Origin of the sequence: Bifidobacterium castoris (assembly GCF_003952025.1) — a bacterium.
GTDB classification, from domain to species: Bacteria; Actinomycetota; Actinomycetes; order Actinomycetales; family Bifidobacteriaceae; genus Bifidobacterium; species Bifidobacterium castoris.
Map to the genome: position 1 here is coordinate 1 of NZ_QXGI01000006.1, position 115,343 is coordinate 115,343.

The 115,343-nt window shown below is 65.0% G+C and carries 86 protein-coding genes, 1 tRNA gene and 1 rRNA gene (1 of these 88 running past the window's edge); 58 read left to right on the forward strand and 30 right to left on the reverse strand.

Annotation, left to right across the window (positions count from 1 at the left end):
* A 5S ribosomal RNA gene (gene rrf / locus D2E22_RS07275) occupies positions 1-115 on the forward strand; the annotation flags it as partial.
* A 126-nt stretch (positions 116-241) separates the two neighbouring features.
* The gene (locus D2E22_RS07280) at positions 242-493 is read left to right on the forward strand and encodes a hypothetical protein (RefSeq protein WP_126032518.1); all 252 of its coding nucleotides are present in this window, start codon (positions 242-244) and stop codon (positions 491-493) included.
* Positions 494-557: 64 nt separating this feature from the next.
* Here D2E22_RS07280 and D2E22_RS07285 read toward each other — a convergent pair whose 3' ends face one another.
* Together D2E22_RS07285 and D2E22_RS07290 are read right to left on the reverse strand one after the other, a co-directional pair.
* Entirely contained in the window at positions 558-1,334 is a 777-nt protein-coding gene (locus tag D2E22_RS07285) for a nitroreductase family protein (RefSeq protein WP_126032445.1), read from the reverse strand.
* Positions 1,335-1,480: 146 nt separating this feature from the next.
* The gene (locus D2E22_RS07290; RefSeq protein ID WP_126032446.1) at positions 1,481-1,918 is read right to left on the reverse strand and encodes a DUF4235 domain-containing protein; all 438 of its coding nucleotides are present in this window, start codon (positions 1,916-1,918) and stop codon (positions 1,481-1,483) included.
* Positions 1,919-2,035: 117 nt separating this feature from the next.
* Between D2E22_RS07290 and D2E22_RS07295 the strand changes: the two genes are divergently transcribed.
* Positions 2,036-2,731, forward strand: coding sequence for a histidine phosphatase family protein (locus D2E22_RS07295; protein ID WP_206431395.1), 696 nt, complete (start codon positions 2,036-2,038; stop codon positions 2,729-2,731).
* Between the two features lie 47 nt (positions 2,732-2,778).
* Here the strand turns inward: D2E22_RS07295 and D2E22_RS07300 are convergent, their stop codons facing one another.
* Positions 2,779-4,545 (reverse strand): glycoside hydrolase family 13 protein, encoded by a 1,767-nt coding sequence (locus tag D2E22_RS07300; RefSeq protein WP_126032447.1) that lies wholly within the window; start codon positions 4,543-4,545, stop codon positions 2,779-2,781.
* Between the two features lie 573 nt (positions 4,546-5,118).
* Between D2E22_RS07300 and D2E22_RS07305 the strand changes: the two genes are divergently transcribed.
* Entirely contained in the window at positions 5,119-6,444 is a 1,326-nt protein-coding gene (locus tag D2E22_RS07305; RefSeq protein ID WP_126032448.1) for an ABC transporter substrate-binding protein, read from the forward strand.
* Positions 6,445-6,915: 471 nt separating this feature from the next.
* Here D2E22_RS07305 and D2E22_RS07310 read toward each other — a convergent pair whose 3' ends face one another.
* Positions 6,916-7,932, reverse strand: coding sequence for a LacI family DNA-binding transcriptional regulator (locus tag D2E22_RS07310; RefSeq protein WP_126032449.1), 1,017 nt, complete (start codon positions 7,930-7,932; stop codon positions 6,916-6,918).
* A 347-nt stretch (positions 7,933-8,279) separates the two neighbouring features.
* On the opposite strand from D2E22_RS07310, the gene D2E22_RS07315 reads away from it, so the two are divergent.
* The 3 genes from D2E22_RS07315 (at position 8,280) to D2E22_RS07325 (ending at position 10,917) form a co-directional block, all read left to right on the forward strand.
* Positions 8,280-9,134, forward strand: a complete 855-nt coding sequence (locus D2E22_RS07315) for a carbohydrate ABC transporter permease (protein ID WP_126032450.1) — start codon at positions 8,280-8,282, stop codon at positions 9,132-9,134.
* A complete protein-coding gene (locus tag D2E22_RS07320; RefSeq protein WP_126032451.1) occupies positions 9,131-9,970 on the forward strand; it encodes a carbohydrate ABC transporter permease in 840 nt (279 codons plus the stop codon). The genes D2E22_RS07315 and D2E22_RS07320 overlap by 4 nt, the downstream gene beginning before the upstream one ends.
* Positions 9,971-10,263: 293 nt before the next feature.
* On the forward strand, positions 10,264-10,917 hold the full coding sequence (locus tag D2E22_RS07325; RefSeq protein ID WP_126032452.1) for a YesL family protein: 654 nt from the start codon (positions 10,264-10,266) through the stop codon (positions 10,915-10,917).
* A gap of 99 nt (positions 10,918-11,016) precedes the next feature.
* Here D2E22_RS07325 and malQ read toward each other — a convergent pair whose 3' ends face one another.
* Both malQ and D2E22_RS07335 read right to left on the reverse strand, forming a co-directional pair.
* On the reverse strand, positions 11,017-13,209 hold the full coding sequence (malQ, locus tag D2E22_RS07330) for a 4-alpha-glucanotransferase (RefSeq protein ID WP_126032453.1): 2,193 nt from the start codon (positions 13,207-13,209) through the stop codon (positions 11,017-11,019).
* Positions 13,210-13,822: 613 nt separating this feature from the next.
* Positions 13,823-15,430 (reverse strand): alpha-amylase family glycosyl hydrolase, encoded by a 1,608-nt coding sequence (locus D2E22_RS07335; RefSeq protein WP_126032454.1) that lies wholly within the window; start codon positions 15,428-15,430, stop codon positions 13,823-13,825.
* Between the two features lie 255 nt (positions 15,431-15,685).
* Here D2E22_RS07335 and D2E22_RS07340 point away from each other — a divergent pair, with 255 nt between their 5' ends.
* The 15 genes from D2E22_RS07340 to D2E22_RS07410 all read left to right on the forward strand — a co-directional run bounded on the left by D2E22_RS07340 (position 15,686) and on the right by D2E22_RS07410 (position 35,279).
* A complete protein-coding gene (locus tag D2E22_RS07340; RefSeq protein ID WP_126032455.1) occupies positions 15,686-16,957 on the forward strand; it encodes an extracellular solute-binding protein in 1,272 nt (423 codons plus the stop codon).
* 302 nt (positions 16,958-17,259) lie between these two features.
* Complete coding sequence (locus D2E22_RS07345; RefSeq protein WP_126032520.1) at positions 17,260-18,636, forward strand: carbohydrate ABC transporter permease; 1,377 nt, start codon at positions 17,260-17,262, stop codon at positions 18,634-18,636.
* Complete coding sequence (locus D2E22_RS07350; protein WP_126032456.1) at positions 18,633-19,529, forward strand: sugar ABC transporter permease; 897 nt, start codon at positions 18,633-18,635, stop codon at positions 19,527-19,529. Before D2E22_RS07345 ends, D2E22_RS07350 begins: the two co-directional genes overlap by 4 nt.
* Before the next feature lie 2 nt (positions 19,530-19,531).
* On the forward strand, positions 19,532-21,580 hold the full coding sequence (pulA, locus tag D2E22_RS07355) for a type I pullulanase (protein WP_126032457.1): 2,049 nt from the start codon (positions 19,532-19,534) through the stop codon (positions 21,578-21,580).
* A 23-nt stretch (positions 21,581-21,603) separates the two neighbouring features.
* On the forward strand, positions 21,604-22,419 hold the full coding sequence (locus tag D2E22_RS07360) for an HAD family hydrolase (RefSeq protein ID WP_126032458.1): 816 nt from the start codon (positions 21,604-21,606) through the stop codon (positions 22,417-22,419).
* Between the two features lie 34 nt (positions 22,420-22,453).
* Positions 22,454-23,221 (forward strand): TraX family protein, encoded by a 768-nt coding sequence (locus D2E22_RS07365; RefSeq protein WP_126032459.1) that lies wholly within the window; start codon positions 22,454-22,456, stop codon positions 23,219-23,221.
* 79 nt (positions 23,222-23,300) lie between these two features.
* Positions 23,301-24,341, forward strand: coding sequence for a LacI family DNA-binding transcriptional regulator (locus D2E22_RS07370; protein ID WP_126032460.1), 1,041 nt, complete (start codon positions 23,301-23,303; stop codon positions 24,339-24,341).
* Between the two features lie 712 nt (positions 24,342-25,053).
* The gene (dnaK, locus tag D2E22_RS07375) at positions 25,054-26,916 is read left to right on the forward strand and encodes a molecular chaperone DnaK (protein WP_126032461.1); all 1,863 of its coding nucleotides are present in this window, start codon (positions 25,054-25,056) and stop codon (positions 26,914-26,916) included.
* Positions 26,916-27,602, forward strand: coding sequence for a nucleotide exchange factor GrpE (grpE, locus tag D2E22_RS07380; protein ID WP_126032462.1), 687 nt, complete (start codon positions 26,916-26,918; stop codon positions 27,600-27,602). Before dnaK ends, grpE begins: the two co-directional genes overlap by 1 nt.
* 171 nt (positions 27,603-27,773) lie before the next feature.
* Positions 27,774-28,808, forward strand: coding sequence for a DnaJ C-terminal domain-containing protein (locus D2E22_RS07385; RefSeq protein WP_126032463.1), 1,035 nt, complete (start codon positions 27,774-27,776; stop codon positions 28,806-28,808).
* A gap of 5 nt (positions 28,809-28,813) precedes the next feature.
* Positions 28,814-29,374 (forward strand): heat shock protein transcriptional repressor HspR, encoded by a 561-nt coding sequence (locus tag D2E22_RS07390; RefSeq protein ID WP_241218305.1) that lies wholly within the window; start codon positions 28,814-28,816, stop codon positions 29,372-29,374.
* A 325-nt stretch (positions 29,375-29,699) separates the two neighbouring features.
* Entirely contained in the window at positions 29,700-30,332 is a 633-nt protein-coding gene (locus D2E22_RS07395) for a TetR/AcrR family transcriptional regulator (RefSeq protein WP_420897249.1), read from the forward strand.
* A gap of 401 nt (positions 30,333-30,733) precedes the next feature.
* Positions 30,734-32,050, forward strand: a complete 1,317-nt coding sequence (locus tag D2E22_RS07400; protein WP_126032522.1) for an MFS transporter — start codon at positions 30,734-30,736, stop codon at positions 32,048-32,050.
* A gap of 73 nt (positions 32,051-32,123) precedes the next feature.
* Positions 32,124-34,451 (forward strand): glycoside hydrolase family 3 N-terminal domain-containing protein, encoded by a 2,328-nt coding sequence (locus tag D2E22_RS07405; protein WP_126032465.1) that lies wholly within the window; start codon positions 32,124-32,126, stop codon positions 34,449-34,451.
* Positions 34,452-34,544: 93 nt separating this feature from the next.
* On the forward strand, positions 34,545-35,279 hold the full coding sequence (locus D2E22_RS07410; protein WP_126032466.1) for an HAD family hydrolase: 735 nt from the start codon (positions 34,545-34,547) through the stop codon (positions 35,277-35,279).
* Positions 35,280-35,716: 437 nt separating this feature from the next.
* Here the strand turns inward: D2E22_RS07410 and D2E22_RS07415 are convergent, their stop codons facing one another.
* From D2E22_RS07415 to D2E22_RS07445, 7 genes are all read right to left on the reverse strand, one after another.
* Positions 35,717-36,511 (reverse strand): GntR family transcriptional regulator, encoded by a 795-nt coding sequence (locus tag D2E22_RS07415; RefSeq protein WP_126032467.1) that lies wholly within the window; start codon positions 36,509-36,511, stop codon positions 35,717-35,719.
* Between the two features lie 84 nt (positions 36,512-36,595).
* Positions 36,596-36,937: a P-II family nitrogen regulator gene (locus D2E22_RS07420; RefSeq protein WP_126032468.1), complete on the reverse strand. Its 342-nt coding sequence runs from the start codon at positions 36,935-36,937 to the stop codon at positions 36,596-36,598.
* Positions 36,938-37,032: 95 nt separating this feature from the next.
* On the reverse strand, positions 37,033-38,499 hold the full coding sequence (locus D2E22_RS07425; protein ID WP_126032469.1) for an APC family permease: 1,467 nt from the start codon (positions 38,497-38,499) through the stop codon (positions 37,033-37,035).
* A gap of 116 nt (positions 38,500-38,615) precedes the next feature.
* A complete protein-coding gene (locus D2E22_RS07430) occupies positions 38,616-39,611 on the reverse strand; it encodes a phosphotransferase enzyme family protein (RefSeq protein WP_126032470.1) in 996 nt (331 codons plus the stop codon).
* Positions 39,612-39,662: 51 nt separating this feature from the next.
* Positions 39,663-40,454, reverse strand: coding sequence for an SDR family oxidoreductase UcpA (gene ucpA / locus D2E22_RS07435; protein WP_126032471.1), 792 nt, complete (start codon positions 40,452-40,454; stop codon positions 39,663-39,665).
* Between the two features lie 52 nt (positions 40,455-40,506).
* Complete coding sequence (locus tag D2E22_RS07440; RefSeq protein WP_126032472.1) at positions 40,507-41,841, reverse strand: aspartate aminotransferase family protein; 1,335 nt, start codon at positions 41,839-41,841, stop codon at positions 40,507-40,509.
* Positions 41,842-42,127: 286 nt separating this feature from the next.
* Positions 42,128-43,111 carry an FAD:protein FMN transferase gene (locus tag D2E22_RS07445; protein WP_126032473.1) on the reverse strand — a complete coding sequence of 328 codons (984 nt, stop codon included), beginning with the start codon at positions 43,109-43,111 and terminating at the stop codon, positions 42,128-42,130.
* A 261-nt stretch (positions 43,112-43,372) separates the two neighbouring features.
* Between D2E22_RS07445 and D2E22_RS07450 the strand changes: the two genes are divergently transcribed.
* From D2E22_RS07450 to D2E22_RS07485, 8 genes are all read left to right on the forward strand, one after another.
* Complete coding sequence (locus D2E22_RS07450) at positions 43,373-45,211, forward strand: FTR1 family iron permease (RefSeq protein WP_126032474.1); 1,839 nt, start codon at positions 43,373-43,375, stop codon at positions 45,209-45,211.
* 65 nt (positions 45,212-45,276) lie between these two features.
* Positions 45,277-45,921, forward strand: coding sequence for an iron transporter (locus D2E22_RS07455; RefSeq protein WP_126032475.1), 645 nt, complete (start codon positions 45,277-45,279; stop codon positions 45,919-45,921).
* 110 nt (positions 45,922-46,031) lie between these two features.
* Positions 46,032-47,312 carry a DUF2318 domain-containing protein gene (locus D2E22_RS07460; RefSeq protein ID WP_126032476.1) on the forward strand — a complete coding sequence of 427 codons (1,281 nt, stop codon included), beginning with the start codon at positions 46,032-46,034 and terminating at the stop codon, positions 47,310-47,312.
* A 30-nt stretch (positions 47,313-47,342) separates the two neighbouring features.
* Positions 47,343-48,644, forward strand: a complete 1,302-nt coding sequence (locus tag D2E22_RS07465) for an ABC transporter permease (RefSeq protein ID WP_126032477.1) — start codon at positions 47,343-47,345, stop codon at positions 48,642-48,644.
* A gap of 55 nt (positions 48,645-48,699) precedes the next feature.
* A complete protein-coding gene (locus D2E22_RS07470; protein ID WP_164518467.1) occupies positions 48,700-49,860 on the forward strand; it encodes an ABC transporter permease in 1,161 nt (386 codons plus the stop codon).
* A gap of 42 nt (positions 49,861-49,902) precedes the next feature.
* On the forward strand, positions 49,903-50,706 hold the full coding sequence (locus D2E22_RS07475; RefSeq protein ID WP_126032479.1) for an ABC transporter ATP-binding protein: 804 nt from the start codon (positions 49,903-49,905) through the stop codon (positions 50,704-50,706).
* Between the two features lie 50 nt (positions 50,707-50,756).
* On the forward strand, positions 50,757-51,263 hold the full coding sequence (locus tag D2E22_RS07480; RefSeq protein ID WP_126032480.1) for an FMN-binding protein: 507 nt from the start codon (positions 50,757-50,759) through the stop codon (positions 51,261-51,263).
* A 260-nt stretch (positions 51,264-51,523) separates the two neighbouring features.
* Complete coding sequence (locus D2E22_RS07485; protein ID WP_126032481.1) at positions 51,524-51,778, forward strand: GlsB/YeaQ/YmgE family stress response membrane protein; 255 nt, start codon at positions 51,524-51,526, stop codon at positions 51,776-51,778.
* Between the two features lie 130 nt (positions 51,779-51,908).
* Here the strand turns inward: D2E22_RS07485 and D2E22_RS07490 are convergent, their stop codons facing one another.
* The 5 genes from D2E22_RS07490 to D2E22_RS07510 form a co-directional block, all read right to left on the reverse strand.
* Positions 51,909-53,261 (reverse strand): N-acetylglucosamine-6-phosphate deacetylase, encoded by a 1,353-nt coding sequence (locus D2E22_RS07490; RefSeq protein ID WP_241218310.1) that lies wholly within the window; start codon positions 53,259-53,261, stop codon positions 51,909-51,911.
* Positions 53,246-54,034, reverse strand: coding sequence for a glucosamine-6-phosphate deaminase (nagB, locus tag D2E22_RS07495; RefSeq protein ID WP_126032482.1), 789 nt, complete (start codon positions 54,032-54,034; stop codon positions 53,246-53,248). The genes D2E22_RS07490 and nagB overlap by 16 nt, the downstream gene beginning before the upstream one ends.
* Positions 54,035-54,204: 170 nt before the next feature.
* A complete protein-coding gene (locus tag D2E22_RS07500; protein WP_126032524.1) occupies positions 54,205-55,185 on the reverse strand; it encodes an ROK family protein in 981 nt (326 codons plus the stop codon).
* A gap of 41 nt (positions 55,186-55,226) precedes the next feature.
* Positions 55,227-56,393, reverse strand: a complete 1,167-nt coding sequence (locus D2E22_RS07505) for an ROK family protein (RefSeq protein WP_126032483.1) — start codon at positions 56,391-56,393, stop codon at positions 55,227-55,229.
* A 225-nt stretch (positions 56,394-56,618) separates the two neighbouring features.
* Positions 56,619-58,100: a right-handed parallel beta-helix repeat-containing protein gene (locus tag D2E22_RS07510; protein WP_126032484.1), complete on the reverse strand. Its 1,482-nt coding sequence runs from the start codon at positions 58,098-58,100 to the stop codon at positions 56,619-56,621.
* 319 nt (positions 58,101-58,419) lie between these two features.
* On the opposite strand from D2E22_RS07510, the gene D2E22_RS07515 reads away from it, so the two are divergent.
* The 7 genes from D2E22_RS07515 (at position 58,420) to D2E22_RS07545 (ending at position 69,764) form a co-directional block, all read left to right on the forward strand.
* Positions 58,420-59,745, forward strand: a complete 1,326-nt coding sequence (locus D2E22_RS07515; protein ID WP_206431404.1) for an ABC transporter substrate-binding protein — start codon at positions 58,420-58,422, stop codon at positions 59,743-59,745.
* Positions 59,746-60,054: 309 nt separating this feature from the next.
* Positions 60,055-60,924: a carbohydrate ABC transporter permease gene (locus tag D2E22_RS07520; protein ID WP_241218323.1), complete on the forward strand. Its 870-nt coding sequence runs from the start codon at positions 60,055-60,057 to the stop codon at positions 60,922-60,924.
* The gene (locus tag D2E22_RS07525; protein WP_126032487.1) at positions 60,921-61,874 is read left to right on the forward strand and encodes a carbohydrate ABC transporter permease; all 954 of its coding nucleotides are present in this window, start codon (positions 60,921-60,923) and stop codon (positions 61,872-61,874) included. Before D2E22_RS07520 ends, D2E22_RS07525 begins: the two co-directional genes overlap by 4 nt.
* A gap of 123 nt (positions 61,875-61,997) precedes the next feature.
* Complete coding sequence (gnpA, locus tag D2E22_RS07530; RefSeq protein ID WP_126032488.1) at positions 61,998-64,157, forward strand: 1,3-beta-galactosyl-N-acetylhexosamine phosphorylase; 2,160 nt, start codon at positions 61,998-62,000, stop codon at positions 64,155-64,157.
* Positions 64,158-64,188: 31 nt separating this feature from the next.
* Positions 64,189-65,334, forward strand: a complete 1,146-nt coding sequence (locus tag D2E22_RS07535; RefSeq protein WP_126032489.1) for a phosphotransferase enzyme family protein — start codon at positions 64,189-64,191, stop codon at positions 65,332-65,334.
* 1 nt (position 65,335) lies between these two features.
* Positions 65,336-66,877: a galactose-1-phosphate uridylyltransferase gene (locus D2E22_RS07540; RefSeq protein ID WP_126032490.1), complete on the forward strand. Its 1,542-nt coding sequence runs from the start codon at positions 65,336-65,338 to the stop codon at positions 66,875-66,877.
* A gap of 157 nt (positions 66,878-67,034) precedes the next feature.
* Positions 67,035-69,764, forward strand: a complete 2,730-nt coding sequence (locus D2E22_RS07545; RefSeq protein WP_164518462.1) for a GDSL-type esterase/lipase family protein — start codon at positions 67,035-67,037, stop codon at positions 69,762-69,764.
* A gap of 87 nt (positions 69,765-69,851) precedes the next feature.
* Here the strand turns inward: D2E22_RS07545 and D2E22_RS07550 are convergent, their stop codons facing one another.
* Positions 69,852-70,478 (reverse strand): flavodoxin, encoded by a 627-nt coding sequence (locus D2E22_RS07550; protein ID WP_126032492.1) that lies wholly within the window; start codon positions 70,476-70,478, stop codon positions 69,852-69,854.
* 326 nt (positions 70,479-70,804) lie between these two features.
* Here D2E22_RS07550 and D2E22_RS07555 point away from each other — a divergent pair, with 326 nt between their 5' ends.
* Positions 70,805-71,449: a flavodoxin gene (locus D2E22_RS07555; RefSeq protein ID WP_206431399.1), complete on the forward strand. Its 645-nt coding sequence runs from the start codon at positions 70,805-70,807 to the stop codon at positions 71,447-71,449.
* A gap of 265 nt (positions 71,450-71,714) precedes the next feature.
* Here D2E22_RS07555 and D2E22_RS07560 read toward each other — a convergent pair.
* Positions 71,715-71,787 (reverse strand) — tRNA-Ala (locus tag D2E22_RS07560).
* A 246-nt stretch (positions 71,788-72,033) separates the two neighbouring features.
* Between D2E22_RS07560 and D2E22_RS07565 the strand changes: the two genes are divergently transcribed.
* The 5 genes from D2E22_RS07565 (at position 72,034) to yicI (D2E22_RS07585) (ending at position 78,909) form a co-directional block, all read left to right on the forward strand.
* Entirely contained in the window at positions 72,034-73,038 is a 1,005-nt protein-coding gene (locus D2E22_RS07565) for a LacI family DNA-binding transcriptional regulator (RefSeq protein WP_126032493.1), read from the forward strand.
* Positions 73,039-73,194: 156 nt separating this feature from the next.
* Complete coding sequence (locus D2E22_RS07570) at positions 73,195-74,505, forward strand: ABC transporter substrate-binding protein (protein ID WP_126032494.1); 1,311 nt, start codon at positions 73,195-73,197, stop codon at positions 74,503-74,505.
* Between the two features lie 116 nt (positions 74,506-74,621).
* Positions 74,622-75,590, forward strand: coding sequence for a carbohydrate ABC transporter permease (locus D2E22_RS07575; RefSeq protein ID WP_126032495.1), 969 nt, complete (start codon positions 74,622-74,624; stop codon positions 75,588-75,590).
* A 3-nt stretch (positions 75,591-75,593) separates the two neighbouring features.
* Positions 75,594-76,520, forward strand: a complete 927-nt coding sequence (locus D2E22_RS07580) for a carbohydrate ABC transporter permease (protein ID WP_126032496.1) — start codon at positions 75,594-75,596, stop codon at positions 76,518-76,520.
* Between the two features lie 40 nt (positions 76,521-76,560).
* On the forward strand, positions 76,561-78,909 hold the full coding sequence (yicI, locus tag D2E22_RS07585; protein WP_126032497.1) for an alpha-xylosidase: 2,349 nt from the start codon (positions 76,561-76,563) through the stop codon (positions 78,907-78,909).
* Positions 78,910-78,984: 75 nt separating this feature from the next.
* On the opposite strand, the gene D2E22_RS07590 is transcribed toward yicI (D2E22_RS07585), so the two are convergent.
* From D2E22_RS07590 to D2E22_RS07600, 3 genes are all read right to left on the reverse strand, one after another.
* The gene (locus tag D2E22_RS07590; RefSeq protein WP_126032498.1) at positions 78,985-79,725 is read right to left on the reverse strand and encodes a DedA family protein; all 741 of its coding nucleotides are present in this window, start codon (positions 79,723-79,725) and stop codon (positions 78,985-78,987) included.
* Positions 79,726-80,057: 332 nt separating this feature from the next.
* Positions 80,058-80,264 carry a hypothetical protein gene (locus D2E22_RS07595; RefSeq protein WP_126032499.1) on the reverse strand — a complete coding sequence of 69 codons (207 nt, stop codon included), beginning with the start codon at positions 80,262-80,264 and terminating at the stop codon, positions 80,058-80,060.
* A 388-nt stretch (positions 80,265-80,652) separates the two neighbouring features.
* The gene (locus D2E22_RS07600) at positions 80,653-81,306 is read right to left on the reverse strand and encodes a YesL family protein (protein WP_164518463.1); all 654 of its coding nucleotides are present in this window, start codon (positions 81,304-81,306) and stop codon (positions 80,653-80,655) included.
* A 442-nt stretch (positions 81,307-81,748) separates the two neighbouring features.
* Between D2E22_RS07600 and D2E22_RS07605 the strand changes: the two genes are divergently transcribed.
* The 8 genes from D2E22_RS07605 to D2E22_RS07640 all read left to right on the forward strand — a co-directional run bounded on the left by D2E22_RS07605 (position 81,749) and on the right by D2E22_RS07640 (position 95,069).
* The gene (locus D2E22_RS07605) at positions 81,749-82,813 is read left to right on the forward strand and encodes an ABC transporter permease (protein ID WP_206431401.1); all 1,065 of its coding nucleotides are present in this window, start codon (positions 81,749-81,751) and stop codon (positions 82,811-82,813) included.
* Positions 82,814-82,854: 41 nt separating this feature from the next.
* A complete protein-coding gene (locus tag D2E22_RS07610; protein ID WP_241218312.1) occupies positions 82,855-83,811 on the forward strand; it encodes a carbohydrate ABC transporter permease in 957 nt (318 codons plus the stop codon).
* A 119-nt stretch (positions 83,812-83,930) separates the two neighbouring features.
* Positions 83,931-85,697 (forward strand): extracellular solute-binding protein, encoded by a 1,767-nt coding sequence (locus D2E22_RS07615; protein WP_126032501.1) that lies wholly within the window; start codon positions 83,931-83,933, stop codon positions 85,695-85,697.
* A gap of 253 nt (positions 85,698-85,950) precedes the next feature.
* Positions 85,951-87,513, forward strand: coding sequence for an alpha-L-fucosidase (locus D2E22_RS07620; protein WP_241218324.1), 1,563 nt, complete (start codon positions 85,951-85,953; stop codon positions 87,511-87,513).
* Positions 87,514-87,562: 49 nt separating this feature from the next.
* Positions 87,563-89,716 (forward strand): glycoside hydrolase family 3 C-terminal domain-containing protein, encoded by a 2,154-nt coding sequence (locus tag D2E22_RS07625; RefSeq protein WP_126032502.1) that lies wholly within the window; start codon positions 87,563-87,565, stop codon positions 89,714-89,716.
* Positions 89,717-89,843: 127 nt separating this feature from the next.
* Positions 89,844-91,874 carry an alpha-xylosidase gene (gene yicI / locus D2E22_RS07630; protein WP_126032503.1) on the forward strand — a complete coding sequence of 677 codons (2,031 nt, stop codon included), beginning with the start codon at positions 89,844-89,846 and terminating at the stop codon, positions 91,872-91,874.
* Positions 91,875-92,010: 136 nt separating this feature from the next.
* On the forward strand, positions 92,011-94,044 hold the full coding sequence (locus D2E22_RS07635; RefSeq protein WP_241218315.1) for a beta-galactosidase: 2,034 nt from the start codon (positions 92,011-92,013) through the stop codon (positions 94,042-94,044).
* An 86-nt stretch (positions 94,045-94,130) separates the two neighbouring features.
* Entirely contained in the window at positions 94,131-95,069 is a 939-nt protein-coding gene (locus D2E22_RS07640) for an ROK family protein (protein WP_126032504.1), read from the forward strand.
* Positions 95,070-95,082: 13 nt separating this feature from the next.
* Here D2E22_RS07640 and D2E22_RS07645 read toward each other — a convergent pair whose 3' ends face one another.
* From D2E22_RS07645 to D2E22_RS07655, 3 genes are all read right to left on the reverse strand, one after another.
* Complete coding sequence (locus tag D2E22_RS07645; RefSeq protein WP_241218317.1) at positions 95,083-95,889, reverse strand: TetR/AcrR family transcriptional regulator; 807 nt, start codon at positions 95,887-95,889, stop codon at positions 95,083-95,085.
* A gap of 185 nt (positions 95,890-96,074) precedes the next feature.
* Entirely contained in the window at positions 96,075-96,896 is an 822-nt protein-coding gene (locus D2E22_RS07650; RefSeq protein WP_126032505.1) for an alpha/beta hydrolase, read from the reverse strand.
* Positions 96,897-97,014: 118 nt separating this feature from the next.
* Entirely contained in the window at positions 97,015-98,640 is a 1,626-nt protein-coding gene (locus tag D2E22_RS07655) for a dolichyl-phosphate-mannose--protein mannosyltransferase (protein ID WP_420897250.1), read from the reverse strand.
* Positions 98,641-98,848: 208 nt separating this feature from the next.
* On the opposite strand from D2E22_RS07655, the gene rsmI reads away from it, so the two are divergent.
* Positions 98,849-99,799: a 16S rRNA (cytidine(1402)-2'-O)-methyltransferase gene (gene rsmI / locus D2E22_RS07660; RefSeq protein WP_126032531.1), complete on the forward strand. Its 951-nt coding sequence runs from the start codon at positions 98,849-98,851 to the stop codon at positions 99,797-99,799.
* Between the two features lie 18 nt (positions 99,800-99,817).
* Here the strand turns inward: rsmI and D2E22_RS07665 are convergent, their stop codons facing one another.
* Both D2E22_RS07665 and D2E22_RS07670 read right to left on the reverse strand, forming a co-directional pair.
* Positions 99,818-100,162, reverse strand: coding sequence for a variant leucine-rich repeat-containing protein (locus D2E22_RS07665; protein ID WP_241218321.1), 345 nt, complete (start codon positions 100,160-100,162; stop codon positions 99,818-99,820).
* 101 nt (positions 100,163-100,263) lie between these two features.
* A complete protein-coding gene (locus tag D2E22_RS07670; RefSeq protein WP_126032506.1) occupies positions 100,264-101,085 on the reverse strand; it encodes a hypothetical protein in 822 nt (273 codons plus the stop codon).
* Between the two features lie 535 nt (positions 101,086-101,620).
* On the opposite strand from D2E22_RS07670, the gene metG reads away from it, so the two are divergent.
* Positions 101,621-103,483 (forward strand): methionine--tRNA ligase, encoded by a 1,863-nt coding sequence (gene metG / locus D2E22_RS07675; RefSeq protein WP_126032507.1) that lies wholly within the window; start codon positions 101,621-101,623, stop codon positions 103,481-103,483.
* A gap of 658 nt (positions 103,484-104,141) precedes the next feature.
* On the opposite strand, the gene D2E22_RS07680 is transcribed toward metG, so the two are convergent.
* A complete protein-coding gene (locus D2E22_RS07680; RefSeq protein WP_126032508.1) occupies positions 104,142-105,938 on the reverse strand; it encodes an ABC transporter ATP-binding protein in 1,797 nt (598 codons plus the stop codon).
* 30 nt (positions 105,939-105,968) lie between these two features.
* On the reverse strand, positions 105,969-107,831 hold the full coding sequence (locus tag D2E22_RS07685) for an ABC transporter ATP-binding protein (RefSeq protein ID WP_126032509.1): 1,863 nt from the start codon (positions 107,829-107,831) through the stop codon (positions 105,969-105,971).
* A 301-nt stretch (positions 107,832-108,132) separates the two neighbouring features.
* Here D2E22_RS07685 and D2E22_RS07690 point away from each other — a divergent pair, with 301 nt between their 5' ends.
* The 5 genes from D2E22_RS07690 to D2E22_RS07710 all read left to right on the forward strand — a co-directional run.
* Positions 108,133-110,499 carry a beta-L-arabinopyranosidase gene (locus D2E22_RS07690; RefSeq protein WP_126032510.1) on the forward strand — a complete coding sequence of 789 codons (2,367 nt, stop codon included), beginning with the start codon at positions 108,133-108,135 and terminating at the stop codon, positions 110,497-110,499.
* Positions 110,496-111,452, forward strand: coding sequence for a TatD family hydrolase (locus tag D2E22_RS07695; protein WP_126032511.1), 957 nt, complete (start codon positions 110,496-110,498; stop codon positions 111,450-111,452). The genes D2E22_RS07690 and D2E22_RS07695 overlap by 4 nt, the downstream gene beginning before the upstream one ends.
* Before the next feature lie 260 nt (positions 111,453-111,712).
* A complete protein-coding gene (locus D2E22_RS07700; RefSeq protein ID WP_126032512.1) occupies positions 111,713-113,899 on the forward strand; it encodes a KUP/HAK/KT family potassium transporter in 2,187 nt (728 codons plus the stop codon).
* 157 nt (positions 113,900-114,056) lie between these two features.
* Positions 114,057-114,932, forward strand: coding sequence for a class II glutamine amidotransferase (locus tag D2E22_RS07705; RefSeq protein ID WP_126032513.1), 876 nt, complete (start codon positions 114,057-114,059; stop codon positions 114,930-114,932).
* Between the two features lie 56 nt (positions 114,933-114,988).
* Positions 114,989-115,343: the 5' end (the start) of an HD domain-containing protein gene (locus tag D2E22_RS07710; RefSeq protein WP_126032514.1), read on the forward strand. It continues 359 nt past the right edge of the window; only the first 355 of its 714 coding nucleotides appear in the window; the start codon lies at positions 114,989-114,991; the stop codon falls past the right edge of the window.

A 115,343-nucleotide genomic window follows, 5' to 3' on the forward strand; every position in this document is an offset into this window, starting at 1 on the left:
CGGCGGTCACAGCCCAGGGGAGACGCCCGGTCCCATTCCGAACCCGGAAGCTAAGACCTGGCACGGCGATGGTACTGCACCCGACAGGGTGTGGGAGAGTAGCACGCCGCCGCACCCACACTTCACACGAAGAGCCCACCACCACGGCGGGCTCTTCCCATATCCGCACACTTTTCCCCCGACCACCAACAAACCTTCAGGCTGCTTCCCCGGTCGGGGAGACGCATCTAAGATGTGCAGTATGCATTACTTCACGCCGAAACGTTGCGAGGCGACGAGCAAGATCATGTACCATGATCAGCAGATCGCCTGGCAGGCCGCCGAACAGAGCCGCATCGAACGCGGCGTGGAGCTATGGGTGTACCGCTGCCAGTACTGCGGCCAGTGGCATCTGACACATCGCGATCCGGCGCTGAATCAGGCCGTGGGCCATTTCAAACGCTCGCAGAAACGGTATTCACGAAAGAAAGGGTACAAGCCTCGCCATCGGTGACGCGGCCCGTACCCTCGTCGTTCTCGTTGTGCGCAACGCCGACGTCGCGCACAACGGAGATCAATCAGCGATCCAGCTCGAAGCCCTGCTTCGCCGCATGCTCGAGGCCGCGGCCCAGCACCTCACCGGCGACGGCCTTCTTCGCGATCTGCGCGTCATAGGTCGGTAGCGGCGTATTCGGATCGCGCAGATCGTAGTATTGATGCACTTCCTCGTTGAACTGCGCGATGTTGCGCATGATGAACGCGGGATCGTCATTGTAGCGGTCGTCGAAGAACTGCAGTGCGGCGCCCATGCGCGGCTTGACCTCAGGCTCCTGCGCGGGCTTGCCGATCGCCAGACCCAGCACCGGATAGGTGTACTTCGGCAGATGGAACAGTTCGATGAGCCGCGGGACATCGTTGAGTATCGAGCCGAGGATCACGCAGCCGAGGCCAAGCGCCTCCGCCGCCGTCTCCATCGCGTGCAGCGCGAGGACGGCGTCGTTCTGCGCCTGGGAGAAACGGTAGCTGTTCTTGAGCGTGAACGCGTCGGAATCGACGGCGTCGCCCTGTTCGCGGGCGATGACCATGTTGCGGTACTCGTCGAGGATGAAGACGTAGAGCGCGGGCGCCTGCGCGATGTACGGCTGCTTTGCAATCGCCGCAAGATCGTCCTTGAGGCGCTGGTCGACGACGCGGATTGCCGACCAATCGTTGAGATACTGGCTGGATGCCGCATGCTGCGCGGCGGATTCGATCGTCGCCGTCATCTCAGGCGTCAGCGGCTCGGGACGGAATGCGCGGATCGAACGACGGTTGAGCAGGACATCGATGGTGTCGTTATGCAATAGTTCAGTCATACCGCCATTATCCCAGACCGTCGCATAGGCGCGCGCCGGGCGTACCGACAGCGCAACGGCGCCCCACAGATATGCAATCGCTGACCAAATGCAAAAGACACGGCGCAAGAAGGATCGGCGACGATCGTCGCCGATCCTTCATCGTCTTAGTCGCGTTTGCGCTGCAGCCGCGTGATGATCTTCTGCACGCCCTTCGTCGAGACGTCGGTCAGCAAGGTGCCGAAGGCCGCTGAGGCGGCCGCGAACAGCATGCCCATGATGAGTCCCTGCTGTCTGTCCTGCGCGTCGTCGTCAGGGCTTGGATGGATCTTCGCGACGACCAGGTTCCATACGGAGCTGAACACCTTGCCTCCAATGAGACCAACGGCGGCCGGGAAGGCCATGCGGAAGACCTTGTCGCCGAGCGTATCCGGATCGGTCGTGCGGGCTTCGCGCATGGCCGTGACTTTGTCGTTCACCCGGTTCAGCGTTGCGACCGTCTTGTCCGTCGTCGCGTCGAGATCGGTGCGTTCGCCGGCGACGGCGTTCGTCGCGGCGGTGAGTTTGGCGCCCGTGGACGCCGATTCGTGCTGATGCTTGTCCATACTGCACCAGTGTATGCCATCATCGATCCGAAGCCGTCGTCCCGCGCCGTGCGAACATACCCGCCGCCGCGCACGGTGTGGGCGCACCTTCTTCAGACGGCACGATACAGTGGGCGTATGCAGAATTCAACGATGAATGATCACGCGAAGCGGTACGGCACGCTCGTGCTGCTCCGCCATGGGCAGACACGATGGAGCGAATCCGGTCAATACACCGGTCGCACGAACATCCCCCTCACTGACATCGGCATGCAGCAGGCACGTGACGCCGGCGCGCGTCTGCGCACGCTGTTCCCGGACGGTTTCGCCGATGGCGACGTCTATTGCTCCGATCTGCAGCGTGCGATGACGACGGCGCGCGAAGCAGGATTCGCGTCGCCGACCCTCACCGCCGACCTCGAGGAGTGGGACTACGGCCGCGCCGAGGGACGCACGCGTGCGGAACTCTTCGCCGCACTCGGCGAGGAATGGGATATCTGGTCGCAGGGGCCGACGGCGCTCGCCGAGCATCTCGCCGGCGAACGCGTCGAGGTCTTCCCCGACGGCCAACAGATCACGATCGTCAATGGGCCGGGTGAACGCATCGAGGAGGCGGCGCAACGTGCGCGCCGCGTCATCGATCAGGCGACGCCGGCGCTGGAAGCCGGCCGCGACGTGCTCTGCGTCGCACATGCACACATCCTGCGCATCCTGACGACGCAATGGCTCGGCATGGAGCCGCGATTCGGCCGTCATCTCAAACTCGACACCGCGCACATCTGCGCGCTGTCCGTCTACAAAGGCGATCACGTGATCTGGATGTGGAACGTCTGAGCGGACGGACGGCGCGCAAACGCACGGCGTCGTAACGGCGGCGCGGATTAGATGCGCATCCACACGGCGGCGTCGACCGGCAGCGCATAGCCGTCGAAATCCGTCGAACGCAGCACGATGTCGCCATGCGGCAGGTCGACGGGAGCGGGCCCGAAGTTGACGATGCAGGCGAAGCGGTCGCCGTCGCCGCCGGCAACCGGGCGCGCATACGCGATCACGTCGGACCCGTGAGGATCGAGGACGCCGTCGTCGAGCCACGCGAGCGACAGGTCGCCGGTCGGCGTCAGATGGTCCTGCCGCCAATGCAGCGCACGACGGTAGAGATTGAGCATCGATCCGTCATCGGCGTCCTCCGCATCGGCCGCATAGGCGGCGTACCACAGCGGCTGAGGCAGATGCGGGTCGGCGGGGGCGGACCCGTCGGCCCGCGCCGACGAAAAACCGAAGGAGGCGCCGGTGCCGAACTCGCGATTCCAGTCGGCGGGGCGCGGACGGTCGGCGGCGACCCACGGCAGCGGCACACGGCAGCCGTCGCGGCCCTTCTGCGCGTCGCCATGGTCGGTGTTGAACGCAACCGGATCCTCGAGACGATTCCACGGAATCGTCGCGACTTCCGGCAGCCCCAACTCCTCGCCCTCATATACATAGACGGACCCCGGCAGTCCCAGCTCCATCAGGATCGCCGCGCGCGCCCTGCGGGCGCCGAGCTCGCGGTCCTCGGGATAGGTGGTGCCGGAACGCAGCAGCCAGTCGTTCGCGAGGACATGGTAGCTGTTCATGCGCACCTGCGGCAGTGCGTAGCGGCTCGCATGACGGCAGACATCGTGGTTGCTCATGACCCATGTCGTCGTCGACTTCGCCTCATCGGCGCTCGCGAGCCCCTCGACGATCGCCGTGCGGAACTCGTCGGCGAACCAGTCGGCCTTCGCGAACTCGAAATTGAAGACCTGCCCAAGCTCGTTCTTCGACGCGTACAGATGCTGATGCTCCGGCACAACCCAGGCCTCGCCGACGGCGAAGCGCGGCGGGTCGTATTCGTTGAAGACGGCGTTCCATTCACGGTAGATGTCATGTACCTCGGGGCGGTCCCACAGCGGGTGGCCGCCATCATGCGACTGGTCGCCGCCGACCGTCCAGCGCTCAAGCTCCTTGAGCGGACGGGAATCGAGGTCCTTTGCCAGACCGTGTGCCACGTCGATGCGGAAGCCGTCGACCCCGCGGTCGGACCAGAAGCGCAGCGTGCGCTTGAAGTCGTCGTGCACGTCCTGGTTCTTCCAGTTGAGGTCCGGCTGTTCCTTCGTGAACAGGTGGAGGTACCATTCGCCGCCGCCGACGGGCTCCCATGCGGGGCCGCCGAACAACGACTGCCAGTTGTTCGGCGGCAGCTCGCCATGTTCGCCTTCGCCGCGGCGGAAGATGTAACGGTCGCGCTCAGCGGAGCCGGGCGCGGCGGCGAGGGCGGCCTGGAACCATGGATGCAGATCCGAGGTATGGTTCGGGACGATGTCGACGATCACCTTGAGCCCGGCCTTGTGGGCGGCCTCGAGCATCGCGTCGAAATCGTCGAGCGTGCCCAGGCGCGGATCGACGTCGCGGTAGTCGATGACGTCGTAACCTCCGTCGGCGAGCTCGGATGGGTAGAACGGGGACAGCCAGACGGCGTCCACGCCGAGTTCCTTGAGATAGCCCATCTGCGCGGTGATGCCGGCGATGTCGCCGAGGCCGTCGCCGTTCGCGTCGCGGAAGCTGCGGGGATAGACCTGATAGACGACGGCCTGCTTCCACCAGTCATCGTGGGTGTTGTTGAGGGTCATGACGTTCCTTTCCCGACGGCATGCGACCTGCGCGTATGCCTCGCCATGGATGTTTGCGCGGCGTGCGCGACGATGTTGTCCGGGCACGCATTGCTGCGCGCAATTATATTCCTCGGTGAAGGAATACGCGCGCGGCATGACGGCGGTCGGCCTCGGAAGGTATGGCGCCCGGACCACGCTTCGGGGGCGTCGCGCAGACCGATGCGGGCCGCGCGCGATGATGTGCGGGGCTCTCGCGGGGAGGGGCCGCGCTTTGGTGCGCCGATGCGGCGCAGAGCGCCCCGATATATCGGCTATGAGCGGGGCATACGGGCAGTGCGGACCGGATGGGCGTGTCATTAGCAAACGCTTTCATCAGCGGTGAAACACCGTGAAACAGTGGAAAAGCGGTATTTTTGCGGTTTGGGTCCTGACGAAATCGAAGGGCACGCCGCCATTCGGCGTGCCTACGTTTGCACTTTTTGCATTTATGGTGCACAATGGTCGATGAAAGAAGTTGTCGAGGAAAGAGACTTCTTAACGTGCACCGTGAGGGTGCAGCGCCCGGCAGGGCGTACAGAGAAAGGTTCGAAGATGAATCGTACGATGAAGACAACCGTGGGTCTGCTCGCTGCGGCCGCTATGGTCGTTCCGCTCGCTGCGTGCGGTGGAAACTCCAGCTCCTCCGGAGACGGCAAGGGCAGCGTATACTTCCTGAACTTCAAGCCGGAAGCCGCGGACCAGTGGACCGCGCTCGCCGCGCAGTATGAGAAGGAGAAGGGCGTCAAGGTCAAGGTCCAGACGGCCGCCTCCGGCACCTACGAGCAGCAGCTCAAGTCCGAGCTCGCCAAGAGCGAGGCCCCGACGATCTTCCAGGTCAACGGCCCGGTCGGCTACCAGAGCTGGAAGGGCTATACCGCGGACCTCAAGGACACCGCGATCTACAAGGACATGAACGACCAGAGCCTCGCGCTCACCGACGGTGACAAGATCGTCGGCGTGCCGTACGTCATCGAGTCCTACGGCATCATCTACAACAAGGACATCGTCGCGAAGTACGCCGCGCTTGACGGCGCCGTCATCAAGTCCGCCGATGAGATCAAGGACTTCGACACGCTGAAGAAGGTCGCCGACGACATGCAGAAGCGCAAGGATGACCTCGGCATCGAGGGCGCCTTCACGTCGGCCGGTTTCGATTCCAGCTCCGACTGGCGCTTCAAGACGCATCTGGCGAACATCCCGCTGTACTATCAGTTCGAGAAGGACGACATCACCGCTCCGCCGGCGTCCATCAAGGACATGTACATGGACAACTTCAAGAACATCTTCGACCTGTACATCACCGATTCCACGACCGAGAAGACCCAGCTGAGCTCGAAGACCGGCGATGACGCGAACTCCGAGTTCGCGCTCGGCAAGGCCGCCTTCTACCAGAACGGCACCTGGGCGTGGAGCGATCTGCAGAAGGCCGGCATGGAGGATTCCTCCGTCGGCATGCTCCCGATCTACATCGGCGTCGACGACAAGACCGAGGGCCTCGCGACCGGCTCCGAGAACTACTGGTGCATCAATTCGAAGGCGTCCGAAGCCGACCAGAAGGCCTCGGAGGAGTTCCTCGAGTGGGTCATCACCTCCGATGCCGGCAAGAAGGCGATGAGCGAGGACATGGGCTTCACCACGCCGTTCTCGACCTTCAACGACGTCAAGACCTCGAACCCGCTGATCGCTGATGCGAACGCCAGCATCCAGGACAAGGATCTGACGCAGGTCGCTTGGGACTTCTCGATGATGCCGTCCGAGGAGTACAAGAACGTCCTCGGCCAGGCGATGCTCGCCTACGCACAGGGCACCGGCGACTGGAACGCCGTCGTGGACGCCTTCGTCAACAACTGGGCGACCGAGTATCAGGCGACGCACTGAGTTGATGGGACGGCCGCAGTCCCGCGGCCGTCCCGGTTCATCGGGGGTGATCCTCCGATGAACGCGCCGCATACGACAACTGAACAACGTATAACCGAACAACGTCGCATGGCCGCACTTCTCTGACGTGCGGACGCCCGCACGGGCGGCGGCTTCCGCATGGCGGCCTCGCGACTGCCCCCGACCGTGGTCGGCGATAACTGAATACCGCTTTTCTTTTCTTCCTCTGGATTCTTCTGCGCAAACGTGGGACGTCGCATCGTGCGGCGTCCCACGTTTGCGTTTTGCGGGCATATCCCGCTGTGCTCCGACGATGCGGGGCGCAGCGGGATATGCGCCCTGGGCGGTTGCGTGCGGCGGCCAAGGCGTGTTCGCTGCGGACGGTATCGGCGCGGGAGGGGACGATGGCGCGACGGAAAAGGCCACGATGATGTTCATCGTGGCCTTATGCGCTGGGGGATAGATGCCCCATCACGGACGCGGCGTGGCCGGGCCGGTCGACGAGCGGATGACGAGCCGCGCCGGTTCGGTGACGTACAGCTGCTCGGGCGTCTCGCCGTCGATGAGCGCGAGCGTCATCTCGGCGGCCTTGCGCGCCATGCGCACCGGGTCCTGCGCGATCGTCGTCAGGCCGATGTCGCTGGCGTAGGTGCTGTTGTCGTAGCCGATGACGGAGATGCGCCCGGGCACCGAGAAACCGCCGCGCATCAGCTGGAAGATGAGCGGGATCGCGATGCCGTCCTCCTGGCAGGCGACGGCCGTCGGCATGCGTTCGAGGCTGAGCAGCTGGGTGACGACCTCGGCGATGCGGTTCTCCGATTCCTCGGCGACGATGACGTGCGGCGAGACACCGGCATGGCTGCAGCATTCGATGAACGAGTCGAAGCGTTGCTGCACGCTGAAATGCAGCGAGACGTCGCGGTTGGAGCGCACATAGGCGATGTCGCGGTGGCCGAGGGCGATGAGATGGCGCGCGGCGAGGATCGATCCCTGCTCGTCGTCGATGTTCACCGACGCCGAGAAGCCGCGTTCCTGGGGCAGCACCGAGTTGATGCCGATGATCGGCACATGGATCGAGTTGAGCTGGGCGATCTCCTGGCTGTCGATGTCGAAGGAGACGACGATGACGGCGTCCGCGTTGCGGCGCACCGGCAGCATCTCGAAGAACTCCTTGCGCTCCTCGATGCTCGAGATCTGGAAGATCGACAGGTCGTAGCCCTCGGCATGCAGCACCTGGTTGAGCCCTTCGATGACGGATGCGCTGAACCACAGCCGCAGATGGTCGCTCACGAGCAGCGCGATGCGCAATGCGCGGCCGGTCTTCAGCGCGACCGCCGAGCGGGAGGTCGAGAAATTGAGCTCCTCGGCGATGTGCAGCACCTTCTCGCGGGTGGCCTTCGAAACCAGCTCCGGGCGCGTGAAGGAACGCGACACCGTGGATATCGATACGTTGGCGGCGCGCGCAACGTCCTGGATGCTTGTGCTCATCTCGGCTCCTTCGGCATTGAAGAACGATTCGGTGACGGTGACCGATGTGCAAACGTTTGTGCAAGGTGGATTTCACAAACGTTTGCAGTATATCATGCTCTGGCAAGAACGGCGAACTTCCAGTGATTCATCATCGGAAATCAGCGGATGGGCGCCGCAGGTGGCCTTGTTCGAGACACGCAAAAATGTAAACGTTTGACAGCGCTCTGCTTCGCTGTTATATTGGGCACTGTCATCCGCATGGCCGGAGGCGAGGACGTGCCGGTGCAGCCGGGGCCGCCGAAGGCAAGGGATAGAGCGCATACGCAGGAGTATGCATAGGAAAGAACGAGGAAAGTAGGCATACTATGATCAGTATGGCCGGTAAGGCGATACGCCGTTGGTGGGCGTTATTTGTGCTTCCGACATTCGCCGCATTCATCATCGGCTTCGTGGTGCCGTTCATCTACGGCATCTATCTGAGCTTCTGTGAGTTCACGACGGTCACCGACGCGCAGTTCGTCGGTTTCAAGAACTATGCGAAGGCGTTGCAGGACAAGACCTTCCTGCACGCGCTGCTGTTCTCCACATTGCTCACGATCGTCACGACGATCATCATCAACGTCGTCGCGTTCGCGATCGCATACATGCTGACGAAGTCGATCCGGGGCTCCAACCTGTTCCGCTCGGTCTTCTTCATGCCGAACCTCATCGGCGGCATCATCCTCGGCTACATCTGGATGCTGCTGCTCAACGGCGTGCTCGCCCATTGGTCCAAATCGTTGACCTTCGATCAGAAATACGGCTTCTGGGGCTTGGTAATCCTCGTCTGTTGGCAGCAGATCGGCTACATGATGATCATCTACATTGCGGGCATGCAGTCGCTGCCGACCGACGTGCTCGAGGCTGCGTCGGTGGACGGCGCGAACGGCCGTCAGACGATGTTCAAGATCATCATCCCGCTGATGATGCCGTCGATCACCGTCTGCTCGTTCCTGACCGTCACCAACGGCTTCAAGCTCTTCGACCAGAACCTCGCGCTGACGAACGGCGCTCCGAGCCGCATGTCCGAGGGTCTGGCGCTCAACATCACGAACACGTTCTACGGACGTGTCGGCTTCGAGGGCGTCGGCCAGGCCAAGGCCGTGCTCTTCTTCATCCTGGTGGCGGTCGTCTCGCTGCTGCAGAACAAGCTCACCACGTCCAAGGAGGTCGAGGCATGAACGGCGAAAAGGCTAAGCACAGCGGTCTGTGGACCCTGTTCTTCTCGATGATCTCGATTGCCTGGGTCTTCCCGATCTTCCTGGTCATCATCAACTCCTTCAAGCAGAAGGCGTACATCAGCGACAACGCCTTCTCCTTCCCGGCGGGCGACACCTTCGCCGGATGGGACAACTATGTGCGCGGCATCGAGCAGACGAACTTCTTCGCGAGCTTCGGCTGGACCGTCATCGTGACCGTCGGCTCCGTGGTGCTGATCCTGCTGTGCACGTCGATGTGCGCATGGTGGATCGTGCGCGTTAACAACTGGGTCGCCAAGACGCTGTACATCCTGTTCCTGTTCAACATGATCGTGCCGTTCCAGATGCTGATGTTCACGCTCTCGTGGCTTGCCGACCGTCTCGGCCTGAACACGCCGTGGGGCTTGTGCATCATCTACCTCGGCTTCGGCGCCGGCCTCGCCGTGTTCATCTTCACCGGCGTCGTCAAGGGCATCCCGCAGTCGCTGGAGGAGTCCGCGATGATCGACGGCGCGTCCGTCCCGCGCATCTTCTTCCAGGTCGTCGTGCCGATCATGAAGCCGTCGATCATCTCGGTGGCGATCCTTGAGGCGATGTGGGTCTGGAACGACTACCTGCTGCCGTATCTGACGCTCGACCTGAACAAGTACAAGACGATCTCCGTGTCGATCCAGTACCTCAAGGGCGGCTACGGTTCCGTGGACATGGGCGCGATGATGGCGTGCCTCGTGCTCGCGATCATCCCGATCATCCTCTTCTACATCCTGTGCCAGAAGTACATCGTCAAGGGTGTCATGGCCGGTGCCGTCAAGGGCTGACGTTGAGTCAGCCCTTGGAAAACAGCGCGGTGCGCTGTTTTCAGGTGCCGGCCCGAGCGGCTGTGCCGCGAGGGCGGGTTTGGTCCGGCCGTAGGCCGGTCGATATTCGCGGGGCCGGAGGAGGTGCCGTCAAGGGCTGATCTTCCCAACCATCAATCAACACGAAGGCCGGGTGCCGCGGTTTTCCCTCCGGGGGACGCCGCGGCGCCCGGCCTTCGCCCTATCGGGCGGGCGATGAAATCAGCTGCCCGCACTAAGCTCGGACGGAGCATGCGAGACAGGTAGGAGCGTACATGAACTGGCTTTCCCCGGATTCGAAATTCATGCAGGCGTGGGGCAACTTCACCGACGCGATCATCATCAATCTGCTGATGCTCGTTACGGGCATCCCGATCGTGACGATCGGCGCGGCGTTGTCCGCCGGCCAGACGGCGTCGCGCAAGATGCTCATCGGCCAGGGCCACGTCACACGCAACTACTTCGCCGCGTTCAAGGAGAACTTCGTCCGTGCGACGATCCTGTGGATCGTCTATCTGCTGTTCGGCGCTGCGCTCGTGTACTGCTGGATCGTGCTGCAGATCACGCCGCTGCTCATCCCGAAGATCGCATTGACGATCCTGTGGGTCATCGGTTTCGAGTGGGTGTTCGCGCTGCAGGCGCGCTTCGAGAACCCCCCGACGCGCACGATGGTGAACGCCTACGTCTTCGGCGTCACCTACTTCCCGGCGACGCTCGCGCTCGTCGCGATCGACGCCGTCTACTGCGGCCTTTTCGTCTACCTGTGGTTCAAGCTGCCGCAGATGCTGTTCCTGCTCGCCGTGCTCGGCTACGGCTCGCTGCTGTCGCTGCATGTGCCGATCCAGGAGTATGTGCTGCGCAAATACACCGGGCAACCGTTCTCGACGCATGTGCAGGAGGACACCTGGAGCGTCAAGAAGCATCAGTGAACGGCCGTCTGCGCTCCATACGGGGCGGACAAGACATGAAGGGCCTCCCGTCGTCGGGAGGCCCTTCATGTCTGAACCGTTAGAGAGAGGTCGAAAAAACTAACGGTTCATGATCTGGGACAGCGACATCACGCGCGGCGAGTCGAAGACCTCGTTCGTCGCAACGACGTGGCCTTGGGCGTCGGCGAGCGGAATGCGCCAATTGGGATATTCGGTCGAAGTGCCGGGCTGGTTCTGCGTGCGCATCTCGCCGACGCCGTCGACGAGCGCCGCTTGCATCAGCAACGCGGGGGAGTCCTTGAGCATCGCATGCATCGCCTCGACGATCTGCTGCAGATGGCCGGGGACGTCGTCGGCCGCCTGCTGCGGCAGCCAGCCGCCGGTCACGAGCAGCTTGAGCATCTCATGCTGCTCGGCCTCGGCCGACTTCATGAACGCCTCGACCGGTTCGCTGAGCAGGTGCAGCCGTTCGCGCAGCTTGACGTGCTCATACGTCAGATATCCGGCCGTCGGCGGCAGGTCGTGCGTCGTGACCGAAGCGAGCGAATACTCGCGGTAGGTGTCCGGCATCGCATACGGGTCGCCGGCGTTCGGCGAATCGTCGACGCGTGCGAACCACTCGACGGTCGTGCCGAGGACGCCATGCTCGGCGAGGATGCGGGACGCATAGGCCGGAACGGTGCCGAGGTCCTCGCCGATGACCATGCCGTCGACGCGCGACGCCTCGATCGTGAGGATCGCGAGCATCGCCTCGTAGTTGTAGCGCACATAGGCGCCGCCGCGAGGCCCCTTGCCCTGCGGGATCCACCACAGACGGAACATGCCGAGGACGTGGTCGATGCGGATCGCGCCGGCGTGTGCGAACATCGTATGCACCATGTCGCGGTAGACGTTGTAGCCGTCCGATTCCATGAAGTTCGGGTCGAAGGGGGGCTGGCCCCAGTCCTGGCCCTGCTGGTTGTAGAAGTCCGGCGGGCAGCCGACGGTCACGGTGCCGACGGCGAAGCGCTCCGGGCTCCACCACACATCGGAGCCGTAGGTGTGCACGCCGACGGCCATGTCCTGCATCAGGCCGAGCGCCATGCCGGCGTCCTTCGCCGAGCGCTGCGCCGCCTCGACCTGCTCCGCGGCGATCCACTGCAGCCAGCACGCGAAGTCGTAAAGATCGCCGTAGTCGTTCTCGAGCTGCGCGATCTGCGGGCTGCGGCGGTCGTACTTCGTGAACCAATCGTTCTCGGCATCCCACGGCGCGCCCCACACCTGGAACGCGACCGACCACAGCGCGAAGGCGCGCAGGTCCTCGCCGGCCTGGCGGCGGAACTCGTCGAAGGCCGCCTGGCGCTCGGTCGAGCGCTCCTGCTTGAAGACGATGTGCAGCGCCTCGCGCTTCGCGTCCCACGCCGCATTGATGTCCATCGGGTTCGGGTCGGTGTTCGCCGCCGCGACGCGCGCATGCAACGCCTCGACCTTGTTGAAGTCCTCGCCTTCGAGGTGCCGGTATTCGGGGATGTCCTGAGGGCGGATGTAGGTGACGTTGAGGAATCGGCGGGACTCCGGCAGGTAGGGCGACGGCTCGAGCGGAGTGACCGGCGCCGTCGCATGGATCGGGTTGATGAGCATGAAGTCGGCGTGCGACTTCCTCGCCGCGTCGGTCGCGAGCTCCCTCAGGTCGCCGTAATCGCCGACGCCCCACGAATCGGCCGACCGCACCGAGTACATCTGTGCCATCCAACCCCAGCGGTGGCGATCCTGCACGGCCTGCGGCACCGGGATGCGCGCCGGCGCGCAGATCACATGGGCCGTCGTGCGGCGCTCGCCGTCCTCGACGGTGAGCGTGTGGTAGCCGACCGGCAATGCATCGGTCAGCGTCAGTGCGTAGACGGTCACGTCGCCGTCCGGCGCAGCCTCGGCGTCCTTGCGCTCGACGGTGAAGAAGTCGCCGTCGGCGCGCTCGCCCTCCTCAAGCATCAACGTGACGGTCGGCGCGCCGTGCAGCGTATGCAGCTCGACCGGTGTGTCGGTGCCGATGAACTTGACGACGGTCGGCGGCGCGAGGCACGTGGCCTCCTCGTCCAGGCGCAGCCTGAGCGCCTCATCGACGCGTTCGTCGCTCGATGCGTCGACGCCGAGCGCCTTGAGTACGGTGACGAGGACGTCGTCGTCGATTTCGACGTAGGTGCCGAGCTGATCGATATACGACGTGGAGATGCCCCACATGTTCGCCAATCGGATGAGGGGACGTGCGAGGCGCTCGGCGCTTTCCTCGCGCTGCTGCATGGTCTGTTCCGGCATCGTTGCTCCTTGTTTTCTCCGCGGGGCGACGAGATCCGTCCGCGTCGCGCGCGGCGGCCTCATGCTCCCTGTGCTTTCCTCGGCTGCTGATGGTGGTCGCGGAACGTCATACTTCGTTGGTGACGAACCATCGCCTGCAGTCGAGTATAGCGCATGTTGAAAGCGTTTGCAAACACGGCGATTTGGCTTTATAGAGCCGAAGTTTGATGATATAGGCGTAAGAGTGCGTCGATTCTTCTCGGATATGTACGCCTACGTTTGCAGGCCGGTATCGGCGGAAGGGGAATGCGGCGACGGGACGCCGACGTCGGTTTGCGTCCCACTCCGTCGCAAGGGGCGACGAACCGGGACGCAAACCGCTCCGATGCCGTCCCATTTCGTCGAGGTGGTGGATAGGTCGGGACGGAGCGTCCCGGTTCGTCGGCCACCTCCGACGAAGCCACTCGGAAACCGGTCGGTTTGCGTCCTGCTCCGTCGAGGTGGTCGATGAAGCCACCCGGAGCCCGGTCGGTTTGCGTCCCGTTTCGTCGGTGGGACCGACGAAACGGGACGCGGGCGGCCGGAGGAACAAGTGTCCAGGGCGGGGCAGGGATGTGCTGGGCGGCCCCGGCGGCTACTGCAGCACGGCGAAGGACTGCGCCGGCAGCGTCAGCGTCGTGTAGTCGAGCGTCGGATCGCCGTAGGACAGCGTCACGGTGCGCGCCTCGCTGCCTTCGCCGGCCGGCAGCTCGATTGTCTCGGTCCCGCGGCCGGGGTTGACGGCGACGACGGCGCTGACGCCGTCCTTCGTACGCTTGAAGACGAAGGAACGCCGCTCGTCGGAGGCGAACAGCACGCTGAAGTCGGCATCGGCGCGGAAGGCCGGCGAGTCGGCTCGCAACGCGAGCGTGTCATGGACGGCCGTCCACAGCGAATCGTCGGCGTCAATCTGGTCGGCGACGGTCGGGGCGTCCGCGGATTCGTCGATCGGCAGGTACAGCGCGTCGGCGCTCGCGCCGGAGAAGCCGTCGTTCGTCGAACGGTCCCACTGCATCGGCGTGCGGCTGCCGGTGCGCGTGTATCCGCCCTCCTTCGTGGGCAGGTCGCGGTAGCGCATGCCGATCTCGTCGCCGTAGTAGATGAACGGGGCGCCCGGCATCAGCAGCATCGTCGCGTAGGCGAGGCGGATCTCCCGCGGCGACAGGCGCGGGGCGACGCGCGCCGTGTCGTGGTTGCAGGTGATGAGATCGAAATAGCCGCCGCGCTCGCGCGCCTGCTTCAGGCGCGGCTCGTATTCGTCGAGGAAGGCGCGGATGCCGACGCCGCTGTCCGCATTGAAGTAGCTCTTGTCGCCGTCATGCAGCATCGGCGTGTCGGTGTTGCGCAGCAGCATGTTGTAGCCGTTCGGCTCGCCGTCCCAGCGCCAGTCGAGGTAGAAGTCCATGTCGAAGCCGGCGTCGATCGCCTCGTCCGGCCGCCCCCATTCGGAGACGAAGGCCGCGTCGGGGAACTCCTCGCGGATCTGCCCGAACATGTACCGCCAGGTCGCGATCGTGGCCGGCTTGCCGTCTTCGTCGCGCTTGACGAGGCTGTCGGCCATGTCGACGCGGAAGCCGTCGGCGCCGCGCGACAGCCAGAAGCGCATGACGTCGAGCATCGCGCCGCAGGTGTCGAGCGCCGCGTCGCCGAGCGCCGGCTGCTGCCAGGGCTTCGTCGGATGCGCAAAACCGTAGTTGAGCGCGGGCTGGAACGCGAAGAAGTTCGTGACCGCGGCTCCGTCGCGCGGATAGACGCCGCCGATGAACGGCAGGCCGTCGCCGCCGGTGATCCACGAGTCGGTCCAGATATAGCGGTCGGTGTACAGGTTTTGCCGTTCTTCGCCGCTGGCGATAAACCACGGGTGATCGTCGCTTGTGTGGCCGGGAACGAGATCGAGCAGGACGTGCATGCCGCGGGCGTGCGCCGCGGCGAACAGATCGACGAGGTCGTCGTTGGTTCCGTAGCGTTCCGCGACCCTCGTATAGTCGGTGACATCGTATCCAGCATCACGGAAGGGCGAAGCGAAGCAGGGGTTGATCCACAAGGCGTTGCAGCCCAATGACCGAATGTAGTCGAGACGCTCGGTGATGCCCGGGATGTCGCCGATGCCGTCGTTGTTGGAATCGTTGAAGCTCTGCGGGTAAACCTCGTAGAAGACGGCCTGTTGCAGCCATGAAACAGGTGTGTTCATTGAGTTGGTCATATCGCTCCTTGCCTGTGGGGTAACGCTCACGGCGTTTCCGTGAAAACGACACTCACGATGCGGACAGTTTTGACAACGTTTGCAGGTGTGGTATACAGTATAGACCACTGAAGCGTTACGCAGCGCTCCGCTGGATACCAACGGCGGAGGCCGCTACGGCGTCGGGTCCGCGCGGAGTCGATCCGCGAGGCTTCCGCATGCGTGATGTTGAGGAAAACAAATGCAATTGCATTGATTGATGGAAAGGAAAGGTCAATGATGATCAATTGGAAGAAGGCAATCGGTCTGACCGCGGCTGTCGCGATGCTCGTCCCGATGGCGGCTTGCGGCGGCAACGATTCGAACGCGAACGGCAACGCCAGCGCTTCGAACTCGAACGAGAAGCAGACCGCGACGCTCACCGTGTGGGCGCCGTCGGAGGACGCCGACTGGATGAAGACCATGCAGGAGGAGTTCGAGAAGGCCCACACCAACTATGACATCACCTGGAAGAACGCGACCGTCTCCGAAGGCGACGCCGCCAAGACCGTGCAGACGGATCCGTCCGCCGCGGCCGACGTCTACATGTTCGCGAACGACCAGCTCGGCACGCTCATCAAGCTCAACGCCATCGGCGAAGTGAGCGACACCGTCGCCCAGCAGGTCAAGGACCAGAACTCCGAGACGATGATCCAGTCGGTCACCGGTGCCGACGGCAAGATCTACGGCGTGCCGTACACCTCGAACACGTACTTCATGTACTACAACAAGGACAAGTTCTCGGCCGATGACGTCAAGAACCTGAACACGATGCTCGAGAAGGGCAAGGTCTCCTACCCGCTGACGAACTCCTGGTACATCCCGGCGTTCTACCTCGGCGCCGGCATGCAGATGTTCGGCGACAACGGCCAGGACGGCGCCGCCGGCATCGACTTCGGCTCCAACGCCGATGCCGTGACCAAGTACCTCGTCGACATGGTCGCCAACCCGAACTTCGTCCTCGATGACGGCACCAACGGCGTCTCGAACCTCGTCGACGGCACGACCGACGCGATGTTCTCCGGCTCCTGGTCGGCCGCCGACGTCAAGAAGGGCCTCGGCGACAAGTACGGCGCCGTCGAGATGCCGTCCTTCACTGTCGATGGCAAGGACTACCAGATGAAGTCCTTCGCCGGCTCGAAGGCCGTCGCCTTCAACCCGTCCTCGAAGAACCCGCAGGTCGCCTCCGAGTTCGCCGCCTTCCTCGGCTCCGCCGACGCCCAGAAGAAGCACTGGGAGATGCGCGAGATCGTTCCGTCCGACAAGACGCTGACCGACCTCGATGGCATGAAGGACGCCCCGTACGTCCAGGCCCAGATCGACACGGTCGACAAGACCTCCGTGCTGCAGCCGACGATCGCCGCGATGAACGGCTGGTGGACCCCGGCCGAGAACTTCGGCAAGGCCATCTACAACAAGGACGTCACTGCTGACAACTACAAGGAGCAGACGACGACCTGGATGGACACCGAGAACAAGGAAGTCAAGGCTCAGGCGACTGAGGAGTGATTTCGCGGGGCCGCGAGGCCCCGTCCCGCCCGCGCAGGCCGGCGGGAATATCGGCAGATAATCGAAAACAGTGTGCGGAAGGCCTCGGATCCTGAGCTTTCCGCACACCTCATGTTCAGGGTCCACCAGGCGGCGTCGCCTGAGGGCGCGCGCGAGGTCATTCTCGGACCAGACGCGCACCCGCTCCACGATCCATCGCGAGGTAGCGCGGTCGTGGGCACGGTCGCACGCCCCACACATCACACTTTTCAAAGAGAGGCGGTAGAGGGTTCATGAGTACGGTAACCCTTTCACAACGAGAACTGCGGCGCCGCCGGAAACTGGGCGCGGACTATGTGGCACCATCGCCATACACGCTGAAGAACGCCTTGGAGAAGGGCGACGTCTTCACCAAGCTGTCCATCCTGATTTTCGGCCTCGGCAACGTGGTGCGCAAGCAATACGTCAAGGGTCTCATCTATTTCGCCGGTGAGGTCCTGTTCATCCTCTACATGATCACGACTGGCGGCACGAGCATCAAGAACCTGATCACGCTCGGCGGCAACAAGCCGACCAGCGGCTGGGTCAACGGCCAGTACGTGAACATCCCGGGCGACAACACGGTCCTGCGTCTGCTCTACGGCGTGGCCACCGTCGTCTTCTGCGTCGTCTTCGTGCTGTGGTGGATCCTCGAGATTCGCTCCGCGTACAAGGCGCAGTGCCTGGCCGGCAAGAACGGCCGCGCCCCGTCCCTGATGGACGACATCCACACGCTCTTCGACGCCAAGGCGAACCAGCTGCTGCTGTTCCTGCCGATCGCGGGCATCCTGATCTTCACGGTCCTGCCGCTGATCTTCATGATCTCGATGGCGTTCACGAGCTACGACCACAACCATCTGACGCTGTTCAACTGGGTCGGCCTCGAGAACTTCAAGACGGTGTTCTCGAACTCCGGCAGCAGCGCGGTCTCCGGCGGCATGTTCCTGTCCGTCCTCGGTTGGACGCTGGTCTGGGCGTTCTTCGCGACGTTCCTGAACTTCTTCCTCGGTCTGTTCCTCGCGATGATCATCAACCGCAAGACGACCTACGGCAAGAACGTGTGGCGTGCGATCTTCTCGATGTCGATCGCCGTCCCGCAGTTCGTCTCGCTGCTCGTTATGCATCAGATGCTGCAGCCGACCGGCGCGGTCAACCGCCTGCTGCAGAGCTGGGGCTGGATCGACGGCCCGCTGCCGTTCTTCACCGACGCCACATGGGCGCGCGTGACGGTCATCATCGTCAACCTGTGGATCGGTATTCCGTACACGATCATGCAGGTGACCGGCATCCTTCAGAACATCCCTGCCGACCTCTACGAGGCCGCGAAGATCGACGGCGCGAACTGGTGGCAGATCTTCACGAGGATCACGATGCCGTACATCATCTTCGTGCTCACGCCGTACCTGATCACGACCTTCACCGGCAACGTCAACAACTTCAACGTCATCTACCTGCTCACGCGCGGCGACCCGGCCGTCAATGGCGCATCCGCCGGCAAGACCGACCTGCTCATCACCTGGCTGTACAAGCTCACGGTGGATCGCAACGATTACAACCTCGGCGCGGTCATCGGCATCATGACGTTCATCGTCCTTGCCGCGGTCTCGCTGATCACCTACCGCAACAGCGGTTCCTATAAGAACGAGGAGGGCTTCCGGTGAGTAAGCATACTGAAGTCAAAGCACAGAGCCAAGGATTCCTGCACGATCAGAAGAAGCGCCGCATCGCGGCCGATGTGGGCACCTACATCCTTCTGGGCGCGCTTTCGATCATCTGGCTGCTGCCGATCGTCTGGATCTTCCTCGAGAGCTTCAACAAGAACACCGCTCCGTACCAGAGCACGTTCTTCCCGACCGAGTATTCGTTCGACAGCTACATCGGCCTGTTCACCGACCGCAGGGTCCTGGACTTCCCGCGCATGTTCATGAACACGTTCATCATCTCGATCTTCACGTGCCTCATCTCGGTGTGGTTCGTGCTCTCGGTCGCATACTGCATGAGCCGCATGCGCTTCCGTGGCCGCCGCTCGTTCATGAACCTCGTGCTGATCCTCGGCATGTTCCCGTCCATCATGTCCGTCGTCGCGATCTACTTCATCCTCAAGGCGATGGGCCTGACGAGCGACGGCATGACGATCCTCGCGCTGATCCTCGTCTATTCTGCGGGTACCGGCGCCGGCTTCTACGTCATGAAGGGCTTCATGGATACGATCCCGACCTCGCTTGACGAGGCCGCGATGCTCGACGGCTGCACGCGTTGGCAGGTCTTCGTCAAGATCATCATCCCGATGTCGAAGCCGATGATCGTCTATCAGGCCATCGTGGGCTTCCTGATCCCGTGGCTCGACTTCGTCATGGCGAAGGTCATCGCCCGCACGCAGGAGAACTACACGGCCTCGCTGGGCCTGTGGCTCATGCTCGAGAAGGAGTACATCAACACCTGGTTCGGCCGCTTCGCCGCGGCTGCGGTGATCATCTCCGTCCCGATCGCGATCCTGTTCATCGTGATGCAGCGCTTCTACCAGGAATCCATGTCGGGTGCAGTGAAAGGCTGATCATGATCCAGGCATTCGAGCCCCTTTCCGAAGGGTTGGAGCCGGGTGTCGCAGAACCGTTCCCGCTTTGTTCGGAACGCTCACTGGGTGCCGAGGTTTGCGAATCCGGCACCCAGTTTGCTCTCTGGGCACCATCGGCGCGTACTGTGACGCTGCGTCTGTTCACCTGCGGTTCCTCGGAGCAGTCCGATGACATGCTCATCGAGACCGTGACGATGACGAAGCAGTCCGATGGCGCTTGGACAGCGAAGCTTTCGCGGAACCTCGACGGCGTCTACTACGACTATCTCCTCGAATTCGACGGCGGCGTCACCCATCGCTCCGCCGATCCCTGGGCGCGAGCGGCCGGCGTCAACGGCCGCCGCAGCATGGTCGTCGACCTCGCGCGCACCGACCCCGAGGGGTGGGACGAGGACGAACGCCCGCGCACGCCGGCTTCGGAGACGATGGTCTGGGAGGCGCATGTCGGCAGCTTCAGCAACAACCCGCACAGCGGCGTCCCCAAGGAGCACCGGGGCAAGTACCTCGCGTTCACCGACGTGGACACGACGCTCGACGGCGACGGCGAACATCCGACCTGCATGAACTATCTGCGCGACCTCGGCGTGACCGCCGTGCAGCTGCTGCCGTTCTACGACTATGGTTCCGTCGACGAGCGCGACCCGTCCCAGTTCAACTGGGGATACGATCCGCTTAACTACAACGTGCCGGAAGGCTCGTTCTCGACCGATCCCTATGACGGCGCGAACCGCATCACCGAATGCAAGCGGATGATCCAGTCGTTGCATGCCAACGGCATCAAGGTCATCATGGACGTCGTCTACAACCACATGTACTCGGCCGACAACTGGTTCGAGCGCACGGTGCCGGGATACTACCTGCGCCGCAACGACGACGGCACGCTGGCGAACGGCTCCGGATGCGGCGATGACATGCAGACCGAGCGCGCGATGTTCCGCAGGTTCATCATCGAATCGGTCACGTACTGGGCCCGCGAATACCACCTCGACGGGTTCCGCTTCGACCTGATGGGCCTCATCGACGTGCAGACGATGAACGCGGTGCGCGCATCGCTCGATCGGCTGCCCGGAGGCGAATCGATCCTGATGTACGGCGAACCATGGGCGGCCGGCCCGACGAACACGCTGCCGGGCACCGAACTCGCCGACAAGGAGGGGCTGCGCTACCTCAGCACGCGCATCGGCCACTTCTGCGACCGCACGCGTGACGCGATCAAGGGCCACGTCTTCTACATGGAACGCAAAGGCTACGTGAACGGCGACGCGCGGGCGAACAAGCCGCTCATCGAGCTGGGCGCCGACGCGTGGCGCGCGCCGGAGACGAACGAAGGCCAGGCCGGGCAGATCATCCAGTACGTAAGCGCCCACGACGACCTCACGCTGTGGGACAAACTGTCGATGAGCATGTTCGAAGGCGGCGAGCGGCTCGAGGAGATCTTCGACGCCGAGCCGTGCCCGCAGACGACGGCGGTGCTCGAGGCGAACAAGCTCGCCGCAGGCATCATCTACACGGCCGCCGGCATCCCGTTCATGCTCGCCGGCGAGGAGTTCGGCAAGACGAAGCACGGCAACGACAATTCCTTCGACTCCGGCAAGGAGGTCAACGAGGTGGATTGGCGCCGCGCGTGGCGCATGGGCGAGCTGCACGACTATTACCGCCGGCTCATCGCGCTGCGCCGCGCGAACCCGGACTGGTTCGACGCCGAGCACATCGCCGTCGACGCGCCAGGCAACGCCGTCGCCTACCGGATGCACGACACGGCCGTGACGATCAATCCGGACGCCGACGACCACACGCTCGCCGCCGACAAGCTCACGCGCGCCTACGCCGACGACGCCCACGACGAGCTGCCCATGGCCGCCGGCGCGGACGCCGACACGGCAGGTCCGCGTTGGGTCTGCGTGCTCGACTCGACGACGCAGGACGGCACGCCGGACCCGCGACGCGCCGAGTCGGTCGACGGACGCATCCCGATGCCGGCGCGCTCGCTGCGCGTCTGGAGGCTCGAGCCGGACGGCGACACGCGCTGAACGGCGCTGGAAAGGAACTCGAGATGACAACGGCACTCAAGTATCAGGCGGTGTTCTTCGATTTGTACGGCACCCTCGTCGACATCCACACGGATGAGCAGAGCGAGGGGCCGTGGACGGCGCTGCGGTGCGCACTGTACCGGGAAGGCGCTGAATTCGCGACGAACGAGCAGCTGCGTTCCCAGTTCGCCCGCGAACGCGCGAAGGCGAACGCGATGCGCGACCAGCGCGAATGGTTCGAGCCGGATCTGCTGCCCGCATACCGCGGTCTGTTCGAGGCATGCTGGATCGACGGCACGCCCGAACAGGCGCGCGCCGCCGCATGGACCTTCCGCCGCGCGAGCACGACGAAGCTGCGGCTGTTCCCCGGCGCGGTCGAGCTGCTCGAACGGCTGCACGACGAAGGCCGCGCCGTCATCCTCGTCAGCAACGCGCAGGCATGCTACACGAAGCCGGAGCTCACGCTGCTCGGGCTCGACGAGATGTTCGACGACATCATCATCTCGAGCGACGAAGGCGTGCGCAAACCATCGTTCGAGATCTTCCGGCGCGCGCTCATTGACGCCGACGTCGAGCCGAATCGTGCGCTCATGGTTGGCAACGACGAGAACAGTGATATTTTTGGCGCTGTCGCCTGTGGCATCGACGCCGCCTACCTGCACACCGACGACAACACCGGCGGCCCCACGGCGCCGCGGGCGGCCATCTCGCTCGAGGGGGCCGACTACGACGGGCTGCTCGCCTTCATCCACGACGCCGACGCGACGTGGGACGTGTCGCATGCGCCGGAGGCGGCCGACGGCGACGGCGCGGATGGCTGCACGGAGACGAAGGACTGAATGGTCGCGCGGGCGACGGAACGGACGAAACACTATGGTGGACGAATACACACGCTATCTGGAGGAAAAGGGACGGCGCAAGCACCGTGGACTGTCGAGGTTCAAGCTCAAGGTCATCGGAGACGTGCTGCTGTTCCTTTCGGCGGCGAGCGTCACGCTGATGCCGATGCTGCTCGGCGCGCCGACGGCGCAGAACATGGGCTCGCTCACCGTGTCGGTGCTTTGCGAGGCCGTCTCCTGGGTCGCGATTCCGATCTATGCGTGGCTGCTGTACACCGGTTTCGACCATACGCACAGCTGGCTGCGCTACGGACTGCAGCTGCTTGCACTCGCGCTCGTCAGCGAGGTGCCCTACGACATGGTCACCTTCGGCAGTTTCTTCGACATGCGCTCGCAGAACCCGGTGTTCGGCCTCGTCATCGCGCTGATCGTGCTCGTGTTGCTCGAAGTGCTGCAGGACTACGGCAAAGGACTGCGCATCGCGTTCAGCATCGTCGTCATCATCGTCGGCCTGCTGTGGGATTGGCTGTTCCGCATCGGACAGTCGCAGGCGATGCTCAACATCGGCATGGTCACGCTCGGCATGGCGCTCATCTTCTTCTATCTGCATGCACGTGAGAACACGATGATGTTCACGGCGGCGCTGCTTGGCGCCGTGTGCTTCATCACACCGGGCATCGGCGTCGCCTTCCTCCACTACCGCAACGACGAGATCGGCTATCGCCACACATGGACGAAGTGGGCGTTCTACGCGGTCTATCCGCTCATGATGCTCGTGTGCGGACTGGTCGTCGTGCGCTGACGTGCATGCGGACGGCCGCCGACAATCAACAGAGAACAAGAACAACAAGGGAAGCACAGTTCAAGTAAAGGGGCACATCGTGCAGAAGCAAGGAATCCGCGAAGTCGCGCAGCTTGCGGGAGTGTCTATCTCCACCGTCTCACGTGCGTTCACCCGGCCGGAGCTCGTGTCCGAACGGACACGGGAGAAGGTCATGAGCGCTGCGGCAAAACTCGATTTCAACATCTCCCGTTCGGCGACGGCGCTCAAATCGGGGCAGACCTTCCGCGTCGCGCTGCTGATGAATCAGGAGATCACCAGCTGGTTCAACGTCGAGGTCTTCGCCGGCGTCAACTCGGTGCTGCACAAGGAGGGATACGACATCTCGCTGTTCCAGCACATCGACGACGCGCGCACGCGCACGCAGTTCTTCCGCGATATGCCGGTGTTGCGCAACGTCGACGCCGTGTTCGTCGCGTCCTTCGCAATCGAGCCGGAGGAGGTCGAGCAGCTGAGGCGCACGCGCGTGCCGATCATCGGCATCAACACGCCGAACATCGAGGCCTTCGACGCGACGGTCCGCATCGACGACGAACAGGGCATGTACCGCGCGACGCAGCACATGATCAACCTCGGGCATAAGCGCATCGTCTACACATGCTCGGCGGCGGAGGAATCGCTCGAATCGTCGATCGACGCGCGCGGCCGCGGATTCATCCGCGCCTGCGAGGCGGCGCAGCAGACGCGCGACATCGACTGGAAGGTGCTGTCGGTGCCGCGGGGGCATGATTTCGCCGACGCGGCGCTCGCGGCCGTGCTGTCCGAGGAGACGTTCCCGGATGCGATCTGCTGCCAGATGGACATGATGGCGATTCCGCTCGTGCTCAAGCTGCAGCGCCATGGCTACCGCACGCCGCGCGACTATTCGATCATCGGGTTCGACGACTCGTCCTACGCCGACACGATCGATCTGACGACGATGCGTCAGGATCCCTTCGCGATGGGCGCGGTGGCGGCGCGCAAGTGCCTGCAGCTGCTCTCCGGCGAGGAACTGCAGGAACCGCATTCGACGATCGAGCCGAAGCTGATCCTGCGCGGCACCGACGCCCGGCTCGATCCGGACGCGCCGCTCGAGCGCTGACGGCGCGGGGCGGATGCGGGAGGATATGCGAACGGGCCGGGCCGGCATGCCTGCGGAATGTGGAATGCGCTGAACAAGGACGAAGCCGGATCGCGGAGAGCTTCATATCGCCCGCTGGTGAGGACCAAGGGGCACAGGGAAGACGGGGCGGTCATGCCGACGGGGCATGGCCGCCCCGTCGTATGTGCGGTGGGGTCTGTGCGTCCCGGTTCATCGGCGAGCTCGATGGCTCGTTCCGCGAACTGGTCTGTTTGCGTCCCGGTTTGTCGAAGGCGTTGACGGTTGGTCCCGCAATCGGGCCTTGCCGCGGGCAGCTTCGTCGTCGGAACCGATGGGGTCGGGACGCGGGTAGGGACGTTCGCGTCCCGGTTCGTCGATGGGGTCGACGGCTCGTTCCGCTGTGTCCCGTTTCGTTGGTGAGCGGTGTCTGACCTTGCGGCCCCGTGCGCAAATCACCCACCGCAACCTGAATGTTTACTGGGATATCGCTTCCCGCAGTCTGGAAATCGCTGCGCGGCGGCGGTTTTGCAAGGCTTGGAAAACTTTTTCGGAAAAATCTTCCGCAGTGGGAATAACGGTTGACGGGAAATAGTTGAGTGATGTAGGCTCAAGTTTTGGATGGTTCAAGAAGGCCGGCTGCGGATGCGGCCGCCGCCGGACGGAACTCGAGCAAGAACGTAACAAGTAGCGAACCTAACAAAGGAGGACAAGTATGGGACGCGCAGTCGGTATTGATCTGGGTACCACCAATTCCTGCATCGCGACGCTGGAAGGTGGCGAGCCCACGGTAATCGTGAACGCCGAAGGCTCGCGTACGACCCCGTCGGTCGTCGCCTTCAGCAAGTCCGGTGAGATCCTCGTCGGCGAAGTCGCCAAGCGCCAGGCGGTCACCAACGTCGACCGTACGATCAGCTCGGTCAAGCGCCACATGGGCACCGATTGGACGGTGGACATCGATGGCAAGAAGTGGACGCCGCAGGAGATCTCGGCGCAGATCCTGATGAAGCTCAAGCGCGACGCCGAGGCGTATCTGGGCGAGCCGGTGACCGACGCGGTCATCACCTGCCCTGCGTACTTCAACGACGCGCAGCGCCAGGCGACGAAGGACGCCGGCACGATCGCCGGACTCAACGTCCTGCGCATCATCAACGAGCCGACCGCGGCCGCGCTCGCGTACGGCCTGGAAAAGGGCAAGGAGGACGAGCGCATCCTCGTCTTCGACCTCGGCGGCGGCACCTTCGACGTCTCGCTGCTGGAGATCGGCAAGGATGAGGACGGCTTCTCGACGATTCAGGTGCAGGCGACCTCGGGCGACAACCACCTCGGCGGCGACGACTGGGATCAGCGCATCATCGATTGGCTCGTCAAGGGCGTCAAGGACAAGTACGGCGTCGACCTGGGCAAGGACAAGATCGCGCTGCAGCGCCTCAAGGAAGCCGCAGAGCAGGCGAAGAAGGAACTGTCCTCGTCGATGTCCACGACGATCAACATGCAGTACCTCGCGATGACCCCCGACGGCACCCCGGTGCACCTCGACGAGACGCTCACCCGCGCCCGCTTCGAGGAGATGACGAAGGACCTGCTCGACCGTTGCCGCACGCCGTTCAACAACGTGCTCGCCGACGCGGGCATCTCGGTGTCGCAGATCGACCACGTCGTGCTCGTCGGCGGTTCGACCCGTATGCCGGCCGTCAAGGAGCTCGTCAAGGAGCTGGACGGCGGCAAGGAGCCGAACCAGTCCGTCAACCCGGATGAGGTCGTCGCCATCGGCGCCGCCGTGCAGTCCGGCGTCATCAAGGGCGACCGCAAGGACGTCCTGCTCATCGACGTGACCCCGCTGTCGCTCGGCATCGAGACGAAGGGCGGCATCATGACGAAGCTCATCGAGCGCAACACCGCCATCCCGGCGAAGCGTTCCGAGATCTTCTCGACCGCCGAGGACAACCAGCCGTCCGTGCTCATCCAGGTCTACCAGGGCGAGCGTGAGTTCGCCCGCGACAACAAGCCGCTGGGCACCTTCGAACTGACCGGCATCGCTCCGGCCCCGCGCGGCGTCCCGCAGATCGAGGTCACCTTCGACATCGACGCGAACGGCATCGTCCACGTCTCCGCGAAGGACAAGGGCACCGGCAAGGAGCAGTCGATGACGATCACCGGCGGCTCCGCGCTGCCGAAGGACGAGATCGACCGCATGGTGCGCGACGCCGAGGCCCACGAAGCCGACGACAAGAAGCGCAAGGAGGAGGCCGAGACCCGCAATCAGGCCGAAGCCTTCGCCTACCAGACCGAGAAGCTCGTCAACGACAACAAGGACAAGCTCTCCGACGATGTGGCCAAGGAGGTCACCGACGCGGTCAACGAACTCAAGGACGCGCTCAAGGGCGACGACATCGAGAAGATCAAGTCGGATCAGGAGAAGCTGATGACGGCCGCGCAGAAGATCGGTCAGGCGCTCTACGCGCAGCAGGGCGCCGAAGACGCTCCGGCCGGCGAGCAGCCCGCGTCGAACTCCGGTGACGACGACGTCGTGGACGCCGAAGTCGTGGACGACGAAGACGACAAGGACAACAAGTAATGTCCGACTTCAACAAGGACGATTACCTCGACGACCTGCCCGACGCCGACGCGTTGGCGAACGGGCAGGCCGACCCCGGCTCCAGGCTCATGGACGACATCGAGCGTGACGCTGCCGCCGAGCAGCAGCCCGAGACGGACGTGAACGCCGGAGCCCAGGAGGACGCGCAGTCCGCGTCCTCCCCGGCCGAGGAGGCGGCTGAAGCGGCTCAGCAGGAGCCGCCGCAGGCGGACTCCGAGGACGGCAAGCTCACTGCGCTTGGCCAGGCCAAGAAGGAGGCGGCTGAATACCTCGAAGCGCTGCAGCGTGAGCGCGCGGAGTTCATCAACTACCGCAACCGCACGCGCAAGGACATGGATCGGGCGCGCCAGCAGGGCATCGTCGATGTGCTGACGGCGGAGCTGCCCGCGCTTGACGACATCGATCGCATCCGCGAACACGGCGAGATGGATGAATCGTTCAAGGCGGTCGCGGCGAAGATCGACAAGACCTTCGAGAAGTTCGGCGTGGAGAAGTTCGGCGTCAAAGGCGAGGACTTCGATCCGACGAAGCATGAGGCCGTGCTGCACAAGCCGGATCCGGACGCCGAGAAGGCGACCGTGGACACGGTTGTGGAGGCCGGCTACCGCATCGGCGACCGCGTGATTCGCGCGGCCCGCGTGGTCGTGGCGTCGCCGCAGGACTGACGCGGACGACGCATGAGGAGGCCGTGGACCACAATCGGCGGTCCACGGCCTCCTGTGCGATGTGCCCTCAACGAAACGTATGACCATCAATAAGTGCCGCCCGTCGCCGCGAGGCGTGGGAAGCCCCTCGGCGGCGGACGGATTCAGCAACACCTCGAAAGGAGGCACAACATGGCTGAGAACGAATGGCTGAACAAAGACTTCTACAAGACCCTCGGTGTCTCCAAAGACGCCACGGAAAGCGAAATCACGAAGGCGTACCGCAAGCTGGCGCGCAAATACCATCCGGACATCAACAAGACCAAGGAAGGCGAGGAGAAGTTCAAGGACATCTCCGAGGCCTACGATGTGCTCAAGGACAAGGAATCGCGTGAACGCTACGACGCGATCCGCCAGTTCGGCGCGGGAGGCGCGCGCTTCGCCGGCGGCGCGGGCGGCGCCGGCGGATTCGACGCCTCCAATCTCAACGATATCTTCTCGATGTTCGGCGGTGGCGCGGGCGGCAACGGCTCGCACATCCGCTTCTCGACGAACGGCGGCGGCGCGGGGTTCGACGACATCTTCTCGATGTTCGGCGGCGGCAACGCCGGCGGCTACGGCGGCCATGGCTACGAGGACTACGGCGACGGCGCATACGCCGGCTACCGGCCCACCCCGGCCCCGGAGGACGGCGCCGACCTCAACTCGAAGATCACGCTGACCTTCCGCCAGGCCGTCAAAGGCGCGACCGTCTCGCTGAGCGCGGGCGGCAAGAAGTTCAAGACGCGCATCCCGGCCGGTGTGAAGAACGGGCAGAAGATCAAGCTCGCCGGCAAGGGCAAGCCGGGCGTGCACGGCGGTAGGAACGGCGACATGTACCTGACCATCACCGTGACGCCGGACCCGAAGTTCGCGATGGACGGCGTGGATCTCGTCATGGATCTGCCGGTCACCGTCGGCCAGGCCGTCGACGGCGGCAAGATCGACGTCAAGGACTTCTACGGCGATACGGTGACGTTCAAGGTCCACGCCGGCACGTCGAGCGGCGCCGAAGTGCGCGTCAAGGGCAAGGGCGTGAAGACCAAGCGCGAGACCGGCGATCTCGTCGGCCGCGTGCAGATCCACGTTCCCGAGCATCCGGGCATCGGCGAGAAGCATGCCGCGAAGGAGTTCGACAAGGCCTGCGGCGACTTCGCCGACAAGCTCGCCGAACAGCGGGAGTCCTGATCGTCATGGCGCGAGCGTCTCAGCAGAAACGCCGGTTGTATGAGATGTGCGCGATGGCGATCGTCGCGCAGCGGGCGAATCTTGAGGGTGCGGCGCGTGTCGGATTCGACGTCGACCTGCCGATCTTCAGCGTCGGACGCGCCGCCGAACTCGCGGGCATCCATCCGCAGACGCTGCGTCAGTACGACCGCGCCGGCCTCATCGTGCCGCAACGCACCGAAGGGGGCGCCCGCCGCTACTCGCTGCGCGATATCGACCGTCTCGTGCAGGCGCAGTCGATGAGCCAGCGCGACGGCATCAACCTCACCGGCATCGCGCGGATCCTCGAACTCGAGGAGGAGAACCGGCAGCTGCGCCGGCAGCTCGCGCGGTTGAACGACGGTTCGGTGAGTGTCTTCACCGCCGACATGGAGGGTGACATCACCGAGGTGCGCCGCTCCTCGCGCGCGAGGCACTGGCGGCGGCAACTGCATCCGCGGACGCGGCAGCTGTCGGCCGGCGCGAGCCATCGGCCGGCGCAGGCCGAGTCGAAGTCAGTCGTCCTGTGGCGCACGATCTACCGGTGAGTCTTAGATAGGTCCGGCAAGCGTCCGGAGCCCGAATCTGGGTTCCGGACGCTTTTTGCGTGGTGGGACGTTATCCGTGTGCGTCCGGTGCTGCGTATGCGTGCGCTGTGCGGGACGCGGGGGTGCGATGGGGCGTCGCGGATCGCGCATCCGTGCGCTGTGCGGGTCGGGGAGATGTGGGGCGACGACTCGGACGGCGTATGGGTGCGCGGTGGGGGTCGCTGGGATGCGATGGGGCGTCCTGCGATGCGCATGTGTGCGCGGTGCGTGATGCGGCAGACGACGGGGAAGCGGCCGGGATGGGGTTGCGGACCGGGTGATACACTTGGCGGTTGTGTCGGCGAAACGTGTGCGCAAGACCCCTGAAGAGCGTATCGGGGAGATCGAGCGTGCCGCGATCAAGCTGATCGCCGAGCGGGGGTACAACGGCATCTCGCTCAAGGACGTCGCCGATGAGGTGGGGATGAGCCAGCCCGGATTGCTGCATTATGTCGGCACCAAGGAAGGGCTGTTGTCGCTGCTCATCACCGATGTCTACGACAGCAGCGGCACCCCCGCGGATTTCATGGGTTCGGGACTGCCCGGAAGCGATCCCGATGCGTTGTCGTTCCCCGCGTACCTGCGGTTCCTCGTGCGGCACAACGCCGCGCAGCGGCAGATGGTGCAGCTGTTCCTGATGTTGTACATCGAGTCGGTGAACCCCTCGCATCCGCTGCATGAGTACTACCGCAACCGCCCGGAGAACATCTGGGAGCATTATTCGCGCTATCCATGGCGCATCCCGCCCGAGGTCGGGCCGTGGGATCCCAACATGCGGCCGTATCTGCGCCGGGTCATCGAGGCGATGGACGGCGTGCAGATGCGGTGGCTGTGCGTGCCGCCGGTGGATCTGTACGACGAATGGCTGGCGTTCGAGCGCATGATCTTCCCGTCGCCGTTGTGGGACGGGTACCGCTGATTTCCCCAAAGCCCTTGGTGTCCCCCCGTCGTGCCGGGGTGGACTCGCGTGTGCGTCGCGGCGGCCGCCGCGACTTAATTATATATAACATCTGTTAGATATAGACAACCGCGCGATAAGACAACCGTGACGCGCCGATGTTGCGTAGTTTGACTTTGGCTATGTTGCGAACGATAATCTTTATATCTAACATATGTTAGATATAAAGATTGTGCCGATGCGATGATGCACAGGTGTCGATGAGGACGAAAGGAGCGATCATGAGCGGTAGTGGTCGTGCGCGAGCGGAAGCGGTTGTCGGGGACGGGTCGGACGTCGCCGTGCGGACGCTTGCGAAAAGCGAACTTGACGAAGCCCTTGCGGGGGAGGGGGAGGCCTTGGGCGCCGCGGAGGACGGCGCGATGCCTACCGATCTGGGACTGCGTCTGGCCATATACAACAGCAACCTCGAGGCGTCGCGTTCGAATCCCAAACTCTCCCCGGAGACGGGCAAGCCGATCTCGATGCTGACGAAGAGCCGGTATGCCGTGGGCTTCCTCGTCTTCGGCCTGCTGTGGATGAGCGGCCTGGGCATCGTCTCCGCGGTGCTGCTGCCCGAGCATCTCAAGTCGGTGCCCGGCATGGCGCCGGAGGCGCTCGTCGGCGTCATCAATTCCTGCACGGCGGTGGCCTCCCTGGTGTCCAATCTCATGTTCGGCAACTTCTCCGACCGTTCCCGCTCCAAGCGTGGACGGCGCACGCCCTTCATCCTCGGCGGGGCCGTGCTGGGCGGCGTCACGTTGTTCCTCACCGGCATGACGCTCAATCCGGTCGTCATCACCATCGTTTATTGCCTGTGCATGTTCGGCCTCAACTGCATGCTCGCGCCGATGGTGGCCATCATTTCCGACCGCATCCCGACGGGCGTGCGCGGCACGATGTCCGCGTTCTACGGTGCGGGATCCACATGCGGCGCGCCGATCGGCACGTTGATCGGCGCCGTCTTCATCGCCAACCAGACCCCCGGATTCATCGTGGCCGGTGCGCTCATGCTGCTTTCGGGCATCATCGCCGTCATCATCCTGCCGAAGGAAGGCCCCGCCGATTTCCTGCCCCGGCAGAAGGAAGGCCTTGGCGAGGTCGTCAAGAGCTTCCGGCCGCCGAAGTTCTCCACCGCGCATGATTTCTACAAGGCATTCGCGGGCCGTCTGTGCATGCTGCTGAGCTATCAGATGATCACCATCTACCAGCTGTACATCCTCGAAAACTACGTCGGCCTTGAGGTCAAGGAGGCCGGGGTGGTCATCTCCTCGATGTCGGTCATCACGATGGTCGTCTCGCTGGTGGGCTCCGTGGCGGCGGGTCCGCTGTCCGACATGATCGGGCGGCGCAAGGTGCCGATCATCATCGCCTCCGTGCTGTTCGCCATTGGCATCGCGATGCCCTGGCTCATGCCGTCGGCGACGGGCATGCTGCTCTACTCGGGGATCGCCGGGCTCGGCTACGGCGTGTATTCGTCGGTCGACCAGGCGCTGAACGTCGATGTGCTGCCGAACAAGGAGGAGGCGGGCAAGGATCTGGGCATCCTCAACCTCGCCACGACGCTCGGGCAGATGCTCGGTCCGGTGCTCATGTCCGCCATCACGCTTTCTCTGGGGTACGCCTTCGCCTTCCCGATCGCGATCGCCTTCGCCCTGCTCGGATGCGTGTTCATCATGCTTATCCGCGGCGTCCGCTGACGCCGCCGCCCCCCCCATGGAACATCCGGACGGCACATGGCGCCGTCCGGCGCGACAACAAAGGAGTCAGACGATGACTGAAACCACCCACCCCTATCTCGACGCGACGTTGACGATCCCGGAGCGCGTCCAGGACCTGCTTTCGCGTATGACGCTTGAGGAGAAAGTCGGACAGATGATGCAGTTGGATGCACGGTCCGGCGACCTCGAACATCTGATCGTGGACCGCCATGTCGGCTCGATCCTGCACACATCCCCCGATGATCTGGTGCGCGCCGACGGCATCGTGCGCGGGAAGACGCGTCTGGGCATCCCGCTGCTCGTCGGCGACGACTGCATCCACGGCTACTCGTTCTGGCCCGGCGCGACGATCTTTCCCTCCCAGCTCGGCATGGCATGCAGCTGGGACGCCGAAAAGGTCGAGCGGGCCGCCCGGGTGACTGCCGAGGAGGTCTCCTGCACCGGTGTGCATTGGACCTTCTCGCCGGTGCTGTGCATCGGACGCGACACACGCTGGGGCCGCATCGACGAGACCTTCGGCGAGGATCCGACGCTCATCGGCGAACTCGCGTCGGCGATGGTGCAGGGGTATCAGAAGCACGCCCGGACGGGCGAGGCCTTCGACAGGGACGCCATCCTCGCCTGCGCCAAGCATTTCGCAGGCTATTCGTACACGCAGGGCGGCCGTGACGCCTCAGAGGCCGATCTGACGCGCCGGGCGCTCGCCAGCTGGTTCCTGCCTCCCTTCGAACGTGTGGCGAAGGAGGGATGCGCCACCTTCATGCTCGGCTATGAGGCGATCGACGGCACGCCCGTCACCTTCAACGATTGGCTGCTGCAGACGAAACTGCGCGGCGATTGGGGTTATGGCGGCACGCTCGTGACCGATTGGGACAACGTCGGACGTGCGGTGTGGGAGCAGCGCATCAAGCCGGATTACCGCACCGCGGCCGCCGACGCCGTCAAGGCGGGCAACGATCTGATCATGACGACTCCGGGGTTCTACGAGGGCGCCATCGAGGCGGTCCATGACGGTCTGCTCGACGAACGCGCGTTGGATGCGGCCGTCGGGCGTCTGCTGACGCTGAAGTTCCAGCTCGGCTTGTTCGAGGACCCGCGCCTGCCCGATCCGGAACGCATCGAGGCCGTGGTCGGCAACGGCGATCATATGGACGCGAACCTCGAATTGGCCCGCGAATCAATCGTCCTGCTGCGCAACAACGCGGCGCTGCCGCTGGCCGCGGAGGATGGCGCTGTACGCTCGATAGCCGTCGTGGGGCCGCTTGCCGACGACGCGCAGAACCAGCTCGGCGACTGGGCCGGCAATTCCGGACAGGTGCCGTGGATGCCGCAGGGACAGCCGCGCGACATGATCATGACCGTGCTGGACGGCGTGCGCGAGCTTGCTCCTGAAGGCTGCGAGGTGACCTATGCGCGCGGCGCCGACGTCGTCGAACTCATCGACGATCCGGCGGGCGCGCTGTATCCGGATGGGCAGCCCCGACCGAAGCTCGCCGTGTCCGCGCGCGTCGACGGCGCCCTGCTCGACGCAGCCGTCGAACAGGCGCGGCGTGCGGATGCGGTCATCGCCGTCGTCGGCGACGTCGTGCAGCTCACCGGCGAGACCTGCTCGACGGCGACGCTTGAGCTGCTCGGCGGCCAGAACCTGCTGCTCGAACGTCTGAGCGAGGTTGCACGTGAAACACATAAGCCGCTCATCGTCGTGCTCATGAGCTCGAAGCCGCAGGTGCTGCCGGCGTGCGTGATCGGGGAGAACGGCGTGCTCGTCGACGAGTCCGCCGCCGACGGGCTTGGCGCCTTCATCTGGGCGCCGAACCCCGGCATGCAGGGAGGCCGCGCGCTCGCCGAGATCATCTTCGGCATGACCGAGCCAAGCGGACGTCTGCCGATCACGTTCCCGCGCCATGCGGGGCAGCTGCCGGTCTTCTACAACCAGATCCGCGGGCAGCACGGCGATCGGTACGCCGATCTGACGCAGGACCCGGCGTTCGCGTTCGGCGAGGGGCTGGCGTATACGACCTTCGAATACGGCGAGCCCGCGATCGTGAACGGCTCCGAATTCAGCAGGGGCGATACCGTGCGCGTGGCGATCGACCTGACGAACACGGGCCCCCGCCGTGGCGCCGAGATCGTGCAGTTGTACGTCAGCGACGTCGTCACGTCCTTCACCTGGGCGGCCAAGGAGCTCAAGCGGTTCCGGCGTGTGACGCTCGATGCGGGCGAGACGCGCCGTGTCGTGTTCGAGCTGCCGGTCGACGTGTGCACGATCGTGGACGGTGACGCCAGGCGCATCGTCGAACCCGGGGAGTTCAAGGTGCTCGTCGGCCATTCGAGCCGTGACGCGGACCTGCGTTCCACGACTTTCACCGTCGTGGAGTGAACGCGCCGCGATGGCCGCCCCGGTGGTGCCGGGGTGGCGGGTATGGTGGGAGGGACGACCGGCAACGGATGATGACGACGAAAAGAGGCGCGCATGGGCGTTCGGGAAAACGGAGCCGCCAAGCTCGAGGCGTTGCAGGGCGTGTTCTGGGACATGGACGGCACGCTCATCGACTCCGAGCCGCTGTGGCACGAAAGCGAGCTGCGGCTCGTGCGCGAATACGGCGGCCACTGGACGAAGCAGATGGCGATGGGCGGCTCGGGTCGGCCGGTGCCGCAGATCGCCCATGAGATGGCCGAGCTCGGCTGTCCGCTGCCGCCCGAGGAGATCGGGCGCCGCATGATCCAATACGTGACCGACGAGGAGAAGAAACGGCTGCCGTGGATCCCCGGCGTGCGCCGCCTGCTTGAACAGCTGCGCGACGCCGGCGTCCCGTCGATGCTCGTGACGACGTCGCCGCGCGACCTTGCCGAGAACCTCATCGCGCAGGCGCCGCCGAACACCTTCGCCGGCTATGTCTGCGGCGACGACGACGTGCCGAAGAAGCCCGATCCGGCGCCGTACGAGCTTGCCGCGAAACGGCTCGACATCCCGGATGTGCTGATGCCGTGCTGCGTGGCCTTCGAGGATTCGATGAGCGGCCGCACGTCGGCGGCCGCGTCCGGCATGACGACCGTCGTCGTGACCGGCTACCTCGCCGGAGGGTACGTGCCCGGCCCCGGCTACACGACGACCGAGAACTACGACGACATCACGCCGCAGTCGCTCGACCGCATGGTGCGGCGCATGTACGTCCGTCTCGCGCCGCTCGCCGGACGGCGCGGCTGAGCGGCCGCGGTTGCCGCGAAGAAATAGGTGCAGGTCTGCCGCGATGTGCCGAAATAGTCGATGTGGAATAGGATTCAAAGGCGATGTGTGCCATGGACGGCGCATGCATGAACCGGCGGTGTCTGAGAGCGGAGCCGAGTCCCCTCAGCGAACTGAAGACGCCGGTCTGCACGTGCGGCCGTTCGGACAGGCTCTCGGTGAACATGAGCGTCACAACAATGCAGATCAGGCCGAGTACGGCAAGCATTTAGAGCGCCAATGCGTCAGCTGGAGACATGGATGCCGCCGGACTCCTGAGTGGCGTGCGGGTGGATGAGCATCCAGATCGACGTGGAGATCGCGCACGGCGCGCTCTCGACGACGTAGGTCGTCATGCCGGCGCCGAAGCAGCGTAGAAGCCCATGTGTAGATGCGGGTCGTGGGCGCCGCGGAGCATGTCAGCGCAATGTGCGCGACGTCGTGAGCCGCACATGCGCGGCCGGGTAGATGTCGTTGGAGACGACGACGGTGTTGCCGAGCGCGTCGGTCGCGCGCGAGCACACGTAGAGCAGCGGCGTGCCGCTCGGCTGCCGCAATGCGCGCGCCGGACGACCGAATCCGGGGATCGTCTCGATCGTCTCCTCGACGGCGTGGATGACGGCGCCGTAGTTGAACTGCAGCAGCTGGTAGATCGACCGCGTCAGGTCGAAATCGAGGAAATCCGGATAGCCGCGCGGGTCGAGATATGTCTGTTCGTAGGAGATCGGCGTGCCGTCGGCCGCGCGGACGCGTTCGACGCGGATGAGCGGCTGCGATGCGGGGACGTGGAACATCTGGCATATGCGCTCGTCGCAATGCCGCACATGCGCGTCGAGCACGGTCGTGACGCACGTCATGCCCTGCGAGGCGAGCATATGCGGCAGTCCCGAGGTGCTCGCCGACGTCCGATCGATGATGCGGGCGGATTTCGCGTTGACGGTGACGCGTGAGGGCAGCGCGCGGCGGGCGATGTCCGCCGCGATGACGGTGCCGCCGCGTCCGCGGCGCGTGCTGATCTCGCCGCGTGCGCGCATGACGCCCAGCGCCGCGCGGATCGTCGAGCGTGACACCTGCAGCCGTTCGGCGAGCGCACGCTCCGACGGCAGATGGTCGCCGATTCCCAGCTCGTCGACGTTCGCGAGCAGATGGATGTCATGAATCGCGCGGCCGACGGTGGCGGTGGGCTCCGCCGTCGCCGTGCGCCCAGTTGTCATGCCGTCCTCGTTTCCGTGCGGATATGCGTCGCTGTCGCGATTCACGATAACCGACCGATGTGACGCGTAACGGCGGGACGCCGCTCAGAGCGCGTCATCGCCGCGCTCATCTGTGCGGATGCGCACCGCCTGCTCGATGGCACGCACGAAGATCTTGCCGTCGCCGAAGCTCGATGAGGAGAGGCGGTTGACGACCGCGTCGACGATGCCGTCGACTTCGCCGTCCGGCACGACGGTGCGCACGCTGATCTTCGGCAGCAGCGCGACCCCCTGTCGATCGTCGCGCGTGTACACCTGTTTGAGGCCGTGCTGGTGGCCGTATCCCATCGCCGACGTCATCGTGATGCCGCGGTTGCTGAACTGGTCGAGCACGTGTTTGAGCGTCTCGAGTTTTTCGCCGTTGATGATGAATTCGATTTCCTTCATGGTTCCTCCGTGGGCATGGGTGGTGTGCGGATGGTGTGGCATTGAGGACGGGCGCCGCGAGAGGGGTGCGGCGCCCGGGCTTGGGAGGGGCGGCGTCAATATTCGATGACGCCCGCCGGTGTGCGCATCCAGACGGTCGAATCCTTGCCTTTGACGCGCCACTTGGCGAGCATCGTGCACCAGAGCACGACGCCGACGCCCATGTATCCAGCGAAGCCTACCCAGGTCTGCACGCCGATGCCGATGCAGCAGAACACGGCGACGGTCAGCGAGATGATCAGCGAGGCGATCTTCATCGCCATGCCGCCCGGAGCGTGGTACGGGCGTTCCCATTCGGGATGGCGCACGTCGAGGAGGATTGCCGAGATGCTGCTCATCGCGTAGCAGATCGCGCAGGCGAAGGCCATCAGATCGAAGAACGCGGTGATCGACTGCATCGCGAGGAATCCGATGCTGATCGCGAGGATGAGCAGGTTCGGGATGATCGGCTGGCCGTAGCGGTTGCATTTGGCGAAGGCCTTCGGCAGGAAGTTCTGCCGGCCCATCGCGAAGAGCATGCGCACGGCCGAATACCAGAAGCCGAGCACCGACGTTCCGATCGGGAAGACGACGCCGAAGACGCCGAGGGCGATGACGAACCAGCTCATCCAGCCGGCGCCGGGGAACACGAGCTTGAGCGTCTCGAAGGTGACGAAGGGCGCACTGTCGAAAGCGTAGGCGTTCCAGTCGATGCAGCCGGCTTCGGCGAGGTAGAAGATCGCGTAGATGATGCCGCAGGTGAGCACGGAGCCGAGGATCGCCTTCTTCTGGTCCTTGATCGGGAACGTGCCTTCCTCGACCATCGCCGGCACCGTCTCAAAGCCGAAGTACGGCGTGATCAGGAACGCGCATCCGATGATCCAGCCCAGGCCGATGCCGTAGTCGCCGGCGTTCGCGTTGGCGAAGAACGACGAGAAGTTGGACAGGCTCCAATGGCCGGAGAAGAAGAACAGGCCGGCGGTGATGAGCAGGCCGCCGATCGCGATGAACAGCATCGTCGTCTGCAGGCCGCCGGCGACGATGTTCTTGCACAGGCTCACGAGGCACCACAGGCACAGCAGCACGGCGCCGACGATGACCGCGTACGATCCGTTCAACCCGTAATCGAGGAACTGGTAGTTGAGCCATTCGAGGATGCCGAGCACGCCAGCGGCCGGCACGGCGAGCCATGCGCACATGATGAGCCACGCGGACCAGAACCCCGCATGCTTGTTCATGCCGACCGTGTTGAACACGAGGCACGAGCCGGTGCTCGGCAGCATCGTCGACAGCTCCGCATAGACGAAGCCAATCGGCAGCACCATCGCCGTCATCAGCAGGAATCCGAGCCAGGTGCCGGGGCCGCAGTAGGACAGGAAGATGCCGTCCCAGTAACAGACGAAGGTGAAGATCGCGCCGGTGGCCAGCGTGTAGACGAACAGCAGCCGAAGGCTCCTCTTCAACCCTCCGCCGGCCTGTTCGCCGGCGTCGGCGGTTGCGGATTGCCTCGTCTCGATCGAAGTGGATTTCGTGGTGGCAGACATGGCCTGCTCCTCTCTGCTTTTATCCCATGGATGATTCCTGGAGGTGGTCGATGGACGGATATGGGTGAAAACGGGATGGATTGGTCGGGACTCTCGGATGGGCGGAGGGCGGCGTCTCAGCCGAAGAGCCGCAGATAGCGGTGGGCGAGCTCGGTGGTGCCGTCGATGTAGCCGTCGGCGAGCTCCCTGACCGGGTCGGAGTCGAGATGGGATCCGATCCAGGCCATGAGCTGCAGACGGCGCATCATGATGAACGTGTCGATCTCCATGAAGTCGGTATCGGTGAACGGCATGACGGTGCGGTATCCGTCGAGCCACGCGTTGACGAGGTCGGGGACGATCGGCTTCGTCTCGATGAACGACAGCGCGCTCGCCAGATCGTGCAGATACCAGCCGAAGCCGCAGTCGTCGAAATCGATCACCTTGATCTGCTCGCCCTCGACGAGCAGGTTGGCGACGCGCAGGTCCGCATGGATCAGGCCGTAGTTGTGCTCGTTGCGTCCGTAACGTTCGAGCCGGCGTCGGATCACCTCGCAGCAGCGTGAGAACTGGTCGACGTCCGCCGCCGTCAGCCCCGGCATCGCACGCCAGTCGCCCCAGATCGCGTCGTCGCCGAGGATCGTCTCATAGGTCCAGTGCCAGCGCGTCAGCTGACGCGCGCCGTTCCAGATCTCGGTCTGCCGGTGCAGGTACGCCGTCGTCTCGCCGAGCGCGCGGAACTGGCGGATCGCAGCCGTCTCGTTGTCCTCGTCCGGCGCTTGGCCGGTCAGGAACTCGTACATGACGCAGCAGTAGTCGTCGCCGTCGCCGGCGTGGACGATCTGGATGTCCGAGCCGTCGGCGGCGCGCAGCGGATTGGCCACGACGAGCGGCGTGTAGTCGTTGATCTGGCGCAGCCACGCCATCTCGCTGCGGTACTCCTCGAGCGTGTGGTAGCCGGGACGCCCCACGCGCAGGATGCCTTCGGGCGTGCCGTGCGCGTCCTCGACGAGGTAGGTGGCGTTCTCCGACAGCTGCAGCAGACGCGCATGCGCGTTCGCGCTCAGTGGATAGGCGCGGATGGCCTTGTCGGCGACGTCATTGAAGATCGCGGTGTTCTCGAATACGGACATGGGTCCTCCTTTCCGAATGTTGGTTGCGGGGGCGGCGGCTTGCGCGGGCCGTCACCGTCCCATCGAAGTGGTCTCGGGAAGCGTGGAGCCGCCGTCGATGACCACCTGCGTGCCGGTGATGTAGCTCGCCTCGTCGCTCGCGAGGAACGCGCACAGCTCGCCGCACTCCTGCGGCGTGCCAAGGCGGCCGAGCGGCACGGCGGACGCGATCGCGTCGATCGCGCGCCCGGGGTCGTCCGGATCGGACTGCGCGGCCATGCCCTCGACGAGCGGCGTGCGGATGTAGCCGGGGCAGATGCAGTTGACGCGGATCCGCTGCTCGGCGAATTCGCGCGCGAGCGCCTTCGTCAGTCCCACAAGCGCGGCCTTCGTCATCGCGTAGGCCGCTTCGCCGGGGTCGGCGACGAGGTCGCCGGTGACAGACGACGTGATGACGACGGCGCCGCCGCCGGCGTCGATGATCGCCGGAATGGCTGCCTTGCACATGTTCCATACGCCGTTGATGTTGACGTCGATGTGCGCGTCGCGCCACGCGTCGTCGGCGTCGAGGAAGCCGCCGAGCCTGCAGATGCCGGCGTTGCAGTCGAGGACGTCGACTTGGCCGTAGGCGTCGATCGCCGTGCGTACGAGGCGCGCGCAATCCTGCGGATCGGTCACGTCGCATCGCACGCCGGTCGCCTCGTATCCGGCGTCGCGCAGCGCGTCGGCGAGCGCGAGCACGTCGTCGCCGCGCGCGGCGACGACGACCTTCGCGCCCTGTTGCGCGAAGACCTGCGCGATACCCGATCCGATGCCTTTCGACGCGCCGGTGACGATGGCGGTCTTACCGTCCAGTTTTCCCATGATGCCCTCCTGTGTGTCGTGTCTCGTGTGATGTGTGGCGCGCGTCGGCGTATCAGATGCCGATCGCGGCGAGCGAATCCTGCAACGCCGTCATGTAGCGGTCGACGTCGGCGGCGCTGAAGACGAGCGGCGTGCGGATCTTGAGGATGTTGCCGTACGATCCGCAGTTCGACGTGAGCACATGGCGGCGGCGCATCTGCTCGATGAGCTCGAGCGTCTCGACGCTCAGCGGGTCGCCGGTGGCGGGGTCGTCGAACTCGACGCCGATGTACAGGCCGGCGCCGCGCACGTCGGCGATCGCCGGATGATCGACGGCGAGACCTTCAAGCTGGGAGACGAACATCGAGCCGATGCGGCTCGCGTTGCCCGTCAGATCCTCGTCGTCCATCACCTCGAGCGTCGCCTTGGCCGCGGCCATCGCGACCGGGTTGCCGGCGAAGGTGTTGAAATACGGGATCTTCGCGGTGAAGACGTCGAGGATCTCGTGACGCGCCGCCGTGGCCGAGCAGGCGATGCCGTTCGCCATCGGTTTGCCCATCGTCACGATGTCCGGGACGAAGCCGTGGCGGGCGAATCCCCAGAAGGCCTCGCCGGTGCGGCAGAAGCCGGGCTGCACCTCGTCGGCGATGATCAGGCCGCCTTCCTCGTGCACGGCGTCGGCGACCTTGTTGAGCCATCCTGCCTTGCCGGGGAAGATGCCGTCGGAGGAGAAGATCGAATCGACGAGCAGCCCGGCGAAACCGATGCCGTCGGCGCGCATCGCGGCGATGCGCTCCCTGAGCCTCGCGACGATGAAGTCGCCGATTGCCTCGTCGCCGTGGATGTGCGTGTCCGGCGTCGGCAGCAGACCGCAGGATGGGGAGAGCTCCTGGCCCATGCCGATCGACGGGGAGAAGCCGGAGACGAGGTCGGTGTTGCCGTGGTACGCCTCACGCGTCACGATGATGCCCCGGGCTCCGGTGTAGTTGCGTGCGATGCGGATCGCGAGGTCGTTGGCCTCGGAGCCGGTGCACTGGTAGGTGATGCGGTCGATTTGCGCAGGAAGCTTCGCGAGCAGCGCCTCCGAATAGTCGAGGATCGTCTCGTGCAGATAGCGGGTGTGCGTGTTGAGCGTCGCCGCCTGCCGGCTGACCGCTTCGACGACATGCGGATGGCAGTGGCCCACCGAGACGACGTTGTTGTAGGCGTCCAGATAGTCGGTGCCGTGTTCGTCGAAGACATGGGAACCGGAGCCGCGCACGATTTCGATCGGGTCCCGGTAGAAGAGGCGGTAGCCGTTGCCGAGGGCGGCACGGCGCTCGACGAGCGAGCGCTTATGGGCGTCGAGCGCGTCCAGGTTCGCGCCGTCGAAGCGGTTCATGTCGAGGATCGTGGTTTTCGCGGCCATCGTGCCCTCCATTCGGTTCGGAAAACGTTGCCGGAAGGCCGCGGTCTCGGACGGTGCTTCGGTCCGCGGCGCGCCAACCGGCGGGTATGGAGGGCAAGCTAGGTTCGCCGTGTTACCTGCGCATGACGGTCTAATTTCCGGCGCCGTTTTCAGACCAAAAAACGGACCAAACACGGCTCCGCCGCGCCCGGGGACGCCGCGGATGGGGCGGAGTCGGACGCAGGCATGCATGGCGCGGTCCGATCGGGGGTTGTGCGGCTGCGCCGCGGGGCGGATGCTTCCGCGTTCACATCGGGCGCTCTGGCACCGCGGTGTAGAGCTCGGCGGGGAAGCGCGCCGACGTCTTCAGATGTCCGGCCTCGTCGAGCACGAGGCAATCGAAGATGGGGAAGGCCGCGGCGAGGCGGCCGGGATCCGTGACGAACAGCGCGGTCGCCAAGCCGTCGGCGAGCATCGTCGGATATGCGGCCCCGGCGGCCGGGACCCGCACCCATGTGGCGGCGACGTCGTCGGCGGGGGCGCCGGTGAGCGCGTTGAGCAGATGATGGACGCGGTTTCCCGCGGCGTCTCGCCAGTGGCGTTGGCTGGGCGCGCTCGCGCACAGGCTCGCGTCGGCGATATGCGCGACGCCGATCGCGAGGCGGACGTCATGGGGGTCTTCGAGGGCGATCGCCGCGGGGGGATTCGGTCCGCGGACGGTGATGTCGCCGCCGGCGTCGATGGCGAAGGCCGGCCCGTCGCCGGCGGCGGCCGCGAGCGACGCGGTCAGCGCGGCGGCGAGGAGATCGACGCACAGTCCTTTGCCGCAGGCGCCGAAATCCAGACGGACCGGGCCGTGCGTCACGAGCGTCGTCCCCTCGCGCTTGATGTCCCGCGTCCAGCTGGACCGCGCCGGGGCGCGCATGGCGTCGGAGGCCGCGCCATCCGCGATGCAGTCGAAGGAGGCGCTGTAGCCCAGACGTACCAGATCCTCGCCGATGCATGGGTCGACGCGGCCGCCGGTGGCATGTGCGAGCCCGTCATAGCATTCGAACATCGCCGCGGTCCAGTCGGGGAACGTGAACCGTCCGCCATATGGCGCATGCGCGATCTGCGAGACCAGAGAATCGGGGCGGAAGCGCGACAGTGCGCTCTCGACGCCCTCGATGATCGAAGCGAGACCCGCATGCACTGCGGGCGTGACCGCCGTGGCGGTGTGCACGAGGATGCCGCCGCCCAATGCGCCGGGGAACGCGGTGACGTGCGGGAGCGTTTCGTGCAAGTCGGCCATGGGGACAGCCTACCAAAGACCGCCGGCGGCGGAGTCCGGAATGTGAAACAGGATCATCCATATCTCAGCATATGGAAGGCCGGCGATGGTTCGCGCGCATGAAGGCATATGCCGAAATCGTTGGAACATCAAGGTTCTGATGTCTGCCGCACCGTCGATTCCATAGCGCAAGACCTGCGAAAAAACAAGACTGTTGCTCCATTTTTTCACAAGTTAGCCTGAGGTCAGTCCAGATATCCATTCCGCATGTGAGAGAGAACGATGCAGCAGACCGTGAAGACCGCATACGCCAGATGGGCGGCCGTGCTCGCCGGTGTGGCGCTGGCCGCGGTGGCGCTGTGTTCCGGCATCGTCTCCGCGACGCCCGCCGCCGCGAACGACGCGTCCGGGGCGGCGGCCATCGCCGAGGGCGCCTCCGACGCATCGGCCGCGCAGTCCGCCGCCGACTACGATTCCTGGAACGCGGTGGCCGAAGCCATCGTCGCGGAACTCGACGCCGGCCTCGAGGACTACGACGCCGGGAACCGATCCGGCGCCGCCTCGCACTTCTCGCGTGCGCTCAACACCGGCTACGTCGCATCGAACTTCGCGAAGGCGACGGCGGACCGGTTGGGGCAGGACGCCTACACCGCCCAGCTCAAGACGTTGCGGGAGCTGGGGACGCTGGCCTACCGGCCCGACGCCGCGGCGCAGATCGAGGTGCAGGCGCAGCGGATCGCCGAGGACGTCCGCACGTCGGCCGCGCGGCTGGACGCGGACGCCGCATTGCTGTCCCCGCGTGATTTCGCCGCCGCGCGCACGCAGAAGACGCAGGAGGAGCGCGAAGAGCTCGACGCGAACAAAGTGCATGTGAACGAAGGGCGCGGCGAACGCAGCTGGTCGCAGGTGGCGGCCGAGATGGCGACGATTCTCGACGAGGCGCAGCGTCTGGCCGCCGCCGGGGACGGAAAGGCCGGGGCGGCCAAGGTCAACGACGCCTACTACCAGTACTACGAGAAACTCGGCTTCGAGAAGAACGTGATGAACGCGATCGGCGGCTCACGCGTCTCGAAGGTCGAATCGACGTTCAAGGAGACGCGCAAGGCGATGATCGCCGGCCGCGACGCCGCCGGACTCGTCACGGAGCTGAAGACGATGCTCGTCGAGGACGGCACGGCGCTCGACGGGGGCGCGGGCGGTTCGAAGAACGCGATGACGGCGTTCGTGACGAGCGCGGGCGGCCAGTCCTTCCTCGTGCTGATCCGTGAAGGGCTCGAGGCGCTGCTCGTCGTGGCCGCCGTCATCGCCTATCTGCTGCGTGCGGGAATGCGTCGGTTCGTGCGCTGGGTGTACGCGGGCGCCGTGCTCGGACTGGTCGGCTCGGGCGCCGTGGCGATCGTGCTCATGCGTCTGTTCGGCGGTTCCGGTCCGCAGCAGGAGATCATGGAAGGCGTCTGCGCGCTCGTCGCCGCCGTGATGCTGGTCTGGAGCGGCAACTGGATGTTCTCGAAGCGTTCCGCGGACTCGTGGAACCGCTACATCCGCGAGAAGACCGAATCCGCGGTCGGTTCGGTCCGCACGGCGCCGTCCGTGGATTCCGCCGCCGGCAAGGCCGCGATGTCGCTCGCGATGCTGAGCTTCCTCGCCGTGTTCCGCGAAGGCGCCGAAACCGTGATCTTCTACGAATCGATCCATGCGATGACCCAGGACGGCCGCGGCATGTGGACCGGCGGCCTTGCGGCGGCGGCTGTGCTCGCCGTGCTGTTCGTCGTGATCAGGCTCACGTCGGTGCGTATCCCGGTCGGCCCGTTCTTCATCGTCACATCGGTGCTGATGAGCGCGCTCGCCGTGGTCTTCGCCGGCGGCGGCGTGCACTCGCTGATCGAAGGCGACCTCATCGCCGGCACCTACCTCGAGGGATTCCCCACGAACGACTGGCTCGGCGTCTATCCGTACGTGCAGACGCTCGTCGCGCAGGCCGTCGCCGCGATCATCGTGATCGGCATGTTCATGATCGGCGCCTTCACGCAGCGTGCGCATGACGGAGCGCGCAAGGCGGCCGCCACCCCCGACGCGGACGCCTCCGCGACCGTGGGGGCGCTACCGGAGGGCGCCGAATGAACCCGGCGTCCATCCATCAGGTTTTCCAACCCATCACCAATCATCAGAGAGAAAGAAACACAACCATGAAGAAGAACAAGCTCGCCGCGCTGCTCGCCGCCCTCGCCGCGCTCACGATGACGGCGTCCCTCTCGGCCTGCGGCGGCTCGGACGACGCCGCGAAGGCGGACTCGAACGCCGATGCCAACGCGACGACGTCGGTCGAGGAGGCCGCCGACAAGGAGGAGGACGGCGGCGCCGGCTTCGAGGAGATCCCAATCGGCGAGGACCAGGAGGTCGGCCCGCTCAACGTGGCCGCCGTGTACTTCCAGCCGATCGACATGGAACCTGCGGGCATGGGCCTGTCCGCCGCCGAATCGAACCTCCATCTGGAGGCGGACATCCATGCGCTCAAGGACAACAAGCTCGGCTACGGCGAAGGCGATTTCATCCCGAAGCTGACCGTCGACTACGTCATCCAGGACAAGAACGACCCGAACAACAAGCAGGAAGGCACGTTCATGGAGATGAACGCCTCCGACGGCCCGCACTACGGCGGCAACGTCAAGCTTGACAAGGACGGCGAGTACACGCTCACGTTCAAGATCCATTCCCCGGCGGAGAACGGCTGGATGCTGCACGTGGACAAGGAGACCGGCGTCGAGGGCCATTTCTGGACCGAACCGCTTGAGGCGACCTTCGACTGGGACTACACCGTCCACCAGTGGTGAGTTCCCCGGATTCGCGCGGAAACGGCAAACGCCGCATCCGCGGTCCGCATAGGTGACCCCAGGGCGCCCGCCGCGAGGAGGGCGTCCTCGACTCGTGAAAGGAGGGCGGCATGCTCGCGCAATACGTGCACGCGTTGCAGGGGCTGCTCGGTCCGTGCCTGCTCGCCGTCGGACTCGATGTGCTGCTCGGCTCGACGAACCGACCGTCCTGCCGCGCGCTGCGCATCGGCGACCGTTGGCGCCTCGCAGGCATCCTGTTCGGCGTCGCCGGCGCCATCGTCTTCGCAGCGCTGCGTGCAACGGCCGTGATCAACCGCCGGTCGAACGTCAACCTGCCCACGCTCATCTGCGCCGTGGCGCTCGATGTGGCCGTGCTCGCCGCCGCCCTGTGCGCGCAGCGGGCCGTGAAACGCGCCGACGTGCGGCCCGCCCCGGCGATCGCGGCCAACATCGTCGCCGCCGCCGCGCTCGCCGCGACGGTGTTCTACGCCACCCCCGACGTGATCCTGCAGCTGACGAACTTCGTGGAGCCCGGAGACTCCCCGTTCACCTCGGCGATGCTTGTGCGCCTCATCGGATTCCTGCTCGGCGTGGGCACCGCCATGGCGGTCGCCGCCATCATCCGCACGCTGCGTCAGACGGCCGTGCGCGCATCCTTCACCGTGGCCGTGGCGTTGCTGATCGTCGTGCAGCTCGTGCGGCACGGACTCGACCTTGTGGCGCTGTGCACGAACATGCGGCTGTTCGCGCTGCATGGCACGGCGTTCCGCATGTTCATCACGATGCGCAACCATGCGCTCGCGTTGGTGATCGCCCAGGCCGTCATCTTCGTGATCCCGATCGCGGCCTCCCTCGTCACCGGGCTGCGCAGACCCGTCGCGCCGGCGAACGCCGCGCTCGCGCGTGCCGCGAAGGCGACGCGCAGAAGGGCGTTCGTCGCATCGATCAGCGCGGCGCTCGCGATCGCGACCGCATGGCTTTCGCTTGCATGGGGCGACGCGAAGCTCAGCGAAGTGCCCGAGCTTTCGCCGCCCGAACAGTACGCGCTCGCGGACGGTCTGGCGAAGATCACCTTCGCGCAGGTGGCGGACGGCCATCTCCACCGTTTCGAATACAAGGCGCAGGACGGCACGATGATGCGGTTCATCATCATCAAGAAGAACGGCGGCGCCTACGGTGTGGGGCTCGACGCCTGCGAGACCTGCGGCGACGCCGGCTACTACGAGAAGGACGGCAAGATCATCTGCAAACGCTGCGATGTGGCGATCAACCTCGCCACGATCGGCTTCAAAGGCGGATGCAACCCGATTCCTGTCACCTACAAGGCCGGCAACGGCGTGATCGAAATCGAGACCGGCGAACTCGATTCGCTCAGCTCGCACTTCAGATAGACGACGGATGGATCAACGAAAGGAGCGCCGATGTTCTTCATGAAAACGGTGCTGCGCTCGGTGAGACGCCAATGGCGCCGCCGGCTGCTCATCGCGCTCACGGTGGCGCTGTCCGCGACCGTCTCGGTGGCGATGCTCGGCATCGTCTTCGACGTGCAGGACAAACTCAGCGCGGAGCTCGCCGCCTACGGCTCGAACATCACGGTGCGCGCGAAGTCGGACGCCGTCGTGACGGACCTCTACGAGACTGTGGACGACGGCGGGACGTCCGTCGACGCGCTGCTCGACGAAGCGGACGCGAAGAACGTCAAGACGATCTTCTGGGCGTACAACATCACGAATTTCGCGCCGAGGCTCGATACGAGCGGCAGCGTGCGCATGGAGGGCGCGACGGTGCAGACGGCGCCGGTCGTGGGAACGTGGTTCGCCAAGCGCATGCGGCTCGACACGGGGGAGACGACGGTGGCCGGCATGAGCGGCATGCGTTCATGGTGGAAGCTCGACGGCCGCTGGCCGAAGGACGGCACGGACGAGGCGATCGTCGGCGCCGGGCTCGCCAAGCGCCTCGGCATCGCGCATGACGGCGCCGCGCAGATCACGGTGACCCGCGACGGACACGACGTGCCGCTCACCGTCGTCGGCGTCTACACGGCGAAGGACGGCGACGACGACGCGATCTACACGTCGACCGTGAACGCGCAGGCGGTCGCGGACGCCCCGGGCAAGATCGGGCAGATCGAAGTCAAGGCGCTGACGACGCCGGAGAACGAGCTGGCGCGGCGCGCCTCGAAGAACCCGGCGATGCTCAGCCAGGAGGAATGGGAGACCTGGTACTGCACGGCCTACGCGTCGTCGATCGCCTACCAGCTCGAGGAGGCGATCCCCGGCTCCGTGGCGCGGCAGGTGCGCCAGGTGAGCGCGCTGCAGGGCGACGTCATGACGAAGACGCGCACGGTCATGATCGTCATGACGGCGTTGTGCCTCGTGGCGGCCGCGATCGCCGTGGCGAACCTCATGGCGGCGGCGATCGGCGAACGCTCCGGAGAGCTCGCATTGCTCAAGGCGGTGGGCGCGAACGACGGTGCGGTCGCCCGGCTGCTGCTCGCCGAAACGCTGCTCGTCGCCTTCGCCGGACTGCTTGTGGGCATCGGAGCCGGAATCGGCGTGGCGCAGCTCATCGGGCATCTGGTGTTCGGCGCCGGCATCACGGTGCGTCCTCTTGTACTGCTGCTGGTGTCCGTGCTCATCACCGCAAGCATCCTCGCGGCGTCCGTCGCGTCGATCCGTTCCGTCATCCGTCTCCAACCCGCGCAGGTGCTCCATGGCAGATAAAACCACCGTTCCAGCCGTCCGTCCCGTTCCGGCCGCGCGGGCGAAGAACCGCGTGATGTTCTGGAAGATGATCCTCCTCGCCGGTGTCCGCAGGCGCTCGCAGGCCCTGATGGCCGTGCTGTGCGCCACGATAGGGGCGGGGACGCTGCTGTGCCTCGCCACGATCTGCCTGGTCGTGCCCGCGCAGATGAACGAGGAGCTGCGCTCCTACGGCGCGAACCTGATCGTGACGGCGAACGGCGGCTTCGACGCCGAGACCGCCGATGAGGTTACCGACGCGGTGGAGGCCGTCGCGCCCGCGCAATCCGCCTCGTACCGCTACGAATCCGTGCGCATCAACTCCGCCCCGTACACGCTCGCCGGCATCGAGGCGCAGGATGTGCGCGCGATCAACCGGCACTGGAGCGTGGAAGGCGACTGGCCCGCGAACGGCAACGTGATGATGGGCCGCGACGTCGCCGAAGGCCTCGGCGTCAAGATCGGCTCCACCATTACGATCGGACTGCGCGACGAGCGGGCGGACGCCGCATTGCGCAACGGGCGGCGGTCCACCGACATCCTGAGTGACGACGGCACGCCGATGTGCGTGGGCGGCATCGTCGACACCGGAGGCGCGGAGGACTCGCTCGTCTACATGAGCGCCGGCGACATGGAGCGTCTCGCCGGCGCCCGCGGCGCCGACGTGCTCGAATTCGCCTCGCAGGGCGCACCGGATGAGCTTACCGCGCTCGCCGAAACGCTGCAGACCACAGGGGCGCGCGGCGCCGTGCGCTACCAGGCCCATCAGGTGACGCGCATGACGTCCTCGAACGCACGCATCATCACGATGCTGCGCACGCTGTTCGGCGTCGTCTCGATCGTGGCGCTCGCGCTCACGCTGGTGGGCGTCTCCACGACGATGTCCTCAATCGTCGCGCGCCGCCGCGCGGAGATCGGCCTGCGACGCGCGCTCGGCGCAACCTCCCGCTCCATCGCCGGCGAATTCCTCGTGGAATCCGCGGTGTACGGCGTCGTGGGTGGCGCCATCGGCTGCGCCGCCGGCTACGGCATCGCCTATGCGTTGTGCGCGCAGGTCTTCGACCGGCGCGTGGGTTTCAGCTGGTGGCTCGCCGCGCTGTGCGTGCTGGTGTCGGTCGCGCTCGCCGTCGTCGCCTCGATCGGGCCGGTCAGGCGCGCGACGCGCATCGACCCGGCGGTCGTGCTGCGTGAGGAGTGACGGATGCCGTTGGAAACACCAAAGAACTCGAAAGGAACCCGCATGCTGCTGGAACTCGACCATGTGAGCAAGATCTACGGGGATCTGCACGCCGTGGACGATCTCACGCTGACGGTGCCGCAGGGGCAGTGGCTCGCCATCGTGGGGTCGTCGGGATCGGGGAAGACGACGCTGATGAACATGATCGGATGCCTCGATACGCCATCGTGCGGTTCGGTGACGCTCGACGGCAACCGCGTGGACGAGCTGCGCGCTCGCGAACTCGCGGACGTACGCAAGAACCTCATCGGCCTGGTGTTCCAGAAATTCCATCTCGTGCCCCATCTGACGGCGTTGGAGAACGTGATGATCGCACAGTACTACCACTCGGTCGTGGACGAGCGGCAGGCGCGTGAGGCGCTTGCGCGCGTTGGTCTGGAAGCGCGCGCGAACCATCTTCCGGCGCAGCTTTCCGGCGGTGAACAGCAGCGTGTGTGCATCGCGCGTGCGCTCATCAACTGCCCGAAGCTCATCCTCGCCGACGAACCCACCGGCAATCTGGACGAGGCCAACGAACACGTCGTGCTCGATCTGCTGCGCGAACTGCATGCGCAGGGAACGACGATCATCGTCGTCACCCATGATGCGCTCGTGGCGAGCTGCGCGCAGCGGGAGATCATGCTCAACCACGGTGTGCTCGTGGGCGAGCAATGGCATGACGAGGACGCACGGGCGCGGTATGAGGCGGCGGGAGGCCGTCCGGCGTTCACCGGCGCCGCCGTCCGCGGTGCGCAGCATGAGGGCGACGCGCCGATCGCGTTCGCCGATCCGACGAAGGCGGCCAAGACGGGCGGCGCCGAGGATTGAACGCATCCACGCACCCGGCGTCCACAACCATCCAAGGAAAAGGAACGGCAATGAAAACCTCGAAGCAACTGATGGCGTTGACGGCACTGTCGGCGGCCGGTCTGATGATGCTGTCCGGATGCGGCGAACCCAGCGCGCGGCCGATGGACGACGAGTTCGCGGGCGATTCCGGGGAGACGATGTCCGATTCCGACGGCAAGTCGTGCTGCGACGACAAGGAGTCGGATGCGGATGACGGCGTCGCGGATCCGGCCGCCGCGTACGCGGACGGCGATTACGCGGCGATAGGGCAGTACGGCCCCGTCGGCGAGGACACGATAGACGTGTACATCGGCGTGCGCGACGGCCTCGTGCACGATGTGCGCGTCGTCGGGCATCCGTTCACGTCCATCTCGCGCGGGCACCAGGAGGCCTTCGCCAAGGAGGTGCCGGGAGTCGTCACCGGCAAACCGATCAAGGATCTGAAGGTCGACAAGATCGCCGGCGCCAGTTGGACGAGCGAGGCCTTCAACGCCGCTTTGGACGAGGTGCGGCGGCAGGCGGCGCAGCAGCACTGACTTGTAGCCGCATCCGGGGCCGCGGCGATCGGTGGGAGGCATGGGCGGGATGAGGGTCGTCGTGTCCGGTTCTGCTTCTGCCGCGTTCCGCGGCCGACATGGGCGCAACCATGCGTATAACAGCCCGACCTGAACGTTACGTGATTTTGCCGTGGTAGCGGAAACCCGCGTGATTACGGGCGAAACGCGCCCTGATCCCGTACTGTGGAGGATAGTTCAAGGTTTTTCGGACTTTGGAAAGAATCAAAAGGAAGCACAATATGTATTGGATTTGGACGCTCATCGTCGGAGCGATCATCGGCGCCATCGCTGGCGCGATCACCAACCGCAGCGGATCGATGGGTTGGATCGCCAACATCATCGCCGGTCTTGTGGGATCGTCGCTCGGTCAGGCGATCTTCGGCAGCTGGGGACCGCAGCTCGGCGGCATGGCGATCTTCCCATCGCTCATCGGCGCGGTCATCGTGGTGCTGGTCACCTCGTTCATCGTGATGCGGATCACCGCCAAGAGCTGACGGTCCGCGCTTCGGCGCTGATCGCCCATAACCGGGGCCTTGCACGCGGTCTTCATGACTTGCGTGCAAGGCCCCGGTTTGTTTATCGTATCTGCCCGTATTGGACCGTACTGTGGTCTGATCCGCAAGGCTACCGTTGCCGGCGTCCGGCGCACCAGACGTGCCGGACCGCCCAGTCGGCGGGGCCGAGCAGCAGCACGTCGGCCGCATAGCCGCGGCATACCAGGCCGAGCGGTGCGTCGGTGACGGCGTTCGGACGGTCGAAGCCGAAGACCTGCGCCGGGATGAGCGTCGCCGCGGCGACGGCATCGGCCGGCGCCATGCCCAGGTCGAGCACCGCACGTCGCACTGCGCCCTCAAGCAGCAGCGTCGATCCGGCGATCGCGCCGTTCGAGACGAGACGGGCGTGGCCGCCGACGACCCGCACATCCAGTCCGCCGAGCTTGTAGGGGCCGTCCGGGCAGTCGGTCGCCGCCATCGCGTCGGTGACGAAGACGGTGCGGCGCGGTGCGAAGCCGAGCGCCATGCGCAGCACAGGGTCCTGCACATGGAAGCCGTCGTCGATCAGTTCGATTGCGACGCGCGGATCCTCGACGGCCGCCGGGATCGGCCCGGGCTTGCGATGGTGCAGCGACGGCATCGCGTTGAACAGATGCGTCATCAGCCGCGCACCGGCGTCGAAGGCGCGCACGGCCGTCATGTAGTCGGCGTCGGTGTGGCCGACGGCCGCGACGACGCCGGCGTCCGCGAACATGCCGATCGCCCGCATCGCGTGCGGCAGCTCCGGCGCGATCGTGATCTGCCGCAGGCAGCCGTCGGCGGCGTCGAGCAACGTCTCGACATGCTCCGGCGTCGGGTCGCACAGGCACGCGGGATCATGCGCGCCTTTGTGCAGCGGAGATAGGAACGGGCCTTCCAGATGCGCGCCGAGGATGTCGGGCCGCTCGCGCATCGCGTCGCGCACATTGCGCAGGTTCGCGGTCAGGACGTCGAAGGGATTCGTGATGAGGCTGCAGACCTGCCGCGTCGTGCCGTGCATCATATGCCCGGCACGCGCGACGCGGATGCCGTCGGCGCCGTCGTCGAAGGACATGCCCCACGCGCCGTGCGCATGGATGTCCACGTATCCCGGCGTCAGCAGCATGCCGTGCGCGTCGTGCGTGTGTTCGTCGTCGATGCCGTGCCGCGCGGCGGCGGACTTGAAATCCGCGGCCGTCACGCCCGCGTCGACGATGACGCCGTCCGAGCAGATGATCCAGCTGTCGGGGAGGATGCCGCGTGCATCGACGCGCGTCGCGTTGACGATGCCGAAGGCCTCGGGCGGCAGGGCGAAGGAACGTGCGATGCGTTCGGCGGCCGCGGCGCGTTCATGCGGCACCGTCGGGATGCCGGGAAGTTCGGATGCGCTGTCCTGATGCATGATCGTCATCTCCGTGTTCTGCACGGTCCGCTGGCGGGCGCGCGCCCTCAGATGCCCTGCCATGCCGGCTTGTGCGCGTAAGCGTAGCGGTAGTAGTCCTTGTTGCGCAGTCGCGCCGCCGCCTGTTCGTCGACGATGACGGTCGCGTGCGGATGCAGTTGCAGCGCGCTCGCCGGGCAGAACGACGAGACGCCGCCCTCGACCGTCTCGGCGATCGCCTCGGCTTTGCCGTCGCCGAACGCGAGCAGCACGAGATGGCGTGCCTTCATGATCGTGCCGATGCCCTGCGTGATGCAGTGCGTCGGCACCTGATCGATGTCGCCGTCGAAGAAGCGCGCGTTGTCGATGCGCGTCTGTTCGGTGAGCGTCTTGATGCGTGTGCCCGAGGCGAGCGACGAACCCGGCTCGTTGAATCCGATGTGGCCGTCGGTGCCGATGCCGAGGATCTGAACGTCGATGCCGCCGGCCGCCTCGATGGCTGCGTCGTATGCCTTGCCGGCATGTTCGATCGTCGCGAGGTCGCCGTTCGGCACGTGGACGAGCTGCGGGTCGAGGCCGAGCGGTTCGACGACGGTGCGTTCGATGACGCTGTGATACGACTCCGGATGCTTCGGGTCGAGGCCCGCGTATTCGTCGAGCGAGAAGCCGCGCACCCGCGAGACGTCGAGACCGCGCTCCGTGATCGTCCTCGCAAGCTCCTGATAGGCGGCGAGCGGGCTCGAGCCGGTCGCAAGGCCGAGCACGCAGTCCGGCTTGCGTTCGATGAGATCGGCCACGCACTTGGCGTAGATGGCGCCAGCCTCCCGTTCGGATTCGGCGATGATGACTTCCGTCATGATGATGCTCCTTTGCTTGATCGGTGCTGTTTGTTGTGTTCATTGGATGGATGGTCGCGTCAACGCCGGGCAGAGGGAATCCGCAGAGCGATGGCAACGGATGTGCATGACGGCGGCCATGTCACCGTCATCGGGATATCGTGAAGCGCGGCACGACTGGCGCGTGCGTGTTAGGCTCCAGTCGGTAGGGATTGGGCGGTGAGGGCTGCCCCTATTGCGCCCACCGGCAGTTTGGTCGGCGCCAGACGCAGACGCGCCGGCAGATTGAGGGCGTGGATGAATCCGCTGTCTTTGCCTCGGCGGCGCAGCTCCGCCCGGATTGCATCGAGCAGCGCCGTGCCGGTCTGGGCCATGCCACCGCCGATGATGATGACGTTCGGGTCGACGGTCAGGGCAAGCACGTCGATCGTATCGGCAATCGCGGCGATGATGGTGTCGCGGGTCTCGACAGCCTGCCGATGACGTGGGTGTGCGTCGTTGGCAGCTACGGCGAGGATGTCCGGCATCGGAGGATCCGCATACGGCCATAGGCGTTTCGCCGCGCCGCCGCTGCCGGCGGTTTCGAGACAGCCGTGTTGTCCGCATGCGCAGCGCCAATGATGGGGCTCGACCGGGATATGTCCGATTTCTCCGACCGTATTGCTCGAACCATGGTCAAGTCTGCCGTTGCGGATGATGCCGGCTGCAAGACCCGTGCCGAGGTTGAGGAACGCGATGGTCTGTCCGCCCGCGGTGCCGTCCTCGACGAGACGTGCCGCGCCGACCGCAGCTGCGTTGACGTCGTTCTCGACGATTGTCGGCAGCTGGAAGTGTTCGCGCACGGCGCTTGCAAGAGGCACGTAGTCGATAGACAGATTAGCGATATCGCGCACATCACCGGTTGAGCCGTCCACGGTGCCCGGCGTGCCGACGCCTATGGCGGAGACGTCGCCAGCGTCGGCGGGAAGCTGTGCCATGAGTTCGTCAATAATGGAGATGATGTCGGTGACGAGCGCGTCAGCTCCGCATCGTGCCGGGCGGTTGGACTGTGCGAGGATATGCACGTCGCCGAATCCCGAGGGGCGAGGTACTTCAATCGCGATGCCGGCGATCTTCGTGCCTCCCACGTCGATGCCGATAAGCAACGGTGTGGTGTTTGAGGAACCTGCCATGACAACTCCTTTGTTGTAGATGATGGGAGTGAGTCTCTTCCTCACTCGTCATGTGCGGTATGCATATGGGTGGATAGTTGGCGGATGTGCGGTACGATGCGTCGCAATACACTGATGGCCTGACCGCGCAGGGATGCGTTCGGCCCCACCTGACAGCGATGCAGCAACGGGATCGTCATATACTGGGTGTTCAGTGCGGCACTCAGCTCGCCGCTCATCGCATGGATGAAGGTTTCGCCGCCGATGTCGGCCGGGGCGTCAATCGTCACGTCGTGCAGGTTGAGCAGTCCGAGCGGCATCGCCATGACACGGCCGAGCAGCTGTCCGGCGCCGGTGAGGATCTCGGTGCGGTTCGCGGGGTCGCTGGCGATCTGCGCATACAGATTATTCGTCGACAGGTATGCTTCGAGGCAGCCGCGCTTGCCGCACGCGCAGCCCGGGCCCTCCGGATCGACAACGACGTGGCCGATTTCGCCGGCCATGCAGGCCGACCCATCCACGATCTCACCGTTGAGGCACAGGCTCGCGCCCACGCCGGCGCCGATGCGGATGAGCATGGAATCGGCGCCGCCCTCACCGAAGAACCGTTCCGCGACAAGGGCCGCATTCGTCGCGTTGCCGATGAGCACCGGCAGATCAAGTATGTCACGCAGCTCGTCATGCAGCGGCACATCCTTCCATCCGAGCTGCACGGCATCGACGACGGTGCCCTCATGGTTGACGACTCCGGGGACGGCGACGCCCAACCCGAGAATCGGCTGCGAGGATGCGGCCATCAGTTTCTGCGCGAGCTCGGCGATCAGCGTAATCGAGATGCTGACGCGGTCCTCAATCGGGACTTCCATCCGCTCGATGATGCGGCCGCCAAGATCGACAAGCGCGCCTTGGAGCAGATACGGCTGAGAGAGATCAATCGTGATGATACGCCAGAAGGCGGTGTCGATTGCGAGCATGACCGAACGCTTGCCGCGGCCGGCGCGCGTGTCCTCTCCGACTTCGCGGATGATGTGGTTGTCAAGCATCTCGCCGGTCACCTCGGTGGTGGCCATGCGGGACAGGCCGAGCGTGCGGCCGAGTTCGCTGCGCGAGACGGTAGCGGCGGGGAACAGCAGATTGAAGACGGCCATAATGTTGCGCGCACGGATATCGGACGGCACGGTTTTCGTGTTCATGTTCGTCGGAATGCGTTCAAAAGATGGGCCGATCATCGCTGCTCCTTATCCTCAAAATAGTGCGATACGTACAAAGGTTCTACCAGCGCCAATGGGCGATAATGCCTAGATTAACAATATATGAGTATTATGTCAACCAAGTATACATAATTAAGCTATCGTGAAAGCTGATGTAGGGATTGACTTCTGGGCGCTATGCGCTATGCACTATGTACTACGAATGCGTTTATTGTCACGACACCTTCGAAGTGTTGTCGCCTCTCAGTGCCATTCGGTCGCCCGGGTGTTGCCGCCCTCGTCCTCGGCAGGAATGGAAGAAAAACCGATGTAGACGTTGCCGGAGTATTCAACCTGCGAGCCATGGGGGTGCCAGTCGGTGCATCGTGGCGCCGACCCGGCGTGGACGAAAGTGTTGCCTTCGATGATGGCAACGCCGTCTGCGCGGTCGAGGCGCAGCGGATCGGCGCCGTCGGCGATGATGAAGACGTTGCCGGTGACCGCCGCGTCCGGATTGCGTGGGATGTCGATGGCGCCCATCAGGTCGCGGTCGGAGACGTTGCAGTAGAACAGCGAGTTGACGGCCTTCTCGTTGCAGAACATGATGCATCCGCCTGAATTGTTGCGTGAGTAGTTGTATCGGTACTCGGTGCCGTCGCCGAAGTCGGCGTCCCAGGCCTGGCCGTCGCCGTTGCCGTGGTCCGCGTTGAGTGTGTCATAGGCTTCGTTGTATTCGAAGAGGGCGTTCTTGCATCGCCATGGCCAGATCGCGGCGGCGACGCGATCGTTCGTCGTCGCTGTGTAGACGTCGTCGCGGATGTCGACGGCTGCCTCGCGCGAGACGTTGCGCCGTATGAGCGGACGGTCGCAGTACATGACGGTGATCGCGTCACCGCCGGCGCGTTCGACGACGTTGCCTTCGACGATGACGTTCGTCGCGCCGTATCGGCGTATCGTCGCGTCGTCGATCGTGCCGTCGCCGTAGTCGAAGGTATTGTCCCAGTCGCCGGCGGCGTCGCGGCCGCCATGGTCGATGAGATTGAGGTAGGCGGTGTAGCCGACGGCGATGCCCCAACGGCTCGTGTCGCGCACGACGTTGTCGGCGATGCGCAGGTCGTCGAAGCGCGCGATGTTCGTCTCGATCGTCGAGGCGTCCTCGGGGAAGTGCGCGATGACCTGGATGCCGCCATTGGCCATGTGTTTGTCGTAGATGTTGCCGTTCACGTCGTGGATGTACAGCCGCTCCAGCCTGATGCCGCGCGACGTGCCGCCGTTTTCGGCGATGACGGCGACGCCGGTGCGATCCATCACTTCGAGGTCGTTGAAGGCATGGCCGTCGGAGTCGTCGATGCGTCGGTTGGTGATCTCGAGGTCGCGCATGTGGACGTATGAGCAGTCGCGCAGCAGCACGGCCGTGGAGACTTCGCCGCGGTTGCGGTGCGGCATGCCGCCGATAGGCGCGCGATAGTCCTCGAACCAACGTCCGCTGCCGTCGCAGGCGATGAGCGGCAGGGACGCAGCTTCGTCGCCATAGCAGCCGATCGTCACTGGGGCGTCGGCGGTGCCGATGACGTCGTGCAGATGCAACGATTCACCTGTGAAATGCGCACCGCGTTCGAGCAGCAGTGCGTCGCCGGGTTGGAAGGCGATCGTTTTGGCTCTTGAGAGCGTGCGCCAGGCGGTCATGGGCGTCTGGCCGTCGCGCTCGTCGTCGCCTTGGGCGGAGGAGATGAAGTAATCGGTCATAGTGATGCCGCCTTTCGTTGCCGGGAGTTCGCTGCGCGCTGCCGTCGGTGCGCGTTAGATCAGTAAAAGGTCGCTATCCACTCTACACCATTTGGATATGGGGTTGACAATTTCAACTTGATGTTGAAAACGCTGTAATTTCAACGTTTTCGCTGCGATTAAGCTCTTGGAGAACTAAAAAGTAAGTGAAGTTGACAAAAAAGACGACGCTCGGTATCGTGAGGGGCATCACCACTGGTGGAAGTGGCGGTGCAACTTCAGGAAACCAAATGGGCGGGCGACCAATCGCCCGTCCGCCTGACCACGAAGGAGTGCAGGGATTATGAAGCGGAATCGGTTGTTGATGGTGGGAGGCGCGGCGATCGCCGCGCTATGCATGGCGCTCTCCGGCTGCGGCGGGGGAGCCTCGGCCGCAAAAAACGGGGCCACTGAACAGGCGGACCCGAACCAGAAAGTGACGATTACCTATCTTCACCGCCTGCCGAACAAGCCGGGCATGACCCCGGTCGATGAGATCGTCGCGCGCTGGAATAAGGACCACCCGAACATTCAGGTCAAGGCCACGCAGTTCAACGGAAACGCATCGGACATGATCACGAAGCTGGAGACCGACGTCAAGGCCGGCAATGCCCCGGACCTCGCCCAGATCGGCTACTCCGAGCTGCCGGAGGCCTACATGAAGGGCATCATGGAGGACGTCACGTCCGAGGCCGAGCAGTACAGCAAGGACTTCGCGCAGGGCCCGTTTGAGCAGATGCAGATCGGCGGCAAGACCTTCGGCCTGCCGCAAGACACCGGCCCGCTCGTCTACTACTACAACAAGGCTGCCTTCGATGAGCTTGGCATCTCGGTGCCGAAGACGCAGGACGAGCTCATTGCCGCAGCCAAGACGGCTGCGGCGAAGGGCAAGTACATCATGTCCTTCCAGGCCGATGAATCCGGCAACATGCTCACCGGCCTCGCCGGCGCATCGAGCCCGTGGTACGAGGTCGATGGCGACGCGTGGAAGGTGAATACGCAGACCGACGGCTCCAAGGCCGTCGCAAGCGTCTTCCAGCAGCTTATCGACGCGAAGGCGACTTCGACGAATCCTCGTTGGGATCCGTCCTTTGACGCCTCGCTGCAGAAGGGTGAGCTCATCGGCACGATCGGTGCCGCTTGGGAGGCTCCTCTGCTGATGGATTCGATGGCTGACAAAGGCAACGGTGATTGGCGCATCGCGCAGATCGGCGACTGGTTCGACAATGCCGGCAAGACCGGCCCTGATGGAGGCTCCGGCGTCGCGGTCATGAAGGGCTGCAAGTACAAGGCGCAGGCGATGGAGTTCCTCGACTGGTTCAACACGCAGATTGACGACCTTACCTCGCAAGGCCTGATCGTCGCCGCTTCCACCGGCACCGCGAAGACTCCAGCCGCATGGTCTGAATTCTACGGCGGTCAGGATGTGATGAAGGAGTTCGCCGACGCGAACGCGAACATGAGCAACTTCGCTTACATCCCGGGCTTCGCCTCGGTTGGAGCATCCATGCAGGAAGCGGCTTCGAAGGCCGCCAGCGGCACCGGCAAGGTTTCCGCCATCTTCGATGCGGCCCAGTCCGCATCCGTCTCGACACTGAAGGATTCCGGTCTCTCCGTGGCCGAATGATCGAGCGGATCTCGCCCTGTGACGACGGCTGACGCCCGGTGCGAGACCATATAAAAGCCTTGGGTGGGTGCCTATGGCATCCCATAGGCACCCACCCAAGGCTTTTCGCTTTCCTCGGATATCTAACTATGCAAAAGGAGCATTGAGATGACTACCGCAACAACGACACCGGCCGATGTCAGAACGCTGCATGACGCCAATGAGTTGGAGTCGCGCGGATTTGACTCGGGTGCGGTGTCCAAAGCCGGCAAACTCGGGCGCCGGCCCCGCAGGTCGCCTGCAGCGCGCAGGGAGGAACGCACGGGCTGGATGTTCATGCTGCCATTCGTGCTCCTGTTCCTGCTCGTATTCATCTTCCCGATCGTCTACGCGATCTACTCGAGTTTCTTCCAGCAGGTCGCCACCGGTGGCGCCTATGGAGGCGGCGAGGTCGTCAACAAATTCGTCGGTTTTGAGAATTTCAAATATGTGATTACCTCGGGCAAGTTCTGGGGTGGCATGGGACGTGTGCTGATCTATACGGTGATTCAGGTGCCGATCATGATCATCAGCGCGCTCGCGCTCGCGATGCTGATTGACTCGTTCATCATCAAGCACGTCGGTGGCTTCCGCCTCGGCTACTTCCTGCCGTATGCGATCCCGGGCGTCATCGCTTCGATCATCTGGGTCTACCTGTACAACGGCCAGATCTCGCCGATCGTCAAAGGTCTCGCCGCAATCGGCATCCATGTGGATTTCTTCGCAAGCAATGTCGTGCTCGCGTCGATGGTCAACATCACGACGTGGACCTTCACCGGTTACAACATGCTGATCTTCCTCTCGGCGCTTCAGGCGATCCCGCATGATCTGTACGAGGCAGCACGCATTGATGGCGCCAACGGCTGGCAGATCGCGATGAAGGTCAAGCTGCCGAACGTGCGCGGCGCCGCGCTGCTCGCGATGCTGCTGTCGATCGTCGGCACGATCCAGCTGTTCAACGAGCCGCAGGTCATGCACACCGCCGATCCGGGTATCAACAACTACTACACACCGATGATGATGGCGTTCAACAGTTCTCGTGGCTTCCTGACCCCGAAGGGCACCGGCCCGTCCAACGCGATCGCAATCGTCATGGCGATCATCGCGGGTCTGCTCGCGATGGCGTACGCATTCATCGAAAGGAAGGTCAACGAATCATGACCGATACCATGAAACCACGTTCGCGCAGCTCGATACGTGCGGCGCGCAAGGCGGACCGTATCCGCGAGAAGACCGCCAACGATCTTCCCCGTTCGATGCGCCCGAATTTCGCGGTGAAGACGCTGACCGCGGTCATCCTCGTCTTCGCGTTGCTGTACTTCCTGTTCCCGATCTACTGGGCCATCCTCGCGTCGACCAAGACGCCTTCGCAGATGACCAGCAGCAACGGCCTGTGGTTCGCGGTGCCACTCAACAAGCTGCCTGACGCGATTGCCGACAACTACGGCATCCTGCTCGGCTGGACCCGCGGCAACTTCTGGCGCTGGGTCGGCAACTCGCTGATTTATTCGTGCGTCTCCGGCGCCATCGGCACCGTCGTCGCGGTGATGGCCGGCTATGCAACCGCGAAGTTCCGCTTCCGCGGCAAGGGCACGACGATCGGCATCATCATGGCTGCGATGCTGATGCCGGCCGCTTTGCTGACGATCCCGCAGTATGCGATCTTCAACTCGCTGCATCTCGACAACACGATGCTTGCCGTGATCATCCCCGGATGCGTCTCGCCGTTCGGCTTCTTCCTCGGACGTGTCTACGCGCAGAGCTCGGTGCCCAACGAACTGCTTGAGGCAGCCCGCATCGATGGCGCAAGCGAGACACGCATCTTCTTCACGATCGTGCTGCGACTGCTCGCCCCGGCGATGGTGACGATCTTCCTGTTCATGTTCGTCGCCGCATGGAACAACTTCCTGCTGCCGTTGATGATGCTTTCCAGCGATAATCTCTATCCGGTCACGCTCGGCCTGTACGGCATGGTCTCGCTCGCCACCTTCAACGATCGTGGCGCGTTGATGATGGGATCGTTGCTCGGCGTACTTCCGGTGATCCTGCTGTTCCTGACACTGCAGCGCTTCTGGCGCGCGGGTCTCGCCGCCGGCTCCGTCAAGGGCTGACGGCCGTAACAGCCTATTGCACGTACGTGGCCGCGCATGGGAAACCATGCAATGGAAATCAAGCGGCCACGTATTTCCTCATTTTATTTTGTCTTTTATGATTCGATAGCTCAAGGAGATAGCATGAACACGACTGGTCGTTTCACGATACCGAGCGAGGAGAACTTCGCCGACGAGACGAAGCGTCTTGCGAAACTGTGGGGAGCCGACGCGATCCGCAATTCCGATGGCACGCAGCTTGACGCCGCCGTCCAGAAGCTCGGCAAGAAGATTTACAGCGCCTACTTCCCGACGCGCGCCCACAACGAGTGGATCAGCCTGCACATGGATGAGACGCCGCAGGTCTATCTGCTCACGCAGCGCGTCCTCGCCGAGGCGGACACGGTCACCGTCGACCTGATGGAGCGCTTCTACGCCGAGCAGCTGCAGCCGAACCGCGACGCCGACCCGCACCGCTACTGGGAGGTCATCGACCGTACGACCGGCGAGGTCGTCGATTCGGCACGCTGGGACTTCGACGGCGAGCATGATGTGGTGACGATCCGCGGCGCCGAGCCGATGCATGAGTATACGGTCTCGTTCCTCGCATACATCATCTGGGATCCGGTCGAGATGTACAACCATCTGACGAACGACTGGGGCGACAAGGAACATGAGATCCCCTTCGACATCTACCATCCGGCGACGCGCGACTTCGTGTTCCGTACGTTCGAGCAGTGGCTCAAGGACAACCCGCGTGCTGACGTCGTGCGGTTCACGACCTTCTTCTACCAGTTCACGCTGATCTTCGACCAGAGGCACCGTGAGAAGATCGTCGACTGGTTCGGCTGCGCCTGCACGGTCTCGCCGCGCGCGCTCGACGACTTCGAGGCGCTGCACGGCTACCGTCTGCGCCCCGAGGACTTCGTGGACGAAGGCTGCTACAACTCCACGTGGCGCATCCCGCGCAAGGCGCAACGCGACTGGATCGCGTTCCTGTCCACCTTCGTGCGCGCGAATGTCCGCAAGCTCGTCGACGAGACGCACGCCGCCGGCAAGGAGGCGATGATGTTCCTCGGCGACCAGTGGATCGGCACCGAACCGTACATGGAAGGCTTCGACGAGCTCGGCCTTGACGCGGTCGTCGGCTCGGTCGGCGACGGCACGACGCTGCGCATGATCGCCGACATCCCCGGCGTACGCTACACCGAAGGCCGCTTCCTGCCGTACTTCTTCCCCGACACCTTCCATGAGGGCAACGATCCGAGCATCGAAGGCCTCGACAACTGGCGCAAGGCGCGCCGCGCGATCCTGCGTTCGCCGATCTCGCGCATGGGCTACGGCGGCTACCTCTCGCTCGCTGCGAAGTTCCCGAAATTCGTCGACACGGTGACGGCGATCGCCGACGAATTCCGCGACATCCACGAGCGTACCGGCGGCAAGCCGGCCGAGGGCGAGCTCAACGTCGCGATCCTCAACTGCTGGGGCCGTATGCGCAGCTGGATGGCGTTCACCGTCGCGCACGCGCTGCCGAACCAGCAGACCTACTCGTATTACGGCATCCTCGAGGCGCTCTCCGGCATGCGCGTCAACGTGCGCTTCATCAGCTTCGACGACGTGCTCGAGGGGGGTGTCCCAGACGACGTCGACGTCATCATCAACGCCGGCCCCGAGCGCACCTCCTTCAGCGGCGGAGACGTGTGGCGCGACCCGCGTCTCGTCTCGACGATCCGGCGCTGGGTGCATGGCGGAGGCGCCTTCGTCGGCGTCGGACAGCCGACGTCGAGCGATTGGCAGGGGCGGTTCTTCCAGCTCGCCGACGTGCTCGGCGTCGACCAGGAACGCTTCCAGACGTTGTCGGTCGACAAGTACTGGCCCGAGGTCGCGGATGCCAATTTCATCACCGAGGAGGCGGCCGATGTCGACTTCGGCGAACCGATCCTCAACGTCTATCCGATCGATGAGGACGTGACGCTGCTCGACGTGAAGGACGGCCGCGTGCGGCTCGCCGCCAACGACTATGGCCGCGGCCGCGGCGTCTACATCTCCGGACTGCCGTATTCGGCGGCGAACGCCCGGCTGCTCGAACGCGCGTTGTTCTATGCGAGCCGCAACGAGGACCGCTACGCCGCATGGAGCTCGACGAACCCGGAATGCGAGGTCGCCCACTTCCCGGAAAGCCGCCTGTATTGCGTCGTCAACAACACCGATCAGATGCAGACGACGAGAGTGCAGCGCGCGGACGGCACAATCGACGACTTCACGCTCGCGCCGAGTGCAATTGCCTGGAAGGGCCTCGAGTAGTCGATACATCTCACGGACAAGGAGGCTGAAGATGGACAGGCGCATGGAGCCGGCGGCGCTGGCGCGCATCGCGGACAGGTTCGCCCTCGACGGGACGACCGCGTCAGTTACGCCGTACGGTGACGGACACATCAACATCACGTATCTCGTGGACACTGATCGTGCGCGGTACATTCTGCAGCGGATGAACACCGATGTGTTCCCGGACACGGCAGCGTTGATGCGCAACATCGAGCTCGTCACCGGATTCCTGCGTGCGCAAGGCCAGGAGACGCTTGAGATCGTCTCGACGAAAGACGGCCGCGGCTGGCTCGCGGCCGATGGCGGTGCATTCCGCGTCTACCGTTTCATCGAAGGCACGATGTCCTACAACCTCGTCGACGATCCGCGCATCTTTGAACGGGCGGGGGCGGCCTTTGGCGCGTTCCAGAGCCGCCTCGCAGGCTTTGACGCCGCGCAGCTCACCGAAACGATCGCGCACTTCCATGACACGCCGCACCGCTACGCCGACTTCCGGGCGGCCGTCGCGGCCGACCCCCTTGGCAGGGCGAAGGATGTGCGCGACGAGATCGGGTTCTTCGACGAGCGCGCGCCCGAATACGGACGGATCGTGGACGCGCTCGCCGACGGGTCGGTGCCGCTGCGCGTCACGCACAACGACACGAAGCTCAACAACATCCTGATGGACGCGGACAGCGGCGAGACGCGCGCGATCATCGACCTCGACACGGTGATGCCCGGTTCGATGCTCTTCGACTTCGGCGATTCGATCCGCTTCGGCGCTTCGACCGGTCTCGAAGACGAGCCGGACCTGAGCAAGGTGCATTTCAGCCTGCCGCTGTTCCGCGCCTACGCGCGCGGATTCCTCGGCGAGGTCGGCGCGACAGCCGCCCCTCGTGAGCTCGAGCTGCTGCCGCAGGCCGCGCGGCTTATGACGCTCGAATGCGGCATGCGCTTCCTCGGCGACCATCTGCTCGGCGACGTCTACTTCGCGACGAAATACCCCGGGCACAATCTCGTGCGCGCGCATACGCAGATGCAGCTCGCACGAGAAATGGAGGAGCGGATGCCGCAGATGCATGCCGTCATCGACGAGATCATGGGCGCCGCCGCCGAACATGACGCGAACGCTGAATCCGACGCGGACGCCGCAGAGGAGGAGCACGACGATGTGTGAGATGGCTTCCACGGTTGCCGAGGAGAAGGCGGTCCTCGACGTCATCGACGCGCTCGTCGACTATGCGCGCGCCCGGCTGCTGCTCGACCCGCGCGACGTGGACTGGATGCGCAACCGGCTGCTGGAGGTCCTCGGCGCCGACGAGGAGCGACGCGCGGAAGCGGCCGCGCTCGGCTTGACCGAATCGGATGACGCGACGGCATCGGGCGACGTGGTGAATCCGGACGACGTCGCAGCGACGGATGATATGTCGAGGGAGGCGGCCGCCGCCTTCCTCGACGACGACGTGATCATGGGCACGCTGTCCGCGGCGCCGTCGCGCATCCAGGACGCCTATGACGACGTGCGCGCCGACGCCGGCAACATGGCGGCGATGCGTTGGTTCTACGACTACGGCGTCGCGAACGGCTACATCAAGCTCGCGCAGCTGCGGCGCAACGTGCGTTTCGATGGCGCCGGCCTCGTCGTGACGATCAACACGGCGAAACCGGAGTTCAAGGACATGCGCAAGGCTGCGAGCGGCAACAACGTCGACGGCAGCTTCGCGCAGTGCACGATCTGCCATGCGAATGAAGGGCTCGCGGCGCGAGGCAAACGCACATTGCGTACCGTCGAGGTCGAACTCGACGGCCGTCCGTGGTTCTGGCAGTTCTCGCCCTACGGCTACTTCCGTCAGCACGGCATCTGCGTGAACCGCGAGCATACGCCGATGCGCGTCGACAGGTCAACCTTCGCCAACCTACTTGACTTCGTCAATCAGTTCCCCGACTACTTCCTCGGCTGCAACGCCGCGCTGCCGCGCATCGGTGGATCGGTGCTCGCGCACGACCACTATCAGGGCGGCGGCGAGACGCTGCCGATGCAGCGTGCGGCGACGTGGCGGCGGTACCGCTGCCCGGAGGCGGACGACGCTGTCCTCGAGATCATCGACTGGCCGGCGAGCGCGATGCGTGTGCGATCCCATGACCGTGCGAGCATCGCGCGGGTGTGCGAACGCATCCGCGCAGCGTGGGCCAACTACGACGACAGTGCTTTCGACATCGCGTCGCATGATGCGTCGGGCGCCGCGCAGTCGTCTCTGTCGCCGATTGCGCGTCTTGTCAGCGACGCGGGGAACAAGCCCGAATACGAGATGAGTCTGATCCTACGCAACAACGCGGTGAGCGAGCAGTATCCGCTTGGCGTCTTCCATGCGCATCCTGAATACTTCTTTGTCAAGCAGGAACCAATCGGCCTCATCGAGGCGATGGGTCTGTTCGTGCTGCCGGGACGCCTCATCGGGCAGCTCGGCGCACTCGAGGACGCATTGGTCGCCGGCGATGCGCTGCCCGATGACCTCGCTGAATTCCGTTTGCTGTGGGATGAGGCCCGCTCGGCGCTCGGAAGCGCTGATTCGTCTGTCGGTGGTCGCGCACCGGTGCGCGTAGCCGTGCATGACGCGCTCGCTTCGATATGCCGAAACATTCTGGGCGACATCGCCGTGTTCCCCGACCATGAGGCGCTTGGGCGTTTTGTGGAAACCCTCGGGTTCGAGGCGAGATAAGGCGGCCGGCCTCATCGTCAACCGTGAAGCCAAGCCATACCGCGGTATGGCGATTCAACACAATGTACGGAAAGCTTGCACAATGCGTATTCCAAGATCTGTAGGTATCTCCCGCGGTCGATCACGATTTGGGTTGTGGCTGCTCATGCTGCTATGCATGATGGGACTGGGAAGCGGCACGCTTGTCGCCGCGACAGCGTCCACTGCATACGGTGAGACCGCCGCCCCGACGATGACCGGCGGCGTGGGCATGGAGGACGGCCTGTCGTACGGGACCGATGACGCACACGCGGCAAGCTTCGCCGGTACCGCATTCATGGTGCCCGCGGATCAGATGGGGAACTTCCGAGGACTCATACAGTCCTCGGAAGGCATCCAGATCTCGATGCGCTTCAAGGCGGATGCCATGACCACCAACTACGTCAGCCTGCTCGAGATCGCCGACAGTGCCGACGTCGCCGCCGGCACGGGCAAGCTGACGCCGCCGCGTAGTGCTCTAGGACTTGTTCTCCAGCGCAACGGCACCGTGTGGCTGCAGACCGGCAGCTACGCCGGTGGTACGGACTGGTACAAGGAAATCCCCGGCGTCACAATCATGGACGGACGATTCCATGATCTCGTCGTGCAGCTTTCGGGCCAGGGCATGACGGTCTCCGTGGACAATGGCAAGCCGATCGCCTATGCACCGTCCGGAACGCGCGGAACGACCCAGTTCATGCAGGCACTCTTCGGTCGCGCCGTGGACGGCTACAAGGATTGGCGTGGGAACATCGATTCCATCGCAATCGGAGGCATGTCGGATGGCAGCGTGCTGGCGAATGCAGCATGGCCCGGCCTGCACGGTTCCATCGCTTCGGTCAGGATTCAGCGCCTCGATTCGGCTGGGCCCATACGCGGCGGCGTGTTCCAGCAGGAGATGTTCGACAATTCGGTTGGCGACGCCACCTGGCTGTTCGGCGGCGGCCGTGAGACCGAGGGGCGGTTCACGGACATTGGCACCGCACAGAACTACATCGGACGTTTCGAGGAGTATGAACGTTGGACGAAGGCGGCGAACAGCTTCGGTATGCAGCGCTTCGTCGTCAATGCGGGCCGTTCGGGACGGGACGCTGCAGGCTTCGCCGCCGTGTTGCCTTCGCTGATCGACAAGGTGCATCCGAAGGCCGTCGTCTATGCGGTGGGTGCCGAGGACTACGGCAAGGGTCATGAAGGACTCGACGCATACAGCCGTTCGCTCGTGACGATGGCGCATGCCGCGCTCGCGATGCGCGACGGACACGGCTGCTTCGCTCTGCAGCTGCCGCATATGCTCGGCGCCGATCAGGACAAGGATGTCAAGGAGTACGCGCAGGCGGCGCGTGACGCCATGAAGCAGCTCGACTCGCAGTCGTTGCAGCGCATCGTCATCGTCGATCACACGACGCTCACCCAGAACGACGCCGACTTCCTTGAGCATGGCATGTCCAACGGCGTGCTCAACGCCGAAGGCCATGAGATGATCGCGAAGCAGTTCACGAATGCCGTCATGGGTACGATCGATGGATACGCGCCCCGCGAAGGCGAGTGGACGATCGGCGCGCGCGCCAATACTTACCATGTGCAGGACGCGTATGCCGCGCAGGCGCAGCTGATCCGAGACAAGGTCGCTGATACCGACAGACCGCTTGTCTGGCTGTTCATGGGCGATTCAATCACGCATGGCGCCATGCATCTGCACGGCTACGAATCCATCGCGCAGTTGTTCGAACAGTACATCAAGGAGGATCTGGGACGTCAGGACGACCTCGTCGTCAACACCGGTGTGTCCGGTGCGGTGGCGGACTCCGGCGCCGAGGCATGGCGTTCCACGGTGAGGAACATCCACGAGCGCATGGAGGTGTACCATCCGGACATCGTCTCGATCCAGCTCGGCACGAACGACACCGATGCGACCCAGGATTCCTATGAGCGGCATCTCGAACAGATCGTGAACGCCATACGCGCCACGAATCCCGATGCCGTCATCGTGATGCGCAGCCCCACGCCGGCCAAGAACGACCCGTACCGCTCGCGTCTGCGCACCGACTCTGGTTCGGTGGCCCGCATGAAACGCGTCGCTGACCGCATGGGCTGCATGTTCATCGATCAGTACACACAGTGGAATGAGGAACTCGAAACTGATCCGACCGGTTGGCGTGCCGACCGCGACTTCGGTGACGGGCAGCTGCATCCGAGCGCGCAGGGACATCTGCGCATGTTCCGCCAATTCGTCGGCGAGACGGGCCTCGACACCACGACGCCGATGGCCACGCTCGCGTACAACGTGCCGGTCGCCGAGATGACGACCCCCGCATATGCCGTGACGGATGCGGTATCCGGCACTGAGGCGTCATCCAAGTCGCCGGTCTTCATCGACGACGTCACGGGCAAACTCGCAGTCGTGGACCAAATGCGTTATGCGCTTGGCGCCGATGCGCCGGCAAGTGCGGCAGTGGACGCGTCGAGCGGCGTCGTCTCCTATACACCGACCGCCGTTGACGCGGGCATGACGATCACCGTCCCGGTGACAGTGACCTATGTGGATGGTTCAACCGACGATACGACTGCGACCTTTGCGGTCCGCACGCCAAAGGACCCCGATCCGGGCGACGGCGAACATGGTGGCACCGAGCATCAGGGCAGTTCTGACGGCAAACAGACCACCGGTGCCGACGCCGGCCTAGCCAAGCGTGGCGCAGACGTCGCCTCTGTCACTGATCACGGCAAGCTGGCCGCCAAGGATGTCGCACGCCGTACGATCGAGTCCCCGCTGGGTGCCACTGGCTCCAGCGTTGCCTTCGTGATGGTCTGCGCCATGCTGCTCGCCGGTGCAGCGGCATGGCTGATGACCGCTCGCCACAGGGTCTGAGCCAAAGAAACGCATAGGGCGATGATGCGCATGGGACTCCATGCGCATCATCGCCCTATATCTGTTCGTGCGGTTCGTCACAAGCCCTTAGGACTGCTGCTTGACCCATGCCTTGACATCTGCGGCGTCTGCCGAGGGGCCGAAGCGCTGCCCGTCCTTCCAGTCGCCGCCGTTGGCGAGCTTCGCCAGTTCGCTCGCGCTCGAGCCGAGCGGCGAACTCGCGGAGGTGCAGAACGGGATGACCGTCTTGCCGGAGAAATCGTTGGCGCGCACGAAGGTGTCCACTGGCCATGCCGCGACGCCCCACCAGATCGGATAGCCGATGTAGACGGTCGTGTAGCGGTCCCAGTCGGGCACCTCGGTTGTCTTGAGCTTGACATCGCGCAGGCTTTCGTCGTCGTGCTCCTTGCTGACGCGGCTGTCGGCGTCGTTGTAGTTGAGGTCGTCGCTCGTGTACGCTTCGGCGGGTTCGATCGCGAACAACGTGCCGCCGGTGGCCGTCGCGATGTCCTCGGCGACACGCTTCGTGCTGCCGGTCGCCGAGAAATACGCGACGAGCGTCGTCGAGGTGTCGCCCGTCATCGGTGCGACGGTCTGCGTGGACGACGGCGCGGGCGTCGCCGAGGTGTCGCCGGATCCGCCTCCGCAGGCCGTCAACGTGACAACGGCCGCCCCGACGATGCATGCAGCAAGACGCTTGTGCCAGTTCATCATGTCCTCCTTGTACGTCGCGTGCCCCGTCAGGCCACGTTGCCGCTTGGATACGGCCAGTATCGCATGCCTGCGCCGCCCAAGCACATGTCTGCGGAATGACGAAATGCATGCGCAATCGTAATGCCGCTGCTGATGGCATGTCCGATTGCGCCTGACGGCTTGTCGGAATCGGATTGCCTATTGTGGTCATATCCGAGAATGCAATCAGTGAACGTATTGCAGATATGCATGTAGAATCGTCGTTTCGCTGTATTGGTTTTCCGTGCGATCCGGTGCCATACTGTGCTGCGAACGCACAAGCTGAACGGTTTGGCAAAGGAGGTGCCATGAATCTGGCAAAACGCATCATGACAGGCATCGTCGGGCTTGCGGCGGTGGTGACGTTGGCGGCGTGCGGCTCGACCGGCTCGACGTCGAACAGCCCTGCCGCGGACGCATCGGACGGTACCGGCAGCAGTGCATCGGCCGGGACTGCGACGGGCGGCGACGGCAAGACGATCGTCGTCTATTGGTCGGGCACAGGCAACACGAAGAAGGTCGCCGAGGACATCGCCAAGGACACGAACGCGACGCTCTACGAGCTGGAGCCTGATCCGGCGTACACGCAGGAGGATCTCAACTTCAACGACGCCGACAGCCGCGTGGTCAAGGAATACAAGGACAAAAGCCTCGAGGACATCAAACTCAAGAACGCGCAGGTGCCGGATTGGAACAGCTACACGACCGTGTATTTCGGCTATCCGATCTGGTGGCAGGAAGCGGCATGGCCGGTGCGCAACTTCATTCGGGACAACGACTTCTCCGGCAAGACGGTCATCCCGTTCTGCACGTCGATGAGCTCGCCGGTCGGCGACAGTGCGACGAACCTGAGGAAGCTCGCGAAGAACCCGGGCACCTGGAAGGACGGACGGCGCTTCTCCGAGAACGCCGACCCAAACGACGTCGCCGACTGGGTCAAGAGCCAGCGGTAGTCGTTCGCTCTGCCCACGCGTACGCAACGAACGCGCATGCGACAGGGCGCACCACATTGATATGCGGTGCGCCCTGTCGCATGCGCGGATTCCGGTACCACGCCCGATGTCCCCGTTGGTGTACCTGACTGTATACCTAAAACGTGGATCTCCGGCTACTTTTCCGTACTTCCACGCACTCGACCCGCACTATCGGGAGAAGTCTGAAACCCTTGGAATTTCAAAGAAAAGAGCCGCTGCGGTGGAATGAATGCAGCGGCTCTAGTGGAGCTGATGGTAATCGAAACCACGACCTCTTCGATGCGAACGAAGCGCTCTACCAACTGAGCTACAGCCCCGTGGATGTTGTCGTGCTCCGCATGACAACTCGCCTAACGATACCCGCGGTCGTGAACAAATGCAAATCGCGTGTGTCGCGGCGGCGCGTCGGCCATGTTTCGACGATTTTCGACAATCGGCCCGTAGTGATGGAGCATCGCGTCGAAACACGTTAGGATGGCCCACGGATGCAACGAACACGAGCAGTCCGACGCGGCCGGCGCGATGCGGCGCCGCCATGCGATCCATCATCGAGCGAGGTGCAGATGGCCGGTATCAAGGATGTGGCGGCGAAGGCCGGGGTGTCGATCAGCACGGTCTCCTACGTCGTCAGCGGCAAACGCAAGATCGGCGACGAGACGCGCGAGCGCGTGCGCGCGGCCGCGCTCGAGCTCGGCTACCGGCCGGTCATCGACGCGACGGCGCCGACCAAGGCCACGCATGTGCTCGCCGTGAGCTCGCCGCTGCGCCCGTACACCGACGTGGCGAACTACGCGGCCTTCTTCTTCGCGCTCGCGACCGCGTCGAAACGCCACGGCTACGACATCCTGCTGTTGATGCACGAGGCCGGCGACCAGGAGCTGCGGCGCGTCGCCGACCGGCATATGGCGGACGGCGTCTTCCTGCTCGACGTCCTGCTCAGCGATTCGCGCGCGGACATGGCCGGCGCGATTGACATTCCGGTGGTCAGCATCGGCTATACGAACGACACGGCGAACGTGTACACGGTGGACATGGACTTCGCGCGCATGGGGCGCGAGGCGATGGAGAAGGCGCATGTGCTCGGGCACCGCCATGTGATGCTGTACTGCCCCGACCGCCGCGCGTTCCTCGACGGGTCGAACTTCCTCGTCCGCTTCCTCGACGCGGCGATGCAGCGCGGCGAGGAGCTCGGCATGGCCGTCACCCGCAAGTTCGCGTCCGGCCGGTCCGCCGACGACGTCAACCTCGCCGTCGACGAGGCCTTCTCCGCCGATCCGCGGATCACGGCGGTCATCTGCGAGGAGAACGCCGCGCAGATAGGGCTGCTGATCGGCGCGCTGAACCGCAAGGGGCTGCGTGTGCCGCAGGACGTCTCCGTCATGGCGGCATGCACGAACGGTCCGTCGGCGCGGCTCGCCGATGAGATGCCGATGAACCCGAACGCCGTGTGCGAACGCGCCGTCGATGTGATGGTCGAAGTGCTGCGCGGCGAGCGGCGCGACGTCGGTTACGTCGAACTGCTGCCGGGGGAGTACTGCGCGCGCGGCACGATGCGAGCGCGTCGATGACGCCGCCGTCATCGACGCTTTTCGAAGCGGTTTCGACGCTCGTCGAAATCAGTTGGACGATATTTCCTTCGATGATTTAATTTAATCATGAGATTCAAGGCTGAATCCCTGCAATATCCGAAAGTCAGTAATGGCGCTGAAGTGTAAGGAAGTACTATGAACGTTCGTAAGGCAATCGCGGCGGGTCTGGCCGCCGTGACGGCGGTCGGCATGTGCGGTCTTGCGGGATGCGGCGGCAGCGGCACCGCACAGGAGGAGAACCCGACGTCGATCAAGATCTGGCATTACGAGGAGGACAACGGCGCGATGGGCGTCGCCTGGAAGAAGGCGATGGAGATCTTCGAGAAGGAGACCGGCGTCAAGGTCGAATTCGAGAAGAAGTCCTTCGAGCAGATCCGTCAGAACGCATCGCAGATCCTCAACTCGGACGAGGCGCCGGACGTCATGGAATACAACAAGGGCAACGCGACGGCCGGTCTGCTCGCCAGCCAGGGGCTGCTGACGAACCTCGACGACTACGTCAAGCAGTACAAATGGGACGAGAAGGTCACCGGATCGCTCGCCGACACCGGCAAATACAACGACAAGGGCGTCATGGGCTCCGGCAACTGGTACGGCATCACGAACTACGGCGAGGACGTGATCATGTACTACAACAAGGACATGTTCGACAAGAACGGCATCAAGATCCCGACGACGTTGGACGAGCTGACCGACGCGATGCAGCAGTTCGTCGACAAGGGCATCACGCCGCTCGCCGAGGGCGCCGCCGAATACCCGGTGCAGCATCTGTGGTGGCAGCTCGTGCTGAGCAAGGCCGACGACCAGTTCGTCAAGGCCTATGAGATGTACGACGGCGACGTCGACTGGGATTCGGAACCAATCACCTACGCGACGCAGACGATCAAGGACTGGACCGACAAGGGCTACATCTCCAAGGACTGCACCGGCCTCAAGGCCGAGGACGTCGGCCAGGGCTTCATCAACGGCACCTATCCGATGTTCTTCTCCGGCACCTGGTGGTACGGCCGCTTCCAGAACGACATGAAGGGCACGAACATCACGTTCTCGACCTTCCCGCAGTCCAAGAAGGTCGTCGGCTCCTCCGGCAACCTGTGGGTCATCCCGGAGAACTCGAAGCGCAAGGATCTGGCGGCCAAGTTCATCAACATCACGCTGAGCCCCGAAGTGCAGGACCTGATGGGCAACTCCGGCGGCCTGCCGATCGCCGCCGACCCGGACAAGATCACCGACAAGGCGACGAAGGAGCTCATCGAATCCTTCAACACGGTGCTCAAGGACAACGCGCTCGGCTTCTACCCCGACTGGCCGACCGCCACCTTCTATGACGAGCTCAATGCCTCGTTGCAGGAGCTCATCAACGGCTCGACCGACGTCAAGGGCGCGATCGCCCAGATGAAGTCCGACTACGACAAGGGCGTCCAGGACGCCGGCGTCAAGGACTGACCGGCCCCGTTCCCATCCACGTCTCATTCCATCCGCGGCGGCCGGGCGGCCAGCCCACCGCACGGCCGTCCGGCCGCCGCATGCCTGCAGGGCAACACCGCTGAGGGAAGTGCATCATGTCTTCAACAACCAACCGTACCAAGCGCGAGCGCGACGCGGCCACACGCGAGCGCGGGATGTCGCGCATCCCCGGAAGCCCGTCGCGGCGATTCTGGGTCTATCTGATCCCGGGGCTGCTGATGCTGCTGTGGATCATCGTGATCCCGGCCGTGTGGAACATCTATCTGAGCTTCACCAACTACCGCGGCATCAAGCCGCCGGTCTGGGCGGGCCTGACCAACTGGTCGCGCCTCATCAAGGACCACACGTTCTGGGTCTCGTTCATGAACTCGATCTGGATGATCCTGGCGATGGTCATCATCCCGATCCTCGTCGGCCTCGTGCTGTCGTCGCTGCTGTTCGACGTCGTCCAGAAGAAGTTCGGTCCGCGCACCGCCTCGACGATGCGCGCGCTGTACTACTTCCCGCAGCTGCTGCCGATCGCCGTCGCCTCGCTCGTCATGGGCTGGATCCTGCGCCCGGAGAACGGCGCGCTCAACGCGCTGCTCAAGGCGGTCGGCCTGGGCGGCCTGCAGCATGACTGGCTCGGCAAGCCGGACACGGCGCTGATCTTCCTGATGCTCATCATGATCTGGATCCAGATCGGCTATCCGCTCGTCATCTTCATGTCCGGCCTGCAGCGCGTCGATCCGGAGCTCTACGAGGCCGCGAGTCTCGACGGCGCCAATTGGTGGCAGCGGTTCCGCGCGATCACGTTGCCGTCGATCAAGCCGGAGATCTTCGTCGTCGCGCTCACCTGCACGATCGCCGCGCTCAAGGTGTTCGGCCCGGTGCAGATGCTCACGCGCGGCGGTCCGGGCACGAGCACGACGGTGCCGTCGTACTACTCGTACAAGCAGTTCTTCCAGTCGCAGCAGGTGGGATACGGTGCGGCGATCGCCACGGCGCTCACCATCGTCATCATCATCGTTTCGATTGCGTTCACGAACCTTCAGGAGAAGGTCGCCAAAGAGGATGAGGAGTAGGCCATGACTTCCACGCTCGTATCCGCCGAACAGGACTTTGAATACAACTCGCCTGATCAGCACAAGCTCACGCCGAAGGAACTCAAGGAGATCGCGCACGTCAGGAAGAACCGCACGGCGGGCGACTGGGTGGCGCTCGCGCTGCTCATCGTCGGCGCGCTCATCATGATGTTCCCGTTCATCGTGCTGCTGCTCAACGCGTTCAAGACCTCCGCCGACTACAACGCCTCCGGACCGCTCGCCTGGCCGAAGGGGCTGAGCTTCACCGGGCTGGCCACGTTCTGGCAGCGCGTCAACTTCCCCGAGAAGGTGTGGAACAGCATCTGGACCTCCGGTCTGGTGGCCGTGCTCGCCGTCGTGCTGTCGATGTTCAACGCGTTCGCGCTCGGCATCGGACGCGTCAAGGGGCGTAAATGGATCACGCTGCTCATCATGCTCGCGAACATGCTGCCGCAGGAGGCGATGCTCTACCCGCTGTACACGATGTTCAAGGGGATGGGCCTGTACAACAACCCGTGGGCGATCGTCATCATCTTCACCGTCATCCAGAGCGCCTTCGGCACCTATCTGCTCTCGTCGGTCTTCGGCACCTTCCCGAAGTCGATCCTCGAGGCCGCCACGATCGACGGCGCGAGCCGCTGGCGCATCTTCAAGGATGTCGTCTTCCCGATCTCGAAGCCGACGCTGAGCGTGCTGCTCGTGTTCTTCTTCATCTGGACATGGAACGAGTACATGATCCCGCTCGCGTTCCTCGTCGACAACTCGTCGCAGACCGTGCCGATCGCGATCAGCTCGCTGACCGGCGACCGCCTGATGGACGTCACGACGACGGCCTCGGCGTCGCTCATCAGCATCGTGCCGACGCTCATCTTCTTCCTGATCTTCCAGCGTACGCTCTCGCGCGGCATCACCGCCGGCGCCGTCAAGTGACGCGTCCGCATCCGACCCACACCATCCACAAGGAGACCTGATGAAATTCACCAACGGCTACTGGCTGATGCGCGACGGCGTCGACGCGCTGTTCGCGCGCGACGCCTACGAACTGCACGCCGACCCCGCCCGTGAGACGATCGATGTGCTCGCGCCGACGCGCGTCATCGGCGAACGCGCGAACACGCTCAACCAGCCGGCGTTTCACGTGGAACTCAGCACGCCGATCGAGGGCGTCATCCGCGTGCGCGCCACCCATTGGCGCGGCGGCCCGCAGGGCATCGGATTCCCGATCACGCAGGACGAGGCCGGCGATCGCGACTACGTGAGCGTCGTCGCATGCGGCGACGGCGACGGCGAGACCGGCGAGCGCGGCGCGACGGCCGCGCTGCGCTCCGGCGGCCTGACGGCGACCGTCGTCAAGGGGCCCGAATGGAACCTCACGTTCACCGACGGATCCGGCCGCATGCTCACGCAGTCGCGCGGCAAGTCGCTCGCGCGCTTCGCGCTCGACGAGCTCGCCAACGTGAGCGCGGAGCCGGTCGGCGAGTTCGGCGTGACGCCGACGGGGCTCGCGAAGGATGAATCGCGCACGTTCACGTCGATCCAGCTGTCGCTCGGCGTCGGCGAGACCGTCTACGGTCTGGGCGAACGCTTCGCCGCGTTCGTGAAGAACGGCCAGAGCGTCGACATCTGGAACGAGGACGGCGGCACCGCGTCGGAACAGGGGTACAAGGACATCCCGTTCTACATGACGAGCAACGGGTACGGCGTCTTCGTCAACGACCGCGGCCACGTCTCCTTCGAGGTGGGCACCGTAAACACCGAGGCCGTGCAGTGCTCGGTACCGGGCGAGACGATCGACTTGTGCGTGATCTACGGGCCGACGCCGAAGCAGATCCTCGACCGCTACACGCGGTTGACCGGACGCCCCGCGCAAGTGCCGGCGTGGAGCTACGGACTGTGGCTGACGACGTCGTTCACGACGAAGTACGACGAGGCGACGATCACGTCCTTCGTCGACGGCATGGCCGAACGCGGCATCCCGCTGAGCGCGTTCCACTACGACTGCTATTGGATGCGCGAGTTCCACTGGACCGATTTCGAATGGGACGCGCGCTTCTTTCCTGACATCGAGGCGACGCTCAGGCGGCTGCACGAGGACAAGGGGCTGCATCTGTGCGCGTGGATCAACCCGTACATCGGCCAGAGCGGCGCGATGTTCGACGAGGGCATGCGCGAAGGCTATCTGGTGCGCAACCCGGACGGCACGGTCTGGCAGACCGACAACTGGCAGGCCGGCATGGGCCTCGTCGACTTCACGAACCCTGACGCGCGCGCATGGTTCAAGGGCAAGGTCGTCGCACTGCTCAGGCAGGGCATCGACGCGATCAAGACCGACTTCGGCGAGCGCATCCCCCGCGACGTCGTCTGGCATGACGGCGCCCCGAAGCTGTCGATGCACAACTGGTACACCGAGCTGTACAACCAGACGGTGTTCGAGGCGATCGAGGAGGTGTACGGCGCCGGCAAGGCGTGCCTGTTCGCACGTTCGGCGACGGCCGGCGGCCAGAGGTTCCCGGTGCATTGGGGCGGCGACTGCGAATCGACGTTCAACGGCATGGCGCAGACGCTGCGCGGCGGCCTGTCGCTCACATCCTCCGGATTCGGCTTCTGGAGCCATGACATCGGCGGATTCGAGGGCGCGTTCCCCGATCCGGCCGTCTACAAGCGTTGGCTGGCCTTCGGGCTGCTCAGCTCGCACTCGCGGCTGCACGGCTCGACCGTCTACCGCGTGCCGTGGCTGTTCGACGAGGAGGATGCGCGCCAGGGACGCAGCGTCGAACCCGGTCAGAGCGCCGTCGACGTCTGCCGTGAGTTCACGCTGCTCAAGCTCAGCCTGATGCCGTATCTGTATCAGCTGGGCGTCGACGCGCACGAGCACGGCACGCCGGTCATGCGGTCGATGTTCGTCGAGTTCCCCGACGACCCGGCATGCCGCACGCTCGACCGGCAGTACATGCTCGGCCCGTCGCTGCTCGTCGCGCCGGTGTTCAGCTACTCCGGCGACGTGAGCTACTATCTGCCGGCCGGCGGGTGGACGAACTGGTTCACCGGCGAGCATGTGCGCAGCGAGCATGGCATGTGGCGCACTGAGCATCACGATTTCGACTCGGTGCCGCTGTGGGTGCGCGACGGCTCGGTCGTCGTCACGCACCCGGGCGCGACGACGCCGGACTACGACTACGCGGACGATCCGGATGTGCGCGTCTTCCTCGGCGACGAGACCGAGGCGCGCGCGACGGTCACCTGCACCGACGGGCGCCGCGTCGTCTTCACGGCGAGGCGTGACGGCGACGGGGTCATAGTCAACCGGGTCGATGGCTGATCCGGTCGCCCATGCCGTGCAGGACGGCGGGAACATGGACGCGCCGGCGGTGGGGAAGATGCGGCTCGTGTGCGATCAGGCGTTGCGGGCGTCGTCGTCGAGGGGCTCGACAAGCGGCGTCGTCTCGTCCTCGGCGAGTTCGGTCGCCGACGCGACATTCTTCCTGCCGAACTTCGCCTTGAACAGGCCGACGAAGGTCGGGATCAGCGAGATGATGAGGATCGCGACGATGACGAACTCGAAGTTCTCCTGGACGACCGGTATGCCGCCGAAGAAGTAGCCGAGCAATGTGAACAGCGACGACCAGACGAGGCCGCCGAGAATCGAGAACGGCGTGAAACGGCGCCATTGCATGCCGGTGATGCCGGAGATGAACGGCATGAACGTGCGGATGAACGGGAAGAAGCGTCCGAGGAAGACGGCGAGCGGGCCCCAACGGTCGATCATCGTCTCCGTCTTCGCGAGACGCTCCGGCGTCATCGCCTTGACCTTGCCGGATTCGATGATGCGGCGGCCGAAGAAATGGCCGATGAAGTAGTTGCACTGGTCGCCGAGGATCGGCGCGATCCAGACGACCGGCAGCAGCGCGGCGATCGGCAGCGCGGATTCGCCGGTCGCCGCGTCCGGCGCGGCGAAGAAACCGGCGGCGAACAGCAGCGAGTCGCCGGGTAGGAACGGGAAGAAGACGACGCCGGTCTCGATGAAGACGATCAGGAAGATGAAGCCGAGCGTGGGGGCGACGCCCATCGCGATCCAGCCGGCGATCGCGCCGCGCGGATCCTTGAGCAGGTTGGCGATGAAATGAATGAATCCCATGGAAATCCTTGACGAGTGAGGACGCGGATGCGCCGTGACCATTCGTTACCTATTACCGGTATCTCTATATAGCATGGCAGCCATACGGGCGGCTGTGCGGATGGAGTGCGGGCGGTGGGGGATCCGGAAGCGGATGCGGAGGTGGCTGGCGAACAGAGTTGGGAGGGTGCGCGGCGGTTGTGATCGCGGAGGTGGGGCTTAGCGAACGGAGTTGGGTGGAGATGCGGCGGTTGTGATTGCGGGGGTCTGACGGGGCGCGGTTGTGTTGTGGCATGCAAGACGCGGCATTGCACGTGGCCTATCTTGGTGCAATGCCGCGGAATCGGATCATGTCAGTCCTCGCCGTCGGGGTGCAGGGTCGACATCCACCAGGCTGTGATGAGGAAGAAGAATGCCGATAGGACCGCTACTCCAAGCAAGCCGCGCCAACTCAGCAACGTTGACGTGCCAGAGGTGAACAGCATCGATAGTGCGTTGAGGGCCGCGAAAAGCAGCGTGCCTGCGACAAGACGAATCCATTGACGACGAGACAACTTCATGATGGCCTGCTTTCTTCCGCTACTTGAGCCGGCAGCCGATCGGACCCCTGACCGGCGTCTTCGACCAATCCTCCGGATGGGCCAGCTTTGGCAGTTTCATATAAAGCATATCAGGCGGTAGGGCGACTAAACATTTGTGCCAATAGTGGATAATATTACAATCTGCTGCATAATATCGAGATTCAATAATCGACGTACCGTGATGGGGCGCAGCCCTGGCCGTTGTGGTGGCTGAAGCCGGTGGGCGCGTGCGAACGGTGCGCGGGGAAGAAAGCGGCCGCAGCGGAGGAAGCGCTACGGCCGGTTGTTGAGGAAAGGGGAAGGGTAAGTCTTGGGAGGATTGTCCACCGGGTGTCCGTCTCGGCATATGGTGCGGGGCGTGGCGGGGTCACAGCCCGGAGTTGGCGTTCACGAAGGTGGGGCGCTCGACCTCGCCGTAGCCGCCGTATTTGCGGAAGCCCCACAGCAGGATGAGCGACTTCGCGTAGGCGACCCAGCTCATGCCGAAGATGAGCATGAGCACGCGGATGAACGGGACGAAATAGGCCAGCCCGAGCGCGACGACGTCGATGCCGACGAGCGCGAACGAGCAGGCGAAGGCGCGCCATGGGAACATCGCGGCGAGCTTCCAGGTGCGGCCGATCGGGTTGTCGAAACGCGCCTGCAACGGGAAGAGGTATTCGGCGAGGAACAGCACCGCGACCGTGGCGGCGATGAGGACGATCAGCGGGGCATAGGCGACGTCGGTGTCCCAGGCCACCCAGAACGCGAGGCCGAAGATGAGCGCGGCGACGAGCGCAAGGAGCAGCAGTCCGGAGATGAGCCCCTGTTTGAATTCACGCTTGAAGCGCTTGAGGTATTCGTGCACGAGCCTGATGTCGTCATGCTCGTCGTACTGGAACAGCGTGCTGTAGAGCGCCGCCTGCGCCGGGCCGATCGTGACGATCGGCAGCAGCGTGACGAGGAAGACGAGATTGAGCGCGGTGAATCGCGCGAGCGTTCCCATGAACTGCCAGAACGGCGCTTCCGTGTTGAACCTCATGGCTGCTTCCTTTTCCTTCCTGTGCCGGGTCGCCCGGGCGCGTCGGCGCGGCCCGTGCGGCGTGGCCGTCCATCCGCAAGATCCGCCTTGCATACGATCGACCGATATGTCATATGGTCGCTGCCTGCGTGGGGTGACCATTGGATATGTGTCCACATCGACTATTGTTGATAAGTATATAAATAAGAAACAGAGTTGTCTACTGCGGACGATGTCTGCGTGTCGCGGAAACGCTGTCGTTCCGGCGAAAATGATTTCAGCTCACAGAGAAGCACATGTGCCCTCCGCTGTGTCCAGAAGCGGAAAACCGCCGCAACGCGGAACTTCGTTATCTGATTTGACAAATGAATCCGTTGTTTATAATCTATTCAACAAGAAGTGAGAAAGCTTCGCGAGGTTGCGGGGCTTGGAATCGCTGACATCAGTTTCCAAAGGAGGAGAGATGCAGACGTCGTCTAGCACCGAGACCGATGAGACCATCGGCTTAACAGGTGGCGCCGCAGCCGTCGTCGGCAGGGAAGTCGAGGCCGCCGAGGAATCCAAGCTGAGCCGTCGCGACCGTCGCGCCGTGAAGAAGGCGGCGAAGATGGCCGCCGAGGCCCATGTGGACAAGCGCCATGCGTTCAAGCTGTGGCTGTACGTGGCCCCGCTGCTGATTCTCGTGTTCCTGTTCAGCTACGTCCCGCTGTTCGGCTGGATCTACGCGTTCTACGACTACCAGCCGCCGATCCCGCTTTCCGAAAGCAAGTTCGTCGGCCTGCAGTGGTTCGAGATGATGGTGCAGAACCCGGCGCAGCTGCGCACGATCGGCCAGGTGCTGCTCAACACCTTCGCGATGTCGGGCCTCAACATCCTCACGTCGTTCCTGCCGGTCATCTTCGCGATCGCGCTCAACGAGATCCGCGCGAAGTGGTTCAAGAACCTCATCCAGACGCTCACGACGCTGCCGAACTTCATCTCCTGGGTGCTCGTCTACTCGATCGCCTTCGCGATGTTCTCATCGACCGGCATGGTCAACGACCTGCTGCAGAACCTGCATATCATCAGCGAACCGATCAAGTTCCTCGACTCGCCCGATCAGGTCTGGCTCAAGATGCTGCTGTGGAACCTGTGGAAGGGCCTCGGCTGGGGCTCGATCATGTACCTCGCGGGCATCGCCGGCATCGACCCCGAACTCTACGAGGCCGCGCAGGTGGACGGCGCGAACCGCTTCCAGCAGATCATTCACGTGACGATCCCGCAGCTGATGCCGACCTACTTCGTGCTGCTCATGCTGTCGATCTCGAACTTCCTCAACAACGGCATGGACCAGTACTACGTCTTCCAGAACGCCTTCAACCAGAAGTGGATCCAGGTGCTCGACCTCTACGTCTACAACGTCGGCATGGGCCAGAACAGCCTGTCGCTCGGCACCGCGATCTCGATGCTCAAGTCCCTCGTCTCGGTCGGCCTGCTGCTGCTCGTCAACTGGCTGTCCAAGCGCACGCGCGGCGTGGGCATCGTCTGATCCCCGGCAATCGACAAGGTTCAAGGTTTTAAGGAGTTACCATGACAACCGCAACAGCACCTGCGACCGCCAAGAAGCCGAGGAGGGCCAAGGCGAGCGTCTCCCCGGCCATGCGCCGCACCAAGGGCGAGAGGATCTACAACGTCGTGAACATCATCATCCTCACGTTGTTCGCGCTGATCTGCACCTACCCGTTCTACTATCTGATCATCAATTCGCTGTCGAACAACCAGGCGGCCGCCGCGGGCGACGTCACCTGGTGCATCAAGGGCCTGCACTGGGGAAACTACAAGACGGTGCTCGGCCTCGACGGCCTGGCGCAGTCCGCGTGGATCTCGGTGGCCCGCACCGTCATCGGCACCGTGCTCACCGTGCTTGCCTCCGCCTACCTCGGCTTCATGTTCACGCAGCAGAAGATGTGGAAGCGTTCGTTCTGGTACCGCTTCGTCGTCATCACGATGTACTTCAACGCCGGCCTGATCCCGATGTTCATCACGATGAAGAACTACGGCCTGACGAACAACTTCTGGGTGTACATCCTGCCGGCGATCGTGCAGCCGTTCAACATCATCCTCGTCAAGACCTACATCGAGTCGATCCCCGCTTCGCTGCAGGAGGCCGCGGAGGTCGACGGCGCCGGCACGATGACGGTGTTCTGGAAGATCGTGCTGCCGATGTGCACGCCGATCCTGGCGACGGTGGCGATCTTCTCCGCCGTCAACCAGTGGAACTCCTTCCAGGACACGCTGATCTACATGACCGATTCGAAGCTGTGGAGCCTGCAGTACCTGCTCTACACCTACATCAACCAGGCGAGCTCGATCGCGAACTCGGTCAAGGCGAACGCCGCGAACGCCGCGCTGTTGTCCACGGCGGCCACGCCGACGGCGATCCGCATGACCGTCTCCGTCATCGTCGTGCTGCCGATCATGTTCATCTACCCGTTCTTCCAGCGCTTCTTCGTCAAGGGCATGATGCTCGGCGCGGTCAAGGGCTGACCCATACGCGGGGAGCCGCATGGCCCCCGCCCCGATCCACGGTTTCGCAAACCGACCGACAACCAACCAGATGTGCTCATCGATGAGCCGAAGACAGAAGGATACAAGGAGGTTTCCTCATGGAAATCAGGAAGAAGATCGTCTCGGGAATCGCCGCGACGCTTTCGGCGGCAATGCTCGTCTCCGTCGCTGCCTGCGGCGGCGGCGACTCCGCGAGCGACGGACCCGACGACGGCAGCTTCATGAAGGTGGACGTGTTCTCGTCGACCGCGAACTACCAGGGCGTCCAGAAGGGCTGGTTCGCCAAGATCGTCAAGGACAAGTTCAATATGGAGCTCAACATCATCGCCCCGAACGTGGCCGGCGGCGGCGATACGTTGTTCGACACGCGCTCCACGGCGGGCAATCTCGGCGACCTCGTCATCGTCGGCATGCAGAACGGCCGTCTGCAGAAGCTCGTCAAGTCGAAGCTCATCACCGACATGACGCCGTACTACGACACGATGACGAACGTCAAGCGCTACCAGGCCGGCGTGGACTACGTGACGAAGCAGGCCGGCCAGGACGGCGTCTGGGGCGTGCCGGGCAACGTGTCCGACGAATCGCCGACGAAGTCCGCCGACGGCATCGAGCCGGCCGCCGCCCCGTACATCCGCTGGGACTACTACGCGAAGATCGGGTACCCCGAGATCAAGAACCTCGACGACTTCGCGGACGTGCTCAAGCAGATGCAGGACAAGGCGCGCGAGGAGACCGGCGACAACGACATCTACGCCGTGTCGCTGTTCAAGGACTGGGACGGCGAGATGATGCAGAACGCGATGGCCGCCTCGCAGTGGTACGGCTACTTCGCGCAGAATTCGGTGCTCGTGCCGTCCGATGACGAGGATTCGCAGATCGTCCCGGCCTCGCAGGTCGGCAGCGCCTACGACAAGATGATCGAGTTCTTCAACAAGTGCGACCGCATGGGTCTCGTCGATCCGGAATCGACGACGCAGAACTGGGACAACCTGTCAACGAAGGTGACGAACGGCAAGGTGCTCATGTCGATCTGGTCGTGGCTCGGCAAGCCGCGCATGAACAGCAACGAGAACCAGGAGAAGGGCGTCGGCTTCATGCTCGCCCCGCTGCAGGACATGGACGTGTACACGCCGGGCTTCCAGCCGGAGGGCGACGGCAACACTTTCATCGCGATCGGCTCGAAGGCGAAGAACAAGGAACGCCTCGCGAAGTTCATCGACTGGCTCTACTCGCCCGAGGGCATCTACGCCTCGGCGGCCAACTCCGGCGGCGCCGCCTGCCCAAAGGACATGTGCTGGACGCTCGATGACAAGGGCGAGCCGCAGCTCAACGAGTTCGGCGAGAAGGCGATGTTCAACTCCGACGGCCTGCAGGTGCCGGCCGAATACGGCGGCGGCTCCTACAACGACGGCATCTCGACGCTCAACTTCAAGACGGTGAACGCGAACAGCACCGATCCGAACACGAAGTCCGCGTTCAACCCGCAGCTGTGGGCGACCCAGCTCGCGAAGCAGACGAAGCTGAGCGAGGACTGGTCGAAGCACATGGACGGCGCGAAGACCGACATCGAATACCTCGAGAAGACCGGCAGGCTCGCCGTCGCGCCGGGCGCCACCTACACGCCTCCGGAGGAGGATTCGCAGATCTCAACGCTGCGCTCGTCGGTCAAGACCGAAGTGATCAACGCGTCGTGGCAGGCCGTCGTCGCCAAGAGCGAGGCCGAATGCCAGTCGACCTTCAAGGACATGGGCACGCAGCTCAACGACCTCGGCTACGCGCAGGTGCTCAAGGTCGACGAGGACAACGCGAAGGCGCTGATCAAGGCCCGCCAGGAGATCGTCAAGGAGTACGCGGACAAGCAGTGACCTTCCGGGTCGCCGCCTCCTTGCGGCACAACTGAACAACCGAGAGGCCTCCGCCGTCGCAGGGCGGCGGAGACCTCTCGGCACGGGAGCGCCGCATCCGTCGGGATGCGGCGCTCCCTGCGAATCACCTGTTGGTTCGATCATCGAACCAACTCGGACGTGACGGCCGCGGCCGACGGCGCACGTCCGGAGGACACGGGGCGCCCGGAGCGCCGTCAGACGGCAAAAGGACAACAACGAAGGGGAGTGTGTGATGATGAACGACACGACGAAACCGGACGTCACGGCGCAGCCCGAAGGCGGGGCGAAACTCGACGCGGCCGCGATGCTCGATGCCTGCGCCGTCGACGCGACGATCGCCGCCGGCCCCTACGATGCGACATGGGCGTCGCTCGCCGCGCACCGCGATCCGTCATGGTTCGCCGACGCGAAGTTCGGCATCTTCACGCATTGGGGGCCGTACACGGTGCCCGGATACCGCAACGAATGGTATTCGCGCAACATGTACATCGAAGGCTATCCGGAATTCGACCACCACCGGGCCGTCTACGGCGCGCAGCGCGACTTCGGCTACAAGGACTTCATCCCGATGTTCACGGCGCCGGCGTTCGACGCCGACGCATGGTGCGCGCTGTTCGCCCGCGCCGGCGCGCGCTACGTCATGCCGGTGAGCGAGCACCACGACGGATTCCAGATGTACCGCAGCCGGCTGTCGCGCTGGAACGCCGCCGAGATGGGCCCGCGCCGCGACGTGCTCGGCGAACTGCGCGCCGCCGCGATCGCGCACGGTCTGCGGTTCACGACGTCGAACCACCGCGCCGAACACTGGTGGTTCATGGGGCACGGCCGCGCCTTCGACTCCGATGTGCGCGAGCCGATGGCGCGCGGCGACTTCTACTGGCCGGCCATGACGCCCGAGCCGAACGAATTCGACATCGACTCCTGTCCCGCGCCGAGCGAGGACTTCCTCGACGACTGGCTCGCGCGCAACGTCGAGATCATCGACATGTATCTGCCGGAACTGCTCTACTTCGACTGGTGGGTGCAGCACCGCGCGTTCAAGCCGTATCTGCGCCGGCTCGCCGCCTACTACTACGACCATATGGCCGCGCGCGGCTTCGACGCCGCGATCTGCTACAAATACGACGCGCTCGCATGGGGCGCCGGCATCGTCGACGTCGAACGCGGCGGATTCGCCGATGCGACGCCCTTCGTCTGGCAGACCGACACGGCGCTCGCGCGCAACTCGTGGTGCCACACCGACTCGCTCGACTACAAGACGCTGCCCGAGCTGCTCGTGGGCCTGATCGACGCGGTGAGCAAGAACGGCAACCTGCTGCTCAACGTCGGCCCATGCGCCGACGGGTCGATCGACGACCGCGACCGCACGCTGCTCGAAGGCATCGGCGACTGGCTCGCGGCGAACGGCGACGGCATCTACGGCAGCCGTCCGTGGCATATCAGCGGCGAAGGCCCGACGACGCCGCAGACCGGCATGTTCGCCGACCAGCGTCCGACGCGGTGGACCTCCGACGACTGGCGCTTCACGACCCGTGACGGCGACCTGTACTGCTTCTGCCTGAACCCGGCCGGCGCCGACGAGCTCGTCTGCCGCACCTTCGCGGCCTTTGACGGTGGGCGACGACCGGCGTTCAACGGCGTCATCACCGGCGTCGAGCTGCTCGGCGAAGGGCCGGCGCCCTTTGTCAGGCGCACCGACGGCCTGCATCTGCCGTTGCCGCGCCGGTCGCGCGCCGCCGGCCATGACCGCGGCGAGCCCGTGCCGCCGATCGGCTTCCGATTGCATGTCGGCTAGTCGCACCAAGACCCGTAGACCACGACGAAGTGAATGAAGGAGACCGGCAATGACGATGATCAGCGAGGCGAACAAGCGCAAGGCCCGGGAACTGACGCGGCAGCTGACGCTCGAGGAGAAGATCGGCATGATCCACGGCGCCGCGCTGTTCCACACGGCGGCCGTGCCACGACTGGGCATCCCCGAGATGGTGTTCGACGACGGGCCGATGGGCGTACGCGCCGACACCCATGACGACAACTGGGCGCCCCGGCACAACACGCGCGACGAGGTGTGCTACCTGCCGTCCGGATCGGCCGTGGCGTCGACCTGGAACCCGGCGCTCGCGTTCGAGACCGGGCGCGTGCTCGGCGAGGAGGCGCGCGGGCGGGGCAAGGACGTGATCCTGGGGCCGTCGCTCAACATCAAGCGCTCGCCGCTGTGCGGACGCAACTTCGAATACATGAGCGAGGACCCGGTGCTCACGGCCGTGCAGGGCGACGCCTACATCGAGGGCGTGCAGCTGTCCGACGTGGCCGCCTGCCCGAAGCACTACGCGGCCAACAGCCAGGAGACCGACCGGCTCGAGGTCGACGAGACGATCTCCGAGCGCGCGCTGCGCGAGATCTATCTGCCCGCGTTCAGATCGGCGGTGCAGGACGCCGGGGCGTTGACGATCATGGGCGCCTACAACAAGGTCAACGGGCGGCAGTGCTGCGAATCCCCGGTGCTGCTGGACAGGATCCTGCGCCATGAATGGGGCTTCGACGGACTCGTCGTGTCGGACTGGGGCGGCATCAAGGACACCGTCAAAAGCGCAGAAGTGGCGATCGACGTCGACATGAACGTCACCTACGACTTCGACGGCTACTGCTTCGGGCGCCCGCTGCTCGAAGCCGTGAGGGGCGGCGAGGTCGCCGAGGCGCTCATCGACGAGAAGGCGGAGCATGTGCTCGCCGTCATGGACGCGCTCAAGATGCTCGGCGACGCGCGCAAGGGCCGCAAGGCCGGCTCCTACGCGACGATCGAGCACACGGCCAGGACGCTCGACATCGCCCGCGAATCGATCGTGCTGCTGCGCAACGACCACGACGTGCTGCCGCTCGACGGTTCCGCCATCTCGCGCCTGCTGATCGTGGGCGCCAACGCCGATCGCATCCATTCGCCCGGCGGCGGCTCCGCCGTGATCAAGGCGATCCACGAGATCTCGCCGCTCAACGGCATCAACGGCTTCGTTGGCGGCAACATCGACATCACCTACGCCAAAGGCTACGACGCCCCGCAGGTCAACCAGGACGACACCTGGCAGGAGGATAGCCTCGAGAACGCCGCGGACAAGTCGGCCGACGAGACCGAGCGCGCCCGGCGGCTGCGTGACGAGGCCCTCGCGCTGGCCCGCGACTTCGCAGCGAGCGGCGACCCGATCGTCTTCGTCGGCGGCCTCAACCACGACCACGACCTGGAGGCCTACGACCGCAAGGGCATGGGGCTTCCGTACGGCCAGGACGCGCTGATCGACGGTCTGCTCGACATCGACCCGGACACCGTGCTCGTGTTCGTGGCCGGATCGCCGGTCGAGATGCCCTGGCAGGGCAAGGCCTCCACGATCGTGTGGAATTGGTACAACGGCATGGAAAGCGGATTCGCGCTCGCCGAGACGCTGTTCGGCGCGGTCGACCCGAGCGGGCATCTGCCCGAGACGTTCCCGGTGCGCCTGGCCGACTGCCCGGCGAACTCGATCGGCACCTTCGGACTCGAAGGTCACGTCGACTATGCCGAGGACATCTACGTCGGCTACCGCTACTACCAGACGAAGGGCGTGCCGGTGCTCTTCCCGTTCGGACACGGCCTGAGCTACACGAGCTTCGACTACAGCGACCTACAGGTGCATGACATGCACGGCTCGATCCGCCTCGACTTCCACGTCACGAACACCGGCGGCCGCGCGGGCAAGGCGGTCCCGCAGGCGTACTTCACGCTCGAGGGCACCGACGAGGACCGGCCCAAGTACGAACTCAAGGGGTTCACGAAGGTCGAACTCGAAGCGGGCGAGACCAGGCAGGTCACGATCGAGATCCCGTGCGGACGGGCCTTGCGCTACTGGTGCAACGAGGCGCATGCGTTCCGCATGGCCCCGAAGGCCGCCGTGCATGTCGGCGAATCGGTCGGCGACCTGCGCCTGAGCGCTTCGGTCGTCAGGCGGCATTACGGGAAGGACGGGTGATGGCCGGGCCATGGGCGCCGGCCCCGGCGGGGATGCCGGGGCCGGCGGCGCAGGTCTCGAAATATAGAGAAGAATAACAATAATAATCTGTAGAAAAATATAGGACAACAAGACACAGGGAGACACCATGAAGTTCCTCAACGGCGGATGGCTCATCAAGGACGGCTTCGACGTCAAGTACGCGGCCAACATCTACACGGCGGACATCGAGGAGGACAGGCTCACGCTGTTCTGCCCGTTCGGCTCGCCGATCCACAACCCGGGCATGACGCTCGACGGCGGCATCCTGACGATCGAGGTGACGAGCCCGCGCGAGGACATCATCACGACGCGGCTGATCAACTTCCGCGAGGACCGCTCGCACAAACCGGCCTTCGTGCTCGACGAGGACCGGCCGCAGGTCACGATCGAGGAGACGGACGAGGCGTGGACCTTCACGTCCGGCAGGACGTCGCTGCGCATCGCCAAGGGCGAGACGATCGACTTCCTCTACAGCTACGACGGCAGGCCGATCGCGCACTCCGGATGGCGCGCGAAGGCGCTCGTGACCGATCCGGACGGCGCGCTGCACATCTCCGAACAGCTCGACCTGGGCGTCGGCGAGAAGATCTACGGCCTCGGCGAACGTTTCACGAACTTCGTCAAGAACGGCCAGTCGGTCGAGATCTGGAACGAGGACGGCGGCACCGGCACCGAGCAGGCGTACAAGAACGTGCCGTTCTACATGAGCAACAGGAACTACGGCCTGTTCGTCGACAATCCGGGCAAGGTCGAGTTCGAGATCGGCTCCGAGAAGGTCTCGCGCGTGCAGTTCAGCGTGCCCGGCCAGGAGATGACGTATTCGGTGATCGGCGGCGGGAACATGAAGGAGGTCCTCGCCAACTACACCGCGCTCACCGGCCGCGCCCCGCTCGTGCCCGACTGGAGCTACGGGCTGTGGCTGAGCACGAGCTTCACGACCGACTACGACGAGCGGACGGTGCTCGACTTCGTCGACGGCATGGCCGAGCGCGGCATCCCGCTGTCCGTCTTCCACTTCGACTGCCGCTGGATGAAGGAGCTCGAATGGTGCAACTTCGCTTGGGACGAGTCGAAGTTCCCGGATCCGGAAGGCCTGCTCGCCAAGCTGCATGAGCGCGGCCTCAAGGTCTGCGTCTGGATCAACCCCTACATCGGCCAGAAGTCGCCGCTGTTCGCGGAGGGCGCGAATAACGGCTACTTCATCAAGCGCAAGGACGGCTCGGTGTGGCAGTGGGACAAGTGGCAGGCCGGCATGGCGATCGTCGACTTCACGAACCCGGACGCCGTCGCGTGGTACCAGGGCTATCTGAGGAAGCTCGTCGCGATGGGCGTCGACTGCTTCAAGACCGACTTCGGCGAGCGCATCCCGACCGAGGACGTGCGGTATCATGACGGCGCCGACCCCGAGCCCATGCACAACTACTACACGCTGCTGTACAACAAGGCCGTCTACGACGTGCTCGTCGAGACGAAGGGCGCCGACGAGGCGATCCTGTTCGCCCGTTCGGCGACGGTGGGCGGCCAGTGCTATCCGGTGCATTGGGGCGGCGACTGCTCATCGAACTACCCGTCGATGGCCGAATCGCTGCGCGCCGGCCTGTCCTTCGGCATGTCCGGTTTCGGCTACTGGAGCCACGACATCGCCGGCTTCGAGGATCAGGCGACGCCCGACCTGTACAAACGCTGGACACAGTTCGGCCTGCTCAGCTCGCATTCGCGCTACCACGGCTCGACCGCCTACAAGGTGCCGTGGCTGTACGGCGACGAGGCCGTCGACGTGTGCCGCGAGTTCGTCGAGCTCAAGGACTCGCTGCGCCCGTATCTGGAGAAGATGGCCGTGCAGACGCACGAGACCGGCGTGCCGATGATGCGCGCGATGGTGCTCGAGTTCCAGGACGACCCGACCTGCGAGGACATCGACACGCAGTACATGCTCGGCTCCGACATCCTCGTCGCGCCGATCTTCAACGAGGAGGGCGTCGCCCGCTTCTACGTGCCCGACGCCGGCGATGGCGCCCCGTGGCGCAACCTGATCACCGGCACCGAGTACGAGCCGGGCCGCTGGTACGTCGAACGGTACGACTACCACGCGCTGCCGGTGCTCGTGCGCCCGGGAACCGATCCACGCAACGTGTGATCGCCCCTGCGGCGCCCGGGCGGCCGCGCATCGGCCGCCCGGGCATGGCCGCCCACGACGACTGACCCACGACGATAGACTGACAAGACGATTCCGTCGGCCGCGCATCGGCCGACAGTTGCACCAAAGGAGCTGCATGATGACGGCCATGTTCGACGATTTCCTGTTCGGCGGCGACTACAACCCCGAACAGTGGCCGCAGGAGAGCTGGGAGCACGACCTCGAGCTGCTTGGGCGCGCGCACATCAACGAGGCGACGATCAACGTGTTCTCGTGGGCGCTGCTCGAACCAAGCGAGGGCGACTACGACTTCTCGATGCTCGACGCGATCGTCGCGTCGCTCGACCGGCACGGCGTGCGCATCGTCATGGCGACCGGCACGGCCGCCGTGCCGGCGTGGATGGCGCGCCGCTACCCGCATGTGATGCGCAAGGCCGTCGACGGCACGCAGCAGGTCTTCGGCGGCAGGCACAACTTCTGCCCGAGCTCGCCGAAGTACCGTGAGCGCGCACGGGCGCTCGCCTCGGCCGTCGCACACCGCTACGCGGGCCATCCGGGCCTCGTCGCATGGCATGCCAACAACGAGTACGGCAACGGCGGCGGCTACTGCTACTGCGAGACCTGCGCGGCCGCGTTCCGCGACTGGCTGCGTGCGCGCTACGGCACCGTCGAGGCTCTCAACCGCGCCTGGTGCATGAACTTCTGGAGCCACACGATCCATGATTTCGACGAGGTCGTGCCGCCAGTCACCTACGGCGACGGCATCGGCACCGACAAATGCGTGATCTCGGGGCTGCAGATCGACTACCGCCGCTTCCAGAACGAGCAGATGCTCGACTGCTTCCGCCTCGAACGCGACGCGATCCGCGAGTCCGACGCCTCGACGCCGATCACGACGAACCTGATGGGCACGTTCAAGGACCTCGATTATTTCGCATGGGGCCGCGAGATGGACGTCGTCAGCTGGGACAACTATCCGGGCATGGACACGCAGCCGAGCTTCACGGCGATGTGTCACGACCTGATGCGCGGCGTCGGCGGCGGCGAGCCCTTCATGCTGATGGAGCAGACGCCGAACCAGCAGAACTGGTTCCCGTACTGCAAGGTCAAGCGTCCCGGCGAGGTCGGCAAGCTCAGCTGGCAGGCGGTCGCGCACGGCGCCGACACCGTGCAGTTCTTCCAGCTCAAGCAGTCGATCGGCGGCTGCGAACGCTTCCACGGCGCCGTCATTGGCCATGACGACTCCGACCGTTCGCGCACGTACCGCGAGGTCGCCGCGCTCGGCGCCGACGTCGCCGCGCGCGCGAAGCGCATCATGGGCTCGCATGTCGACGCGAAGGTCGCCGTCGTCTTCGACTGGGAGAACTACTGGTCGCTCGAAGGCTGCGTCGGGCCGACGCAGGGGCTGAGCTACCCGGACGAGGTGCACCGCTTCTACCGCGCGCTGTGGAAGCGCAACGTCGCCGTCGACGTCATCGAAAGCACGGCCGACCTCGAGACGCTGCGGCGATACGACCTCGTCGTCGCGCCGACGTTGATCATGGTCAAGCCGGGCGTCGCCGACAACCTCGAACGCTACGTCGAAGGCGGCGGCGTCCTCGTGACCGGATACATGTCCGGCATCCACGACGAGCACGACCTCGTCGTCGAAGGCGGCTACCCGGGGCCGCTGCGCGGCCTGTGCGGCGTCTGGGTCAAGGAGATCGACGCGGTCGCACCCGGCGCGAGCGTGCCGGTGCGGCTCGACGTCGGCGGCGGCGCGGCAGTCGACTGCGCGGGTGCGATCGTCGCGAGCATCATTGAGCCGGAGGGCGCGCGCACGCTCGCGACCTACGGCGGCGGCGACTTCTACGCGGGCACGCCGGCCGTCACCGCGCACGACGTCGGCGACGGCTGCGCGGTCTTCGTCGGCACCGCGCTCGACGAGGACGGCATCGACGCGCTCTTCGACGACGTGCTGCGCGCCGCCGGCGTCGCGACGATCGATGCGCCCGACGACGTCGAGGTCGCCAGCCGCGTCGGCGACGACGGCACCGTGTACACGATCGTGACGAACACCGGCGACCGCACGCGCGTATGGGAGCGTGCGGACGGCGGACGGATCGTGCTCGACCCATTCGCCGTGCTGCTGTTCGAGGACGGCGTGCCCGTCGCCGCGCCGGCGCGATGAGCGGCATGGCCGGGGCGCGAACCACCCCGGCCGATATCGGCGCGTCGTCGGTACAATTGGCGATGACGGACGAAAGGCAACGATCGATGACGAAACGGAGTGGCGCACATCAGGTGCTCGCGTTCGAGATCAACACGAACTTCACGCGGTACGCACTGTTCACCGACGGGCGGATGGGCATACCCGGCACTTTCGCGACGCCGAACACCGACCTCGACGAATTCTACGACGCGCTCGCGCAGGTCGTGCGCAAACTCGACGTGCGGCTCGACGGCATCGCGATCAGCATGCCCGGATTCATCAATCCGCGCACGCAGACGGCGGAAACGGCCGGCGCGCTGCATATCCTGACCAGGCAGCGCATCGGCGCCGAACTGACGGCGCGGCTCGGCATGGACGTCCCCACATGGATGGAGAACGACGCGAACTGCGCGGCGATGGCCGAGAAGATGACCGGCAACGCGAGGAAATGCGACGACTTCGTGCTCTTCACGCTCGACATGGGCATGGGCGGCGCGCTGTTCCTCGGCGGCAAGCTGCGCCGCGGCAAGGACTGGCGCGCCGGCGAGCTCGGCATGATGATCATCAACTACGATTCGGCCGGAGCTCTGCCGCTGCACGACTTCGTCTCGACGATGAACCTCTCGCAGTGGTACGCCGAGGAATTCGGCGTCAGCGCGGGAGACATCCTGCCGAGCACGTTGTTCCACAAGCTCGACGACCCGCGCGTACGCGCGATCGTCGAACGGTGGCTGCGCTACGTGGCGGTCGGCATCTTCAACACCGTCGCCGCCGTCGACCCGCAGATCGTCCTCATCGGCGGCAGCATCAGCCGCGAGCCGGCGCTCGTGCCGATGCTCGAGGACGCGCTGAACGCGATCCGCGACTGGAAGCCGTTCAAGACGCAGATCAAACGCTGCAGGCACAGCGGCAACGCCGGCCTCATCGGCGCCTATTACATGTTCGTCGAGGAGGTCGTCGAAGGCGGCGGCGTCGGGGACGCGCTCGCCGTCGCCGCGCGCTGAGCGCGGCGGCCGCTCAGCCGCGCTCCTGCAGTGTGTACGGCAGCAGGCAGCTCGCGTCGTCGGCGTCGAGCTCCGACGGGTCATAGCAGCCCTCCCACGTCGCGCGCGGGAAGATGAAGTCGCTGAAGCGCACCCATTCCTCGAGCAGGTCGATCGATTCGTCGGCGAGCCAGCGCTGCTGCAGGCCGTCCATCGCCGACTGCGCGAGCGTGAACAGGTCGAAGAAGCGCTCCTCGGTCATGCCGCGCGGCAGCAGCCAGTTCATCGAACCGATCATCTCCCACAGCCGCATATGGCGGCCGGTGAAGAAACGGTGGGCCGGATGGTCGGGGTTGAGCGCTTCGCCGCTGAGGACGCAGAACAGCTGGATCATCTCCGGGCGTTGCATGTTGTACAGCACCGTGTTCAGGCAGTAGCGCGGATAGCAGTAGATGCGGTGGCCGTCGCCGTCGACGGCCGACGCGCTCAGCGCGGCGAACTCGTTCGACTCGGTCGTGTCGTAGCCCTCCGTGAGCACCATGTGCAGCAGGTCCTCCTTGGAGTCGATGTAATGGTAGAGCGCGGCCTCGCTGATGCCGATCTCGTCCGAGATGTCCTGCAGCGACATGCCCCAGTAGCCTTTGACGGCGATCGTCTTCGACGCGGCGCGCAGGATCTGCAGATGCCGCTCCTCCTGGCTCATGCGCTTGCGCTTGACGAAGCGCTTGCCGGAGGTCGTGTCCCGCACCGTGACCTCATGGGAGGCGAGCAGCGGCTTGCGCGGCTCGCGGGAGATGCCATGCTGGTCGAGGATCTGCTGCCATGCGGCGACTGTCATCATAGGTCCTTTGCTCGGCGTCGCGTCGACGACGATCGACGATGAAGGCGGGGATCGGGCGTGCGCGGGAGGACGCGGCCCGCCGTGCACGCATGCGGTGCACGCCGTGCACATAGTGTAGCGCGCGTGGTGTAGCGGCGTGCACCGTTGGCGCGCGTGCGTGCGCGGACGGTGCACGCCGTCCGGACTCAGCGTCCGAGGACACGGTCGAGCCAGGCGAGGGCGAGCCGCGGCCAGACGTCGACGCCCGGTTCGATGCCGGTGTGGCCGCCCCACGCGGTCTCGGCGGTCGCGAGCGACAGGCCATGGCCGCCGGTTGGGAACAGATGCGCCTCGATCGGCACATCCGCGGCCTTGCAGGCGGCGATGAGCAGCAGCGTGTTCTCGACCGGCACGCAGTCGTCGGGCACCGTGTGCCAGACGAAGACCGGCGGCGTTTTCGCGTCGATGTGCTCCTCGATCGAGACCTCGCGCATCATGTCGGGGTCGGGGTAGCGGTCGCCGAGCAGCGCGCGGAAGCTGCCGTCGTGGCGGTCCTCGCCGGCGCTGACGACCGGATAGGAGAGCATCAGCCCGGCCGGGCGCAGCATGTCCGGGTCGTAGCCGTGGACGCGCAGCACGTCGTCGGAGGCGCTCGTCGCGAAGTCGGCGGCCAGATGGCCGCCGGCGGAGAAGCCGATGACGGCGATGCGCGACGTATCGACGTGCCACTCGTCGGCGTGCCCGTGCATCAGCCGCACCGCCTCGGCCACTTCGAGCACGGCGGTCGGATAGACGGACGGCTTGCATGAGTAGTGCAGCACGAAGGCCGCGCAGCCGTGCGCGAGGAAACGGAACGCGATCGGCTCGCCCTCGCGGCCGGTCGTCATCTCGTAGCCGCCGCCGGGCAGCACGAGGACTGCCGGACGGCGGCGGTCGGGATCGATGTCCGGATAGTTGTCGGGGATGTAACCGGCGAAGCGCGCGTCGGTGCCGTCGATGCCGGCGATCGTGGTCTCGAAATACTGCATGACACTCCTTTGTTCGGGTCGGCGGCGGCGTTGCTGTCGCCGGCGCGGGGGACGGACGGTCCTCGACCCATATTAGTTCATTCGTCGAAATATATGGGTCGGCGCATATGCGCGTCCGTCAGATCCATGAGTCGAGCCACATATGGCTCAGCCAGAACTCGTAGGGCACCGGCATCGCCGTCCAGATCGGGTAGAAGAAGACCGAGATGAGCGTCGTCACGGCGAGCACGCAGCCCAATGCCGCATGCCACGGCGCGGGCGTGCAGGTCTCGCGGATCCAATCGAGCACATAGCAGATCGCGAGGATGATCCACGGCAGCAGCACGATCGAATAGAACGTGAAGGTCGTGCGGTGCAGATACTGCGCCCACGGCAGCCAGCCGGCGAGGAAGCCGGCGAGCACGGCCCAGATGCGCCAGTCGCCGCGCTTCCGGATCGCGATGCCGATCGCGACGAGCGCGCACAGCGAGCCGAGCCACCAGATGATCGGGTTGCCGAGCGACGTCACCGCGGCGACGCATTCGCTTTTCGGTGCGAGCGAACACAGGCCGGGATGGCCGGAAGGCTTCTCCCAGTAGAAGCTCGTCGGACGGATCTGCAACGGCCAGGTCAGCGGGTTCGCCTTGTAGTCGTGCGGCGCGTCGAGCGTCGTATGGAACTGCCACATCTGCCGGTGGTATTCGACGAAGGAGCGCAACGTCGGCGGCAGCCATGCGACGCCCTGGCCGGGATGGGAGAGCGCCCAGTCGTGCATATAGGAGTCGGGGTGGATGAACCAGCCGATCCACGTCGCCAGATAGCTCAGCGCGTACAGCGGGACCATATACAACGCGGCGAGCAGCCCGGAGCCGAGGCCGGCGTTGAGCAACCAGCGCCGGTAGCCGGCCTGATGGTACAGCCATGCGTCCCACAGCACACTGATGACGCAGAAGACGGCGAAGAAATAGGTGCCGGACCATTTGACGCCGGTCGCCAGGCCGAGCAGCACGGCGGCGCCGACGCGGTACCAGGAGCATGCGATCTGCGGCGGCTTGGCGTCCGGGTCGGCCTCATACGCGGCGACCAGGCGCCGGCGCGACCAGTCGCGGTGCATGACGAGCAGCATGAACGCGCCGAGCGTGAACACCATGATGAAATTGTCGAGCAGGCCGGTGCGGCTCAGCACGATGCCGACGCCGTCGATCGCCATCAGATAGCCGGCGACGAGCGCTATCGGCATGTTATGCCACAGGCGCAGCGCCAGACGGATCAGGATGACGATCGCCGCGACGCCGGCGAGCGCCGTCGCGATGCGCCACGCGTAGACGTGCTGCGCACCGCCGCACAGCCTGAGACCCAATGCGATGAGCCATTTGCCCATCGGCGGATGCACGACGTATTCGGCTGAATCGAGCCATCCGCCGACGTCGCCGGCGGCGAAGGGGATGTTCGGGCTCACGCTCGCGCCGTCATAGACGACGCTATCGGGCCAGTCGCGCGGTTCGCCGGTGGCGAGCATCGTCCACGCGTCCTTGACGTAGTAGGTCTCGTCGAAGACGACGGCGCGCGGCTCGCCGAGACGCACGATGCGCAGCAGCGCTCCGAAGAGCGCGACGATGAACGTCAGTCCCCACGAGACGGGCGCCGACGGCGGGGGTGTGCGCAGGCCGCGGGCGTGCGCGCTGGCGTTTCCGGCCGCGAGGCGGCCGTGCCGCGGCCGCGTGAGCGCGAACATGACGTTGGCGAAGGATCTGGCAACGGACATCATCAAGCCTCCCCGGACATCGCGGCGCCGGCGATGCCGTCGTCCGGCGCACGTATCCCACGCTACCGGAGGTCGTGTATGGCGTGCGTGGAGCGGATGCCGGGACGGGGCGTTTGGGGGACGCGCGCGGCATACTGAAGGCATGACGGCAGACATTATCGATGATGACGAAACGCGCGGCGACGGCCTCGCGGGGACGGATGCGGCGATGGGCCGCGGGACGCGGGACGGCGAGGGCGTCGACGTCGAGATCGGCGACGCCGTGCTCGACGTGCATGTTCCACGTGGAACGGTCGTGCTCGCGGCGACGCCGATCGGTAACACGGCGGATGCGTCGGCGCGCCTCGTCGCGCTGCTCGAACGCGCCGACATCGTCGCCGCCGAGGACACGCGCCGCCTGTACGCGCTCGCGAACCGCCTCGGCGTGCATGTGGCAGGGCGCGTCGTCGCCAACCACGACCACAACGAACGAGGCAAGGCCGACGGGCTGCTCGACGAGGCGGCCGCCGGCGCGACGGTGCTCGTCGTCTCCGACGCCGGCATGCCGACGATCAACGATCCGGGACTGGCGATCGTGCGGCGCGCGATTGAACGCGGACTGCCGGTGACCTGCGCTCCCGGTCCGTCCGCCGTGCTCGACGCGCTCGCGTTGTCCGGACTGCCGACCGACCGCTTCTGCTACGAGGGCTTCCTGCCGCGCAGACACGCCGAGCGCGTGCAGCATCTGCGCGCGCTCAAAGGCGAACGGCGCACGATCGTGTTCTACGAGACGCTGCACCGCATCGCCGATGCGATGGCTGACCTCGAAGAGGTCCTCGGCCCCGACAGGCCGATGGCGCTGTGCCGCGAGCTGACGAAGGGCTACGAGCAGATCCGGCGCGGCACGATCGGCGAGATCAGGCAGGGCGTCGAGGACGACCCGCCGCGCGGCGAGATGGTGCTCGTCGTCGGCGGCGCGCAGGACGGCGAGGAGGACGGCGGCGAGACCCCGGGCGCCGAGGCGCTCGCCGCGCTCGCGATGCGCTATGCGCAGGAGCATGGCGTGCGCATCAAGGACGCGATCGCGAAGGTCGTCGCCGAGCATCCGGGCGCGGACGGCGCGCTCGCGAACAAGAAACAGGTGTATGCGGCCGTGCTCGCCGCGCGCGACGCCCGCTGAACCGGCGCACGCCGGACGCTAGGCGCGCGAGCGTTCGACGGAATCGAACAGCATCTGCAGCGTCTCGCGCACGCCGGGGCCGCCCTGCTGGGAGATGTATTCGAGCAGGTTCGCGTCGGCGGTGCGGTTGACGATGACCCATTTGCGCAGGCGCGGCGCGTGGCGCGCGATGTGCCACAGGACTTCGATCGGCGTGTCCGGATCGCTCGCGACCGTCGGCGTCAGACGGATCGGCGGCTCCGGCGGCGTCAGCGGCTCGATGCATGGTTCGCCTATGGAGCAATCCTCGGTTCGCGTCGATTCGAGGCGGTGATGGGCCGCGCGTGCGCGTTTCGCACAGCCGCGACGATGAAACACAGACATGGAAAATCCCCCGATGATCGTCGATAATTGGATACTGTAGCCGCCGGTGTCGAACAACGGCGGCGGTATGGGCGGCGGCGCGGCGGCCGCCGTCGACGTGGTCAGGCGATGCAGGCGAAATCGGCGATCACCTCGCGCGCCCGCTGCGCCGCATGCAGGTAGGCGCAGCCCTCGAGAATGAGCAGGCAGTCCTCGATGTCGATGGTGAAATGGCGCAGCAGCCGCAGGATCAGCTCGTCGAGCGACTGCTCGTAGATGTCCTCCGGCGGGCACATCGCCAGATCGCAGACCGTGCGCTCGGGCGTCGTGACGGTCAGCGGCCCGACCAGCTGCGTCTGCTTCGGCGGGACGCGCCGCTCGCGCACGTTGATCGGGCGTCCCATCAGCGGCGCGCGGTAGTGCGTCGTCGACAGGACGTCGACGGCGCTCGGGAACTCGCCGCCGAGCCAGACCCATGCCGCCGCGCGGCCGCAGGCGACGAGCTGCGGGTTCGGCAGCATCGCCGCGACGATCGCGGCGCGGCCGTACAGCGTCTCGCCGTCGGTGCTGCGGTAGGCGTGGCGTTCGTCGAGCGCGACGAGCGCGCCGGCGCGCACGAGGTTGCGCATCGCGAAGGGTCCGGGGAGGTTGTCGTAGGTGTACAGGACCGTCTGCGCGGCCGCGTCGCCGCCGGCGTCCATATGGCGGCTCCTCGCGCCGTCCGGGGCGGCGTCGCCATGCGGCGGCCGCGTCGCGTCGCGGCGGGGGAAGAGGCCGTCGACGCCTGCGTCGTCGTAGGTGAAGCAGGCCGCCTTGCGCAGGTCGATGCGCGGCTGGCGGCGTTTGCCGTCATGCGCCGCGTCGGGTCGCCCGTCGTCCGCCGGCGGCTGCCACAGCGGCAGCATCGGCTGGTAGGCCTCGGTATGTCGGTCATGAACGCCCATCAGTCATGCCTCCTCTCGTCGTCTCCGGCTCACGCCGGCCGCTCGCCGGCGCGCCTTCGCGCATCCGGTCGTGGTGCGCGGCATGTCCGGCCGGGTGACGAAGCCCGTGGCGTCGGTTGCCGTCGATCGATGGCCGGACACGCCATGCATGCGCCGTCGGCACGGGATGTGCGTCATGGCGCGTGGGATGAGCGTAGGGTCGGGGCGTGGGGACGTGCAAGACGAGCGGCGAATAATGTGCAAATGTGGATAACCGGCGTGGGATGCCCACCGCATGTGGATGGCGATGTGGACGGCGCGGAGCGTTGTGGACATCGTCGTGGATGCATCCACACGCTATCCACATGAGCCACATGCCGGTCGCACGGCGGTTGTTGGCATTGTGCCTTGCGGTACGCCCGGACGGGACGGTGCGCGGATGACGGCGTGATCGCATAGGACGGATCTGCACGCCTGCAGCGGTGCGCCCGCACGCCGCTGCAGGCGGGCCCTCGCGTGATGCGATGGTGTCCGCGTGCTGCCGGATAATCGGCGCATGACTCATATTATGGTGAATGTCGCTTGGCCGTATGCGAACGGCCCCCGTCATATCGGCCACGTCGCGGGCTTCGGCGTGCCTTCGGACGTCTACGCGCGCTACCAGCGCATGAAGGGCAACGACGTGCTCATGGTCTCCGGCACCGACGAGCACGGAACGCCGATCCTCGTCGAAGCGGACAAGGAAGGCGTCACCCCGCAGGAGCTCGCGGACCGCTACAACCGCGTCATCGCCTCCGACCTGTGCAAGCTCGGCCTGAGCTACGACCTGTTCACGCGCACGACGACGAAGAACCACGAGCTCGTCGTCCAGGAGCTGTTCCGCCAGTGCCTCAAGAACGGCTACATCTACAAGGGCACGCAGAAGGTCGCGATCTCGCCGTCGACCGGACGCACGCTGCCGGACCGCTACATCGAAGGCGAATGCCCGATCTGCCATGCGCCGGGCGCGCGCGGCGACCAGTGCGACAACTGCGGCAACGAGCTCGACCCGGACGAGCTGATCGACCCGGTCTCGAAGATCAACGGCGAGACGCCGATCTTCCAGGAGAGCGAGCACTACTTCCTTGACCTGCCGGCGCTCGCCGACGCGAACCTCGCGTGGCTCAAGACGCGTCAGGGCTGGCGCACGAACGTCCTCAACTTCTCGATCGGCCTGTTCCGCGAGGTCAAGCCGCGCGCGATCACGCGCGACATCGACTGGGGCATCCCGATCCCGGTCCCCGGCTGGATCGACAACCCGAACAAGCGCCTGTACGTGTGGTTCGACGCCGTCATCGGCTATCTGTCCGCGTCGGTCGAATGGGCGCGCCGCTCCGGCGACCCCGAGGCGTGGCGCAAGTGGTGGAACGACCCGTCGACGCCCGGCTACTACTTCATGGGCAAGGACAACATCACGTTCCATTCGCAGATCTGGCCCTCCGAGATGATCGCCTACAACGGCGGCGGCTCGAAGGGCGGCGAGGCCGGCCAGCTCGGCCCGCTCAACCTGCCCGAGCAGGTCGTGGCCTCCGAGTTCATGACGATGGAAGGCAAGAAGTTCTCGTCGTCGCGCGGCATCGTCATCTACGTCAAGGACATCCTCGAACGCTACCCGGTGGACGCCGTCCGCTACTACATCTCGGTCGCCGGCCCGGAGAACTCCGACTCCGACTTCACCTGGTCCGAGTTCGTCCGCCACAACAACGAGGAGCTCGCCGCGTCGTGGGGCAACCTCGTCAACCGCGTCGCGAACCTCATCGCGAAGAACTTCGGCGAAGTGCCGCCGATCGCCGAGGACAAGCTGACCGACGAGGACCGCGCGCTGCTCGCCGAGTCCGCGGCCGCCTTCGAGACGGTCGGCTCGCTCATCGAGACGCATCATCAGAAGAACGCGCTCAACGAGGCGATGCGCCTCGTCGGCGACATCAACAAGTACATCTCGGCGACCGAGCCGTGGAAGATCAAGGACGATTCCGATCGTCTGGGTACGGTGCTCCATGTGGCGGCGCAGGCGGTGCTCGATGCGAACCATCTGCTCGCGCCGTTCCTGCCGCATTCGGCGCAGAAGGTGTGGGAGGCGCTCGGCGGCACCGGCACGTTCTCGCCGCTGCCGCGCATCGAGGAGGTCACCGATCTCGACGATCCGGCCTTCCGCTACCCGGTCATCACCGGCGACTACGTGCTCGGCGAGACGCTGCGGCCGTGGAAGAGCGAAGCGATCGAGGTCGGCGCGAAGGTCGCCAAGCCGACGCCGATCTTCGCGAAGATCCCGACCGAGGCCGTCGACGAGGAGCTCGCCCGCTTCGAGACCGCGCTCAACGCGCGCCGCGAGGCCGAGGCGCAGCGACTCGCCGCCGAGCAGGCGAAGCTCGCCGAGTAATCGTGGATCGGCGGCCGCGTCGGGGAACGTGCGGCCGCAGATGCCGAAGGCCGGCGCGGAACGGATGGCGTCCGTCCCGCGCCGGCCTTCCATATACGCCGATGATGTGTGGCCGACGATTGCGCATGGGTGGCCGGTTGCGATCATGTGCGGTGCGGTGTGCGCCGGTTGTGTTCGCGTAGGGGGGTGCTTGCGATCGCTCCGGGTGCGGTTCGCGTCGACTGCGTTCGCGGGGGACGGCCGATTGCGGACCGATGCGGCGCCCGCGCGGCGGTATGGCGGGAGGCGGTTCCGCTGGGGGCGAAGACCTGCGGCGATGGGGCGGTGCGGCGGGCAGGGGTGACGGCTGCCTGCGGGCTGTACGTGCAAAACGTTGGAATGACGCCGATTTTCCGCTAGAATCGAGCGTCGCGCGCGCGGCCGTCGCCGTCTGATTTCCCCGTGCCGCACGTGTTTTCAGGTAATTTTCAGAAAATCGTAGCGTCGTACTCAGCAACGGAAGGTTATATGAAACATGTCAGCGATCACAAGCTCGCCGGCGAGGTTCCTTCCAAGAACCCCATAACTGAACCCTTCTTCTCTCTTCTCTCTATAGAAATGCCGGCGGCCTTCTCTCCGCCGGCTTTTTCTTTGCCTATGCGCGCCGCCGCCGCGGGCGTCATTCGACCGTGTCGGTGATCATCGCGTACTGCGATTCGACGAGCCGCCAGTAGTGGCCGCGTTTCGCCATCAGCTCGTCGTGCGTGCCCTGCTCGACGATTCGCCCATGGTCGATGAAGCAGATGACGTCGGCGTTCTCGATCGTGCTCAGCCGGTGCGCGATGATGAAGCTCGTGCGGCCGACGAGCAGATGGTCGAGCCCCGCCTGCAGCGCCTCCTCGGTCTTCGTGTCGATGTTGCTCGTCGCCTCGTCGAGGATCAGGATCCGCGGGTCGGCGAGCAGCACGCGCGCGAAGGCGATGAGCTGGCGCTGGCCCATCGACAGCGTCGAGCCGTGCTCCTCGACGACCGTGTCGTAGCCGTCGGGCAGATGCTCGATGAATTCGTGCGCGTGCACGGCCTTCGCGGCGCGTTCGATCTGCTCGTCGGTCGCGTCGAGCCTGCCGTAGCGGATGTTGTCGCGGATCGTGCCGGAGAAGATGAAGGTGTCCTGCAGCATGACGCCCATCTGCCGGCGCAGCGACGCGAGCGTCACGTCGCGCACGTCGTGCCCGTCGATCGTCACCGATCCTTCGGCCACGTCGTAGAAGCGCGACAGCAGGTTGATGATCGTCGTCTTGCCCGCGCCGGTCGGTCCGACGAGCGCGACCGTCTGCCCGGGCCGCACATGCAGGTCCACAAGATTGAGAATGTTCCTGCCATCCGGCTCGTAGCGGAACATGACGTCGTTGAAATCGACGTCGCCGCGCACGGGCGGCAGCTCGACCGCGCCGGGCGCGTCGGTGATCTCCGGCTGCACGTCCATCGTCTCGAAGATGCGTTCGAGATACGCCGAGCAGGTGATCAGCTGGTTGTAGAAGTTGCCGATGTTGATGACCGGGTTCCAGAAGTTGTTCGCATAGCCGATGAACGCGATCAGCGTGCCGGTCGTCGCCGCGACGCCGCCGATGTTCATGATGCCGACGTAGTACAGCAGCGCCATCGTGCTCATCGAGACGATCTCGATGCTCGGCCACATCAGGAACTGCAGATGCACCGACCGCATCCACGCCGTGCGCACCGCGCCCTGCTGCTCCTGGAACGTGCGGTACTGCTCCTGTTCGCGCGCGAAGGTCTGCGTCGTCTTGACGCCGGCGATCGATTCGTGGATGAAGGCGTTGAGGTTGCTCTGCTTGTTGGACAGGTTCTGGTACGCCTTGCGCTGGAAATGCTGCAGCACGCGCACGGCGACGATGAGCAGCGGGAACAGCACGAGGCTCCACAGCGTGAGCCGCCAGTCGATGACGAACATGATGACCAGCGTGATGACGAAGGTGAACACGTCGGAGATGACGTTGATCAGCCCCGAGCTGAGCGTGTCCGACAACGTGTTGACGTAGTTGACGACGCGGATCAGGATCTTGCCGTGCGGCCGCGAGTCGAAGTAGCTGAACGGCAGCGTCTGGATGTGCGTGAACAGGTCGCGGCGCATGTCTTTGAGCATGAGCTGGCCGACGCGCGTGATCTCCAACGTGCGGTAGCGCAGCCCGATCTCGTACAGCACGATCAGCGCGAGCATGGTCAGCGCGATCCAGCCGAGTAACGCGTAGTCGCCGTGCGGCAGCACGTCGTCGATGACGACCTTCGTCAGATACGGCACGCTCACGGCGATGCAGCTCATCGACATGACGACGGCCACGATCCTCGCGATGCGCGCGCGGTACGGCCTCATGTAGACGGTGATGCGTCTGAGGTCGCCGAGATTGATCTGCTCCTCGAGCTCCTCGTCCTCGCGGAAGGTGTTGCGTTTCGCCATCGTATCTCCTCCTTTCTGCGTCCGCCGCGCTCAGCGTGCGCCCGTCTCGTCGTCGGTCGTGTACCCCTGCGCCTGCCCGGACTGCGCGCCGAGCTGCCTGTGGTAGATCGCCCGGTATCTGCCGTGCTTCGCGACGAGTTCCTCATGGGTGCCGCGTTCGACGATGCGGCCGTGCTCGAGCACGAGGATGAGATCGCTGTCCTTGATCGACGAGATGCGGTGCGCGATCGTCACGATCGTCTTGTCACCGTCGAGTTCGTTGAGATGACGTCTGATCTTCGCCTCCGTCTCCATGTCGACGGCGCTCGTCGTGTCGTCCATGATCAGGATCGACGGGTCGTCGGCGATCGCGCGCGCGAGGCTCAGCCGCTGCTTCTGACCGCCCGACAGGCCGACGCCGCGCTCGCCGACGACGGTGTCGTAGCCTTCGGGCATCCGTTCGATGAAGTCGTCTGCGCCGGCGATGAACGCGATGTGCCTGATGTATTCCGGCGACGGCGTGCGCCCGCCGTCCACGCCGAAGCTGATGTTGCCGCCGATCGTGTCCGAGAACAGGAAGGTGTCCTGCGCGACGACGCTCACCTGCGAGCGCAGCGTGCGCAGCGGCCAGTCGCGCGCGTCGACGCCGTCGATGAGGACGCGCCCGTGCGTCGGATCGTAGAAGCGCGCGATCATGTTGACGAGCGTCGATTTGCCGGCGCCGGTCTCGCCGAGGATGCCGAGGCGCGCGCCGGCGGGGACCGCGAAGTCGATGTCGGTCAGGATCGGCGTGTCCGGGTCGTCGGGGAACGCGAAATCGACGTGTTCGAAACGGATCGCGCCGTTGATGTGGTCGGGCGCCGCCGCGTCCGTCGTCGTCGCGGCGCCATGGCCGTCGCCGCCGTCGGTCCGCGGATGCAGCTCCCGGATGCGCGGCGTCGCCGTGAGCAGGCGGCGGATCTTGACGCATGAGGCGTTGAAACGCTGCCAGTCGTTGACGAGCCAGCCGGACTGGCGGACGGGGGAGTCGATCATCCACAGATACGAGCTGAAGGCGACGAGGCCGCCGAGCGTCATGTTGCCCTTGAGCACGAGGAAACCGCCGAGCGCGATCGTGATGAGCTGCAGCGAGAAGCCGAGGCCGTCGAGCCACGGCATGTAGCGGCGCGTGTTGAGCGCCATGTCCATGTTGCGCTCCATGTAGTCGTCGTTGCGTTCGTCGAACTTCTCCGTCTCGTGGTCCTCGCGGACGAAGGCCTTGACGACGCGGTTGCCTTCGATGTTCTCCTCGACCATCGAATTCATTGACGCGAGCGAGTCTCGGATCGCGAGGAACAGCGGCTTCGCATGCTGCGACAGCTTGCGCGTGAGCACGAACAGGAACGGCGTGACGCAGGCGAGCGCGAGCGCGAGCCGCCAGTCGATCGACGTCATCATTGCGAGCGCGCCGACGAACATGACGACGCAGTTGATCGCCTGGTAGCTCACCCAGCTGAGCAGATGGCGGATCGCGTCGGTGTCCGAGGTCATGCGGCTCATGATGTCGCCGGTGCGCGTGTGGTTGAAGTAGTCGAAGTCGAGCGTGTGCAGCTTCTCGTATTCGTCGCTGACGAGACGGAAGACGGTGTTCTGCCCGAAGCGTTCCATCCACATCGCGTTGCCGTAGTAGGCGACGTCGCGCACGATCGTGACGACGATCATCAGGATGCACAGCTTGGCGAGCAGCTGGAGCTGATGCTGTTCGATGACCTGGTCGACGATGCGCGCCGAGATCAGCGGCGTGACGAGCGCCATCGCCGCGCTGACGGCGTAGAGCGTCAGGCCGCCGACGGCGCGCGGCAGGTCGGGTTTGCAGTAGGCCATGAGCCAGCGGAGATTGCCGGCGTGCTCGTTGCGTTTCGGATCGACGTACATCGGTGTGTCAGAGCTCCTGTGCGCTGCGGTTCCTCGAGGCGGATAAAATTCATTCGATGAATTATGGCGCCTCGTATTATCGTCCACACGCCGACGCGCATGCAAGCCGGCGCGGGCGACGGCGTGTCGGCGGCCTCGCGTGTCCGGGCCGTGGTTCCCCGCATGGCGCAGCGCAGATGGACATGTGCGGCGAATGTGCATAATGGAATGGACGACCATATCGTCGGCCGGCCGTCCCTGCATGGCCGGCCAAGGCCATATGGCGACGACGAGGAAGACGAAGACGAGGAAGGCGGCGGCGATGACTGGGGTAGTGGAGCGGATGCTGGGCGGTGAGGGCCGCATCGCGGGCCGTCTGATTCCCGATGCCTCCGGACGGTTCGTCTGGGGCAACGGCGTCGTCACGATGGTCTTCGAGGTCTCGGACGACGCGCCGGTGCGTCTTGTCGGCCTGTCGGGGCGCGGCATGCGCCCGGTGGACGCGAACATCTCTGGGGAGCCCGACGCACAGCCGATCGTCGAGCTGCGTTCGTCGATCGACGGCGGTGGCGACAACCGCCTGCAGCTCGCCGCGTCGGCCGCGGGGCTCAGACTGCGTTTCGTCAAGGCGTTGCTTGTGTCGCCGCCGACCGACGAAAGCACGGGAAGCGGCCCGAGCGCCGAGCCGATGGACGCGCTCGCGATCGTGCAGCGCGACCCGAGCGGCGAAGGCCCGCTCGTCGTCTCCGTGTTCAAGACGCGCACGGGCCTGAGCGCCGTGCGTACCTACACGATGCTGCACCACGACGACGAATATCCGGTTGAGGCCGTCTCGTCGATGAACATGACATTGCCGCTCGCGGCCGCCCGACTCGACGACGCGCAGACCCTCATCTATTCGGGTGAAAGCTCATGGGACCTCGAAAACGCGTGGAGCTGCCAGCCGTTGCGCGCGACGCCGCTGCGCGACCGCGACCAGCACGTCAACCCCGGCATGTCGTCGGCGCGTTTCGCCCGCAGCTCGTCGTCCACATGGTCGACCGGCGAATACCAGCCGGCGGGCATCGTCGAAGGATGCAGTGCGGACGCCGCTTCGCGCCCGTTCTCCTTCATGTGGCAGATCGAGCACAACGGCGCATGGGAATGGGAGATCGGCGAGGACGATCCCGGCATCCGCGTGAGCGCCTACGGTCCCGAGTACCGCGACCACCAGTGGTTCACGATGCTCGGCGAAGGCAACGATTTCGTCTCCGTGCCCGTCTCCTTCACGATCTGCGCCGGCGATTGGCAGCGCGCCGTCGCCGAGATGACGGTGCACCGCCGCGTGCTGCGCCGCCACCATGCGGCCATTCAGGGCCGTTCCGACGTCTTCGACGACTCGCTGCTGTGCGTCGTCTACAACGATTACATGAACACGCTGTGGGGCGATCCGACGATCGAGAAGGAGCTGCCGCTCGTCGAGGGGGCATCGAAGGTCGGCGCCGACGTCTTCTGCATCGACGCCGGCTGGTACGACGACGCGGACGGCGGCTGGTGGGACATGGTCGGCGAATGGCGGCCCTCCTGTGACCGTTTCGGCACGGTGCGCTTCGCCGGCCTCATCCATGACATCCAGGCCCATGGCATGATCGCCGGCCTGTGGCTCGAGCCCGAGGTCGTCGGCATGCGCTCGCCGCTTGCCAGGAGCCTGCCCGACGACGCGTTCTTCTGCCGCCACGGCCGTCGCGTCGCCGACCAGGGCCGCTACCATCTCGACTTCCGCTCGCAGGCCGCGCGCGACCACGCGAGCGCGACCGTCGACCATCTCATCGACGAGTTCGGCATCGGCTATTTCAAATTCGACTACAACACGACACCGGGCGCCGGCACCGACGTGGGCGTCGATTCGGTCGGTGAAGGGCTGCTCGAACATTGCCGCGCCGTGCAGGACTGGATCGACGATGTGCGCCGTCGCCATCCCGGCGTCATCATCGAGAACTGCGGTTCGGGCGCGATGCGCGCCGACTACGCGATGCTCGGCAGGCTCGATCTGCAGTCGACTTCCGATCAGGCCGATCCGCTCGTCTACGCGGCGATCGCCGCCGGCGCCGGCATCACGGTGCTGCCCGAACAGCAGGGCAACTGGGGCTATGCGCAGGAGGAGATGGACGACGAGAAGGCCGTCTTCACGCTGACCGCCGGCATCCTCGGACGCCTGTATCTGTCCGGATTCATCAACCGCATGGACCCGATGCGCCTCGCCCTCGTGCGCGACGCCGTCGCATTGCACCGCGAAGTGCTCGACGAGCAGGGCCATGTGATGCCGTGGTGGCCCTATGAGCTGCCTGATTTCAAGGATTCGTGGCTCGTCTACGGACTGCGGCATGACGAGCGGATCTCGAAGGACCTGTTCCCGGACGTCGCCGACGTCATCGGCGAACATGGCCATCGCGAATACCTCGCCGTGTGGCGGCGCGGCGGCATCGCTTCGATGTATCTCACGCTCGGCGAAGGCGCGCGCATCACGCAGGTCTTCCCCGACCCGGCGCATCCGGAGCATGCGCCGAACGCGCGGCCGTGGACGGTCGAACAGGTCGATCCGCAGACGGTATGCCTGACGGCCGCGAACCCGGACGTGCCGTCGGCGCGCATCTTCGCGGTGACCTACGGCGACGCCGCCGACGCGGCGGAGGATATGGAGAAGGCATGAGCAGGAAGCACCGTGACCGCAACTGGGCGCCTGCGCCCGCCGCATTGCCCGCGGACGCGCGGGTCGTCGACAACCACACGCATGTCGCATCGGTCGTGCCGTTCTCCGAGGCGATGAGCCATGAGGCACAGGAGCGCGGGCAGGATCCGGTGCCCGTCTACGGCGTCGCCGAACTGCTGCGTCAGGCGGCCGAGGTCGGCGTCGAAGGCGTCATCGACTGCGGCTGCGAACTGCCGGACCTGATGACGGCCGTCGATATGGCGAGGGAGCACCCCGGCACCGTGCACGCGGCCATTGCGATCCATCCGAACGAATCGGTGCTCCACGGCCACCGCGGCGCGCCCGGTCCCGACGGGCTGCCGGTGCGTTACAAGCCGTGGCACGACGTAAGCATCGACGACGCGATCGCCGAAGTGCACCGCATCGCCGTCACCTATCCGAAGCAGGTCGTCGCGATCGGCGAAACCGGCATGGATCTGTTCCGCACCGGCGAAAGCGCGAAGGAGCTGCAGCGCGACGCGTTCCGCGCGCACATCGCGCTCGCGAAGGAACTCGACCTGCCGATGCAGATCCATGACCGCGATGCGCACCGCGACGTCATCGAAACGCTGCTCGCCGACGGCGCGCCGCGCAGGACCGTCTTCCATAGCTACTCTGGCGACGCCGAGATGGCGCGGGTCGCGCGCGAACACGGCTGGTATCTGTCGCTTTCCGGCACGTCGAGCTACAAAGGCAACGACGGCATCCGCGAATCGGCGAGGATCGTGGGTCTCGACCATGTCATGGTCGAAACGGACGCGCCGTATCTGACGCCGATGCCGTATCGCGGAAGGACGAATGCGCCGTATATGATTCCATACACATTGCATTCACTTGCCCAGTATCTGCAGATGTCGGTCGAGGACGTCGCGAGGGCGACACGTGCCACGACGCGCGAGGTGTACGGCGTCTGAACGCTGGCGTCGCGCCGTCGCGCACCGTATCCCGCACGGCGTGGGCGCCGACGCCGGCGGCGGGTCATAGGCGCCGCCGTGGACCGTATGGGGTGCCGGTGTGCTGTAGGCAAAGGTGGCGTTGGACGCCGGCGCGGCGCGATATCGTTCCCTATTGCATATTTTGCAAGTGCGGATCCGCGCGGCTGAAGGAATGCGAGCAAGGACGGGGCGAACCCGGTGATGCGGGCGGCCGGATTCTGCTCGTGAAAGGAACCGTGATGGCTGAAAGGCCGGATGACAACGGCGAGGACACGCTGCTCAAGCGCGCCGCGCAGTATACGAAGGCTCCGAAGGTCTCGCATAAGGTGCTGACCAAGCAGGAGCGTGAGGAGATCCTCAAGGAGCACAAGCTCAAGCAGGCGCAGGCCGAACGTCTGGAATCGACGAGTACGTCGGGTCCCGTCGGGCGTGCATGGCGCAAACTCCAATCGAGCCCCGACAAGGTCTCGCTCGCGATGGCGCTCGTCGCGCTCGGCGTCGTGTACGGCGACATCGGCACGTCGCCGCTCTACACGATGCAGACGTTCCTCTACGGGCGCGGAGGCATGGCGAACACGACCGACGAATCGGTCATCGGCATGCTGTCGCTCGTGTTCTGGTCGATGACGCTCGTCACGACAGTCGAATACGTGCTCATCTGCATGCGCGCGGACAACCACGGCGAAGGAGGCATCCTCGCGCTCTATTCGCGTCTGCGCCGCTACGGCAAATGGCTCGCCGTGCCGGCGATGATCGGTGGCGCAGCGTTCCTGGCGGATTCGGTGCTCACGCCGGCGATGTCGATCAGCTCAGCCGTCGAAGGCCTGACGACGCTGCCGGGGCTGGAACGGCTTTTCGAGGAGAACACCGGGCTCACCGAGATGATCGCCCTCGTCATCCTGGTGTGCGTGTTCGCGGTCCAGTCGCGCGGCACCGAGAGCATCGGCCGTGTCTTCGGCTCGATCGTGCTCGTCTGGTTCCTGTTCATCGGCGTCGTGGGACTGGCGAACATGTCCAACGACTGGAGCGTGCTGCGTGCGCTCAACCCGGTGCACGGCGTCGCGTTCCTGTTCAGCGGGCAGAACGTCGCCGGCATCGCGCTGATGGGCACCGTCTTCCTGTCCATCACCGGCGCAGAGGCGCTGTACTCGGACATGGGCCATGTGGGACGCGGCAACATCTACCTGACCTGGCCCTTCGTCAACCTCTCCCTCGTGCTGTGCTATTTCGGCCAGGGCGCGTGGATCATGAAGCATGCCGGCGACGCCGCATACATGAAAACGGTGCCGAACCCGTTCTTCGCGATGATGACGCCGGGCGTGCGCGGCGTGGCCGTCCTGCTTTCGGTGGCCGCCGGCATCATCGCCTCGCAGGCGCTCATCTCCGGCGCGTTCACGATCGTCTCGGAGGCCACCGGCCTCAACTGGATGCCGCATATGCAGGTGCGCTATCCGTCGCGTACGCGCGGACAGCTGTACATCCCGATGATCAACGCAGTGGTGTGCGTCTCGACGGTGTCCGTGCTGCTGATCTTCCACGATTCCGAGCACATCGCCGCCGCCTACGGTCTGGCGCTCACCGTCACGATGATCATGACCTCGGTGCTCGTGACCGTCTATCTGTGGCATCTGCGCTCCAAGTTCGCGGCCGTGCTGTTCGCGATCGTGTTCCCCTCGATCATGGTCATGTTCTTCGTCGCGTCGATGGCGAAGTTCCTGCACGGCGGCTGGTTCACGATGCTGCTCATGCTCGCGATCCTCGGCGTCATGTACACGTGGGACCAGGGCACGATGCTCGAGCGCGCGCAGCGGCGCCATATGAGCCCCAAGGAATGCCTTCCGGTCCTCCAACGGCTGCATGAGGACGCGACGGTGCCGTACTATTCGGACAACATCGTCTACCTGACGAGCGATCAGGAGATGTGCCGCTTCGACACTGACATCTTCTTCTCGATCTTCGCGAACCACCCGAAGCGTGCGCGCGCATGGTGGGCCGTCTCCGTCGAGACCGCCGACGAGCCGTTCACGCGCGAATACTCGGTGGAGACCTTCGGCACCGATTACGTGTTCCGTGTGCGCATGCGCCTCGGATTCAAGGTCTCGCAGTCGATTCCGGCGTACCTGCATCAGATCATGCACGACCTGCTGCGCTCGGGCGAACTGCCGAAGCAGACGACGCGCTATCCGAAGGTGGACGCCGATCCCGAGATCGGGCCGATCCGCTACGTGCTGATCCATAAGGAGCTCATGCCCGAATCGAAGGTGTCGTCCGGCGGCGCGATGGCGCTGCGCGTCAAGTACGCGATCCGTCATGTGGCCGGCTCGCCGATCAAATGGTTCGGCCTGGCGCCGTACGATCCGGTCACCGAGGTACAGCCGCTCTTCCTGTCCACGGTGCGCCCGCCCCGCCTCAAGCGCATCAGGTGACGTTCGCGACGGCGCGTCGGCGGCCGGTCGTCGCGGCCGCCGGCACCGGCCGCAACGGCGTCCTCCGGGCGGTTTTGAGGCCGCTAGAAGTACAATCAATAGCGAAAACGCGAGAAAAGCGCGCATCGGCGGCGCATAGCGGTTACAGTAACGTCTTATGTGCAGATTGCTTGGATACGCCACGAACGATGTCAACGCGAGCCTTCATCAGGTGCTTGGCATGCGCGAGTGCGCCGCGTTCCGCGATCTGAGCGTCATCCACAATGACGGCTGGGGCGCCGCGCTCATCACCGAACCGGCGGCCGCGGCGTATGTGACCGACGGCGGCGCGCCATCCCCGGAGACCGGATCGGCGCTGTACCGCAACACGATCGCCGCCCACTACGACCCGATCTTCGACGAACTGGCGTCGGTCGGCGCACGCAGCGCGCTGTTCCATCTGCGGCTCGCCAGCTCCAACCTGCCGCTCATCCTCGAAAACCAGCATCCGTTTTTCGCGAACGGGCTGAGCTTCATCCACAACGGCGACATCTCCGACGCGCAGGGCCGCAACATCACGACGAACCGTTCGTATCCGATCGACCACAGCCTCGTGCAGGAGACCGGCGGCCGTTCCGACTCGGCGATCTACTTCGCGACGGTGCTGCAATATCTGGGCGTCGGCTACGAACTCGAGGAGGCGCTCGCACAGGCCGTCAAGGAGCTGCGCGCCGCGTATCCGGACAGCAGCTATAATTGCATGATCCAAAGCAAGGACACGTTCATCGCGCTGCGCGCCGAGAGCGGCAAGCCGACACGCCAGGGCGTCGTGGACGTCTACGCGCGCCATGGGCGCGCCGATGAAGCCAGGGACTACGTGGTGCTGCGCTACCGCGACCTCGACGGCGCCGTGGACGGCGCGGCGCTGCGCGGCGTCGTCGTGACAAGCTCCGGCTATGCGCAGCCGGAGTCGGAGGGGTGGCGCGAGCTCGGCAACAACCGGATGATCGTCGCGTCCAACCGCACCGGCGCCTACCGCATCCGTTCGATCTGAACGTCGTTCTGGGCGTTGCCGCCGGGATAGTGCGCCTGCGGCGCTACGATGGCGGTATGACCGGAACGATTCCCACACTTGAGCAGATCGACGCGCTGCACCGCAAGGTCGCGCCGTCGCAGGCCGCATACGATCTCATCCACACCCATTGCGTCATCGTCGCCGACATCACGCGCCGCCTCGCGCATCGGCAGAACGCGTTGTTCATGCGCCGCTGCACGTTGCCTGACGCGAGCGCCGAACAGGTCGACGTGCCGCCGACCGACGGCATCGCCGGCGGCCTCGTGCCGCCACGGTACATCGACGTCGATACGGCGGTGCGCGGCGCGATGGTGCACGACATCGGCACCTATCTGGTGCTCCGGGAGAACGGCGCGGACGGCGGTCCGCTCAAGTTCGGCAACGACTACA

Bases quoted from the DNA above. Each gene is read 5' to 3' on its own strand.
- D2E22_RS07280 (WP_126032518.1), top strand. From the start codon at position 242: ATGCATTACTTCACGCCGAAACGTTGCGAGGCGACGAGCAAGATCATG.
- D2E22_RS07285 (WP_126032445.1), bottom strand. From the start codon at position 1,334: ATGACTGAACTATTGCATAACGACACCATCGATGTCCTGCTCAACCGT.
- D2E22_RS07290 (WP_126032446.1), bottom strand. From the start codon at position 1,918: ATGGACAAGCATCAGCACGAATCGGCGTCCACGGGCGCCAAACTCACC.
- D2E22_RS07295 (WP_206431395.1), top strand. From the start codon at position 2,036: ATGCAGAATTCAACGATGAATGATCACGCGAAGCGGTACGGCACGCTC.
- D2E22_RS07300 (WP_126032447.1), bottom strand. From the start codon at position 4,545: ATGACCCTCAACAACACCCACGATGACTGGTGGAAGCAGGCCGTCGTC.
- D2E22_RS07305 (WP_126032448.1), top strand. From the start codon at position 5,119: ATGAATCGTACGATGAAGACAACCGTGGGTCTGCTCGCTGCGGCCGCT.
- D2E22_RS07310 (WP_126032449.1), bottom strand. From the start codon at position 7,932: ATGAGCACAAGCATCCAGGACGTTGCGCGCGCCGCCAACGTATCGATA.
- D2E22_RS07315 (WP_126032450.1), top strand. From the start codon at position 8,280: ATGATCAGTATGGCCGGTAAGGCGATACGCCGTTGGTGGGCGTTATTT.
- D2E22_RS07320 (WP_126032451.1), top strand. From the start codon at position 9,131: ATGAACGGCGAAAAGGCTAAGCACAGCGGTCTGTGGACCCTGTTCTTC.
- D2E22_RS07325 (WP_126032452.1), top strand. From the start codon at position 10,264: ATGAACTGGCTTTCCCCGGATTCGAAATTCATGCAGGCGTGGGGCAAC.
- malQ (WP_126032453.1), bottom strand. From the start codon at position 13,209: ATGCCGGAACAGACCATGCAGCAGCGCGAGGAAAGCGCCGAGCGCCTC.
- D2E22_RS07335 (WP_126032454.1), bottom strand. From the start codon at position 15,430: ATGACCAACTCAATGAACACACCTGTTTCATGGCTGCAACAGGCCGTC.
- D2E22_RS07340 (WP_126032455.1), top strand. From the start codon at position 15,686: ATGATGATCAATTGGAAGAAGGCAATCGGTCTGACCGCGGCTGTCGCG.
- pulA (WP_126032457.1), top strand. From the start codon at position 19,532: ATGATCCAGGCATTCGAGCCCCTTTCCGAAGGGTTGGAGCCGGGTGTC.
- D2E22_RS07360 (WP_126032458.1), top strand. From the start codon at position 21,604: ATGACAACGGCACTCAAGTATCAGGCGGTGTTCTTCGATTTGTACGGC.
- D2E22_RS07365 (WP_126032459.1), top strand. From the start codon at position 22,454: ATGGTGGACGAATACACACGCTATCTGGAGGAAAAGGGACGGCGCAAG.
- dnaK (WP_126032461.1), top strand. From the start codon at position 25,054: ATGGGACGCGCAGTCGGTATTGATCTGGGTACCACCAATTCCTGCATC.
- grpE (WP_126032462.1), top strand. From the start codon at position 26,916: ATGTCCGACTTCAACAAGGACGATTACCTCGACGACCTGCCCGACGCC.
- D2E22_RS07385 (WP_126032463.1), top strand. From the start codon at position 27,774: ATGGCTGAGAACGAATGGCTGAACAAAGACTTCTACAAGACCCTCGGT.
- D2E22_RS07390 (WP_241218305.1), top strand. From the start codon at position 28,814: ATGGCGCGAGCGTCTCAGCAGAAACGCCGGTTGTATGAGATGTGCGCG.
- D2E22_RS07400 (WP_126032522.1), top strand. From the start codon at position 30,734: ATGCCTACCGATCTGGGACTGCGTCTGGCCATATACAACAGCAACCTC.
- D2E22_RS07405 (WP_126032465.1), top strand. From the start codon at position 32,124: ATGACTGAAACCACCCACCCCTATCTCGACGCGACGTTGACGATCCCG.
- D2E22_RS07410 (WP_126032466.1), top strand. From the start codon at position 34,545: ATGGGCGTTCGGGAAAACGGAGCCGCCAAGCTCGAGGCGTTGCAGGGC.
- D2E22_RS07415 (WP_126032467.1), bottom strand. From the start codon at position 36,511: ATGACAACTGGGCGCACGGCGACGGCGGAGCCCACCGCCACCGTCGGC.
- D2E22_RS07420 (WP_126032468.1), bottom strand. From the start codon at position 36,937: ATGAAGGAAATCGAATTCATCATCAACGGCGAAAAACTCGAGACGCTC.
- D2E22_RS07425 (WP_126032469.1), bottom strand. From the start codon at position 38,499: ATGTCTGCCACCACGAAATCCACTTCGATCGAGACGAGGCAATCCGCA.
- D2E22_RS07430 (WP_126032470.1), bottom strand. From the start codon at position 39,611: ATGTCCGTATTCGAGAACACCGCGATCTTCAATGACGTCGCCGACAAG.
- ucpA (WP_126032471.1), bottom strand. From the start codon at position 40,454: ATGGGAAAACTGGACGGTAAGACCGCCATCGTCACCGGCGCGTCGAAA.
- D2E22_RS07440 (WP_126032472.1), bottom strand. From the start codon at position 41,841: ATGGCCGCGAAAACCACGATCCTCGACATGAACCGCTTCGACGGCGCG.
- D2E22_RS07445 (WP_126032473.1), bottom strand. From the start codon at position 43,111: ATGGCCGACTTGCACGAAACGCTCCCGCACGTCACCGCGTTCCCCGGC.
- D2E22_RS07450 (WP_126032474.1), top strand. From the start codon at position 43,373: ATGCAGCAGACCGTGAAGACCGCATACGCCAGATGGGCGGCCGTGCTC.
- D2E22_RS07455 (WP_126032475.1), top strand. From the start codon at position 45,277: ATGAAGAAGAACAAGCTCGCCGCGCTGCTCGCCGCCCTCGCCGCGCTC.
- D2E22_RS07460 (WP_126032476.1), top strand. From the start codon at position 46,032: ATGCTCGCGCAATACGTGCACGCGTTGCAGGGGCTGCTCGGTCCGTGC.
- D2E22_RS07465 (WP_126032477.1), top strand. From the start codon at position 47,343: ATGTTCTTCATGAAAACGGTGCTGCGCTCGGTGAGACGCCAATGGCGC.
- D2E22_RS07470 (WP_164518467.1), top strand. From the start codon at position 48,700: ATGTTCTGGAAGATGATCCTCCTCGCCGGTGTCCGCAGGCGCTCGCAG.
- D2E22_RS07475 (WP_126032479.1), top strand. From the start codon at position 49,903: ATGCTGCTGGAACTCGACCATGTGAGCAAGATCTACGGGGATCTGCAC.
- D2E22_RS07480 (WP_126032480.1), top strand. From the start codon at position 50,757: ATGAAAACCTCGAAGCAACTGATGGCGTTGACGGCACTGTCGGCGGCC.
- D2E22_RS07485 (WP_126032481.1), top strand. From the start codon at position 51,524: ATGTATTGGATTTGGACGCTCATCGTCGGAGCGATCATCGGCGCCATC.
- D2E22_RS07490 (WP_241218310.1), bottom strand. From the start codon at position 53,261: ATGGCAGGGCATCTGAGGGCGCGCGCCCGCCAGCGGACCGTGCAGAAC.
- nagB (WP_126032482.1), bottom strand. From the start codon at position 54,034: ATGACGGAAGTCATCATCGCCGAATCCGAACGGGAGGCTGGCGCCATC.
- D2E22_RS07500 (WP_126032524.1), bottom strand. From the start codon at position 55,185: ATGGCAGGTTCCTCAAACACCACACCGTTGCTTATCGGCATCGACGTG.
- D2E22_RS07505 (WP_126032483.1), bottom strand. From the start codon at position 56,393: ATGATCGGCCCATCTTTTGAACGCATTCCGACGAACATGAACACGAAA.
- D2E22_RS07510 (WP_126032484.1), bottom strand. From the start codon at position 58,100: ATGACCGATTACTTCATCTCCTCCGCCCAAGGCGACGACGAGCGCGAC.
- D2E22_RS07520 (WP_241218323.1), top strand. From the start codon at position 60,055: ATGTTCATGCTGCCATTCGTGCTCCTGTTCCTGCTCGTATTCATCTTC.
- D2E22_RS07525 (WP_126032487.1), top strand. From the start codon at position 60,921: ATGACCGATACCATGAAACCACGTTCGCGCAGCTCGATACGTGCGGCG.
- gnpA (WP_126032488.1), top strand. From the start codon at position 61,998: ATGAACACGACTGGTCGTTTCACGATACCGAGCGAGGAGAACTTCGCC.
- D2E22_RS07535 (WP_126032489.1), top strand. From the start codon at position 64,189: ATGGACAGGCGCATGGAGCCGGCGGCGCTGGCGCGCATCGCGGACAGG.
- D2E22_RS07540 (WP_126032490.1), top strand. From the start codon at position 65,336: ATGGCTTCCACGGTTGCCGAGGAGAAGGCGGTCCTCGACGTCATCGAC.
- D2E22_RS07545 (WP_164518462.1), top strand. From the start codon at position 67,035: ATGATGGGACTGGGAAGCGGCACGCTTGTCGCCGCGACAGCGTCCACT.
- D2E22_RS07550 (WP_126032492.1), bottom strand. From the start codon at position 70,478: ATGATGAACTGGCACAAGCGTCTTGCTGCATGCATCGTCGGGGCGGCC.
- D2E22_RS07555 (WP_206431399.1), top strand. From the start codon at position 70,805: ATGAATCTGGCAAAACGCATCATGACAGGCATCGTCGGGCTTGCGGCG.
- D2E22_RS07565 (WP_126032493.1), top strand. From the start codon at position 72,034: ATGGCCGGTATCAAGGATGTGGCGGCGAAGGCCGGGGTGTCGATCAGC.
- D2E22_RS07570 (WP_126032494.1), top strand. From the start codon at position 73,195: ATGAACGTTCGTAAGGCAATCGCGGCGGGTCTGGCCGCCGTGACGGCG.
- D2E22_RS07575 (WP_126032495.1), top strand. From the start codon at position 74,622: ATGTCTTCAACAACCAACCGTACCAAGCGCGAGCGCGACGCGGCCACA.
- D2E22_RS07580 (WP_126032496.1), top strand. From the start codon at position 75,594: ATGACTTCCACGCTCGTATCCGCCGAACAGGACTTTGAATACAACTCG.
- yicI (WP_126032497.1), top strand. From the start codon at position 76,561: ATGAAATTCACCAACGGCTACTGGCTGATGCGCGACGGCGTCGACGCG.
- D2E22_RS07590 (WP_126032498.1), bottom strand. From the start codon at position 79,725: ATGGGATTCATTCATTTCATCGCCAACCTGCTCAAGGATCCGCGCGGC.
- D2E22_RS07595 (WP_126032499.1), bottom strand. From the start codon at position 80,264: ATGAAGTTGTCTCGTCGTCAATGGATTCGTCTTGTCGCAGGCACGCTG.
- D2E22_RS07600 (WP_164518463.1), bottom strand. From the start codon at position 81,306: ATGAGGTTCAACACGGAAGCGCCGTTCTGGCAGTTCATGGGAACGCTC.
- D2E22_RS07605 (WP_206431401.1), top strand. From the start codon at position 81,749: ATGCAGACGTCGTCTAGCACCGAGACCGATGAGACCATCGGCTTAACA.
- D2E22_RS07610 (WP_241218312.1), top strand. From the start codon at position 82,855: ATGACAACCGCAACAGCACCTGCGACCGCCAAGAAGCCGAGGAGGGCC.
- D2E22_RS07615 (WP_126032501.1), top strand. From the start codon at position 83,931: ATGGAAATCAGGAAGAAGATCGTCTCGGGAATCGCCGCGACGCTTTCG.
- D2E22_RS07620 (WP_241218324.1), top strand. From the start codon at position 85,951: ATGATGAACGACACGACGAAACCGGACGTCACGGCGCAGCCCGAAGGC.
- D2E22_RS07625 (WP_126032502.1), top strand. From the start codon at position 87,563: ATGACGATGATCAGCGAGGCGAACAAGCGCAAGGCCCGGGAACTGACG.
- yicI (WP_126032503.1), top strand. From the start codon at position 89,844: ATGAAGTTCCTCAACGGCGGATGGCTCATCAAGGACGGCTTCGACGTC.
- D2E22_RS07635 (WP_241218315.1), top strand. From the start codon at position 92,011: ATGATGACGGCCATGTTCGACGATTTCCTGTTCGGCGGCGACTACAAC.
- D2E22_RS07640 (WP_126032504.1), top strand. From the start codon at position 94,131: ATGACGAAACGGAGTGGCGCACATCAGGTGCTCGCGTTCGAGATCAAC.
- D2E22_RS07645 (WP_241218317.1), bottom strand. From the start codon at position 95,889: ATGATGACAGTCGCCGCATGGCAGCAGATCCTCGACCAGCATGGCATC.
- D2E22_RS07650 (WP_126032505.1), bottom strand. From the start codon at position 96,896: ATGCAGTATTTCGAGACCACGATCGCCGGCATCGACGGCACCGACGCG.
- D2E22_RS07655 (WP_420897250.1), bottom strand. From the start codon at position 98,640: ATGTCCGTTGCCAGATCCTTCGCCAACGTCATGTTCGCGCTCACGCGG.
- rsmI (WP_126032531.1), top strand. From the start codon at position 98,849: ATGGGCCGCGGGACGCGGGACGGCGAGGGCGTCGACGTCGAGATCGGC.
- D2E22_RS07665 (WP_241218321.1), bottom strand. From the start codon at position 100,162: ATGTCTGTGTTTCATCGTCGCGGCTGTGCGAAACGCGCACGCGCGGCC.
- D2E22_RS07670 (WP_126032506.1), bottom strand. From the start codon at position 101,085: ATGGGCGTTCATGACCGACATACCGAGGCCTACCAGCCGATGCTGCCG.
- metG (WP_126032507.1), top strand. From the start codon at position 101,621: ATGACTCATATTATGGTGAATGTCGCTTGGCCGTATGCGAACGGCCCC.
- D2E22_RS07680 (WP_126032508.1), bottom strand. From the start codon at position 105,938: ATGGCGAAACGCAACACCTTCCGCGAGGACGAGGAGCTCGAGGAGCAG.
- D2E22_RS07685 (WP_126032509.1), bottom strand. From the start codon at position 107,831: ATGTACGTCGATCCGAAACGCAACGAGCACGCCGGCAATCTCCGCTGG.
- D2E22_RS07690 (WP_126032510.1), top strand. From the start codon at position 108,133: ATGACTGGGGTAGTGGAGCGGATGCTGGGCGGTGAGGGCCGCATCGCG.
- D2E22_RS07695 (WP_126032511.1), top strand. From the start codon at position 110,496: ATGAGCAGGAAGCACCGTGACCGCAACTGGGCGCCTGCGCCCGCCGCA.
- D2E22_RS07700 (WP_126032512.1), top strand. From the start codon at position 111,713: ATGGCTGAAAGGCCGGATGACAACGGCGAGGACACGCTGCTCAAGCGC.
- D2E22_RS07705 (WP_126032513.1), top strand. From the start codon at position 114,057: ATGTGCAGATTGCTTGGATACGCCACGAACGATGTCAACGCGAGCCTT.